The organism is Lentisalinibacter sediminis (assembly GCF_040706615.1).
Taxonomy (GTDB): domain Bacteria; phylum Pseudomonadota; class Gammaproteobacteria; order Steroidobacterales; family Woeseiaceae; genus Lentisalinibacter; species Lentisalinibacter sediminis.
Map to the genome: position 1 here is coordinate 734,111 of NZ_JAPDRF010000005.1, position 99,381 is coordinate 833,491.

The window sequence follows — 99,381 nt, forward strand, 5'->3', positions numbered from 1 at the left end:
AGCCGGGGTAATCGTGCCGGTAGCGCTGGTCGAACTCGCTCATCTGCTCGATCAGCCGCGCCAGCGTGTGTGCGCTGTCCACGAGCTGCTGACGCTGGCGCTCGAAAGCGGTGTCGTAGAGCACGCCTATGGAGACTGCCGTGGCCACCGTAACGACGACGGTCATCGTGAGTATCAGCAGGGCTATACGCCTGTATTCCGCCACTGCGGGGTCCTGCGGTCTGTCTCCGCCCTCCAGCCGGTTCGGCAGCCGATTTTCCGGCCAGTCTGAACCCGTACCCTGATTCGCGCCATCCGCAGGGTCCGCATAAATCGCGATAGAAATCCCATGCCAATGGGACATACTGGATTCCCATCCCACAGAGCCGGGAGAAGGCCGCATGGTCAGGGCGAGTAGCATTCTCGTCGTGGACGACGACCCCCGTCTGTGCCGTTTGTTGTCCCGCTACCTGACCGCGGAAGGCTACCCGGTACGCACCGCGGGCTCGGCCCGGGACATGCGCGAGATGATGGCTCTGGAGGAGCCGCGGCTGGTCATCCTGGATCTGATGCTGCCGGACGAGGACGGGCTGAGCCTGGCGCGGGAGCTCCGCGCGCGTTCGGATATCGGCATCCTGATGCTGACCGGCAAGCGGGATCCGGTGGACAGGATCGTGGGACTGGAGCTCGGCGCCGACGACTACATGACGAAGCCTTTCGACGAGCGCGAGCTGCTGGCAAGGGTGCGCAGCATCCTGAGACGCGTCATGCCGTCGGAACACCATGACGCCGACAATGGCTCGGTACTGATTTTCGACGGCTGGACGCTGAATCTTGCGGCCTGGGAGCTGACCGATCCGGCAGGAAGGCCGGTCGAACTGACCAGCCACGAGTTCGAACTCCTGGCGGCACTGGCATCCCACGCCGGACGCGTGCTCAGCCGCGATGCGATCCTGGAGATCGTGGCGGGACGGGACTGGACGCCCTACGACAGGAGCGTCGACGTGCTGGTGGGCAAGCTGCGGCGCAAGCTGGGCGACGACCCTCGTGCACCGCGCATGATAAAGACCGTCCGCGGCGCGGGTTACAAGCTGACGTCCCACGTCGCCCCCCTGTAGGAGGGGCTTCAGCCCCGATTGCGATCGGCTGTATCGGGGCTGAAGCCCCTCCTACATTCTTTGGTAACGCAGCAGGGGCTTCGACGTTGACACCGAGACCCCTTCCAATTCTACGTATTCACGGATGTTCCATTGAGGCGTTCAATGGACCCTGCGAGGGAGCACGGAAGAGTGACATGGAGGGTTGAATCATGCGTACCAGGAATCTTCTGGTAGGACTCGCCACCACGGCGCTGCTCGCCGGATCCGCTATTGCGGCGGCCGACATGCAGGGTGCCGGCAGCGGCGGGCAGGGTTCTGGCGCGGAACGCGGCGCTGTAGCGCGCGATGCCCAGATGGACCGGGACCGGGCCATGGACCGCGATCGCCTGATGGAACGTGAGCGTCTGCAGGATCGCGACTACGCGATGGCCGGCGACAAGGATCAGGATCGCGACCGCGACCGCGATCGTGATCGTGACAAGGATCAGATCCAGGATCGCGATCGCGATCAGGACCCGGACCAGGCCAAGGATCAATACCGTGACCGGGATCGGGATCGGATTCATAGGGATGACGAAGGCAAGGGCATCTTCGCGGGTGGTCTCATGACCGAGCAGGAGCGCGAACGCTACCGCGCCCGGCTCAGCAATGCGGAGTCGGAGCAGGAGCGCGAACGCATCCGCGCCGAGCATCGAGAGCAGATGATGGAGCGGGCCCGCGAACAGGGCGTGACGCTGCCTGAGACCGAGTAAGCAACGGAGTGCCGCTATGAATGCCAAGCACGCTGAGTGCGCGGGCCGGACGGCGGTGGTGTCGACGATGCTGGCGGTGCTCGCTTTGGCGGGCACCGCCGGCACGGCACTGGCGGAGGAGGGTCGCACGACCCTCACCGTCGGCGCCGAGTACACCACCGGCGACTACGGCGGCGCCAGCGATATCGACGACATCTACGTTCCGGTCACACTGTCCTGGACCGGTGAGCAGTTTTCGCTGCGCGCGACGGTGCCATACGCCTACGTGAGCGCGCCCGAAGGCTCCATCATCGGACGTCGCGGCGATGTGATCGTGGGAAGCGGTGACGACGTGTCGGACAGCGGCATCGGTGATGTCCTGCTGTCGGGGACCTGGCTCGGACTCGCAGAGAGCGACAACGCCGTGCTCGATGTCACCGCCAAAGTGAAGCTGGGCACGGCCGACGAGGATACGGGGCTGGGTACCGGCGAGAGCGACTATTCATTGCAGCTGGACGGCTATGTCTTCCAGCGGGACGTCATGTGGATGGGCACCGTCGGCTACAAGTGGCGGGGTGATCCCGCCGGACTGGACCTGGACGACACCTGGTTCGTCGCCGGCGGCGTTGCGCTGTGGGCAGGCCGTGACAATCGCATCGGCACACTCGTGAGCTACCGGCCCGAGCTGATTGACGGCGGCGATGCCGCGACCGAGGTCTCCGTGTTCTTCGACACCGAGGTCTCGCCGCGGCTCGGCGCGCAGGTCTACGCCCTGGCCGGCCTGTCTGACGGCAGTCCCGACTGGGGTATCGGCGGATCGGTGAGCTGGTCGTTCTGAAGAGGATGTAGGAGCCTTCAGGCCCGACTCGGCTGAGGAATCGGGGCTAAAGCCCCTCCTACGTGTCTTCGTACGTGGTCTCCACGGTGGTGTCGTATGCGCGCCGGGGTCCACAGTGAAACGATGCGCAACGTCTTCGTCCTCGGGCTCGACGAGTTCAATAAACGCGAGCTGCGGTCCATCCGCGAGGCGGAGGCCTGCCGGTTCGTCGGCCTGCTCGGTTACGACGAGATCGTGCGGCCGGAGAACGGCGAGTTTCACTTCGAGGCGCTGAGGCGCCAGGCCGAGGAACAGCTGGACGGCCACGGCGGCTCCGTCGACGGCATCATCGCTTTCTGGGACTTCCCCTCCAGCGCCATGGCCGGGGTGCTGCGCAATGCCCGAGGTCTACCCGGCCCGAGCAACGAGGCGATCGCCCGCTGCGAGCACAAGTACTGGTCGCGCATCGAACAGCGGGCGGTGGTGCCGGAGCTGGTGCCCGCGTTCCAGGCCGTGGATCCGTTCGCCGACGATCCGGCTGCCCTGATCGAGCTGGACTACCCGTTCTGGATCAAGCCGGTGAAGGCCCATTCGTCGCGGCTGGGCTTCCTGATCAACGGTCCCGAAGACCTGCGTGCCCACCTGCCGGAGATCCGCGACAAGATCGGCTTCTTTGGTCGGCCGTTCGATGAGTATCTGCAGCACGTCGAGGTTCCCTGCGAGATCCGGCGGGTGACCGGGCACTGGTGCATCGCCGAGGCGATCATCTCGGCCGGCCGGCAGTGCACGCTGGAGGGCTACGCCTATCAGGGAGCTGTGCAAATCTACGGTGTCGTCGATTCCGTGCGTACGGGACGCCACCGCTCCTGCTTCTCCCGTTATCAGTACCCGTCCGGCCTGCCGCGCCGGGTCCAGGCACGCATGATCCACGCCGCAGAGCAAGTGATGCAGCGTTTCCGCTACGACTGCGGCGCCTTCAACATGGAGTTCTACTGGCACCCGGAGACCGACCGGATCAGCCTGCTGGAGGTGAATGCCCGCATCTCCAAGTCTCACTGTCCGCTGTTCCGGCTCGTGGACGGCGCCTCCCACCAGTCTGTGGCAGTGGACCTGGCGCTGGATGAGGATCCCCGGTTCCCGCAGCGGCAGGGCGAGTATCGGGTGGCCGCCAAGTTCATGGTCAGGGTTTTCTGCGACGACGGCATCGTGCGCGCCATGCCGACAGCGGCAGAACTCGACCGCGTGAGTGCCCGTTATCCCGAGGCGCGATTCCGGCCGCTGGCCGAACCCGGCGAGCGTTTGAGAGACTCTCATCATTACGACAGCTACAGTTACGAACTCGGCGACCTCTTCCTTGGCGCCGGTAATCAGCGCGAGCTGCTGCACAAGTACCGCGACTGCATGGCAATGCTGAGCTTCGAAGTGGAACCGACAGGACAGGACGCTGCATGAAATTCGTCGATGAACTGCCCCATCGGGTACGCGAGCTGGAGAACGTGGAGGTGCCGATGCCGGACGGCGTGCGTCTGGCGCTGCGCATCTGGATGCCGGAGGATGCGGCGGAGCGCCCCGTGCCGGCGATCCTGGAGTACATTCCCTACCGCAAGCGCTACGGGACCGCGGCGCGGGACGCGCTTGCCCAACCCTACATGGCCGGCCACGGCTATGCGTGCATCCGAGCCGATCTCCGTGGCAGCGGCGAATCCGAAGGCGTGCTGGAGGACGAGTACCTGCAGCAGGAGCTGGACGACGGCTGCGAGCTGATCCGCTGGATCGCCGAACAGCCCTGGTGCGACGGCAACGTAGGCATGATGGGCATCTCCTGGGGGGGCTTCAACGGCCTGCAGATCGCCGCCATGCAGCCGCCGGCGCTGAAGGCCATCGTCACGCTCAGTTCCACCGACGACCGCTATGCCGACGACATCCACCACATGGGCGGCTGCCTGCTGGGCGACAATCTGTCGTGGGCCTCGACCATGTTCGCCTACAACACGATGCCGCCGGACCCGGAGCTGGTGGGCGAGCGCTGGCGCGACATGTGGTTCCAGCGGCTCGAAGGCAGCGGCCTGTGGCTGGCCAAGTGGCTCCGGCATCAGCGCCGCGACGCTTACTGGCGCCACGGGTCGGTGTGCGAGGACTTCGGTGCCATCCGCTGCCCCGTCTATGCCGTCAGCGGCTGGACCGATGGCTATTCCAACGCCGTATTCCGGCTGCTCGAGAATCTGGACGTGCCGCGCAAGGGCCTCATCGGCCCCTGGAGCCACAAGTATCCCCATATCGGCATACCCGGTCCCGCCATCGATTTCCTGGGCGAGATGCTGCGCTGGTGGGACCAGTGGCTGAAGGGCGTGGACACCGGCATCATGGACGAGCCCATGCTGCAGGCCTGGATGCAGGACAGCGTACCGCCCACCACGATGTACCTGGAGCGCCCCGGCCGCTGGGTGGGCGAGCCCGCCTGGCCGTCGCCGAACGTGGCCGAGCGTCGCTACCGCTTCACCCGCCATCACCTGCGGCCGCCGGAGACGGAGGTGGAGCCCTACGCGATCGGCCTGCAGTCGCCGCTCACGGTGGGGCTGTTCGCCGGCAAATGGTGCTCCTACGCGGCCGGCCCGGATCTCGCCCACGACCAGCGCCACGAGGACGGCGGCGCGCTCGTGTTCCAGACCGATCCTCTGGATCAGGACGTGGAGATCCTCGGCGAGCCGGTCGCCGAACTGGAGGTCTCAGCAGATCGTCCCGTGGCAATGCTGGCCGTGCGGCTCTCCGACGTGTTGCCGGACGGCAAGGCCACACGGGTCACCTACGGCCTGTTGAATCTGACCCACCGCAACAGCAGCGAGGAGCCGGAGCCGCTGGAACCCGGCCGGCACTACCGGGTGCGGGTGAAACTGAACGAGGCGGCCCACCGCTTCCCCGCCGGCCACCGCCTGCGGGTGTCCGTCTCCACGTCGTACTGGCCGCTCGCATGGCCGGCGCCGGAAGCGGCGCGCATCGAATTGCACGTGGCCGGCAGCAGCCTGTCGCTGCCGGTGCGCCCGCCGCGGCCCGAAGACGATGAGCTGCACGGCTTCGGTGAGCCGGCGGGCACACCGCCATTGGAACGCCGGGTGATCGACGGCGGCCATCACAACTGGATCGTGCACACCGATCTCGCCCGGGACGTTTCCACGCTGGAGGTCATCAACGACGCAGGCCGTTACGTGATCCGGGACATCGATCTGGAGGTCGGCGCGAAGGCCCTGGAGTGGTACAGCTCGCGAGCGGACGACGTCGCCACGGCTCGCGGCGAGACCTACTGGGAGCGCAGCCTGGCCCGCGGCGACTGGCGCATCCGCACGGAGACCCGCACGATCCTTACCTCCACTCCGACGCACTTCCACGTCACCGCCACGCTGGATGCCTGGGAAGGCGACAAGCGGGTGTTCAGCCGCAACTGGGACGAAGCCATAGAACGCGACCTGGTCTGACGGGTTCTTTCCTGGCCGCCCTGCGGGGGTATCCATCTTGCTCCCGACAAAAGGTCGCGGCGATGGATACCCCCGCATGACGGCCGCCTCGCGGTGGCGTGAAGGAAGCGCCGGTCAGCAGCGCCTGCTGACTGGCGCCAGACCTTCCGGTTACGGGTCCGTCAGCGGGTGGGCAAGGGTTGCGGGGTCGTCCGGGCCGACTGGAGCCATGAGGGCGGGAAGGAGGCCTGGCCGAAGCGAGGGAGGACAGGACGTCCGAGTGAGCGTCCCCGCGACCCTTGCCCACCGGCTGACGGGCCAACGCCGATAGAATGCTGGGTCGAGGCTGACAGCATCGGGCCTGAAGGCCCTCCTACAGGTTATTCAGCGCTTCGTCGGCGGCCGCGATGCCGGCCGCGTGGCGCTTCATGTCCGCCCACGGGTCCTCGATCTGGCCGAGCCGGCGGAACAGGTTGCCGATGTGATAGCGCTGCGCCGTGAGGTCGCCGGCGCCCAGTTCGTCCCAGGCCAGCGGCGTCGCCACCGGCGCGCCGGGTTTCGCGCGCAGGCTGTAGGGCATCACCGCCGTCTGGCCGTACGCGTTGCGCATGACGTCCAGGTACAGCCGGCCTTTGCGCTTGTCCTTGCGCTGCTCCGCCGTGAGGGTGTCCGGATGGCGTTCGGCGAGCAAGTCGGCGGCACGGCGCGCGAAGTCCCGGACTCGATCGAAGTCTGCGCTGCGCTCCAGCGGGACCACAACGTGCAGGCCCCGGGAGCCGGTGGTCATGACGTAGGGGGTGAGCCCCAGCTCGCGCAGGAAGTCGCCCGTGATCCGGGCGGCGTCGCGAACCGGTCCGAAGTCGTCGTCGGGAGGGTCGAGGTCGAACACCATTCGATCCGGGTGGTGCAGCCGGTCGCGCCGGCTCAGCCAGGCGTGAATGGTCAGCGTGCCCTGGTTGGCCAGGTAGACGAGCCCGGCGGCGTTGCGAACGACGATGTGTTCCACCTCGCCGCCGCCCACCCGATCGGCTGTGACGCCCTCGACATAGTCGGGGAAGTAGTCCGCACGGGCCTGCTGGTAGAAGCCGTCCTCGCCCAGGCCGTCCGGGAAGCGCTGCAGGGTGAGGAAGCGTTCGGACGCCCAGGGCAGGGCGTATTCCGCCACGGTGCGGTAATACTCGATCACGTCGCCCTTGGTGATACCGGCGTCCGGGTAGAGCACCTTGTCCTCGCTGGAGGTCTCCACCACGAGGCGCCCGAAGCTCAGTCGGCGGCTTTCTTCAGGCATGGGTCGTCTCAGACATCGCGGGGGCGCTCCCGCCGCACCTTCTTCGCCGGCTTGTCTTCGCGCAGGCCGATATAGCGCGGATGGCGGAGCTTGCCGTCGCCGGTCCACTCGGTGAAGCCGAACTCGCCGACCAGTTCGGGCGTTATCCAGTGCGCGTTCTTCTCGCGCACCTCCTCGTCGAATCCGGGCTCGTCCCGCTCGATGGCCTGCATCCGGTCGTGCAGTTTCTCGAGCGTCTCGTCGTCGAAGCCCGTCCCCACCTTGCCGGCGTAGCGCAGCTCGTCGTCTTCGTAGTAGCCGACCAGCAGCGCGCCGAAGCCCTTGCGCGAGCCTTTCGGGTCCGTGTAGCCGCCGATGACGAGTTCCTGGCGGTTGACGCACTTGAACTTCAGCCAGTCGCGCGAGCGCGAATGGACATAGCGGCCGTCTGCCTTCTTGGCGATGACGCCCTCCCAGCCCTTCCGGCAGGCTTCCTGGTAGTACGCCTCGCCCTCGGTGTTGCGGTGACGGGTATAGCGCAGACGGCCGCCGAAATCGAAGGCGTCGCGCAGCAGGCGCTTGCGGCTGCGCAGCGGCAGTTCGTCCAGCAGGTAGCGGTCCAGATAGATCAGGTCGAAGAGATACAGCCAGACGCCGATGCCGGTGGCCCGTGCCTCGTCGGGGTCGCTGATGCCGATGCGCTGCTGCAGCCGGCTGAAGCTCGTCACCTTGCCGTCGAAGGTCACAATCTCGCCGTCGGTGATGAAGCGGTCCGGCCCGGCTTCCTCCAGTGCCTCCACCAGCTCCGGATAGGTATCGTTCAGCTTCTTCCTGTTGCGCGAGAGTATGCGCACGCCGCGCCCGTCCCCGAACACCAGGCAGCGTTCGCCGTCCAGCTTGCGCTCGTAGATCCAGTCCTCCGAGGAGAAGTGGTCGTCGGTGAGGGTGGCGAGCATGGGCGCCGTCCAGTCCGGCATGCCCTCGCGCTGCAGCTTGTCCCGCGCGGCCTCCGGCAGCGATGCGAACGGCTCTTTCACGAGTCCTCCTCGCCGGTCTTCGCGATCTGATGCAGAGTGCGGTCCGTCTTCACCGAGCGGTTCTGGGTGTTGGTCGGGTTGCGGCGGGCGTCGGCCTCGTCGTCGTCCATCTTGATTAGCAGCCAGCGGGACTTCTCGCCCGCTTCGATGCGCTTCAGCGCATAGCCGCCTGTCAGCTTCTCGCCGTCGAGCCATACCTCGATCAGGCCGCCGCGGAGCGAGCCGGGCATGTCCAGCGAGTCCTCGCCCTTGCCGGCGCGCAGGTTGCGATAGGTGCCGGCGTCCCACACCATCACCGTGCCGCCGCCATACTCGTCCTCGGGGATGACGCCCTCGAAGTCCGCGTAATCCAGCGGGTGATCTTCGGTGCGGATCGCGAGGCGTTTCTCGCGGGGATCAGTCGACGGCCCCTTCGGCACGGCCCATGACTTCAGCGTACCGTCGAATTCCAGGCGGAAGTCGTAATGCAGGCTGGAGGCGTCATGCTTCTGGATCACGAAGCGCCGGCTGCCATCGCCGTCACCATTTCCGCCGCCGGTCGCCGGCTCCGGCGTCTTGTCGAAATCCCGCTTCTCCCGATACGGGCCGAGGCTGTCCTTGTCCGAACCCATGGATTCAGACTGACGCAGGGAAAACGGCGGCGCAAGTCGCACAAGCCGCAGCGGCTGCGGTGTCCGAAGGAACGCTGCGGCTTGCCGTAGCCGGGCCGGTGCGAGGGCGGAACGATCCGCGGGGAGTGCGGCTCAGGCGTCGCTGTATTTCGGCAACGCCTTGGTGATGGCTTCGCTCACGCCGAAGATCTTCGCCATCAGCGCCACCCGCATCCACATGCCGTTTCTCTCCTGGCGCCAGTACATCGCCCGGGGGTCCCGGTCGACCTCGGGCTGGATCTCGGGGCCCCTCGGCAGCGGATGCATGACGGCGGTGTCCTTCTTCATCAGGCCGAGCTCCCGCTCCCCGACCGTGAAGGGGGCGAGATTCACACCGGAGGACTCGTCCGCCACGTCGTGCTCGAACTGCATGCGGGTGACGTAGAGAGCATCCAGTTCGGGCAGTATCTCGTGCAGGCGCCGGGTCTCGTGGAATTCGACGCCGTGTTCGGTCAGGAAGTCCTTGATGTCCGGTTCCATCTCGTAGGCCGGCGGCGCTACGAAGACGAGCTGCACGCCCTCATAGTAGCGCATCAGTCGGCTCAGCGAGCGCACGGTGCGGCCGCGTTTCAGGTCCCCCATCATGCCGATGGTCTTGCCGTCGATGCCGCCACGCGGCTCGAAGCTGCGCTCCAGCGTATAGATGTCGAGCAGGGCCTGGGTGGGGTGCTGGTCCTTGCCGCTGCCCGCGTTGATGATGGGCACCGGCCGCGGAATGCTGTTCATCAGCGCAGCGGCGCGCGCGGCGTAACCGGCCTCGGGTGTGCGCATGATGATCAGGTCCACGTAGGAGCTGAACGTGCGGATGCTGTCCTCGAACGTCTCGCCCTTCACCTCGGAGGAGACCTCCGGGTTGCGGATCTCGCTGGTACGGATGCCCAGCACGTGGCAGGCGTTGTTCATGGACAGGAAGGTCCGCGTGCTCGGCTGGGTGAAGTAGAGCATCGCCCGTCGGGTGGGCAGCAGGTGCTGCAGGAAGCGGGCGCCCTCCGCCGGCTTGGCGACGGTCCGGACGGCGGTGGTCAGTTCGCAGAGTTCGTCCAGGAGCGGACGGTCGAAGATATCGGTATCGACGATATGGAACATGCAGTACTCCCGCGGCGCGCGCAGGGATTATCGGGAAAGGAGGCCGGTCTGTCGATGTCGGTAAACCACCATGCGGCGGCCCGAGGCTGGACGCTGCCGGCGTCCGCCTACTATAGTCTCGCAGGGTCGGCCCGTCGCCGGCGCAGAGTCCGAATAGCCCGAGAGCCTCTTCATGCAATCCGAACGGCCGACGCTGGTCCGCCCATTCCTGCTGACCGTCCTCCTGGTCCCGTTCCTGGGCGGTTGCGCGTCGCAACCCGAGTACCCGGGCGCCACACCGGATCCGCTGGAGCCGGTGAACCGGGTGACCTACCAGTTCAACGACGCGTTCGACCGGGTCCTGCTGAAGCCGGTCGCGAAGGGCTACAAGAAGGTCACGCCGTCGCTGGTACGCCAGGGCGTCGGCAATTTCTTCAGCAATCTCGGGTATCCCTTCGTCATCTTCAACAACCTGCTCCAGGCCAAGCCGGAGGCGGCCCTGTCGGATACCGGGCGGTTGCTGGTGAACACCACGGTCGGGCTCGGTGGGCTGATCGACGTCGGCTCGGACATCGGGCTGGAGAAACACAACGAGGACTTCGGCCAGACTCTGGCGGTTTGGGGCGTGCCGGCCGGACCCTATGTGGTGCTGCCGTTCCTGGGGCCGGCGACGCTGCGCGACGCGATCTCGCGGCCGGCGGACATCGGCTTCAACGGCCTCTACTACATCGACGAGTCCTCGATCCGGGACAAGCTGTTCGTGCTGGAGATCGTCGACATGCGGGCACGGCTGCTTTCGGTGGACTCACAGATCGAGGCGTCTAACGACCCGTATCTCTTCGTTCGCAGCTCCTACCTGCAGCGCAGGGAGTACCTCATCTACGATGGCGATCCGCCGATGGACGACTTCTTCGAAGAGGAATTCCTCGACGAGGAATAATGTAGGAGGGACTGTAGGAGGGGCTTTAGCCCCGATTCCTTGAAAAATCGGGCCTGAAGGCCCTCCTGCACGCCTGTTCAGGCCGCCTGCGGTTTGTCTTCCGCGCCTTCCGGTTCCAGCGCCGCCGCCAGCGCCTGGTCCACGTTCTCGAGCCAGATGAACTCGAGCTGGTCGCGGGCCGATTCCGGCACTTCTTCCAGGTCCTTGCGGTTCCGCGCAGGCAGCAGCACGGTATTGATGCCGGCTCGCAACGCTGCCAGCACCTTCTCCTTGATGCCGCCCACCGGCAGCACCAGGCCCCGCAGACTGATCTCGCCGGTCATCGCCACGTCCTTGCGCACGTTGCGCCCGCTCATGAGCGACGCGACGGCGACGAACATCGCCACGCCGGCGCTGGGCCCGTCCTTCGGGATGGCGCCCGCAGGCACGTGGATGTGTACGTCGTGCTCCTCGAACGCCTTTATGGCGGAATCCAGACCGTCCATCCGGCTCTTGTTCAGGCTGAGCGCCGCCTGGGCGCTCTCCTTCATGACGTCGCCGAGCTGGCCAGTGAGGATCAGCTTGCCCTGACCGGGGATGCGGCTTGCCTCGATGAAGAGGATGTCGCCGCCCACCGGGGTCCAGGCGAGACCGGTGGCGACGCCGGGCACGCTGGTGCGCAGCGCTACCTCGCTCTCGAACTTCGGCGCGCCCAGGATCGACTGCAGATCTTCCGCGGTCACGTGCACGGTGTCCGCCGTGCCTTCGGTGATCTTCATCGCGGCATGGCGCAGCACCGCGCCGATCTGGCGCTCGAGGTTACGCACGCCCGCCTCGCGGGTGTAGCCGTCGATCAGCTTCTCGATGGCCTCGTCGTCGATGGCGGCCTGTTCGGCCTTCAGGCCGTTCGCTTCGAGCTGTCGGCCCACCAGGTAGCGCCGGGCGATCTCCAGTTTCTCCTCCTGGGTGTAGCCGGGCAGCTCGATCACCTCCATACGGTCGCGCAGCGGTCCCGGGATGTTGTCGAGCACGTTGGCCGTGCCGACGAACAGCACCTTGCTGAGGTCGAAGGGCACGTCCAGGTAGTGATCCTTGAACGTGGAGTTCTGCTCCGGATCCAGCACCTCCAGCAGCGCCGACGACGGGTCGCCGTGGAAGCCCACGCCGAGCTTGTCCATCTCGTCCAGCATGAATACCGGGTTGCGGGTGCCTGCCTTGACGATGCTCTGGACGACGGAGCCGGGCATGGAGCCGATGTAGGTGCGGCGATGGCCGCGGATCTCGGCCTCGTCGTGCACGCCGCCGAGGCTCGCGCGCACGAACTCCAGGCCCAGCGCACGGGCGATGCTCTGGCCCAGCGAGGTCTTGCCGACGCCCGGCGGGCCCACGAAGCACAGGATGGGGCTGCGTCCGGTGGGGTTCAGCTTGCGTACCGCCAGGTACTCGAGGATGCGGCGCTTGACCCTGTCCAGGCCGTAGTGGTCCTCGTCCAGGATTTCACGGGCCCGGGCGATATCGATGTTCTCCTCGTCCTCCTTCGACCAGGGCACGGAGGTCAGCCAGTCGAGATAGGTGCGGATCATGGAATGCTCCGCCGCCGCTTCCGGCATCCCCTTCAGGCGCTTCAGCTCCTTGCGGGCCTGCTTCTCGGCCTCCGGCGGCATGCCGGCCTCGTCGATGGCCCGCTCGATCTCCTCCGCCTCGGGCGCGCCCTCGTCCTCGCCGAGCTCTTTCTGGATGGTCTTCAGCTGCTCGCGCAGCAGATACTCGCGCTGGCGCTCGTCGATCTTGTCCTGTGTCTGCTCGTCGATCTCCTTCGAGAGCTTCAGTACCTTCAGGCGATGGGTCAGGAATTCCGCCAGCCGCTCGAGGCGCTCGCGGACCTCGATCGTCTCCAGGATGAACTGCTTCTCCGCCGGCTTGATGTCGATCAGTCCTGCGACCAGGTCGGCCAGTAGTCCCGGCGACTCGATGCTCGCGAGCGCCGTCGGCAGCTCCGGCGGCACCTGCGGCAGCAGCTGGATCAGCTCGCCGGCCTTCTGCTTGACGTGATTCGCCAGCGCTTCGGCCTCCGGGCTGGTGCCCTTCGGCTCGGGGATGGTGTCGAAGCGCGCCGCCATGAACGGCAGGCCCGGGACGAAGTCGAGCACCCGGAAGCGCTCCTCGCCCTGGCAGATGAGGTGGTGCATGCCGTTGGGCGCGGTGATGTAGCGCACCACGCTGACGATGGTGCCCACCTTGTACAGGTCTGCCGGGCCCGGCTCGTCCACGGCGGAATCCCGCTGCAGCACCAGCCCCAGCTTGCGATCGTTCTTCACGGCCTCCTGTGCCGCGGCGATGGAGACCTCGCGGCCAAGCGCCACCTGGGTCACGGCACCCGGGAAGACGATGAGATTGCGCACCGGCAGGACCAGCAGCACGTCCTCGGGGACGCGGGATTCGCCGTTCTCTTCCTCCGCGCGGGGTTCGATCTGTTGGTTGCGTTCGTTCACTGCGTTACAGGAATGATGGTTGACTCCGGAACGCAGAGATGGTGCCGCGCACGAGCGTTTCAATCCCCGGCGCTCGTGGTCGGCTGCGGTGCCGGCCGAGTGTTTCCGACCGGACGGTGACTCAGCGGCGGGGGTTCCACCCGTGGTTGGGGTGGCGCTTCACCAGGCGTGGGTCGCGGAACAGCAGGATGAGCAGGCCGCCCGCGACGAAACCGCCCACGTGGGCCCAGAAGGCGACGCCGCCGCCCTGCGAGCCGATGGTGCTGAAACCGCTGATGAGCTGCAGCAGGAACCAGTAGCCGAGCATGAACACGGCGGGTACGGCGATGGTGGTGATGTAGAAGCCGAACACGATCAGCATATGTACCCGCACCTTCGGGTACAGCAGGATGTAGGCGCCCATGACGCCGCCGATGGCGCCGGAAGCGCCCACCATGGGGATGGTGGAGTCCGGGTCGAACACGGTCTGCAGGGCCGCCGCCGCGAGGCCGCACAGCAGGTAGAAGATCACGAAGCGGCTGTGGCCCATGGAGTCCTCGACGTTGTTGCCGAAGATGTAGAGGAACCACATGTTGCCGATCAGGTGGAACCAGCCGCCATGCAGGAACATGGACGTGATGGTGGTGTACCAGGTGGAGCTGTCGCCCAGCACGCAGGTGATGCCCGGCCCCAGCGGCACCCGGGTGCCGGGAGACGCCGTCTGCAGTACCTCGCCGGGGATCAGCGCCAGGTTGCACATCGAGCGCGATAGCGCCGGCTCCGTGCCGAGGCCCTGCACCAGCACCCAGGCGAGCACGTTCAGCCCGATGAGCGTCCAGGTCGCATAGGGCGTCAGGAAGTGCGGGTTCTCGTCGCGTAGCGGAAACATCGATGGCTCTCGTTCGTGCGGCGTCGGGCTATCATGTAGGAGCGCCTTCAGGCGCGAAACGCGGTCGGGGCTAAAGCCCCTCCTACAGGTACAGGCAAACAGGATGGTGACGATGCCACAGCTTTTCAAAGTGATCACTGCAATATTCCTCATTGCGGGTGCGCCCGTGCAGGCCGCCACCGTCGCCGTCATAGGCACCGGAGACGTCGGCGGCGCGCTGGGTCCGCGGCTCGCCGCGCTCGGCCATACGGTGGTCTACGGCTCGCGCACACCGGAGGCGGAACGGGTGCGTGAACTCGTCGAAGGCACGCCGGGCGAGGCATCCGCCGCAACCCCGGCCGGCGCCGCGGCGGCGGCGGAGATCGTGATCCTGGCCGTACCCGCCGCAGTGGCGGTCGAGGTGACGGAAAGTCTGGGCGATCTGGCCGGCAAGCTCGTCATCGATCCCACCAATCCGTTCCGCTTCACCGAGGACCGCCTGGCCGTGCGGACCATCGACGATTCCATGACGGAGCGCATCCAGGCGGCCGCCCCGGGTGCGCGAGTGGTAAAGGCGTTCAACACGCTCTCCTGGCAGACCATGGTGGATCCCGCCATAGCGGGCGGGCCGGTGACCATCCCGCTGGCAGGTGACGACGCGGCGGCGAAAGGACGGGTCGCCGAGCTGGTCCGGGAGCTCGGTCTCGAGGCGCTGGACGTAGGCCCGGCGCGCTACGCGCGTGAGATCGAGGGTATGCTGATACTCTGGATGAACGCGCGGCTTAACGGCCGGGGATTCGACTACCACCTGCGGCCGACAGCCGGACGCCTGTGATCAACGGAGAGCGGACATGAAACGCAGCGGCGCCTGGCTCGCGGCGAGAGCCCTGGAGAATATCGGTGTGCGTTACACCTTCGGCGTGCCGGGGGTCCACAACACCGAGATCTACGACGAGCTGAACCGCAGCGAGCAGATCACGCCGGTGCTGGTCACTCACGAGCAGGGCGGCAGCTTCATGGCCGAGGCCTGGAGCCGGGTCTCCGATTCCATCGGTTGCCTTGTGATCGTGCCGGCGGCCGGCATGACCCATGCCATGAGCGGCATCGGCGAGGCGTATCTCGACGGCGTGCCGCTGCTGGTAATCTCCGGCGGTATCCGTCGCGACTCGGGTCGCCACTACCAGCTGCACGAGCTGGACCAGCAGCAGGTGCTGGACGGTATCACCAAGGCAGCCTTTCTGGTGGATCGGCACGAAGACGTGGTACCGAAGATCTACGAGGCAGCAGAGATCGCCACTTCGGGGCTGCCCGGCCCGGTGTTCGTGGAGATCGCGAGCAACGTGCAGATGTTCACGGCCGACGTCGAGGAGCCGCAGCCCTACCGGCCCTCGTACGAGCCGCCGGCGCCCGAGGCCGCGCTGGTGGAGCGGGCGGCGGAGATACTGCTGGCGGCGGAACGGCCCGGACTCTACCTCGGCTGGGGCGCGCGCGAAGCCACGGCATACAGCGTGGAGATCGCGGACCTGCTGGGCGCGCCTGTCGCGACGACGATGCAGGGCATCAGCGTGTTCCCCCACGACCACGCACTGCACACGGGCATGGGTTTCGGACCCTCCGCCGTGCCGGCGGCCCGCAACGCCTTCGCGAAGGTGGATTGCCTGCTCGCCGTGGGCGTGCGCTTCGCCGAACTCGCGACCGGCAGCTATGGCATGGAGATACCGGAGCAGCTGATCCATGCCGATATCGATCCCCGAGTGTTCGACAAGAATTATCCCGCCACCGTTGCCATCGAGGCGGACGGCGCGAAGTTCATGCAGGCGCTGCGCGACGAGCTGAAGAAGCGGCGCGAGACACCCGTGGCGCACAACGAACTGCGCCAGAGTATCCGCGAAGACAAGGAGGCTTTCTTCGCCAGCTGGCGGGAGAAGAGCAGCGACGAAAAGGTCAGCCCGGGCATCTTTTTCCGCGCGTTGCGCGAGCAGCTCGACCGGGACTGCTACGTCGTGGTTGACGACGGCAATCACACTTTCCTTACCGCCGAGCAGTTCCCGGTGTACGAGTCGAGGCATCTCATCTCGCCCACCGACTTCAACTGCATGGGCTACTGCGTGCCCGGCACCATCGGCGTGAAACTGGCGCATCCGGACAAGCAGGTCTGTGCCATCGTCGGCGACGGCGCGTTCATGATGACGGCGCTGGAGATACTCACCGCAGCCAGCAACGGCATCGGCGCCATCTTCTTCGTCTTCCACGACGGCGAGCTGGCGCAGATCTCCCAGTTCCAGTCGCTGCCGCTGAAGGAGAAGACCTGCACGGTCATCGGCGACCTGAAGGTGGAGGGCGTCGCGACGGCCACCGGGGCGGCCTATCTGCCGATGGCGAACGACGGCGACGTGGACCGGGTGATCGGCGAGGCGCTGGCCATCGCCGCCGATGGTCGGCCGGTCATCGTGGACGTGAACATCGACTACTCGCGCAAGAGCGTGTTCACCGAGGGCGTGGTCAAGGTCAACCTGGGCCGCTTCCCGTTCCGCCAGAAGGTGCGCTATATCGGCCGGGCGCTGAAACGCCACACGATCGGCTAAGGTCCGGCAGCTAAGGTCCGGGTGCCAGAATCCGGCGGCGGCCGGGGTCTGGTCAGGCGGCGCGGCCGGCGAACCTGCCGCCGAGCAGGCAGCCGCCCAGGAAGGTCCCCTCCAAGCCGCGCTTGCCGTTCATGCCGCCGCCGCCGAAGCCGGCCGCCTCGCCGGCGGCGAACAGGCCGGGGATCGGTTGGCCTGCGGCGTCCAGCACGCGGGAATCGAGATCCGTCTGCAGGCCGCCCATGCTCTTGCGGCTGATGATGAATTCCCGGATCACGACGAACGGGCCGGCCTTCGGGTCGGCGATCTTCTGCGCGTTGCAGGTGCGCAGCCGGTCGCCGGTCCAGCGGCGGGCGAAGGCGATGCGGCGCAGCTGGTCGTCGTTGTGGAAACGCGGCCCGAGGTCGATCAGGCGGTCGTAACGGGTCACCGCGTCTGCGACCGCATCGAGTTCCACCGAGCCGTCGCCGACCAGCTCGTTCATCTGCGCCACCAGCTCTTCGAGCGTGTCGGCGACGAGGAAGTCCGGTGAGTTCGCGACCAGCTCGTCGAACAGCCAGCGATTGCCCCGCAGCAGGTCGCGGGCCACGGCGAGCCGCTTCTTGTCGCGGAAGGATGGATTGAACTCGGCGCCGGAGATCGCCAGCTCCTTCAGCGCGATCTTCCGGTTCAGGAGTTGCCATGAGTAGGCCCGCTCCTGTCTGCAGATCTGCGCGACCAGGTCGTGGGTGTCGTAGCCGGTCACCAGCGGCTGCGGGCCGATGCGCTCGCCCCGCCAGTTCAGCCACAGGGCGGATTTCGGCGGCACCAGCGACAGGCCGTGGTGGGGCTTGCGTGGCTTCCAGTGCGGGATGCCGGCCGCATAGTTCCACTGCCAGTCCAGGTGGGTGATGGCCGCGCCGTGGGCGGCGGCCGCATCGTGCAGCATGCCGTCGGCGTACTTGTGGGAACCGTTCAGGAGGACCTCGGGCGGGTCGCTCCAGTCCGCGTGCCAGTTCTGGCGTACCCGTTCCAGGTCGCCGTTGATGCCGCCGGCCGCGATGATCACGGACTCTGCCGTGGCCTCGAACGCCTCTCCGCCGTCCTCCGTGCGGCCGCGGCAGCCGGTGATGCACCCTTCGTGAGTCGTCAGGGTACCCACCCGATGGCCGAACCGGCACTCCAGGAGTTCCTTGCGCGGGTGGTCCAGCAAGCGTTGCGCCAGCACCACGGCGAGTTCGTAGCCGGTCCCCCAGACGATGTGCCAGCGGGGCACCGAGTTGCCCGGCACGTACAGGCCGCGTTCCACCCACAGCGGCATCGGCATGAAATCGACGCCGAGGCCGGTGAGCCATTCGTAGACGTCGGGCACCGAGCGTTCCACGTAGGCCTCGGCCCAGGCGCGGGGCCAGTGATCGTCGGCGCCCAATTCGCCGAATGCCAGCCAGTCGTCCAGACCGAGGGCCTGGCTGTCTCGGATGCGGTGCTTGCGCTGCAGGGGCGAGTCGGCGAACCAGATGCCGCCGAAACTCTCCTTCGCCAGGCCGCCGAAGTTTTCCTCCGCATCCCGGTCCAGGATCAGCACGCGCCGGCCACGTTCCAGTGCCTCCCACGCCGCGGCGATGCCCGCGATGCCGCCGCCGATCACGATGACGTCTGCCTGGTAGCGGTGCATGTGCTCCCCTCCTGCCGGCGCGGCCGCCGGCTCTGGAATTCTGCCGGAAGACCCCAATTATGGCGCGACGGAGCCGGCCCGTCTTGCGGGCTGCCCGGATTCCCCGGTCGGTCCGGATCGCGATGTAATGAACGATTTGCCTCCGCCGGCATCGAATTCCCGGCCGGATGGGCAAGGGGCTTGACTGATTTAGTGCTATAGTTGACTATAACACCGTGTCCGGCGGCCTTCCCGACAGTGATCGCCGGCAGATTCGTGGCAGATCGTGAAACGACAGTTACCCATGAAACGAAAGATACTCCGCTTTACCGTGATCGTCGCCATCCTCGCCACGGCGGTGGGCGGCACGATATTCATGTCCATGAGTAAGCCGCCGCCACAGACCCGGGAGATTGCGCAAATCGATCCGCTGGTGGAAGTGATGCCGCTGGAGGAGACCGCGGTCGACTTCCGGGTCACCACCCAGGGCACCGTGCGGCCGCGCACGGAGACCGTGCTGAGCGCCGAGGTGTCCGGGCCCATCGTCTGGATCTCGCCGAAGTTCGTCGCCGGCGGCGTCTTCGGCAAGGGCGAGGAACTGCTGCGCATCGACCCGACCAACTACCGGGTGGCGGTGGAACAGGCGGAAGCGCTGCTGAAGCAGCGCGAGATCGAGTATGAAGGGTCGAAGAAGCTGCAGCTGAGCGGCTACCGGGCCGAAGCAGATCTCGCCTCCGCAGCAGCCGCCCTGGCCACGGCCCGGGCGGAACTGACCCGGGCGAAGCGGGACCTGGAGCGCACCCGCATCACGCTCCCCTACGACGGCATGGTGCGGGCCAAGGAAGCCGACCTCGGCCAGTACGTGACGCCGGGTACGCGCGTCGCCGTCACCTTTGCCACGGATTACGCCGAGATCCGCCTGCCGCTGACCGACCGGGATCTGGCGTTCGTGGACCTGCCCGAGCCCGGAGCGCTCACCGAGGGCGGCGCGGTCGAAGGGCCGGCCGTGCGGCTGACTGCCGAACGTGAGGGCCGCGCCGAAACCTGGGGGGCGCGCATCGTGCGCACCGAGGGCGTGGTGGACGAGACCAACCGGGTGACCTATGCCGTGGCCCGGATCCAGGATCCGTACGGCCTCGAGACCGGCAACGACGACCGCTCGCCGCTGCCCATGGGCGCATTCGTGGCGGCGGAGATCGACGGCGTCACCATGGACGACATCATCCGCGTTCCCCGCCGGGCGCTGCGGGCGAACAACCAGCTGCTCTTCGTCGACGAAGACAGCCGCCTGCGCATTCGTTCGGTCGACATCATCCGTGCTGACGCGGAGTACGCCTACCTGCACAGTGACTCGGTGAAGGGCCAGCGCATCACCCTGACGGCGCTCGAGTCGCCCATCAACGGGATGCGGGTGCGGACCGCGGCTGGAGACCGCGCCGAAAGAGAGCGTCTCGCCGCCGGCGCGGAGCAGCAGGGCGGCGCGCAATGAGCAGGCCGAAGCAGACCACGGACCAGAAGGGCATCATCGCCTGGTTCGCGAGCAACCACGTGGCGGCGAACCTGCTGATGTTCCTCATCATCGCGTTCGGCGTGGTCTCCGCGTTCACCATCCGCAAGCAGACGACGCCGGATTTCGAAGTGGACACCGTGATCGTACGCGTACCCTACCTTGGCGCCGCGCCCCAGGAGGTCGAGGAAGGCGTGGTGATCAAGGTCGAAGAGGCCATCCAGGATATCAACGGCATCATCGAGATCCGCTCGACGGCCACCGAGGGCGTAGGCACGGTGCGCGCCGAGGTGGATCAGGGTGCGGACCTGAACGAAGTTCTGAGCGAGGTGAAGACCAACGTCGACGCCATCGCCACGTTCCCGGCCCTCGCCGAGAAGCCGGTGATCTACAAGCAGGAATTCCCCATCCACGTGGTCTTCCTGTCGATCTTCGGCGACATGGACGCCTACATGCGCAAGGAGGTTGCCCAGGAGGTCCGCGACGAGCTCATGCGCCTGCCTGCGGTGAACCAGATCCAGATCCTCGGTGACCGGGACTACGAGATCAGCGTCGAGGTCTCGGAATACGTGCTGCGCAAGTACGGGCTCACGATGAGCGAGATCTCCCAGGCCATCCGGGATTCCTCCGTGGACATGCCCGGCGGCGCCATCCGCTCCGACGGCGGCGACATCCTCCTGCGGACAGAGGGCCAGGTGTACACGGGGCAGGAGTTCGCACAGCTCGTCCTGCGCACCTATCCGGACGGCACCCGCCTCACGCTCGGCGATATTGCCAACATCGACGACGGTTTCGTGGAGACCGACGGCTTCGCGCACTTCAACGGCGAGCGCACCGCCGTGCTGCGCGTGCTCGCGAGTGGCAACCAGAACGAACTGGAGACCGCCGCCGCCGTGAAACGATACGTCGCGGAGAAGCGCGACTCGCTGCCGGACGGCGTGGACATGGAGGTGTGGGTCGACCGTGCCTTCTATCTGCAGGACCGCCTGGACCTGATGCTGTGGAACATGCTCCAGGGCGCTATCCTGGTCTGCCTGATCCTGTCGCTGTTCCTGCGTATGAAGGTGGCGGGCTGGGTCATCGTCGGCATACCCGTTACATTCTTCGGCGCGCTGTGGCTGATGCCCCACATGCCCTGGCCGGTCACGGTGAACGTGATCAGCCTGTTCGGCTTCATCCTCGTGCTCGGCATCGTCGTGGACGACGCCATCATCATCGGCGAGAGCATCTACACCAAGACGCGGGCGGACGGCCACACGCTGGACAACGTCATCGCCGGAGCGAAACGCGTGGCGGTGCCCGCCACCTTCGGCGTGCTGACCACCATCGCCGCCTTCGCGCCGATGCTGTTCGTGGGCGGGTTCGCCGGGCCGTTCTTCGAGGCCATGTCCGTGGTGGTGATCCTCTGCCTGTTGTTCTCGCTGGTGGAGTCCAAGCTCATCCTGCCGGCGCATCTTGCGAACGCGAATATCAAACCGATCGACGAGGACGATCTGTTCCGGCCCCGGCGCCGCATCCACTGGCGCGAGCGGGTGCCGCGCTTCTTCCAGAAGCTGCAGCGCCACACCCAGCATGGCCTGCGCTGGCTGATAGAGACAAAGTACCTGCCGTTCCTCGAGCGCGCCCTGCGCAACCGGGGCATCAGCACCGCCGTGTTCGTCGCCATCCTGATCCTGACATTCGGCGTCATGCAGAGCGGCATCGTGCGTACCGTGCTGTTTCCCGAGGTACCCGGCGACTTCGTGATGGCGAGTCTCCAGATGCAGCGCGGTACCGCCCCGGATGTCCGCAATGCGGCGTTGTATCGGCTGGAGAATGCGGTATTCGAGATCAACGAGGAGTACACCGCGGAGAATCCCGGCGCACCGGAACCGATCGAGCGCATCGGCATGTTTACCTCGGGCGAGACCGGCGGCGAGGCTGTGGTGGAGCTGTTCCGCGGCGAGAGCCGACCCATCAAGGCAGATCGCTTCGCGGAGATGTGGCGGGCGAAAGTCGGTGAAATCGCCGGCATGAAGGAGTTGGATTTCCGCACCGGCGACCACATCGGCGGCGGCGCGCCGCTGAGCTTCGGCCTGTCCGGCAGCGACTACGAGACGCTGGAGCGGGCAGCCGCCGAATTGCAGGCCAGGCTCACCGAGTACGAGGGGGTCTTCGACATACGGAACTCGGCCAGCTCCGGCGGCAAGGAGATCCGCCTGTCCATCAAGCCCCAGGCCGAGGCGCTGGGCCTGAATATGGCCTCGCTGGGCCGCCAGGTGCGCCAGGCCTTCTATGGCGAGGAGGCGCAGCGTATCCAGCGGGGTACCGACGAGCTGAAGGTCATGGTCCGCTATCCTGAGCAGGAACGGCGCTCGGTGGCAGACCTTGAGAACATGCGCATCCGCACACCGGACGGCGCGGAGGTGCCTTTCCACTCGGTGGCCGACATCGAGTTAGACGAGGCCTATTCCAGCATCACCCGGCTGAATCGCAAGCGCACCATCACGGTTTCGGCCGACATCGACGCCGAACGGGTCGAGCCCGGCCCGATAATCCAGGAGATCAGCGAGGAGTTCATCCCTGGTCTGCTCGCGCGACACCCCGGTGTCAGCTATGGCCTGGAGGGGGCAAGCCAGGAAGAGCAGGACTTCGTCCGCAATATCTCGGTGGCGTCGATCGCGGCGCTGTTCCTGATCTATGCGCTCATCGCCATCCCGCTGCGGTCCTATTCCCAGCCGCTGATCATCATGTCGGTGATCCCGTTCGGCCTCATCGGTGCCGTGATCGGGCACATCGTCATGGGCAAGGCCATCAGCATGTTCTCGCTGTTCGGCATCATCGCGCTCTCCGGCGTCGTGGTGAACGACAGCCTGATCCTGATCGATTTCGTGAACCGGGCCCGTGCCGAGGGGGTGGATCGGGTGCGGGCCGTACTCGACGCCGCCCGACAGCGTTTCCGGCCCATCATTCTGACCTCGCTGACCACGGCGGCGGGGCTCGCGCCCATCATGGCGGAGACGAGCACCCAGGCCCAGTACGTCATCCCGATGGCCGTCTCGCTCAGCTTCGGCATCATCTTCGCAACGGTCATTACCCTGTTCCTCGTGCCCTGCCTGTACCTCCTGCAGGAGGATTTCGGCCGCGGCGCGCGCAGCGTAAGGGATTTCCTGCTGGGTCGGGAACCGGAGCATCGCTCGGCCTGATCCGGAATCTGCGGCGCTACTGCTCCGCGTCCGCAATCTGCAGGGCGTCGCCCGATTCCTGCAGGCGTTCCAGCACCGGGAACTGGATGCGCATGCCCGGCTGCACCCGGTCGAGCTGTAGGTCCGGGTTGTACTGGCGCAGCAGCCACACCGGCACGTTGTAGTCGCGGCGGGCGAGCAGCCATACCGACTCGCCCCGCCGCACGCGATGGGCCACCGCATCGCGGATGCGGTACTTGCGGAAGAAGCGTTCCTGCAGATCCTGGTGATAGGCGAGCCGCAGCTCCTCGAAGGCCTGCCGGTCCACGTCTTCGAACACCAGCCGCAGCCGGTCGCCGATGCGTACCGGGCGGCGGAAGCTGTAACCGTTCGCGTCCCGCAGCCGCTGTGTGCGGATGCCCAGCCAGTCTGCGTAATGGCCGAGGGTCTCCATGGCCTGGACCTCGATGGTGCCATCCCCGGCCACGGAATAGTCGGCGGGATCGGCTGCCAGCACCGCCTGGCTCGTGGCCAGACCGCTGCCGGCCTCGTCTTCCGGCAAGCTCTCTGTCCCGCCCTCTGTCCCGCCGATGGACTCAGGTCCGATCAGGGCCGCCGCCACCAGGGTCCTGTCGTAGACGGGGGCGTCGGTACCGCGTCCGGCGGGCGGCGCGGCCTCCACGGCCGGCGGCGCGGTAGCGGCCGCCGCGGCCAGACGCGCGGTGTCCTCGTCCGTGGGCAGCCGCAGGACCTGTCCGGCGCGGATCCGGTGCCGGCTGCGCAGGCCGTTCATCGCCACCAGATCGGAGACACTGACATCGTAGAAAGTCGCGATGCCCGACAGCGTATCTCCCCGGGCGACGGTGTGGATGACGTCCGGCAGCTGGCGCGGGAAGACCGCGTCCGGACCGAGGCCGGCGACCAGCGTCTCCGCATCGCCGCCGATTGCGCCGGCCGGCAGGCGCAGGGTGAAGCCGCGAGGGATATGTTTGTTGCCGCTCCAGACCGTATGCTGCAGCGCGGGGTTGTGCCGCTCGAGTTCGCGCATGCCGATGCCGAGCGCGCCGGCCAGGCCCCGGGCGCTGGTGTAGTGCTCCACCGTCAGCAGTTCGTGCTCCTCGGAGGGTTCGAACGCGACATCGCCGAAGTACTTCTCCGGCTGCTGATCCACCTGCAGAGCCGCCAGGAAGGCCACGTAAAAATTCCGCGAGGCGAAACCGAAGGCACGCCCCCGGTAGTTGCGCACGATGGTCTCGATGTCCTTCGTGCCCAGCTGGCGGGCCGCCCGGCGCATGCCGGCCACACCGTGGTTGTAGCCGGTCAGCGCGAGCGGCCAGCTGCCGGTGACGGCGTAGTTGTTCTCGAGGAGCCGCGCCGCCGCCCCGGTGGAGAGGAAGGGGTCGCGCCGCTCGTCCACCACGTGGTCGATGCGCATGAAGCGCCGCCCGGTGGAGCGGGTGAACTGCCACATGCCCGCCGCGCCCACCTTGGAATAGGCCTCCGGATTGAAGGAGGACTCGACGTGGGGCAGGGCGACCAGTTCTTCCGGCAGTCCCTGTTCCGCCAGCACCTGCTCGATGTAGGGACGGTAGCGGCCCGAGCGCCGCAGACCGGCCAGAAACCGGTCGGACTGGCCGAGCTGGAATCGCACCTCGCGCGCCGCCTGCGCGAGCCGCTGGTTGCTGACGTCCTCCGACCACAGCGCCAGCACGCGCCGTTCCTCGGCGGAGAGGCCGTCGCGCTTGCCGCCGGCCAGCCGCTCCAGGATGCGGCGGTAGTGATCGCGGCGCTCGCGGATCTCGCGGTAGCGGGCGCCGCGGCTGCGGCCATCGAAGTCCAGCGTTTCGTAGCGCACGGCCAGGTTACGGGCATCGTGCAGCACGCCGCCGTCGCTCGACACGCCGGTGTAGATATGGGTCCAGAACGCGATGTCCGGTTCGAGGCCCGCCGGGCGCGGGAACGACTCGCTCGCGCCGGCCGTGGCGGCGAAGCAGAGGGTCAGGGCGACGAGGGCCCGGGTGTGGCGCCAGCGCGCTGTCGACATTCGGGGTCTCCGGGGCCCGCCGGCGGCGGCGACAGGCCGTACTATCAGTGTGCCGTTCGTAGTGTGCGAGTCGCTGCGCTGCCGCGGCAACGAAAGGCATCACGCTTTCTTGTTATTGCGCTGAGGAATACAGTATCGAAAAGGGCGTTGCAAGAGGGCGCCGGGCAGAGAGCAAGGCACGGGGGCCGAGATGAGAAGGCTGAGTATCGCAGACAGCAACTTCCTGCTGGCGGAGAACCGGGAGACGCCCATGCATGTGGGCGCGCTGAATGTCTACACGCTGCCGAAGGGCGTCTCGCAGCGCCGCTACATGAAAGAGCTTTTGTCCATACTGCGCCGCGACGACCCGCTGCTGCCGCCGTTCGGCGAGCGGCTCGATCCCGGCCTGCTCGGCAGGACCGGACTGGTGCGGCACTGGGTCCCGGACGAGCACATGGACATGGAGTACCACGTGCGCCACGCGGCTCTGCCGAAGCCGGGCCGTTACAGGGAGCTGTTCGCGCTGGCCTCGCGGCTGCACAGCACGCTGCTGGACCGCAACCGACCGCTGTGGGTGATGTACGTAATCGAGGGCCTGAGGAAGCGCCAGTTCGCCACCTACTTCAAGGTGCATCACTGCGCCATCGATGGCGCGCGGGGCGTGCACCTGATGCAGAGCATGCTGTCGCCCTCGCCGGAAGGCCATGTCGACTACTCGTCGTTGTCGCTGCAGGCCTGGGAGACCTACAAGCACCGGATCGGTAGCAAGAGCGCCGCCGGCGCGCCCTCGCCGACGGACCTGAAGGCGGTGGCCGAGGCGCTGCGCCAGCAGCTCGGCGTCACGGTGGACGTGCTGAGCGGGCTGCGCCGTTACGGGCAGGTGTGGCTGGGCATGGGCGGCAGGCTGGCCGCGCCATGGCACCGGGTGCCCCATGGGCTGCTCACGCAGAAGATATCCGGCTCTCGGCGTCTGGTGGCGGAGTCATGGCCCTTCGACCGGGTACACGACGTGGGCAGGGCACTGGGTGCCACGCTGAACGACGTGGTGCTGTCGATGTGCGCCGGCGCCCTCCGGCGCTATCACGAATCCCAGGGTGAGTCGCTGGACCGCCCGCTGAAGGCGCTGGCGCCCATCTCGGTGCGCACTGGCGGTGACATCGATTCGGCCAACGCCATCGGCTTTATCATCACCAGCCTCGCCACGGACATCCCGGATCCCGAGCGCCGCCTGCGCACCATCCAGGCCTCTATGCAGGCAGGCAAGAATCTGTACGCGACCCTCTCGCCGGAGGCGGCCAGCCTGTTCACGGCCGTCGCCTTCTCGCCCATGCTGCTCACCAATTTCCTCGGCACGGCGAACTGGTTCCCCGCCTACAACCTGGTGATCTCCAACGTGCCGGGCCCGAAGCAGCCGATGTACTGGAACGGGGCGCCGCTGGACGGCATCTACCCCATGAACATCGTCGTCCACGGCCAGGCGATGAGCATCACGCTGGTCAGTTATGCCGGCAACCTCGACTTCGGCATCGTCGCCTGTCGCCGGTCCGTGCCGCGGGTGCAGCGGATGCTCCGATATCTCGAGGAATCGCTGACCGAACTGGAGTCCGTCGCCGGCACCCGGGCCGCCTGAGGCCGGTCAGGGGTTGGCGTAGATCTCCACGGCCACCCGGCCGTCGGTACCGATGCTGGCCCGGTACATGCCTGGCGTGTTGTGTGGCATGGCGATATTGCCCGCGGCGTCCATGGCGATGACGCCGCCGTCGCCGCCGGCGGCCGGCAGCACCTCGTGGATCAGCCGGCCGGCGGCCTTATCAATGCTCATGCCGTCGCGCACGTGCTCGCAGATGCTGTGGGCGACGACGTAGCGGATGAAGTACTCGCCGGTGCCGGTGGCGCTGACCGCACAGGTCTCGTTGTTCGCATAGGTGCCGGCGCCGATGATCGGCGTGTCGCCCACCCGGCCCCAGCGCTTGTTGGTGAGGCCGCCGGTGGAAGTGCCCGCCGCCAGGTTGCCGTGCCGGTCCAGCGCAACCGCGCCCACCGTCGAATACCAGCGCCCGGCCTCGCCGGCACGCGCCGCAGTCTCCGCCTTTTTCGCCTCCTGCAGCTGGCGCCAGCGGCGCTCGGTGTGGAAATAGGCGGGGTCCACCAGCTCGAAACCCTGTTCCACCGCGAAAGTCTCCGCGCCTTCCCCGATCAGCATCACGTGGCGGGATCCGGTCATGACGGCGAGCGCCAGGTCGATGGGATTGGCGATGTGGCGTACCGCCGCCACCGCGCCGGCATTGAGCGTGGCGCCGTCCATCACCGAGGCGTCAAGCTCGTTCTCTCCCTCGGCGTTGAACACCGCGCCCTTGCCCGCGTTGAAGAACGGCGAGTCCTCCAGAATGTTCACGGCGGCCTGCACCGCCTCGAGGCTCGTACCGCCCTTCGTCAGCACCCGGTGGCCGACTCGCGCAGCCTTTTCGAGCTCGGCGCGGATGGCCGCCTCCTGCTCCGGCGTGGTCTCCTCCCGGCTCATGGTGCCGGCGCCGGCGTGGATAGCGATGGCGACGGGGGCTTCGGCGGCCTGGAGCGGGGACGGCGTGGCCTTGCCCGCCATCGTCGCGACAGTCATGGCCACGACAGGTGCAACGATCAGCGCCAGGACGCGGATGGAGTGCTTCATGGTGTCTCGTGGTCGGTGAGGGTCAGGCTTCGGGCATCTCGTAGAAACTGAATCGCGTGCCCTTCTCGCCGGTCACGATAACACGGCAGTCCCCCCAGCTCTCGGGAATGTTCCACTGCACCCCCGGGCGGACGGTATCGGTGACCCGCTGCCAGTCACAGCGGATCTCCAGCTCGTCGGCCACGCCCTGGATATCCGCAATGGTGAAGGCCTTGCGGAGAGGGCGGTAGTGCCAGCTGGACCGGCATTCGTCACAGGCGGCGCCGTCGCCGATGCTTGCTTCCACCAGCAGCGGGGCAGGGCCTGACGCGGCATCGCGAATCCTTGCGACGACGTCCCGGAGCGCTCCGAGGCCTTCGTCGCCGCCGGTTGCTTCGACGTACTCCTCGTAGGTCGCCAGCGCGGAGCCATAACGCCCGAGGCGGATCTTCAGAGCGAGTACCGAGCGCAGCAGCGAGTGGTAGAGTTCGTCCTCGATCCATGCGCCGTCACTCGCGATCGTGCGCTTGAGCGCGGCGAGTTGAGCCGACTCGTCGCCTCGTTCCCCCGCGACGATGGCTTTCAGCATCCACAGACGGGCAATCTCGTACGCGTTCAACGCCTCGTCTGTCTCGGTTTCGATGATGAGCGAGCCTGCTTCGTCGATCCGCCCCTCGTCGAGCAGCCGCGAAATCTCCCGGTGCGCACTGCGATACTTCTTGCCGGCGCCGAGCGCCTTCGGCTCGAGCTCGAATCGGACCATCATGGCCGTTTGGCATTGCTGCACGGGTTGCCCCTCGAGCGTGGCGGGCTCGTAGCGCCACTTGCGCACGACGTCGAGGGCAGCCTCCTCGAAACGGGGGCTGCCGCTCGAATCCTCGACGATGGGGTCTTCCACGGCTCCTTCCTCGGTCACGACGAAGCTGAGTTTCACCCATCCCGCGCGACCGCGATTCAGTTCGTAGCGGGGATACTCCGGCGCGTAGCGTCTTACCGGCTTCGCCATGGTGCCGTATGTGAGCCGGGACTCATGCGTGTCATCCGCCGTGCCAGGTGCGGGAAGACCGCCCGACAACAAAAACACGAGCGCCGCCGCCGGTATTGCCGCTCTCCCTGTGCCGTGTCGCCGCTTCATCATATCCATGCCCCCTCAGTCACCAGTGATAAAAATAGACCAGATGAGGCGAGGAGACAACGGAGCGATCCAGGCGCAGGCCGCGACCGACGACCTCCTCCTGCTAGACTGCCGGCCACCGGACCCTGCGAGCGTGATTCCATGGCCGAGCATCCCGTTAACATCCGCCTGATCGACCACGTGGTCATCCGGGCGAAGGATCCTGACGCCCTGCTGGCGTTCTACGAAGTGGTGCTTGGCTGCCCGCTGGAGAAGGATCAGGCCGGCATCGGCCTGTATCAGCTGAGGGCGGGCGCCTCTCTGATTGACATCGTCGCCGTCGACGGCGAGCTCGGCCGCAACTTTCCGCAACCGCCGGCGGACGATGCTCCGAACATGGATCACTTCTGCGTGCAGGTGGAGCCGTGGGATGTCGACGCCATCCGGCAGCACTTGCGGGAGCACGGCGTGGAGGCCGGCGAAGTCGTGCAGCGCTACGGCGCGCAAGGCTACGGGCCGTCCATCTACATCCGGGACCCGGAGGGCAACACCGTGGAGCTGAAGGGACCGCCCGCGGACGCGGCCGGCGGCTAGCGGCCGCTTACTCCTTGCGCTCGACCCGCTCGTCCACCCGTTCGGCCATGTCGCGCAGTCCTTGCGAAATCTCCACCCGGTAGGGGTCGGCCGCAACCGGCAGCAGCGAGAGGTCTCTGGGCAGGGCGGCCATCTGCGCTGCCGCCCGGTCGCGGATGTCGGTCAGCGGCTCCGGCTCGCCCAGCCGTTCGCCGGCCCGCATGACCGGCCCCAGCAGCGGTTCGCCGTCCAGCGCTTCGTCCACCAGGCCGATCACGTCGTGGTCGAAGCGGCCGTCGTCCCGGTAGTGGCGGAACACCTGCTTGCGGCCCGGCCAGGTGGCCTTGCCGGCCGATTTCTTGCGCCGCGGGATGCCCGCGTACTCCTGAATCTTGTACACGCAGTCGAGATAGGGGGCGTCGGCGGAGACGTCCAGGTCCGTGCCCACCCCGTAGCCCGTCGCCGGTATGCCGGCGGCGGCCAGGCCGGCGATGCGGTCTTCGTTCAGACCGCCGCTGACCATGATCTCGATGTCCTCGCAGCCGCCCTCGTCGAGGATGCGGCGCACGGCTTTGGCGCTGGCATAGAGATCGCCGCTGTCGATGCGCACGCCGCGGATCGTGAAGCCTTCCGGCTCGAGCTTGCGGGCCAGCTCGAGCACCTTGCGCGCGCCTTCCCCGGTGTCGTAGGTGTCGATGAGCAGCACGGTGTTCTCCGGCTGGCTGCGGCAGAAGTCCTCGAACGCCTGCATCTCCGAGTCGTGGGCCTGGATGAACGAATGCGCCATGGTGCCGAAGACCGGGATGCCGTAGAGCTCGTGGGCGAGTACAGTAGCGGTCCCGTCGAAACCGCCGATCCACCCTGCTCGCGCGGCGAACAGGCCCGCCTCGGACCCGTGGGCCCGGCGCAGCCCGAAGTCGACCAGCCGCTGGTGGTCGTGGGCCGCCAGGCGAATGCGCGCCGCCTTGCTGGCGATCAGCGTCTGCATCTGCAGCAGGTTCACCACGCGTGTCTCGATGAGCTGGGCTTCGGGCAGCGGCGCCACCACCCGGACGATGGGTTCGTTGCCGAAGAAGACCGTGCCCTCCGGCATGGCGTCCACGTCGCCGGTGAAGCGCATGCCGGCCAGCGAATCGATGAAGGCATCGTCCAACTTTCCCGTACGCCGCAGGGCCTCCAGGTCACCGGCTTCGAAGCGGAAATCGACGAGGTAGTCGAGCAGCTGCTCCAGGCCCGCCGCCAGCAGGAAGTTGCGATGGTCCGGGAGCTTGCGCACGAAGAACTCGAACACGGCGGTGTCGTCCATGCCGATGTGCCGGTAGGCCTGCAGCATCGTGAGCTGATAGAGATCGGTCAGGTTCGGGCTGCCGAGGCGTTCGAGCCAGGGGGGATGGCTCAGGGGATCGCTCATGTGGGGGGCTCCTTGACTCAGGCCGCTTCCAGGTGCTCGAAGTCGGTCTTCACCGCGCCGTCCTTCTCCATGGCGGTCACGGCCTTTTCGCCGTCGTCCGGCTCGACGTTGACGGCCCTGACCGCGTCCTCCAGCAGCACGACCTCGTAGCCGTTCACCAGCCCGTCCCGCACGGTCTCGCGCACGCAATAGTCGGTGGCCAGTCCGCCCACGAACACGCGCTTCACGCCGCGCTCCTTCAGCCACTGGTTCAGCCCGGTGCCCTGGAAGCCGCTGTAGGCCTCCTCGTCCGGAGTCTCGGCCTTGGAGATCACCTTGGTATCGCCGTGCAGGTCCAGATCGGTGGCGAATGCCGCGCCCTTCGTGCCGGCGACGCAATGCGGCGGCCAGGGCCCGCCCTGCGCCTCGAACGAGCAGTGGTCCTCCGGATGCCAGTCCCGGGTGGCCACGATGGGCAGCCCCAGGTTCTCGAACAGCTCCGAGTACTTGTTGAGGACGGGGATCACCTCGTCGCCTTCCGGCACCCCCAGCGCGCCCCCGGGCAGGAAGTCGTTCTGTACGTCGACCAGGATGAGCGCGTCGCCCTTGTGTGGCTTCAGCAGTGCGTCTCTCGGGGCCATGGATTCCTCCGGTCCGTTGATGTACCTACTGTAACAGTGGGCCTGCTCCACTAGCATCTCAAGGGTGAAGGTATTCGCGCCTGCCACCTCCCGCACCTTCGCCGAGGCGGTCTGCGATCGGCTCGGCACCGCCCCGGCACGCCTGCGCGAGCGCGATTTCGACGACGGCGAGCACAAGATCCGACCGCTCGAGCCGGTGCGAGGCGACGACGTCTACGTCGTCCATTCCCTCTACGGCGAGCCGGACCAGAGTGTCAACGACAAGCTGTGCCGGCTGATATTCCTGCTGGGTGCGCTGCGCGACGCCGGCGCGGGGCGGCTCACCGCCGTGATCCCCTATCTCGCCTACGCCCGCAAGGACAGGAAAACCAAGAGCCGCGATCCGGTCACCACCCGCTACGTGGCGGGCATGCTGGAGTCATCCGGGCTGGACCGGGTGGTCGCGCTGGACGTGCACAACCTCGCGGCCTACCAGAACGCGTTCCGCTGCCGCAGCGAGCACCTGGAGGCGAAGCGGCTGTTCGTCGAGCACATCCGGGAACGGATCGGCGACGAGCCCATCGCCGTCGTTTCCCCCGACGTGGGCGGCGTCAAACGGGCGACGGCATTCCGCGAGGCGCTGGAGGAGGCCCTCGGCCGCGAGGTCGGCGACGCCTTCATCAACAAGAAACGCAGCCGGGACGTGGTGAGCGGGGATACGGTGGTGGGCGACGTCGAGGACCGTGTGGCGATCCTGCTGGACGACCTCATCAGTACCGGCACCACGCTGGCCCGGGCGGCCGGCGCCTGCCGGGAACTCGGCGCGCGCCGCGTATTCGCGGCGGCCACCCACGGACTGCTGGTGGATCCGGCCAGCGAGAAGCTCGCGGTACCGGCGCTGGACGGCGTGATTGTCACCGACAGCGTGACGCCGCTCGGCCGCATCACCGACGCCTTCGCGGGCCGGCTGACCACCCTGAGCGTGGCGCCCCTGATCGGTGATGCCATCCGATGCCTGCACGAGAACGGCTCGCTCGTGCGGCTGCTGGGGGAGGAGGAAGACTAGGCGCGGTTCCGGCCCGCCAGGGCCTCGTCGATGAACTGCCGGGCGAGGGCCATGTAGTGGCGCGCCTCGGCGATGTAGTGCTCCCGGTCGAACGAGGGGTCTTCCAGGTGCCAGGCCGAAAGCACGGCCCGCACCATCGCGCGCCGGCTGAAGTAGCAGGCCATCAGGGACGGCTCGGGCGTATCGGCGCTCGCCGCCTGCCAGGTCGCCAGCAGGCGGTCGCGCAGATCCCGTCCGCCGGCCCGCTCGCATTCCAGCGCGAGGAAAGCCACTTCCTCGGCGCTGTCCTGCACGCGGAGATCCCGCGAGAATTCCAGGCAGTCGATGACGGCGAAGCGCTCGCCCAGGTAGACGTGCTCGGGCCGCAGGTCGCCGTGGGCCTCGACGATATGTCCCGCCTCCGCCCGCGCGCCGATCGTCTGCCGATTGGCGCGCACATAGCGGCGCTGGTCGTCGAGGATGCCGGGCCAGGGGTCGTCGGACAGTGCGTCGTCGAGCGCTTCCAGATGCCGCTGCTGTTCGTCGTTCTGGGCCAGCAGACGGGAGACGTAGGCCTCGGCTTCCAGCCGCTCCGGCGCGAGACCCGCGTAGAACTCCGCGAGGTGGTGCGCCAGCCGGGCCAATTGGTCGTCGCCGAGCCGGCCGCGCTCGATCCGCTGCTCCAGCATCTGTTCCTCGGGCAGTCGGCGCATCTTCACCAGCCAGTCCACCGCGCGGCCTTCGCCGCCCAGATGCAGGGAGCCGTCCGGGTCCTCGGTGAGGGGCACGACGTCGAGGTATACCCAGTCTGCCAGGCGGCGGTTCAGCCGGAGCTCCTCGCGGCAGTAGTATTCCCGATCTTCCAGACGCCGATAGTCGATCACCTGCGCCCGGATCGCCTTCTTCATCTTCCAGGCGTGACGGTCGGTGAGGAATACCCAGGCGAAGTGGGTTTCCACCGGCTCGACGGCCGATACCGGCTCCGGATAAGTGGAGGGTGACGCCAGGAAGCGGACCTTGCGTCCGGCCTCCCCGGAGCGGTCCTCCTGCGTGTCCTGCGAGCGGGTGCCCTGGTCGTCCGGCGTCGAGGGAGTCACGGCGCCATTATAGGCTGGATCGCGGCCGTTACGGATTTGCACCGCCGGCACACGGCGTCACACTTGGGGTGAACTCGGCAAGGAGAGCGAGATGACGGTATTCGCAGACCGGAGGGAGGCCGGCGGGGAGCTCGGGAAAGCGCTCCGCAGCCGCGCGAAGGCCCGCTCATCGCTCGTGCTCGGGCTGCCCCGGGGCGGCGTCCCGGTGGCCGCCGAGGTCGCGACAGCACTCGAAGGGGAACTGGACGTGCTCGTCGTCCGCAAGATCGGTGTGCCGGGCCAGCCGGAACTGGCCGCCGGCGCCATCGCCTCGGGTGGCGTGCAGGTCCTGTCGGATCGGGTCATGGGCATGACGGGGCTCGGCGAGGAAGACCTGCGCCTGGTCGTCGAACGCGAGCAGGCGGAACTCGAGCGCAGGGAGAAGGCCTATCGCGGCGACCGGCCGCCGCTGGCCGTGGGCGGCCGCGAGGTGATCCTGGTCGACGACGGCATGGCCACCGGCTCCACCATGCTCGCGGCCGTGAGAGCCGTGCGCAAACTCGGCGCCGAACGTATTATCGTCGCGGTGCCAACAGCATCCAGCGAGGCTGCGGCAGACATGGGGCAGGAAGCCGACGAAGTCGTCTGCCTGGATACCCCGTCGCCCTACATGGCCGTCGGCTACTGGTACAGGGATTTCGGCCAGACCAGCGATGAGGAAGTCCGGGAGCTGCTCCATGAGACCAAAACCGCAAGTACACGCACCGACCGATGACGTCCTCGGCGATCTCGATGCCGTCGGTATCGCCGAGCGGATAGCCGCCGGAGAGATCAGTGCGGCGGATGCGGTGGCGGCGGCCATCGCGAGACTGCGTGCCGTCGAGGGTGTGCTCAATGCCGTGGCGACTCCCCGTTACGACCAGGCCAGGCAGGAGGCCGCGGGCGCGGTCGGCAGCGGGTTGCTCGCCGGCGTGCCCTCTGCCATCAAGGACAACGTGGACCTTGCCGGCATGGTGACCCGCCACGGATCGCGTGCCACTCCCGAGCGCAACTACGACGCCGACAGCCCGATCACCGCCCAGTTCCGCTCGACCGGACTCCTCGCCATCGCCAAGACCGCGCTGCCGGAGTTCGGCCTCACCGCCACGACGGAGCGCACCTGGGGTCCGCCGACGCGCAACCCGTGGAACACGCGCCACTCCACCGGCGGTTCCTCGGGCGGGTCGGCGGCGCTGGTGGCGGCGGGTGTCGTCCCCATCGCCCACGGCAATGACGGTGGCGGGTCCACGCGCATACCGGCGTCCTGCTGCGGTCTGGTCGGGCTGAAGCCCTCCCGGGGCCGCCTGCTCACGGTGGAACTCGCCGAGCGGCTACCCGTCGACATCATCGCCGAAGGGGTTCTGACCCGCAGCGTGCGTGACACCGCCGCCTTCTATGCGGAGGCCGAGAAGCACCGCGCCGGTGCCGGCCTGTCGTCCCTGGGTTACGTCGATGGCCCGTCCACCACGCGGCTGCGCATCGGTTTTACGACGCGACATCCGCTCGGCGCCGCATGCCACCCGGAGGTCGTCGCAGCGGTCGAGAACGCCGCCGCCGTCTGTCGCGGGCTGGGTCACCGGGTGAAGGAGATCCCCGCGCTCGCGGATGCCCGTATGGCCGGCGATTTCTTCCTGTACTGGGCCCGTATGGCCACCGCCATCCGTTTCCTCGGCCGCTTCGCGTTCGGTCCCGGCTTCGACCGGCACGAGCTCGAGCCACTCACGCGGCAGCTGAGCCGGCATTATCTGCGAAACTTCTGGCGCAGCCCCGGCGCGATCCGCCGGCTGCGCCGCTTCGGCGAGGAACACCGGCGCCGCTATGCGGACTGCGACGTGATCGTGACGCCCGTGCTGGCGCGGCCGCCGGTGCCGCTGGGACACCTGGCGCTGGACATCGACTTCGACACGGCCGCGGAACGCCTGATGCACTACGCGGCGTTCACGCCGGTGCAGAACGTGGCCGGCACGCCGGCCATCTCGCTGCCGCTCGGTCAGAGCGTCGAGGGGCTGCCCATCGGCGTGCAGTTCGCCGCCGGCATGGGCGAGGAGCGTCGGCTGCTGGAGCTGGCCTATGAGCTCGAGGCCGCCGTGCCCTGGACGTACTCGGATTCCGGTATGTAAGTACCACGGCAGCGGCCGGCCGCCCGCATCTGTTACGGTGCAGCCATGGCAGAAAACAAACCGCTGATCGCCCGCGGCTTTCCGTTGTTCACCATCTTCGGCTTCGAGGTGAAGCTGAATCTCACCTGGCTGCTGCTGGCGCTGCTGATCACCTGGACCCTCGCCGAGGGGTTCTTCCCGGAGCGTTACCCCGACCTCGCGACGCAGACCCGCTGGTGGATGGGCATCGCCGGCGCCTTCGGGATCCTGTTCTCCATCGTCTTCCACGAGCTGTCCCATTCCCTGGTGGCCCGCTACTACGGGCTGAAGATGGGCGGCATCACGCTGTTCGTGTTCGGCGGCGTGGCGGAGATGCGCCACGAGCCGAAGGAGCCGAAGGTGGAGCTGCTGATGGCCGGCGCCGGCCCGCTCTCGAGTCTGGTGCTGGCGGGCATCTGCTGGGTGCTGCACGCGGGGGCGCAGGCGTCAGGTCTGCCGACGCCGGTGACCGGCGTACTCTATTACCTCGCGGTGATCAACGTGGCGCTGGCCGTGTTCAACCTGATCCCGGCCTACCCGCTGGACGGCGGGCGCATGCTCAGGGCCACCCTCTGGGCCTGGCGCAGGGACATCCGCGATGCGACGCGCATCGCCAGCAACATGGGTTCGGGCTTCGGCCTGATCCTGATATTCCTGGGCGTGCTGTCGCTGATCCAGGGCTTCTTCGTGGGCGGCATGTGGTACATCCTGATCGGCCTGTTCGTGCGTGGGGCCGCAAAAGGCTCCTACCGTCAGCTGATCGTCCAGCAGTTACTGGAGGGTCGCCGGGCGCGGGACGTGATGAATACCGACCCGGTGACCGTGGAGCGGTCCCTGAGCCTGCGGAACTTCGTGGACGACTACGTCTATCGCCACCGCTCCCGCCTGTTCCCCGTGGTGCAGGAGGGCGAGTTGAAGGGCTGCGCCACCGTGGAGCGGGTGAAGCAGATCCCCGAGGAGCAGTGGGAGCAGACGGCCGTCGCCGACATCGTCGACGCCTGCTCCGACGAGAACACGGTGGGCCCGGACGAGGAACTCACCGACCTCGCCTCCAGCCTGTTCGGCGCCTCCGCCGGCCGTCAGCGCCTGGTGGTGGAGGACGGCCGCCTGCTGGGTGTCGTCTCCGTGGACGATCTGCGCGAGCTGCTGCAGCTCCGGCTGGAGCTGGGCGACGACGCCGAAGCGCCGGGCGGCCGCAGCTAGGCGGCGGGTCAGCGCACGACCATGACGGTGACCGGGGCGCTGGACGCTACATAGGCCGCATTGGAGGCGAACATGCGGTCGTCCACGTCGGGGATATGGGAGGCCATTACCACCAGGTCGGCACCGCTTTCCTCGAGCGCCCGCATGAGCGCTTCACGCACATCCAGGCGGTCGTCCTCGGGTATGACCGCCCGCGCCGTCGCCTCGAAACCGTGCCGTTCCGCCTGGTCCAGGGCGAAGGAGTCGAGCGCCTCGCGGAACTCGTCGGCCCGGCCGGCGTTGAGAGGGCCGGGCGCGACGCTGACGAAGCAGACCGGTACGCGGTAGCCGGTGGCGAGGCCGGCGGCGGTGCGCAACGCCTTGTCCAGGCTGGCGAGGTGGGCCAGGTCCACTGGCACCATGATCTTGTGATATAGGCTCGACAATGCTTCTATCGCGACGCGGCTTGAGCCGGCAACCGGTATTCTTGCACGATCCATGCGCCGAGACATGGGCCGGAACCGACACACGCCTGACCCGGGACACCGCCGATGAAAGCATCAGACCTGCTGGTACGCTGCCTCGAGGCCGAGGGCATCGAATACATCTTCGGTGTGCCCGGCGAGGAGAACGCGGACTTCATGCTCTCGCTGGAGGGCAGCGAGAAAATTCGCTTCGTGCTCACCCGCCACGAGCAGGGCGCGGCCTTCATGGCGGAGATCTACGGGCGCCTCACCGGTAACCCGGCCGGCTGCCTGGGCACGCTGGGGCCCGGCGCCACCAACCTCATCACCGGCGTGGCGGATTCCAACATGGACCGCGCGCCCATGCTGGTGCTGACCGGCCAGGGCTCCACGCTGCGCCTGCACAAGGAGTCGCACCAGATCATGGACGTGGTCGGCATGTTCGAGCCGGTCACCAAATGGGCGACGACCATCCACAACGCGCGCACCATCCCGGAGATCGTCAGGAAGGCGGTGCGCCTCGCGCGCACCGAGAAGCCGGGCGCCGTGCACATCGAACTGCCCGAGGACGTGGCCAAGCGGGAGGTGGAGACCGAGCCGATGGAGCCGCGTCGCTTCCGCCGCCCCGGCCCGGACGACAAGATCACCGACCGGGCCTTCGCCATGCTGGCCGAGGCGAAGCGCCCGGTGATCATCGCCGGCAACGGCGCCATCCGCCGCCGGGCCTCGAAGCAGCTCAGGACCTTCTGCGAGTCCACCGGCATCGGCGTGCTGAGCACGTTCATGGCCAAGGGCGCCGTGGACATGGACGCCGACTACTGCCTCTACACCATCGGTCTCGGCGCCAAGGACATCCCGACGCTCGCCATCGACGAGGCGGATCTGGTGATTACGCTCGGCTTCGACATGGTGGAGTACCACCCGCGGCTGTGGAACCCGAACCGGGACAAGACCATCATCCACGCCGACTTCCTGCCCGCGGAGATCGACCAGCACTATCACCCGCAGGTGGAGCTGGTGGGCGACCTCGCCCACACGCTGTGGATGCTGAACGAGCGGGTGCGCGAGCGCGGCCTGCCGGACTTCGACCTGGCCTCCCAGCACGCGGTGCGCGAGCGCATGACGGAAGAACTCGCGATTTACGCCGACGACGATACCGAGGGCGTGATCCGGCCCCAGAAGATGTTGTGGGATGCCCGCCGGGTGATGGGCCCGTCGGACATCCTGTTATCCGACGTGGGCGCCCACAAGATGTGGATCGCCCGGCACTATCATTGCCACGAGCCCAACACCTGTCTGATCCCGAACGGTTTCTGTTCCATGGGCTCGGCGCTGCCCGGGGCCATCGCCGCCAACATCGTGTATCCGGAGCGCAAGGTGCTCGGCATCGCCGGTGACGGCGGCTTTCTGATGAACGTGCAGGAGATGGAGACGGCGCACCGGCTCGGCAGCGACATCGTCATGCTGGTCTGGGAGGACGGCGGCTATGGGCTGATCAGCTGGAAGCAGGAGGACGAGTTCGGCCGCCATACCGCACTCGGCTTCGGCAACCCGGACTGGCTGCAGCTCGCGGAGTCCTTCGGCTGGGGCGGGCACCGGGTCGAGCGCTCGGCGGAGTTCCGCGCGACGCTGGAGGCGGCCTTCGCGGAGAAAGGCCCGAGCCTGGTGGTGGCCCCGGTGGACTACCGGGAGAACCGCGAGCTGACCCGCCGCCTCGGCGAGATCATCGGGGCGGGGATCGTGGGGGGCTGATCGGGCCGCGGCCCGCCGGGCCCCAGGCGAGCATCAGCTGGCCGGCGTAGTAGAGCGGCAGGCTCCAGACGTACGGCGGGAACTCGGGCTGCAGGAACTGCCGCGCGGCGACGCCCAGATCCGAGAAGTAAAAGGCCATCGCGCCTGCCGGTAGCAGCCAGGTAGCGCCGGCCCCGCGGGCGCCCATGGCGCCGATCACCATGAGATTGATGACGACGAGGTAGGCGAGCACCGGGATGCGCATCCCGCCGCCTACGTGGGGCATCAGCCAGATGGCGACACCGCTGGAGAAGAGCAGCACCGCGAGCGCCGCGCCGGCCACCCAGCCGAGGTCGACGCCGCGCAGCAGGAAGGCGGTGAGGTAGGCGAGGTGCGCCAGCAGGAAGGCGCTGAGCCCCAGCAGGAACCAGGTGTCGGTGGTGCCGAGCAGGAACGCATCGCCGAACCAGGACAGGCCGAGACCGGCGAGCAGTGCCCGGCCCCAGCCGCTCTCCGGCGCCCCGGCCGAGACGGCGACGACGATGAAAGCGGTGGATGCCGTCAGCTTGGCGATCGCCGCCGCGATGGCGAGCCCCTGCAGCTGGAAGCTCACCAGTGCCGCGCAGGCGGCCAGCGATATCAGCGTCCACAGAGTGGGGCGGCGCATCATCCGGCACCGTTTACGGATTGAAGCCGACGGCGTCGCCGACGTGGATGGTCAGCACGAGGAAGACAATCGCCAGCGCGAACAGTTTGACCAGCAGCGGCACGATGAAGCGCACCCAGGCAGTGTAGGGGATACGCCCGAGGGCGAGCGCTCCCATCACCAGCGCGCTGGTGGGCACGACCATGTTGGTGAAGCCGTCGCCGAACTGGTAGGCGAGCACGGCGGTCTGCTGCGGCACGTCCGTGAGCGTGGCCAGCGGCGACATGATCGGCATGGTGACGAAGGCCTGGCCGCTCCCGGACGGGATGAAGAAGTTGCAGATGGTCTGCACGGCGAGCATACCCACCGCCGAAGCCTCCGGGCCGAGTTCGGTCAGCACGCCCGCGATGGCATGGATCACGGTGTCGATCACCTGGCCGTCGGAGAGCACCACCTCGATGGAGCGGGCGAAACCCACCATGAGTGCGGCTGCGGTCATGTCGGCGGCACCGCTGATGAAGGTGCGGCTCGTTTCTCCTGCCGGGATGCGGCCGATGATCGCCGCCAGCAAACCGATACCGAGGAACACCGCGTTCAGTTCGGGGATGTACCAGCCGTGCGCCTGTACGCCCCAGACGAATCCGACGATGCCGCCGACGAAGACCGCGAGCACGGCGATGCGGCTCGGTGAGAGCTCGACGTCGTGGGGCGGCTCGAAGCCGGTGGAGTAGTCCACGTGCGCCACCAGGCTGGTGGACGGGTCGCGCTGCACCCGGCGCGCGTAGCGGTAGAGATGGTGGAAGGCCACGGCCAGGAAGGCGGCCATCATCACGAGGCGGAACTGCCAGCCCGAGGTGATGGGCAGGCCCGCGATGTTCTGCGCAATGATGACGCCGAAAGGGTTGGTGCCGGCGCAGGCCCAGCCGATGCCGTAGGGGATCCACACCATGCCCATGGCCACGATGGCGTCCATGCGCATCGCCAGGCTCATGGTCACGACGATCGGCACCAGCGGCACGTATTCCTCGCCCATGCCGATGGTGAAGGCACCGAGGCTGAACATCACCAGACAGCCGGCGATGAGTATCCACGGACTCGCACCGAGCCGGGCGACGGACTTGTGCAGCACCGCGTCGATGGCGCCGGTGCGACGCAGGACCGCGATGACGCCGCCGACGATGAAGATGAGGAAGATGATGTCCTGGGCGGCGGCCATGCCCTTCGGGATGGCCATGAGGAAGTGCCAGGGTGGTATCTCGGCGCGCTCTTCGGCGGTCACCCGCTCGTAGGTGCCCTCGACCACCATCGAGCGGCCCGGATTGTCCGGGTAGGGCTGGCGCTCGAACTGCCCCTGCGGGATGGCGTAGACCAGCAGCTGGGCCACGACGATGATCGAGAAGATCAGTGCCAGCGAATCGATGGACCAGCCGCGTTTGGTCATGCGTCTCCCCCGCCGAACGACCCGGTAGGAGGGCCTTCAGGCCCGATGCCTGAATGGGCATGTAGGAGGGGCTTTAGCCCCGATTCATTTTCCGATCGGGCCTGAAGGCCCTCCTACTCGTTCATCCCCGGTTTTCAGGTCTTCGACGCGTCGAAGATGCTCTGGATCGCGTCGTCGAGCATCTTGTTGAACTCGTCGTCGCTCTGCTTGACCGACAGGCCCTCGGTGAGCGCCCGCGAGAAACTCGCCACCATGCGATGCTGCTTCTTAAGCCGCTCGTCGGCTTCCTTGCGGCTGTAGCCGCCCGACAGCGCCACCACCTTCAGCACGTTCGGATGGTCGATGCAGTCCGAGTAGAGATTGTCCACCTCGGGCAGCGTCAGCTTCAGCATCACGAGCCTGCCGTCTTCCAGCTTGTCGAGGTGCTCCATGATGTGCCGGTGCAGGATGGACTCGGCCTCCGTCTTGTCCGGGCAGTGGATGTCCACCTCCGGTTCGATGATCGGCACGAGACCGGCGTCGATGATCTGCTCCGCCACCTCGAACTGCTGCCCGACAATGGCCTTGATGCCGTCCTCGTTCGCCTGCTTGATCACCGAGCGCATCTTGGTGCCGAAGATGCCCTTGTCCTTCGCCTTCTTCAGCAGCGCGTCGAGGCCGGGGATGGGCTTCATGAGCTGGACACCGTCCTTCTCGTCCGCCAGGCCCTTGTCCACCTTCAGGATGGGCACCACCCGCTTGACCTCCCACAGGTACTCGGCGGTGGGCCGGCCCTCGATCTCCCGGTCCATGGTGTTCTCGAACAGGATGGCGGCCAGGATGCGGTCGCCGTTAAAGGCCGGGCTGGTGATGATGCGGCTGCGCATCTGGTGGACGAGGTCGAACATCTGATCCTCGTTGGACCAGGCATTCTCGTCGATGCCGTAGAGGCGCAGCGCCTTCGGCGTGCTGCCGCCGCTCTGGTCCAGCGCTGCGATGAAGCCGTCTTCCTTCCTGAATTTCTCGAGTTGCTGATCGAAGTTGCTCACGGTAAGCCTCGTCGTGTGGTTGTTCGTGGGGTGATGCTGCCATTCTACGTCATGGAGAGCGGCGGGCGGAAAATGCGGCGGTGCGCCATCCGGGCCGTCAGCCCGCAGCCGGCACGCTCAGGTAGCGCTCGCCGCGGTCGCACAGCACCGTGACGACGGTATGGCCGGGGCCGAGTTCCCGCGCCACCCTGGTGGCGGCCAGCACGTTGGCGCCGGAAGAGATGCCCACCAGAAGGCCTTCTTCTGCCGCCAGCCGGCGCGCGGCGGCCTTGGCATCCTCGGTGGCGATGCGCACGACCTCGTCGATCTCGCCCAGGTCCACGAGATCCGGGATGAAGCCGTCCGCGAGCCCCTGGATGCCGTGCCTGCCCGGCACGTCGCCGGACATGACGGCGGATTCGTTCGGTTCCACGGCGACGATACGGGCCGGCACGTCCGCGCCGCGCAGCGCCCGGGAGACGCCCATCAGCGTGCCGCCGGTGCCCACACCCATCACGAAGGCATCCAGCCGCCCGCCCGTCTGACGCACGATCTCGGGGCCCGTCGTCATCTCGTGGGCCGCCGGGTTGTCCACGTTCTTGAACTGGCGCGGCAGGAAGACCCGGGGGTCCCTCGCCGCCTCCTCCTCGCTCTCACGCACGGCGGCCTGGATGTCGTTGATCTCCTCCAGCAGCCGCAGCTCGGCGCCCAGCAACTCGATCATGCGGCGCCGCTCCTCGCTCACCGTCTTCGGCATGACAATGGTCACCGGGTAGCCGCGGATCGCTCCGATCATCGCCAGTGCGATGCCCGTGTTGCCGGAAGTGACCTCGAGGATGCGCGAGTCCGGCCCCAGGTCGCCGCGCCGCTCCGCCTCCAGGATCATGTGCCGGGCTATGCGGTCCTTGATGCTGCCGCCGGGGTTCAGGTACTCCGCCTTGGCGTAGACCTGGCAGCCTGTCTCCCCGCTGGCCGACTGCAGCAGCATCAGCGGTGTGCAACCGATGGAATCGAGCACGCCGGACGTTACGAGACAGGTCGGGCGCTCCCGGGGACAGGGGACGAACTGGACGGGTTCGCTGCTGACTGCGGACATCGGTCTACCTCGTGTTTATGCGGGGCGCAGGTCCACTACCTATGCCAGAACGGCCCGGGCCGGACCATACGTAGTGCCCGTCACCGGGGTGACGAAATTGCACAGCGGACCCCGATATGGAAAATGGAAACGCGACAAGTCGGTGCGGGGGATGCAAAGCATGACCGACGAGCGGGAGAAAGATCCGTTCTCGACCGGGGCAGGACTGGAACTCCTCTCACGTGTTTCCGGAAGCGGAGGCGAAGCGCTGATCGGCCGCGAGCTGGGGGGTTACCGCGTAACGGCGCTCATCGCCGAAGGCGGGATGAGCCGCGTGTACCGGGCAGAGCGCACCGACGGCAGCTTCGAGCGGGACGTTGCCATCAAGGTTTCCCCGGCGAGCGGTCTCAGCCGGGAGTTCCGGGAGCGCTTCCTGCGCGAGCAGGGCATGCTGGCCGGCCTCAATCACCCCAACATCTGCCAGCTCTACGACGCCCAGGTCACCGAAGAGGGCTGGCCCTACATCGTCATGGAACTGGTCGACGGCGTGCCCGTCGACGAGTGGTGCCGCGAGCGGGCGCAGGACCGGGAAGCCGTCGTCCGGCTGATGATCGGGATCGCCGATGCGCTGGCCTACGCCCATGCCCGGCTGATCGTGCATCGCGACATCAAGCCGTCCAATGTGCTGGTCAACGCGGAGGGTCGCCCGAAGCTACTGGATTTCGGCATCGCCAAGCTGCTCACGCCGGACGTCAGGGCGCTGACCCGGGTGTCGCCGATGACACCGCGCTATGCGAGCCCCGAGCAGCTCCTCGGCGATGAGGTGACCATCGCCTCCGACATCTACCAGCTCGGGCTTCTCTTCTGCGAGATGCTCACGGGCGAGGCGCTGAACCCGGACCAGACGCTGCCGGACGCCATCCAGCGGGCGGCTGGCGGACACGCCGTATTGATACCAGCGCCCCTACGCCAGCGTCTGCCCCGGGAACTCGTTCTGATCCTGGAGCAGTGCCTCAGGGTGGCGCCCTCGGAGCGCTACGCGGACGCCAACGCGCTGAAGAACGACCTCGAGGCGTGGCTGCGGGGCTTCCCGGTCAGCGCTGCCGGCCAGGGGGCCGGTTACCGCTTCCGCAAGTTGCTGGGCCGGAACCGGGCGACGGCGTTTACCGCGGCACTCGCAGCCGTGGCGATCGTCGGTGGCACGGCCTGGTACACCTGGCAGTTGCGCGAGGCGAGAACAAACGCCCAGATGCAGGCAGAGGCCGCAGCCCGGCAGGCCGACCGGGCCGGCAGGGTCTCGGCGTTCCTCGTCGATCTGCTGGCGGCCCCGGCACCCGAGAACGCGCGCGGCGAGGTGATTACCGCCAGACAGGTGCTCGATCGGGGTGTCGAGAAACTGGCAGGCGTAACCGGGATGGACGCCGATGTGCGTTCGAGTCTTCTGCTCACGATGGCAAGGTCGTACAAATCCCTCGGCGAGTACGATGAAGGCTCCAGGCTGCTGGACGAAGCCCTCGAACTGCGGCGCGGCGCTGACGGTGCGGACGCGCTCTGGTTCGCGGGCGCGCTGCAGGAGAAAGGCGATATTGCGCGGCTTTCCGGCAACTTCGAACAGGCCCTCGGCACGCTCGGGGAGGCGTTGGCCTACGCAAGGCGGGACGACGGCAGGGAAGCGCAGCATAGACGGGGCAGTATTCTCGATACGCTCGGAGTCGTGGCAACGGAACTCGACCGGTTGGGGGTGGCGCAGGACTATTACCAGGAGGCGCTCGCCCTCCGTACCGAGGTTCTCGGGCCCGACCACGTCGACACGCTTACGACTCTCGCGAACATCGGCGGCATCTACACCACGCAAGGCAGACACGAAGAGGCCCTGCCGCTGTACCAGCGAGCCGTTACCACCACGGAGAGGGTACTGGGGCCGGACCATCCGAATCTCCCGCCGCTGCTGGACGGACTGGCGAACAGCTACCGGAATACCGGCCGCATGGAGGAAGCCCTGGCGGTTACGCAGCGGTCGGTGACGCTCGCCCGTACCCTTCACGGTCCGGATCACCCGGAGGTGGCCTACACGCTTTCGGGCCTTGCGATCCTGCACGGTCGCAGTGGCGATCATGAGGCGGCGGCCGGGGTGATCGAGGAGGTCGTGCGCATCCTGTCAGAGGCACTGGGCGACGATCATCCGCACACTGCTTTCAATCGTCTCCGCCTCGCCAACTACTCCCTGCGACTCGGCCGGTATGACGAGGCCGAAGCGCTGATCGAGCAAATCCGACCCGTCTATGCCGACATGTCCCCTTCGATGCTCTCCGGTCGCGCCACGCTCGCGCTGGTGACCGCGCGACTGTACGCGCAGACCGCCCGCCCGCAGGCCGCGATCGACCAGTATCGGCTGGCGGCCGGTATCCGTGCCGAGGTGTTCGGCCCGGACAGCCCCAACATAGCCGGGCCGATCATCGAGACTGCGGCCCTGCAGGCAGAGACCGGCGATCTCGAGGGCGCTGCGGAGAGCTACCGGCGTGGTATCGTGGTCCTCGCCGCGGCCCTCGGCGAGGCGGATCCGGAAGTCGTCCGGCACATGGAATCGCTCGCCGCCGTGCTTGGCAGGGCAGGGCGTGAAGAGGACGTGCGCCTGCTCGAGGCCCGCATTGAATCGCTGCGTGCGGGCAGTCTCTAGCGCCGGGCGGCATCCGCCTGATTGCCAGCGGCCCGCGGCATGGCGCAAGCTACGGCGATGACCTCCCAGATTACGCTTCTCCTCGATTCCCACCGCGCAGGTGATGCGGATGCGCTGGATCGCCTCGCCGCTGCCCTCTACCCCGAGCTCAAGGCCATGGCCCGCCGCCGCACCGCCGGCAAGCCGGGCCTGGGGGCCACCACCCTGGTGCAGGAGACCTTCCTGAAGCTGCTCTCCGGCGGCGAACTGCAGCCGGAGGACCGGCGGCAGTTCTTCGCGCTGGCGGCGACGATCATGCGCCAGGTCATCGTCGACGAGGTCCGCTACGCCATGGCCGGCAAGCGCGACGGCCGCGAGGTGACGCTGACCGAGTCCGTCATGCCGACGGAGTCCCGGGAGAAGGCGGAGTTCCTGCTGGAAGTCGACGAGATGCTGGGCATCCTGGAAGCCGAGGACGAACGCCTGGCCCGGGTGTTCGAGTGCCGCTACTTCGCCGGCCTGACGACCGGCGAGACCGCCGAGGCGCTCGGCGTCTCCGAGCGCTCGGTCGAGCGGTTCTGGTCGTCCGCGCGTTCCCGCATCGCGGAGCTGATGGAGGACACCAGGGAGTAGAGCTGCCGGCGCCGGCCGGAGGCTGCATCCGCCCGCCGGCCCGCGCACTCCCGGAACAACGCCTTGCCGCCGCCGGGCACGAGCTGCTCGCGCACATCCGGGTCGGGGTCGCTGCGCTCCCCCGTCTGCCGAGGGCGCCTGGGCATCAGTAGTAGTGCTCCAGCGATAGGGTGATACGGTCTCGGTCGGCGAACTGGCCGAACAGGCCGTCGGCATCCCCGTGGAAAGCATCGAAGCCGATACGGAGACTGGTCTCGTCGCCGACCAGCCAGGTGAGCGCGCCGCGTACCATGCCGTCACCCTGCCCCACGTCGCCGTACCAGCGCAGCTCCGCCGACAGGCGGTCGTGGGCGAAGTTTCGCCGCAGGAACAGCGTGGCGAGGCGGTCCGTGGCCGGGCGCACCAGCCCGGCGGGCGCGGACTGGATGTGGTCCACGAGGTACTGCAGGCTGACGAAGGTATCGAAGGGCCCGCGGAAGTCCACGCCGAGTCCGGCCGTGTGCTGGTCCAGCGGTTCGGCGGCGAGCACGCCGCCGCGACTCAGGTTGAACTCCCGGCCGGGCCGCAACGCGAGTTCCGTCCTCAGCACGAACCGCCCGAGGGAGTAGGCGGCGCTCAGTCCGTAGAGCTCGCGGCGCTCGTAGTAGCGTTCGAGCACCGGCCCGGCCGGAGAGACCTTCACCCTTCCCAGGGGCTCGAAGTCGGAACCGGAGATCGCCACCAGCGCCAGGTCCCATCCGCCCAGCGTGCGGGAAAGTCGGAGGCCGACGGCGGAGTCCTCAAGACCGTGCTCCGGTTTGTCGGTGCGCACCGGCAGACCGGGTGTGCCGGCGGGTGTGCCGTAACGGAAACGCGGCGCGGTCAGTTCGAACCAGGCGCCGTCGGCCGGAATCTCGTGCCCGGTAGCATCCGGGATCCAGGCGAACTCCGTGCGCCACGGGCCGATATAGAGATCGGCGTAGGCGCTCCAGAGGCCGATGCGCGAATCCGCGAAGTCCGCCAGGATGAACTCCCGGAAGTGCTGCGGGTTGAGGGTATCGAGGACCTTGAGCCCGTCGAGGACGCCCCAGACGATCTGCTGCTTGCCGAGGCGCAGCAGGCCGCCGGGGAGGAAGAATTCGACGTAGGCGTCGCGGAGCTCCGCAACCACGTCGTCGCCGATGGCCGCCGGCCGGGACGCCGTCGCGTAAGTGTCGGTGTCCGGTTCGCCGGGCACCAGGCGGTCGCGGCCGTCCCAGACGAGGCGGGCGGAGGCGACCAGCCGCGCACCTTCGCCGAGCGCGGTCTCGACGGCGGGCTCGAGTTCCAGGCGGGTGCTCAGGGTGTCGTCCGTGCTCGTCGCGTGCCCGTAGTGCAGCGCCGTGCGCAGTTCCGCATTGCCGGCTCCGTGGGCCGTGCCGGTCATGGCGAGCAGTGCGATCAGGGGCAGGCATCTCATGACCGTCTCCATTGCCATCCCCCTAGTAGCCCGGGAGCCCGCGCTGCAGGCTGCCTTGCCGGAACAGGTGCTCCGGGAGGTCATCCAGGTACTCGACCGTCTCGAAGTCGAAGACGGTCCGCGACCCCGTCTGGTGGTTCACCGCCTCGATGCCGGTGGCCGTCCAGTAGCCGTCGATGTTCTCGACCGCCGCGACGGTGACGGTCTTCAGCGGCCGGCTGTCGCGGTCCGCGAAATCGATCGACACCGGCAGCCAGGTCTCGCCGTCGACGACGGCCTCGAAGCCGCCGTAGCCGAGTTCCTGGGCAATGGCGTCGGTGCGCGGCGTGCCGGAGAGGCGGTACAGCACGCCGCAGGCTGTTGCCGCGCGGCCCTCGTAACGAAACTCGTAGTCGGCGAGGTCGAACTTGAGCTCCGATTGCATGTCGCCGTAGCTGAAGTCCGTACCCTGGAAAGCTTTCCAGCGGTCGCCTGCTGGAATGCGGCGCGTCTTGCGCGTGGCAGGAATATGGAGCCAGCGCGGATCCTCGGCGCCCTCGGCGTGAAGGTCGTGGACGAGGAACGCAGTCCCCCGCCCCATCTTCGGCGCCGTGTAGGTGATCCGGGTTCGCCGCGCCTGCTCATCGTTGAGCTTCATGATCACCGCCGTGCGCTCGGTAGGCCGGCCACTGCGCGGCTCGACGGTGATCTGCACCAGCCGTTCCGTCGCGGTGCCCTCCGGCCGCGCGGCGACCCGCTCCGCTATCTCCCGGCCGGTGGGCGTCTCGGCGCGTGACTCCGCCGGCACCGCGCCGAGTGCGAGAGCCAGAGCGATGATCGCTGCCGCGGCGCCGCCGGTGGATGCCGACGCGGTCCGCAGCAGCCGGCCGCGCAGCCACTGCCTGACGGCGAACAGCGCGGGTACGATGAACAGCGCCGTGAGGAAGCTCGCGAAGGCGGCCACCGTCACCAGACCGCCGAAGCGCTGCAGCGTGGGCAGCTCGCTGGTGAGCAGCACCGCGAAGCCGAGCCCGAGGGCGGCGGCGTTGAAGAAGCAGGCGCGGGCGGTGCCCGGCATCGCCGTTGCAATGGCCTCGCCGAGGTCCTCGTCGAAGGCCCGCAGCGCGTGCCGGATGCGGTCGATGAGGTGGATGGCGAAGTCCACCCCCACGCCTACCGATATCGCCGCGAACATGGACGTGGCGGGCTCGAGGAACACGCCGAGATAACCCATCACGCCGTAGAGCACCAGCACCGTGAAGCTCACCGGCACGAGTGCGATCACGCCGGCCCAGATCCTGCCGAAGGTGAGACAGGAGATGGCGAGTACCATCGCGAGCGACAGTCCGACGCTGAGGAAATGGGAATCCTGCAGGCGGCTCATCCAGTGGTAGCCGATGTTGACGTCGCCGGCCAGCGTGGCCGTCAGTCCGCTGCCATCGAACTCCTTCCGCACGTACTGCTGCAGAGCCTCGACGGTGGGCGCCGTCTGGGAGTAGTAGTGGGCATCGAGCACGCCGCGCACGAGCGCCGTGCGGTAGTCGCCGTCGATCTCCTCGGCGAGGTCGCCCGGGTCGCCGGTCACCTCGTAGAGGAAGAGATACTGGCCCACGGCGTCGTCGCCGGCGGGCAGCACCCGGGCCGTGCCGGTCGCCTCTATGGCCCCGTGCAGCAGGCCGATGTAATCGGCGATCGAGACCGTCTTCTGCACGTGGGGCAGTGATTCGAAGTAGCCCTGCAGCGCGAGGATGCGCTCCATCGCCTCGCCGGTCAGCAGCCCCTCGGGCTCGTCCGCCTCCACGATCACGTCCAGGAACGCGGTGCCCGCGAAGCGCTCGTTGATGCGCTCGTCGGCGATGCGCAGCGGTTCGTCGGCGGCGAAGTTCTCCACCTGGGAGCGGTCGATGCGCAGCTGCAGCGCGCCCGCGGCGGCCACGGCGACCAGCAGCGCGAAAGGGCCGAGCACCAGCGCCGGCCGCGCGGCGCTCCAGTTGCCGATGCGGGCGAAGAGGCGGCCGATCGGGTCGGGCCGGCGCATGCGCCAGTCGGCGAATGCCGGGCTGGGCGCGGGCTTCAGCAGCACCAGGGCGTTGGGCAGCACGAGTACCGAGAAGGCCCAGGCGAGGCCCACGCCCAGCATGGCGTACCAGGCGAACGCCGTGATGGGCGGCATGATGGAGGCGATGCCGATGCCGGCGAAGCCGGCCATGGTGGTCAGTGTGGTGAGTGTAATCGGCCGCGCCATCTCGACCATGGCCCGGATTACCTGTTCGCGCGCGTCGCCGTTCGGATGCCGGGCGCGGAGCACATAGTAGGCCGTGAGGATGTGGATGGCGTCCGCTACCGAGATCGCCACGAGGATCACCGGCAGTGCATTGGTGATGGCGAAATACGGTGTGCCGGCCCAGGCCATGATCCCCAGGGCGCCGCCGGCGGAGCCGAGTATCACGAATACGGGCCCCAGCAGCGCCGTGGTCCGGCGGAAGGCGAGGTAGATGAAGCCGAGTACCAGCAGGAAGACCAGCGGCTGCAGCTTGCGCGCGTCCCGGTCGATATAGGCGCCGAGGTAGCCGCTGACGGCGGCCGGGCCGGCGACCAGGAGTTCCGCCGGGCCGCGGTCGTATTCGCGCACGAGGCGCCGCACCGCCTCGTAGGTCTCGGCGGCGAGGTCGTCGTCGATCAGCTCCGCCATGATGACGGCGCCGGTCTCGTCGGCGCTCACCAGTGCATCGACGTGCGGCGGCATGGCCCGCCAGCGCTGCGCGGCCTCGGCGGCGGCCGTCGCGGCTGGTGGGCCACTGCGGTCTACGTAGCGCTCGACGTAAACGGCGCCGTCCTCGCCGCGAATCGAGGATTCGGTGGCGATGCTCGCCACCCGGTCGGGGCGGATGTTGGGGATACGCGCCACGCGCTCCGAGACCTCCCGCACCAGTTCCAGTATCTGCGGGCGGAAGACCGAGCCGCCGTCGGTGGTCATGACGGCTATGGCCATCGGCTTGGAGATGCCGAAGAGTTCCTCCGCACGGTCGTTCGCAAGCACCGAGGGGTGATCGTCCGGGATGAAGGCCTCCACCGAGGTGTCCTTGACCAGCCTCGTGAGGCCGGCGACGCACAGCGCGATAATCAGCAGTCCCGCCGCCAGTGTGACGGCCGGCCGGGCAACGACGCGCCGGAAGAAGCGCTCGGTGAAGTCGCGGTCGAGGAACATCATTCCGCTCCTGCCAGACCGGGCGCCACGTCCCGGGCCTCGGCGGCGTGGGTTGCCGCCGTGTCGAAGATGCGTTTCTCGAGCGTCAGCCAGTCACGCAGGTAGGCGGGCGGCGCGGGCCGCTCCGCGCCCGGGCGCACGGCGGTGACCACCTCGACGGCCGGCACCCATTCGCGGCGACGGCGCATCGCGGCCCTCGTCGTGCCGACGGCCACGCAGCGGTCCGAGGCGTCGATAAACGCGTGTTCCAGGAAAAACCAGCGATGGTCCCAGTACAGCAGGCGCGTGCGCACCCGGTAGAGCTGAAACACCCGCAGCGAATAGCGGAAGCGCACCACGCTGCCGCCGAGCAGCGCGGCCCAGCCGTACTGACGCATGGCAGCGACGACGCCCATACGGGTCATCCACTCCGTCCGCGCCACATCCATGATCTGCAGGTAGCGGCCGTTGTTCATGTGGCCGAAGGCGTCCAGGTCGTTGAACCAGACGCGGAAACGGCTCTCGGCCGGCTCCTCGGGGTGTATCCCTGCGCCGAGCAGGCCGTAGAGGTAGGCCCGCAGCAGGCGGAAGTAGAGGTTCATTGCTTTTTTCTCCTCCGATCTCGATGGCCGTCCGCCGTCGGGCGAACGCCGTTCATGACTCCCCTGTTGAGAGAGATCGGAAAAGAAACCAGAAACCCGCCAGACGGGGTGGGCGGGGGAGTGCTCAGCCGTCGAGGCGGGCCTGTACCTCGGCGTGGAATTCGGCCACGGCGGCTTCGGCGGTGCCCAGCGTCAGCTCGGTGACAGCACCGGTGGCGAGCCCCTCCTGACCGAGGCGGGCGGCGCGGAAGTCCTCGGCCGCGAACACTCCGCCGTCGAGGAGTTCGAAGCTGCGGGCCCAGTGCTCCTCGGCCTGTTCGTCCGCCGGCGGCTCGGGGATGAGCATGAAGTCCTCCACCAGCGTGCGGTCCACGGCGCGGGGGTAGAGCAGCATGACGTTGATGTAGTCCGGGCTGACGATGATCACCGCGCCCGGGAACAGGCTGTAGGAGAAGGTGACGTAGTGGCGGAGGTGAGCCAGGGAATCGAGATCGGCGGCGCGCAGGAATTCCTCCCGGCCGACGGCGCTGCGGAAGTGGGGTCCCACCCGGTCTCCCGCCGTAATGGAGTCGGCGAAGAACGGCGCGATCGTGTCCTTGTGCAGGCGCTGCACGTGGTAGGACTCCAGGAACGCATCCATGATCAGTTTCCAGTTACCGGCCACGTCGTGGGTGCGACACCGGTAAAGGTGCATGCCGGGCAGGCCCAGTGCATCGAAGTCCGCCGGCAGCTCGCCGAGGAAAGCGTCGAAGTCGGGCGCGGCGTCATCCAGTGCGCTCCAGACGAGTCCGCCGGCCTCGTGGCAGGGCAGTGCCGCGAGGCCGTAGTCCCGCTTGTCCATGCCCGGGAACGTATCCGGCCGCGGCAGCCCGCGCAGGCTGCCGTCCAGGTTGTAGGTCCACGCGTGATAGGGGCAGACGAGGGCGCCGGTGCGGCAGGCCTCGGTGCCCTCGACGAGGCGGGTGCCGCGGTGGCGACAGACGTTAAGGAAGACGTGCGCCATGCCGTCGCGGTCCCGGGTGATGACGAGCGGTACGCCGTGGCCGTCGTGAGTTACCGCGTGGCCGGGCGTCGGCAGCAGGGCCGACGGTGCCAGCGGCACCGGTAGCCGCCGAAACAGCTCGGAGCGCTCAGATTCGAACCGGGCCGGGTCCAGGTAGGCCCTCGCCGGCACATGCCGGATTCCGGTTGCCGCATCGACACCGCTTCCGGCCGACTCGACCAGCGCGCCCACGAGGCGTCTCAGCGCGGGCGTCAGCGTCCCGCTGTCCGTCGCTGCGATGTCTGCCGTGTCACTGGCCAAGTGCATCCCCTCCGTCAAGAGCTTAGCATCGTTCACGGCCGGGGACAGGCGCGCAATGGTCCATAATGTCGGCCGATCCAACGGAGCGGGAGGTTCAATGGGCACGAGACCGCGGGTCGTCGTGGTCGGCGCGGGCATGGGGGGCCTGGCGGCGGCGCTGGAGCTTGCTTCTGCCGGTGCCGCGGTTACCGTGCTGGAGCGTCATGGCGTACCCGGCGGGAAGATGCGTGAGGTGCGCGTCAACGGGGCCGGGATCGACTCCGGACCCACCGTATTCACGATGCGCCAGGTCTTCGACGAGCTCTTCTCTGCCGCCGGCCAGCGGCTCGACGATCATCTGCAACTCGACGCCGCGGATCTGCTGGCACGGCATGCCTGGCTGGATGGCAGCCGGCTCGACCTCTACGCGGACGTCGAGCGCTCCGCGGCCGCTATCGGCGAGCTGGCAGGTGCCGCGGAGGCCGAGGCTTACCGCCGCTTCGCCCGGCATTCCCGGCGCGTGTTCGAGACGCTGGACGAGCCGTTCATGCGAGCCGAGCGTCCCGGCGTGTTCGGGCTCACCCGGAAGCTGGGCCTGCGCGGGCTGCCCGACCTGCTGGCAATCAATGCCTTCCGCTCGCTCTGGACGGAACTCGGCCGCCATTTCACCGATCCCCGGCTGCGGCAGTTGTTCGGCCGCTATTCCACCTACTGCGGCTCGTCCCCCTTCCGCGCTCCGGCGACGCTGATGCTGATCGCCCATGCCGAGCGCGCGGGTGTGTGGGTGGTGCGCGGCGGCATGCAGAGGCTGGCGGAGGCGCTCGCCGGGACGGCGGAGGCCGCCGGCGCAGAGCTGCGCTACGGTTGTCACGTGTCGCGTGTGCTCACCGGTCGCGACGGCAGGGTCGCGGGCGTGGAGGTGGATGGCGGTGAGCGCCTCGACGCGGAGGCGGTGGTGTTCAACGGTGACGCCGCCGCGCTGGCCCGCGGATTGCTGGGCGACGAGGCCTGCCGGGCCGTGCCGGCCCGCGTCGCGCCGCCGTCCTCGCTGTCCGCCATGACGCTGTCGGCACGGGCGCGGACGAGCGGGTTTCCACTCGCCTATCACACGGTCTTCTTCGGCGACGACTATCCGGACGAGTTCGACAGCATCTTCGAGCGCGCTTCGATGACGAAGACGCCCACCGTCTACGTCTGCGCGCAGGATCGGGCGCCGGCAGCCCGGCCCGGCGACGGCGAGGAGCGCATCTTCTGCCTCGCCAACGCGGCCCCCGGCGACATGGATGCGGCGACCGTAGCCCGCTATCGCGACCGGGTCCTCGCCGCGCTCGAACGCCACGGGCTGGCTCTGGAGCCTGCCGACGGGGCCATGCTGACGACCGCACCGCCGGATTTCGATGCGCTGTTCCCCGCGACCGGCGGCGCCCTGTACGGTCAGCCTACCCACGGCTGGCGGTCGTCGTTCCTGCGTCCCGGCTCCCGCTCACGGTTGCGCGGGCTCTATCTCGCGGGCGGCAGTGTGCATCCGGGGCCGGGCGTGCCGATGGCCGCGTTGTCCGGGCGGCTCGCAGCCGCCAGCGTGCAGGCGGACCTGGGCCTCCAGGGCGCCTGACGGGGGCGCCGCGGCGGGCAGCCGTTTTTGACACGGCCCCGAGTCCGGCTGTTACCCTGCGCGCCTGTTGCCGCGGCATTGAGGTGCCGTGCTTCCCCTATGAAACAAGGAGCGTACCGACGCCATGTCTATGAAGTCCCAGAATTTTCTACGTCCGCTGAACCTCCTTCGCACCGCCGGAACCGCCGCGGTGCTGGTGCTCGGCGCAGCGAGCGTCAGCGCCCAGCAGATGCCCGAGGGGCATCCGGGCGGCATGATGGCGCCGAATTCCCAGGGCCCGGGCAGCGAACTCATCCAGCAGGTGCAGGCGAAGCGGGCCGAGATCCAGCAGCTCAACCAGCAGCTGATGGAGATCCAGGAGAACACCATCGAGGCGAACCCGGAGCTCGCCAAGCAGCGTGACGACCTCATCTCGTTCGTGGACGAGAAGATGGCCGAGAGCGGCTACGATGCCGAGGCGGCCCGCGGCCGTATCGACAAGCTCCAGGGCGAGATGGAGAGCGGCGAGCTGTCTGCCGAGGAGCAGCAGCAGAACCGCCAGCAGCTGCGCCAGGAAATGACGTCGATGCAGCAGGCCCAGGGCCAGATCATGCAGGACGAGGAGTTCCAGGCGAAACGCGAGTCGCTGAACGAGAATCTCGTCGCGGCGATGCAGGAGCAAAACCCGCAGACCGACGAGCTGATCTCCCGGCTGCAGACCGCCCAGCAGGAATACCAGCAGCTTGCGCAGCAGGCCATGCAGCAGCACGGCGGCGGCATGGGCTCCCCCAACTAACAGGTAGGAGGGCCTTCAGGCCCGACCCGCTCTTCTGACTGCGGCATCCTGCTAGCGACGTTGGCCCGCCATCGACTGGGGCGGACTACGGGGGACTGTAGGAGGGGCTTTAGCCCCGATCAGCGCTCGGCCACCTCGAGCGAAGATCGGGGCTAAAGCCCCTCCTACATTGGTTGTGGGTCCGGGACGATCTCGTCCAGTACCTTCGCCGACGAGATAACGCCGGGCAGTCCTGCGCCCGGGTGGGTGCCGGCACCCACCAGGTAGAGGCCCTCGACTTCTTCGCTGCGGTTGTGGGGGCGGAACCACGCCGTCTGCAGCAGGATCGGCTGCAGGCCGAAGGCCGCGCCCTTGATCGACCAGAGGCGGTCGCGGAAATCCGCCGGCGTCATCATCCGTGACGTGACCACGTGCTGCTCGAGATCCGGCAGCACGGTCTCCGACAGGCTCTTCGCGATGGCCGTCCGATAGCGCTCCGCAGTCTCCGACCAGTCGATACCGCTGTCCAGATGCGGCACCGGCGAGAGCACGTAGAAGGCGTCGCCGCCCGGCGGCGCCAGCGACGGGTCTGTCGCCGTCGGCCGGTGCAGGTACAGGCTGAAGTCGTCCGCCAGTTGCTGGCGGCGGAAGATGTCGTCCAGCAGTTCCCGGTAGCGCGGCCCCAGCAGGATCATGTGATGGGGTACGTCGTCGTAGCGCCGGTCGGTGCCGAAGTACCAGACGAACAGGCTCATCGAGTAGCGGGAGCGGCCGAGTTTGCGCTCCGTCCAGCGCCGCGGCCGCACGTGCTGCGGCAGCAGGTATCGATAGGTCGCGGCCGAGTCCGCGTTGGAGACCACCACGTCGGCGGCCACGGTCTGACCGTCGCGCAGCCTGACGCCCGCCGCCCGGCCGCCTTCCACCAGGATCTCGCGTACCGGCGCGTTGTAGCGGATTTCTCCGCCGAGGGATTCGATGAGTCCTACCATGCCGTCCACGACGCTGCCTGTGCCGCCCATGGCGAAGTGCACGCCGTGGCGGCGCTCCAGCTGGGCGATGAGGGCGTACACCGCGGTGGCGGTGAAGGGATTGCCGCCGACCAGCAGCGGGTGGAAGCTGAATACCTGGCGCAGTTTCGGATGCGAGATGTAGCGTGACACCAGCCCGTACACCGAGCGGTAGAACTGGGCGCGGAAGAGATCCGGCAGCGACCCGAACATGGAGCCGAACGAGTCGAAGGACGCCGCCATCAGTTCGTCGAAGCCGATAGCGTAGAGCTTCGCGCTCGCCGCCAGGAAGCGCTCGAAACCGGCCACGTCGGCCGGATTGAAACGGGCGATCTCCCGCTTCATGGCCTCGTCGTCGCCGCTGTAGTCGAAGTGGTCGCCGTCCGCGAAACGGATGCGGTAGTAGGGGTCCATCGGCACGATCTTCACGTCGTCCTCGAGCCGCCGGCCGGCCAGCTGCCAGAGTTCCTCCAGCAGGAACGGTGCCGTGATGATGGTGGGCCCGGCATCAAAGGTGTAGCCGTCCTGGCGGAACACGTAGGCGCGCCCGCCCGGGGCGTCGAGTTTCTCGAACAGCCGCACGCGATAGCCCCGCGCGCCCAGGCGTATGGCGGCGGCGAGCCCGCCGAAGCCCGCACCGATGACCACGGCGGTGGACCCTGCGGTCGACGGAAGATCGTGCGACGGACGAGTGCTCACCGTGCCGTCTCCCGCGACCAGCGGCGCGCCAGATCCGCCGAATGAAAGGCGAGCGCGCACAACAACCAGGCGGTGACCCACTGCCAGCCGCCGCCGGTCAGCGCCGCCCGCAGCGCCAGCGCGAGGCTGCCGCCGGCGCCCGCGTTCAATATGGCGGGCAATGCGGCGATACCGTGGCCGGTGCGCCGATGCCAGAACGCGAGCAGGAATACCTCGAGCACCAGCACCGCCAGCACGATGTCGACGATGCGGCCCGACTCGATCAACGACTGCACGTGGCGCTCCTCCCCTGTCCCGTTCGCGAAAGGGCATGAGAATAGCGGACCGGGTTGCGGCGGGGAATCTCGGTTTGCCGGCGTACCGGTTCAGCCCGCGTTCAGCGCGACGGCGTTCCAATGTACCCACGTCATCGGCAATGGCTGGAGAAAGGGAGACGGATATGGAACGCACATCTCACACGGCGAAGAGACACGCAGGCCGGCGGCCATCACGCGCGCTGCCCGACTGGCCCGCCCGGTGGTTCCCTGCACTGGTGGCAGCGGCGGCGCTCACGGTGGCGGCGGGGGCTTTTGCCGCGAGCGCCGACGGCACCGAGCCGCAGACCCGAACCGCCGACGGCTTCGCGGCGGAGCGGGGTGACAGCGAGCGCCGCCCGGCATCGGCCCTGGAGGAGTTCGAGGGCAGGGGCGTGACGGCGGAGCTAAGTAAGACCGCGCCGACCGCGCCGGAGCAGCGTGCCATTTCCTGCTGCGGGTTCCGCATCTACGACGCGCAGACACGTCTGTTCGACGACCTCGATCGGGACGGCTACTACACCTGGCTGCAGGTGACCTTCGACGTGGATACCGATTACAGCGAAGCGGAGGTCTATGCCGACATCTGGCTGCGCGAGCCGGGCGGCACCTACACGCTCATCCACGAGACCGACGTCTTCACTATCCGTGGCTCGTCATCCAGCGACGACTACGAGGTGGAGGCGGAGCTGGTAGCCGGTTTCCCCCCGGGTCTCTACGACGTGCTCATCGAGGTCTACGATGCCTGGGACGACCGCTTCGTCGCCGACTTCGACGCCCTGGATTCATCGGACCTCGGTCTGCTGCCGCTGGAGGACATCTCCTTCGACGGCGACATCCCGCCGCCGGTCGTGTACTCCGACGGCAGCGGCGGCTCGGGTTCGTTCTCCCTGGCGGGCCTGGCCGCGCTGGCCGGGCTGGGGCTGTGGCGCCGACGGCGTCACAGTTTCCGCGGCCGGGCGGGCCGGTGATACCGCTGGTGAGAAACGGATCACAGCCGCTCCGCCGGGTAGCGGCTCCAATCGCAGGATCGAAGCCACGGAACCTGCGACGGATCATGCCCGGAGCCGACATCATCCCCTTCCCGCTGGAGCGTCGGCGCCCGATCGGCTGCCCCCAGTGCGGTACCTACAGCGACGTGCAGCCGGTGGGGCGGCTGACCTGGGCGTGGTGCGACCGCCACGGTGTGCGCTGGGTCGTGGCCGACCGGCCGCTGCCGGGACCGGCGGCCTTCGACCGTCGGCGTCTGCGCCGCATGGTCGAGTTTCTGGCGGAGTTCACAGAAGTCTCGATGACCTGACCGCCGCGCCCTCCCGCGCGAAAACCCTGATCCGGTAAGGGCTTTTCCCGATGACGGCTGCAGATAGGCTGCAGCTACCATGACTTGTGCGGCGTGCGGATTCCGTTCCGTGCGCTGGCCCGGCCACGGCATCGGAGCTGCGGGAGGTCAGGGCGATGCAGAAAAGGTCTCCTGTCTCCGGACGCGAGACGAGTTTGAAGAGCGCGATGGATCATGTGCTGGAGGCCGAGCAGGCCGCCCGTGATGCCATACGCGCCGGCGAGCGCCGTGGCGCCGCCATCATCGCCGACGCCAACGAGCAGGTCCGCCGTATCGAGCAGCGTGCTGCCGAACGCATACGGCGTGCGCACGATCTGTGCGCCGATGCCGTGCGCCGGGAAACCCGTCTCGCCGAAGATCGCGGCGAGGCGGACGAAGATCCCCTGAATCTCAGTGACGAGGAACGTGAGCGGGTGCGTCGCGCTGCCGATCGCCTGGCCGCGCATCTGTGCGGCGGAAGCGAAGATGACCGGCGCGGGCTTTAGCTATGTGCAGGCACGAATACAGGCGCGTCATGGCAGGCGCCCGGACGAGTCCGACTGGAGCCGGCTCGAATCCTGCGAATCCGCCCACGCTTACCTGGAGGCCGCCCGCACCGGCGTGCTGTCGACCTGGGCGGAGGGACTGAACGCCGAGGACGATATCCACCGCCTCGAGGCGTCGATACGCCGCTCCTGGCGCCATTATCTGGGCCAGGTCGCGTCCTGGTCGCCGGAGCCCTGGCGGGATGCGATCGAGTGGTGCGGCTGCCTGCCGGACGTGCCGACGGCCGCCCACGCCGCCACCGCCGAAGAGCTGCCGGTCTGGCTCACGTCGGAAGAGGAGAGCGGGGTGGAGGCGCCCGACAGCCTGGACGAGTGGCGCGAGGGATGGCGGGCGCGCATGCCGTCCCCGGACGCCGACCAGCGGGCCGGGCTCGCGGCGCTGGAGGCGGCCGTCGATGAGTGGATCGCGGCGAACCGGGACCCGGAGCAGGCCTCCGTCTCCCGGGCGGCCCGTCTCCACGAGCGCCTCGAGCACCGGGTGACGACGGTGTTCCGGCGCCATGCCCTGGATCCCGCCGCCGTATTCGCCCATCTGTTGCTGACCGCGCTGGATGTGCAGCGATTCCGGGGCGGGCTTGTGCGGCGACAGGCATTCTCCGGACGGGGGGTGGTGGGAGCCGCGGCATGAGCTTCCGTTCGCGCCCTGCCCGCTGGTTCGAGGTCCTCACCCCGCGGTCCGAGGCCACGGCCGCGCTGAAGGCACTCGCGGACACCGGCGCGGTGGAACTGCAGTCCCACAGCACCAGCGCGGAGAGTATTGCGACGCCCGAGCTGCAGGCCGTGCTGGCCGAGTACCGGGAGCTGGCGCGGGGCTACGGCCGCTACTGGCCCGAGCCGCCGCCCGCCACGCCGAACCTGGACCCCCGGCACGCGGAGGCTTCCATGGCGGTGCTGCGGGGCTGGGCCGACGATGCGCAGCCACTTATCGCCCGGCTGGAGGAACTTCGCAGGGAGCGCTCGAGGCTGGCCTGTATCGAGCGCCTCCTGAACGAGGCGCCCGAGGCGCTGCCGAGCCCCGCCGGGCTCGCCGCCGCGGGTCCCACGATCGGCTGCGGGCTGTTCCGCATGCCGGCGGAGACCTGGCCGGAGGGGGTGCCCGCCGGTGTCATAGTCCAGCGCATCGCACTGGACGACGAAACCTATCTGCTGGCGGTCGGGCCCAGGGGCGAGTACGAATCCCTGGCCAGCGCCCTGACCGGCATGAAGGCGGAGCCGGTGGCACTCCCGGAGGGGCTCGCCGGCGAGCCGGACGCCGCACTGGCCGACATACGCGAACGCCTGGCCGAACTGGGCCGTGAACACGAGCGCCTGGGCGAACGGCTCAAGTCGCTGAACGACGAGCACGGCATCGCGCAGATCATCGGTTCCTTCGAACTGCTCGACTGGATGGCCCATCACGTGCCGAGCTTCCCGAGCAGCGAGAGTTTCGCCTGGATCACCGGCTGGACCAGCGACACCGATGGCGATGGTATCCGCGCCGCGCTGGAGGAGGCCGGCCTCCGTTACCTGATGCGCCTCTGCGAGCCGCCGGCGGGCTATCCGATACCCATGCTGCTCAGGAACCCGTCCTGGGCCCGGCCGTTCGAGTTCTTCGCCCGCCAGCTGGGCACCCCCGGCGGCGAGGAGACCGACCCCAGCATGATCGTGGCCTTCCTCGCGCCGCTGATGTTCGGTTTCATGTTCGGCGACGTCGGCCACGGCGCCGTGCTGCTGGTCGCCGGTCTCTTCCTGTACCGGAAGATCCCGCAGCTCGGCATCCTCATCCCCGGCGGCATCGCCTCCATGGGTTTCGGCGTGGCCTTCGGCAGCGTGTTCGCGCGGGAGGACATCATCCCGGCCCTGTGGCTGCACCCGCTGGAGCACCCGCTGACGGTGCTGGGCACGTCGCTCGGCTTCGGCATTCTCGTGTTGCTGCTGGGTCTGGTGCTGGATGCGGTGCAATGGCGCTGGATGGGGCAGTGGTCCATCTGGTGGCACCGGCGGGTGGGGCTCATGGTGGCCTTCCTCGCGCTGGTGGCGAGCTTCTTCGACGTGCGCTTCCTGTACCTGGCGGTGGCCGGTTCCCTCTGGTACGTCTTCGGCGAGGCGTTCGTCAGCGCCGGGGAGCGGACGCCCGCTGCCCTGGGTCAGGCCGCCGGCGAGTTCGTCGAGTCCCTGTTCCAGCTGGGCGTGAATACGGTTTCCTTCGTCCGCGTCGGCGCCTTCGCGCTGGCCCACGCCGGGCTGGGCGTCGCCGTGGTCGGCATGGCCGATGCCACCGGCAATCTGACCGGGATGCTGATCGTGCTGGCGCTCGGCAACGCCCTGATCATCGCCCTCGAAGGGCTCATCGTGGGCATCCAGACCACCCGCCTGCTGCTGTTCGAATTCTTCATCCGATTCCTGAAGGCGACCGGCCGTCCGTTCCGGCCGCTGCCGCCGCCCGAAACCCGCACACCCACCAAAGGGAGTAAAGCATGACCAGTATGAAGATGATCTTCGCAGGACTCATCGGCCTTGCCCTGATCACCGTCGGACTCGGCGCGTTCCTGATGATCACCAGCCTGCCGTTGCTGGCAGTCGAGGAAGGCGTCGCCGGCGCCGGCATCGGCGAGGGCGCCCTGCGCTGGGGCTTCGCCGCGGCAGCCGCGTCCGCAGCCCTGTCCGCTGCCGCGGGCGGCTATGCCGTGGCCAAGGTGGGCAGCGCCGCCGTCGGCGCGCTGGCGGAGAAGCCGGAGCTGTTCGGCCGCATCATCATCCTGGTCGGTCTGGCCGAGGGTATCGCCATCTACGGGCTCATCGTCGCCATCCTCATCCTGAACCGACTCGGCTGACGTGCTCGGGGCGGTCTTCATCGGCGACGAGGTCACCGGGGCGGGCTACCGGCTGGCGGGCCTGCGTGTCGTGGCCGCGGGCCCCGAAGAGGCGGGAGAGGCGCTGGCGTCGGCCCGGGAGGATGCCGCGCTGATCCTGATCGGCGCCGGCAGCGCCGGCGGCATCGACGGCGACGAACTCGAGCGCTTGCAGCGCGAGGGTGCGCCGCCGGTGGTGGTGGTGCCCGACGCGCAGGGCGGCGAGCCGCCCGATCTCGCCGCGGTCATCAACAGGGCATTCGGACTGGAGCAGTGAAGAACCAATGAACGACACAGGCGGCATCGTCGAGAGGCAGGTCGACAGCATGGTCAGGCTGGTGCGGCGCTACGAGGCGGCCGAGATCGAGAAGATCCTGGATCGCGCCTACGAGACCGCGCTGGAGCGAGTACGCGCTGCACGCCGCGATGCGCGGCAGCGGGTGCACGAGGCAGTCGGGGAGTTGCGCGGCGAGGTCGACGCCGCCATCACGCGGGTCCGTGCGGGCGACGAGGCGCGGGCACGGCGCTGCGAGCTCGGCAAGGCCCGTCTCGTGCTGGACGCCGGCAGGGAACTCCTGGCCCGGTCGCTGCAGGCGCGCTGGCAGGAGCCGGCCTCGCGGCAGGCATGGACATCGTCGCTGCTGGAGCAGGCGGCGGCCGTGCTGCCGTCCGGCACCTGGGACGTGGAATACGCCGCCGGCTGGCCGGCGGAAGAGCGCGAGACGTTCTCTGCGCGCGCGCACGAGGCAGCCGGCGAGACGCCGCGCCTGAGTGCCCGGGATGACATCGCCGCGGGTCTGAGGATCGGGATAGCCATCGACGGCGCCGGCGCGAGCCTGGACGGCACCCTCGACGGCCTGATGGGTCGCGGTCCCGAGCTCGAGGCCCGGCTGCTGGCGGAGTACTACGCCCTGGCTGACGGCCCGGACGGGGGGGACGGGCAGGGCGGACCGGGCGGAGGCGCATCATGAGTGTCGCGACCATCCAGTGGATCGGCGGGCCGGTGCTGCGCGCGCGCATGCAGCAGCCCTTCCATGTGCAGGAGGCCATCCACGTCGGCCCGGACAAGCTGCTCGGCGAGGTCATACAGCTGCGGGGCGACGTCTTCACCGCGCAGGTCTACGAACGCACCTCGGGGCTGAAGCCCGGCGACCGCATCGAGGGCACGGGCCGGGCGCTCAGCGTCGGCCTGGGTCCCCATCTGCTCGGGCAGATATTCGACGGACTGTTGCGCCCCCTCGGCGACGAGGACGAGCTGTTCGTGCGCGCCGGCATGACGGCGCAGGGCGCGGAGACGCGCCGCTATGGATTCGAGCCGGCCGTCACCGCGGGCGACGCAGTGCAACCCGGACAGAGCATCGGGCGGGCCGGCGAGAAGGCTCATGCGGTCGAGTGTCTGGTGCCGGCGGGTGCCGGCGGCCGCGTCGTCGAGATGGCGGAAGCCGGCGACTACGGCCTGGAGGACGTGGTGTGCCGCATCGAGCCCGAGGGGCGCGCGGGCGGTAATGGCGGCAGCGGCGGCGACGGCTTGGAGATCCGCCTCAGTCAGCACTGGCCCGTGCGCCGGCCGCGCCCGGTGGCCGACAGACTGCCGGTGGGCGCGCCGCTGATCACCGGCCAGCGCATACTCGACACCCTGTTCCCCATCGCCCGTGGCGGGCGCGGCATGCTGCCGGGTGGCTTCGGCACCGGCAAGACCATCCTGCAGGAGGCGCTCGCCAAGTGGTGCGACGCCGACGTGATCGTCTACGTGGGCTGCGGCGAGCGGGGCAACGAGATGGCCGAGGTGCTGGACGAGCTGCCGAAGCTGGAGGACCCCCGCACCGGCCGTCCGCTCATGGAGCGTACGGTCATCATTGCGAATACCTCGAACATGCCGGTGGCGGCGCGGGAGGCGAGCATCTACACCGGCATCACCGTGGCCGAGTATTTCCGCGACCAGGGTCGGCACGTCGCGCTCATGGCCGACTCCACCAGCCGCTGGGCCGAGGCCCTGCGCGAAGTGTCGGGTCGCCTCGGCGAGCTGCCGGCCGAGTCCGGCTACCCCGCCTACCTCAGCTCGCGGCTGGCGGACTTCTACGAGCGCGCCGCGCGGGTGAAGACGCTGGGCGGCGAGGAGGGCTCGGTGACCATCATCGGCGCTGTGAGCCCGCCCGCCAGCGACTTCTCGGAACCGGTGACCATGCACACCAAGCGCTACGTGCGCTGCTTCTGGGCGCTGGACCGGGAGCGGGCCCAGGCCCGTTTCTACCCGGCGGTGCATCCGCTGCACTCTTATTCCGAGGACGCCGTCGAACTCGCCCGCTGGTGGAAGAGCCAGGGCGACCCGGACTGGGACCGCAAGCGCCAGCGGGTGCTGGTGCTCCTCGAGGAGCAGCAGAGCCTGGAGCGGATGGCGCGGATCATCGGTAAGGACGCGCTGCCGCCGGTGCATCAGGTGACGCTGCTGAATGCAGAGCTGGTGAACGACGGATTCCTGCGCCAGTCCTCCTTCTCCGAGACCGACCGTTACTGCTCTCCGGCCCGTCAGCAGGCCATGCTCGACCTGCTGCTGAAGTTCATCACGCTGGCCGAGCAGGCGCTCGCGGCCGGCGTGAGCCCGGCGGACATCGCCGCCGTCCCGTCGCTGGCACGCCTGCGCCGCCTGGGCGAGGAGGTGGGCGAGGACGAACTCGAGAAGATAGACGAGCTCCGGCGCCAGGTGGAGGCGGAATTCCATGCGCTGGAGGAGGGTGGCGGCGACGGCGACGAGAAAGCGGCCGCGACCCGCAAGGAGGCGGTGGCGGACGTCGAAGGCCATGGCCAGGACAGCGGCGAGGGGAGTGACGAGGGCATAGACAATGGAAGCTGAAATCACCCTCACCGGTGCCGCCCAACGCCTGGAAGGCCCGCTCCTGTTCCTGCAGCGCACGGTCAGCGTGGGGCTGGATGCCGCCGTGGAGGTCATCGGCCATGACGGCACGCTGCGCTACGGGCGGGTGGCCGCGCTGGGCGACGAGGAGATCGTCGTGGAGATCCTCGGCGCCACCGAGGGTCTGAGCCTCGGCGACACCCGCGTGCGCATCCGCGAGAAGCCGCTGGAACTCGGTCTCGGGCCGGGCCTGCAGGGGCGCATCCTGGACAGCCTCGGTCGGCCCATCGACGGCGGTCCGCCGATTCCCGCCGAGCGCTACCTGCCCGTGGACGGTTCGGCCATCAACCCGGTGGCACGGCATCGGCCGCAGGACTTCATCGAGACCGGTGTCACCGCCATAGACCTCATGAACAGCCTCGTGCGGGGCCAGAAGCTGCCGCTGTTCTCCGGCGGCGGCCTGCCCCACGACCGGCTGGCCATCGACATCGCCAGCCGGGCGCGGCTGCTGGGCGAGGAGGCGGGCGCGTTCGCCATTGTGTTCGTCGGCATCGGCGTCTCCCACGACACCGCCGAGCGCTTCCGCAAGGCGATGCAGGAAACCGGCGCGCTCGAACATACGGTCATGTTCCTGAACCGGGCCAGCGAGCCCAGCACCCAGCGGCTGCTCACGCCTCGCTACGCGCTCACCGCGGCGGAATATCTGGCCTTCGTCGAGTCCCGGCATGTGCTGGTGATCATGACGGACATGACCAACTACTGCGAGGCGCTCAGGGAGGTATCCGCAGGCCATGGCGAGATCCCCAGCCGCAAGGGCTATCCCGGCTACCTGTACTCGGACCTGGCCACCATCTACGAGCGCGCCGGCTGCCTGCGGGCGCGGGAGGGCACCCTGACGCAATTGCCGATACTGACCATGCCCGGCGACGATATCACCCACCCCATCCCGGACCTCACCGGCTACATCACCGAGGGCCAGATCGTACTCAGCCGCGAGCTGGATCGCCGCGGCGTATACCCGCCCATCGACGTGCTCGCCAGCCTGTCCCGGCTGATGGACGACGGCATCGGCAAGGGCGTCACCCACGCCGATCATCCGGCGCTCGCCCACCAGCTCTTCGCCGCCTATGCGCGCACCGCGAAGATCCGTGTGCTGGCAAGCGTGATGGGTCACGAGGGTCTCACCGACACCGATCGGCAGTATCTCGATTTCGGCGATGCCTTCGAGCAGAAGCTCATCGCCCAGGAAGGGCCGCGCCGGCTGGACGAGAGCATGAAGGTGGGCTGGGAGATTCTGAAGGGCCTGCCGCGGGCCGAGCTTTCCCGTCTCAGCGAGGCACAGATCGGCGAGCATCTCGGCGAGGCGGAACAGGCCGGCGACGGTGCCGAAGGCGAGCCGCGCGAAGGCGAGGCCGAGGAGGCCGACAGCGGTGGCTGATCCCCGCCGTCAGCAGTCGGCCAGCCGCGGTCAGCTGCAGGAGTTGCGCGACGAGCAGAAGGTCGTCCGCGAGGGCTTCGAGTTCCTGGAGCAGAAGCGCATGCTGATCGCCGCCGAGATCATGCGCGCTCTACGCCGCCACCAGGCGATCGACGAGGAGTTCTCCGTCGGTCATGCCGATGCCGTCACGGCGCTCGGCCGTGCTATCGGCTTCCACGGGCTGGGGGGCGTGCAGGTCTATCCGCCGCGCCCTTACGAGGACGGCTCGCTGTCGTTCGACGAGCGCCGCTTCCTGGACCTGCGCCTGATCGATGCAGCGACGGAAGGCGAATCCGTGGACCGTTCACGGCCTGCGGTGCTGCCCTCCATCGAGGCCGAACTCTGCGCAGAGGCCTTCCGCGCGCTGATAGACGGCGCGGCGCGCATGGCGGCCATCGCCACCAGCATCGCGCGCCTGCTGGAGGACTATCGCAAGACCGAGCGCCGCGCCCGGGCGCTGGAGAACGTGATCCTCCCCGAGATCGACGAGACCGTGAAGGACTTCGAGGACCAGCTCGAGGCCATGGATCAGGAGGATGCGATCCGGGTCAGGATGCGTCGGAGCTAGCGCGCGGACGAGAGGATTCGTCCGACGAGCCATGCCACTGCGCGGACAGGCGCCGGACCGATTCCTGCCAGCGCTCATTACCGGGGGCTCCGCGGATGTAGGGAGCGAAGCGCAGGCTCAGCAGCGTCATCATCGCATCCTCGGCTTCCGGTATCGTCTCCGGCTTCTGCGAGGTGAGACGCTTCAGCGCCTCCAGGGCACGGAAGGGCGCCTCGGCGTCTCCGAACCAGGCTTCCACGTGAGCGAGTTGCAGGATGGATCGAGCTGAACCCAGTGACTCGAGCTGCTGCAGGGCGCTTGCCGACGCCGCGTCCCGGCCGAGTTCCTGCAGCGCGATCGCCTCGACGGCGTAACGATCAGCCGCATAGGCGAACTCCTCGACCAGGTCCATTGCGGCCTCGTAGCGGTCCTGGTGGAGGTAGGCAAGCGCGATCAGAGATGCCGGATTCATCGCCGGGTTCAATGCGCTGGCCTGCTGCAGCTCCGCCAGCCCCTCCTCCGCGCGGCCCGCGAGGATGAGCGTGGCTCCGAGGTTGTAATGGTAGGAAGCTGCGAGCGGGTTGACCGCGATCGCCCGTCGCGACAGCTCGATGGATTCTTCCAGATCGCCGGTCCAGATCCGATAGCCTGCCTCGAATACCAGCACCAGAGGGCTGTTCGGAGCCAGCTCGCGTGCGCGCTGCATGTGCCTTCTGCCGGCCTCGAGCTGACCCAGCGACCAGAGCAGCTGGCACATCCGCGCATGGGCCTCCGCCAGGTTCGGATCGAGTGAGAGGGCGCGCTCGAGGGCGTGTCGCTGTGCCCGCAGAGATTCGGCGAGCGAACCGCGGCCTTCGTCGTAAAATCCGGCCATCGCCACGGCGGCCAGTCCGACCCAGGCCGCCGCCAGCCGTGGCTCGAGCTCCAGAGCCTGCCGGTAGCTGGTCTCGGCGCGTTCGACGTCACCGGCGGCACGCCGGTTCCAGAAGAACTGACCGCGCAGGTAGTGGCGGTAGGCTTCGGGGTCTGTGTCGGCCGAAACGGTATCGCGTCCGGTCAGCTGCAACTCGAGGGTATCGCCGATCGATGCCGCGATGTCCTGCTGCACGCGCAGCACGTCGCTCACGGTCGCTTCGTAGGCCCGGGACCAGATCTGGGTGTTCTGTCGGGCGTCGACCAGCTGGGCGGTGATCCGAATCTCTCCGTTCGCCTCGCGTACGCTGCCCTGCAGGATATAGCGGACGCCGAGCCGCGCGGCGATCGCGGGGATTTCCAGGCTGATATCCCGCAGCGCGAAAGAGGATGTCCGCGCAATCACCAGCAGGTCCTCGGACTGATTCAGCCGATGCAATACCTCGTCTGCGATGCCGTCGCCGACATACGCGGCGTTGCCCTCGGCGCTCATATCCTCGAAGGGCAGTACCGCGATGGACTTCTCCAGTGGAATCCGGTCCGTGTAGCCCGACTCGGCTGACTCATCGTTGAAAACCAGTTTCGGCAGGTAGGCCAGCGCGGTCGCGGCCACCGCAACCAGGCCGAGCGCCAGCAAGACCGGCCGGCGTCTGCGGGCGGTCTCCCGTCCGGGCTCCCGGGTGCTCGCGGCACGCAGGCTGTCGACCGGCTCTACTTTCGGCAGCAGACGATATCCGTGACCGCGGACCAGCGCGATGTACTGCGGTTTCCGCGCGTCGTCGCCCAGGGTCTGCCGCAGCAGTTTGATGCGCTGCGTCACCGTCTCCGGGCTGACGATCCGTCCGGACCAGACGCGCTCCGCGATCTCGTCATGGCTGACTACCGCCGGTGCCCGTTCGGCCAGCAGTAGCAGAAGTCGATACGACAGCCCGGTGAGTTCGAGCACCGTGTCGCCGCGGCGCAGCTCACGGGTGTCCGTATCGAGGATCAGGTCCCCGATGCGGCGGTATCTCCGGGTCTCGTCGTTCTCTCCCATGCGACTTCTTCGCGGGCCCGGTTGTGCGGCCCTCCAGTGTCGGACGAGCCGGCGGGAGAATCAACTTCACGCTTTCTTCACATCGCCTTCATGCGCCCGGGGACGGGTAGCCCTAACGTCTGAAGCATGCGGCCTGGTGCCAGGGACGGCCGCCGCAACAAACCGATAACGAGAATGGAGGAGAGAGCGATGCGACGTATCAGACCTTTGACGCTTTGCAGCATGCTGCCCGCGGTGGCCCTTATCCTGACAGGAATATCGGTGACCGCCGAGGCCGGCTATCGACACTGGGGACACGCGGGCTGGAGCCCGAGCGAGCCGGCCGTGCGCACTGATGGGTCGCAGGTGCCCGGCGGCTGTCCCATCGAGTCGCCGGGCGGCCTGTATCTCTATACCGTGAAGGGAACGGGCCAGGGTGAGGGGATCAACGTTCGCGAGATCTGGGTGAATGCGCGACAGGCGGCCGGGCTGCCCTTCGACCACGAGGACAGCCTGAACGGTGTGAATGCCCTGAACTTCGCCGATTTCTGTCCGACCCCATTACCGGACGGAGAACTGTTGTTCGTCTCCAACCGCGGCGGCGCCTGCGGGAACAGCGTGGATATTTTCAGTGCGAGAGACAACCCGGCCACCGGCTGGAGCGTGGCGGAAAGCCTGGGCTGTCATCCGCATGGCCCGAATACGCCCGGAACCGAGCTCGCGCCGTCGCTCATCCGAACCGTGTGGGGGACGTTCCTGTTCTATTCCACGAACTGGGATCCTCGCACAGGGGAAATCGGCGATCAGGACATCTACGTCAGCTACCTGCGCGGCGACGGTACGTTCAGTGCCGGAAAGCGGCTGGGTTGGCCAATCAACACGAAATACGACGATCAGCAGCCGAACGTGAGCCAGGACGGGCGTGAGATCGTGTTCGCCTCGAACCGACCGAGCTACGAAGGTGACGAGTCCGGCTTCGATATCTTCACCGCGAAGCGGCGCTTCGTGTTCTTCGGATGGCGACGCGTGACCAATCTGAGTGAAACGGTGCCGTTCGACACCGTGGACGCCGGCGAGACCCGCCCCGCCCTGTCCTGGGACGGCGAGCGGCTCTATTACGGCAGCGGTGGGGTCTGGATCAGCGAACGCGACGACTATCGCAGACCCTTCTAGGCCCGCTGAGTAACCGCCTGACCTCCCCAGAACGGCGGCAACCGCAGCCCGCGGCGCGTTGCGTCGCGGGCTGCCTTTTCTGTGGACCGCCTACCCCATGAACTTCAGAAATTCCCGCCGTGTCTTGGGCCCGAAGGTGAGATGGTGCGGGTCGCGCCGCCCGGCGTAGTCCGCGCGTCGCTGCTCCACCAGGTCGTTTTGCGCCCGCATCGTCGCCTCCTCCAGCGAGATGCCGTAGGGCTTCAGCGCATTCAGGCCGAAGATCTTCGCCCGCAGGGCGTCGGTGACCTCCGGGTAACCGTGCTCCTCTCTGACGTCCGCGGCGATCTGGAAGGCGCGGAAGGCCTGGATCTGGTCCTGGGGCGAGCCGTACCAGATGGAGTCGGTGCCCCACAGCACGTTGTCCTCGCCGAGATGCTTCACCAGCTTGCCGATGCCGTGGGCGGCGCTGTCGGTGTCGCGCATCAGCCCGCGCCAGGTGCTGCCGAGTTCGGCATAGACGTTGGAGCCCTTGCCGAGGCCGGCTTCCTCGAGGGAGCGGATGAGTCCGTCCAGGCCCTCGCCCCGGTCCGGGTCGTAGGGGCCTTCGGGCTGCCCCGGTATCCAGCCGGAGTGATAGATGAGGAAGTTCACGTCCGGGAAGCGTTTCGCGGCCGGACCGACGTCCGTACACAGGGAATGCTCGTAGGACTGGCGCCCGAAAGGAATGCCCTTGTGAATGCAGATGTTCTTCACGCCGAGGGCGCGGGCTTTCTCGAGCAAGCGGATGCCGACGTCGTCGGTGAGATAGAAGCCTTCCCCGTCCGGGCCCCACTGGGTGTAGGTCTTCCAGGCGGAGACGCCGTATTGTTCGGCGAGTTCGTCCATGTCTTCCAGGTCGCCTTCCTGGTTCGGGTTCACCCGCCCGTGAATCAGCAGCCGATGGGTGCCCTCGAGTTCGTCGACGATCTTCCGCGTGGCGTCGGCCTCCTCGATGGTGAGCGGCTCGGCGTCCCTGCGTGACGGCACGAAGGAGAGCACCATCATGTCGGTGTCGGCGTCCAGGAAGACGTCCTTCACAAAGTCGTCGGCGCCGAGGCAGCGCATGTAGTCGCGGCTGACATAGTCGAACTTCGCGCACTCCTCCTTGCGTTCCCGCGCGACGCTCGGCGGCACGTAGTGGCCCTGCACGTCGAAGATGAATTCCTTTTTGCCGATGCTGGCCTCGGCGAGCTGCACATCCAGTCCGGCTTCGTCGTCGAGGGCGAAGAAACCGGCGCCCTTGCCGGCGGCCGCGTTCGCCCGGTTCATGGCGAGCAGCGAAGTCGCGGCGCCGGCCGCGCTGATGAGGAAGGCGCGTCGCGGCATGCCGAGGCGCTTCGCGTTCTCGCTCGCGGCTTCCTGGGCCAGACTATTCGCGTGTTCGTTGCGCGGCTCCAGCGGAATGGGCGGGTATTCGGCGTTGGAGGTCGAGTCGAGTTTGACGGGCAGGCGCTGGCCCTCGGGGTCGAAGCGGTATTTCATGGCTGGCTCCTCTCGGCGTCCCGCCAATCTGCGGCGTCGGCGCACGGCTGTAAAGTGGCGTTGCGGCATTTTCCTTGAGCGGGCGACCAATAGGCGCGCCGTCGGTTGTGCCGGGCCGGGGGCATGGCTAACCTCTGCCGCGCCCTGTGCCTGAAAAGACCAGTCCGAAGAACACAAGGACGAGACCATGACCAGAATCGCCGCCTTTTTTTGTGCGCTCGCGATCGCGGTGCTGGCGCAGCCCCTGCAGGCCGAAGTGGAACGCCGGACCCTGAACGACGGCAACCTGATACTGGAGGACATACCCGCGATCCCGCAGACGATCGTGGACGACCTGAACCGGCATCAGAACGTGCGTTCGGCGAGCTTCCTGGACTGGACCGCCGACGGCGAGAGCCTGTACGTCTCCACCCGCTTTGGCGAGGTGGAGCAGATCCACCGGGTCGACATGCCTGGCGGCGCCCGCCATCAGCTCACCTTCTTCGACGAGCCGGTCTCCCAGGTATCGCGGCAACCCGAGGGCTCGCACCTGGTTTTCGCCATGGATGCGGGCGGCAACGAGTTCAGCCAGCTGCTCCTGTTCGACCCGCTTGTCTCTCGCTCGCGCATGATCACAGACGGAGAGTCGCGCAACGGCGGCGTGGTCTGGACGCGGGACGGCGAGCGCATCGCCTTCCAGAGCACGCGGCGCAACGGCGCCTCCAACGACGTCTGGATGATGCCGCTGGATCAGGCCGGTAGCGAGCCCGAGGCGGCACGCCTGGTGCTCGCCGCGCCCGATGGCACCTGGTGGGGGCCGGCGGATTTCGACGAGGCCGGCGAGCGTCTCCTGATCCTGAATTACGTGGGCATCACCGACTCCCGTATCCACGTGCTCGATCTCGAGTCCGGCGAGACCACCCTGCTGGCCGGCGGCGACGGGGATGTCTCCAGCAACTGGCCCCTCGGCTTCGATCACACCGGCGAGGGCTACTGGTTCATCACCGACCGGGGCGGCGAGTTCAAGCAGCTGGCGTGGCAGCCGCTCGAGCCCGGCGCCGAGCCGGTCATCGTGACGGCGGACATCCCGTGGGACCTGGAGGGCATGGCATTCAGCAAGGACCGGCGCCGGGCGGTGTTCGCGGTCAACGAGGACGGCCTCAGCCGGCTCTACCTGCTGGATCCGGCGAGCCGCGAGTACCGCGCCGTCGGCGGCATACCCACCGGCCTCGTCGGCAGCGTCGGCTTCAGCCCGGACGGAGGCCGCCTCGCGATGGCGCTGAACACGCCGCAGACGCCGAGCGACACCTTCGTGCTCGACCTCGGCGAAGACCCGCTCGCGCACGGCGAGCTGACCCGCTGGACCCACAGCGAGGTGGGCGGCCTGGACACCGACACCTTCCTCGAGCCCGAACTGGTGCGCTTCGAGAGCTTCGACGGCCTGAGTGTGCCCGCCTGGGTGTACAAGCCGGAGGGGGACGGCCCGTTCCCGGTGGTGGTCTCGATACACGGCGGACCCGAGAGCCAGGCCCGACCGGCATTCAGCAGCACCTACCAGATGTGGCTGGCGAAGCTCGGCGTCGCCGTGGTGGTGCCGAACGTGCGCGGCTCCGCGGGCTACGGCAAGTCCTACCTGGCCATGGACAACACCTACAAGCGGGAGAACTCGGTGCGCGACATCGGCGCGCTGCTGCAGTGGATCGACACCCGGCCGGACCTGGATGCCGACCGCGTGGCCGTGTTCGGCGGCAGCTACGGCGGCTACATGGTGCTGGCCAGCGCGGTGCACTACAGCGACCGGCTGAAGGCCGCCGTGGACATCGTCGGCATCTCCAGCTTCGTCACCTTCCTCGAGAATACCGAGGACTACCGGCGGGATCTGCGCCGGGTGGAATACGGCGACGAACGCGACCCGGAGATGCGGGCGCACCTCGAGAAGATCAGCCCGCTGAACAACGTGGAGAAGATCGCCGTGCCCATGCTGGTGGTGCAGGGTGAGAACGACCCGCGCGTGCCCGTGACCGAGGCCGAGCAGATCGTCGAGGCCCTGCGCGAGAAGGGCGAGACGGTGTGGTACATGAACGCGCTGAACGAGGGCCACGGCTACCGCCGGAAGGAGAACCGGGACGTCTACCAGCAGGCGGTGGTGCTGTTCTTCCGCCGCCACCTGCTCGACCAGGACTGATTGGCGGGGGCGGCCGGCCCGGAGGTATGCTTGCGGCATGCAGAAGCTCAGCCTCCTCGATGCCACGTTTCTCTATGCAGAGACGGACAACACGCCCATGCACGTGGCCGGGCTGCAGCATTTCGAACTGCCGCCCGACCAGGATGCCGACGCTTTCTACGAGTCGCTGAAGCGCTTCGTCGAGGCGCGAGCCCACCTGGTGCCGTTCATGATGCGGCGCCTGCGCCCCTCGCCGCTGGGCATGGATCATCCCGTGTGGGTGCTCGATACCACCTTCGACATCGATTATCACGTGCAGCGGATCACCCTGCCGGCGCCGGGCACGACGGAGCAGCTGGAAGAGGCGGCCGGCGAACTCCATGTCCGGCCGCTCGACCGGGCCCGCCCGCTCTGGCGGTGGTGGCTAATCGACGGCCTCGAGTCGGGCCATGTGGCCTGGTACACCCAGTACCACCATGCCTGCCTGGACGGCATGGGCGGGCAGGCCATATTCGAGATCTTCTTCGGCCCCACGCCGGAGCCGCCGCCGGTGCCCGTCGGGCCGGAGGAGATGGACGAAGACGACCCTGGCACCTGGGGCATGCTGAGAGACACGGCACTGCGTTTCGGCGCTAATCCCGTGCGTTTCGCCCGCATGCTGCCGGACCTCGCGCGCACCACCCAGGACCTGGCGACGAGGGCATTCAGCTCGGTTGGAGGCATGAAGGCCGTCATGCCGCGGGTGCCGCGCACGCGCTTCAGCGTCGCCATCGGCCCCGAGCGGGCGTTGGCGCTCGGCTCCATCCCGCTGACGCCGCTCAAGGCCATCGGCAAGGAGCACGGCTGCACCGTCAACGATGCCTTCATGGCCGTATGCGCCGGCGGGCTGCGCAGTTATCTGACGCAGCTCGGCGAACTGCCGGAGCGCTCGCTGGTGGCGGGCACGCCGGTGTCGGTGCGCAAGCCCGGCGACACCAGTCTGCACAACCAGGTGAGTATGCTGATGTGCGATCTGGCCACGGACCGCGAGGACCCCGTCGAGCGGATGAAGGCCATCCGCGAGTCCATCGACGGCGGCATCGAGGTGGTGCGACAGCTCGACAACGTGCATCTCGGCGATCTCACCGTGCTGGGGCTGCCCATCGCGTTCCAGGGTGTGGCCACGCTCGCCAACCGGCTCCGCCTCGGCAGCATCATCCGCCTGCCGATGAACCTGGTGATCTCCAATATCCCCGGCCCCCGGCAGATGCTGTATCTGAACGGGGCCCGCCTGCTCACCCACTACCCGGTGTCGATCCCGAGCCACGGCAACGCGCTCAACATAACCGTGCAGTCCTATGGCGAGCGCATGGACTTCGGCCTCGTCGCCTGCCGGCGGACCGTGCCGGACGTGCACACGCTACGGGATCACATCCTGCAGGCGTGGGACGAACTGCAGCGAGCGGCCGGCAGGGAGCCCGCGCCGCCGCTGCCCGTCGAGCCGGACGCGGCCCTGATCTAGACCGTGACCGCGTTGCCGCGGAAGATACGGGACAGGTAACGGCTGTCCGCCGGGCTCGGCGCCGGCACGGCGCATTGCAGCACGGCCTGGACCAGACGCTCCATCTCCTCCGCCAGCTCCTGATCGTTACCGGGTTCCTCGGCCCGGGCACGGCGTGTGAGCTGTACCTGATTGGCTGCGGGAAACGTCGGCAACCGCTCAGTCTCCACACCGAGCGTGACAGTGAATGCGTGCATCGCTGTCTTGATGAACATGGCGAGTGCGAACTCTTCCCGGGTGGAGGCACGCGAGGTGTCGGGTGTGACCAGCACGATCTGGCAGCGCGGGAACAATGCGGCTATCCTCGCGACGCGGAAATGATGGGTCAGATGGTCCCGGACCACGTCGCGGAATTCCTGCCGGGACAACACTCGCTCCCAGTCGCCGCCAGGCTCGCCGGTCAGCGCGTTCAGGGGCAGCCGGGTGAATGGCGTGTTGACCACGACGTCGCAACGACCGCGCTGGCGCAGCACGCCCTGGAGCCCGGCCTCGATCTCGTCGCCTACGACCTCCACGGCGAACTCCATGCCCCCGGGCAGAGATACCCGATGGCGGATCGCCTCGGCGGCTTCCTCGCTGCGAGTGAGCAGCGTGAGACTTGCCACCCCGAAACGGGCGAAGCCCTCGGCGACCGCCGTCAGTTCGTCGCGCATCGCATCGCCGATCAGCGCCACATGCTTGCCGCGAAGTGCCGCGAGATCCTCGGCACCCGCAGGCAGCATCAGTTCACCTTCGGTGACCGAGCGGTCGAACTTCAGGCCGCCCGAGGGATGGAAGGTCTCGCCGCTCACGCTCTTGTCGGCCAGGCTGAACACCGTGGAGAGTCCCACCTCCTCGTCGGTCGGCATCTTGTGCAGATGCAGCCGGTTCAGGATGCCGGTCTCGATCTTCTTCGCGGCCTTCTTGATGTCCTCCTGGTCGAAGAAGGGCTCCGGCGCCGGCACGAATGCTTGCAGGAAACGATCGGCTTCCGCCTGCTCGAGCTGACCGCCATTGACCAGCCGCTGCATGAGCTTCGGCGCGAGCGCCTCGTTCAGCAGGTAACGGGAGGCATTGGTCTCCGGGCGTCCTTCGGCCACCTGGGCGAAAAGCCTGCGCAACGGCTCCGGAGCGTCCGGCCACTGCGCCAGCTCCTCGATGGCATTCCGTGCCAGGCGGACGATGACATCCGTACCGGCGTCGTCGCTGTCGAGCACTGCCAGGATCGCGGCATGCACGCGGTTCAGGCGCACGTTCTCCATGATCAGCCGGCCGCGCCGGTCGAACAGGCCGGGTGCGTCGGAGGAGCCCCGCAGCCGTGCGCCGTCCACGGGTCCGGGCGCCATCGCATTGATCTGGATCTCCGGTCCGAGGTGGCGGGAGAGGATCTCGGCCAGTGCGCGCTGGCCCGCCTTGGAGACGGCGTAGTCGGCCCGGTTCGGGTAGGCGACGGCGACGTATTTCTCTCCACCGAAGTAGCTGGATACGTTCAGGATATTGCCGGATCCGCGCTGCTTCATCGCCGGCGAGAACTTGCGGATGAGAGAGTAGTTGGAGACGAGGTTCGCCTCCATAGTGGTCTCCCACGCCTCGTGGCTCATGTCGACCACCATCTCCTCGGCGCCGGCGATACCGGCGTTGTTGATGAGGAAGTCGAGTTCGCCGAAGAGCTTCCGTGTGTGTTTGTAGAGGCGCTCGAGCGCATCCTCCTTGCCCACGTCGATGCCGGCCAGGACGTGTACGCGCTCCTCGGGCTCCGCGTAACCCACGCTGCGCAGCTCGTCGACGATCTCCTGACGTGCCGCATCGAGTTTCGCGCCGCTGCGTGCGGTGAGCAGCACCCGCGCTCCGGCCAGTGCCAGATAGCGGCCGAGTTGCAGGCCAATACCGAGGCTGCCACCGGTGATGACCGCCGTCTTGCCACGATGCAGTCCAGGCAGCACGCGCTGGATGGACAGCGGCATGGAGGACTTGCCGGTCGCCCGCTGGATGCTCTTCGGTACCCAGAGGTCGATGGGGTCCATTTTGCGCACGCCGTTGTTCAGCGTGGCCGTCCAGTCGGCCGAGAAGGCAAGGTTGTCCGGATGGTTGTTGTCGAAGCGTACCAGCTGGTTCGGGACGTTCAGCCAGCCCCAGTTCCCCTGGCCGTCCTCGTGGCGCTCCTCGAAACGCCAGACTCGGATCAACTCCTCGACGGCCGCGCGCTTGATATCGTTCAGGAGATTGCCGTGGCCGTCGTCCGGGTTGGTGACGAAGGTCACCTGCGGCGCCGATCGGCGCGGCTTCCAGCCGGCCAGCCTGCGGGTGAGCATGGAGGCGAACGCCACCGGGGCGACGACCTCGTTCTCGACAAACGCGGCCACATCGTCATCGTCGGCCGTACTGAGGGAATAGCCGTGTTGCCCGTTGGGCGTCGCAGGGAGCACGACGACGCCGTCCAGCCGTCCGTACTGATCCTCGATGAACTGGAACACGCGCTCCATGGACTCGGGGCGCAGCGGGTCCAGATGCTGCACCTGGATGGCGACGGGTTCGAAGTCCTGGACCCTCGCGCGCAGGTAGCCCACCGCGTCCAGTGTGCGGGAGCACATGACGATCCGGGCCCCGCGGTGCAGATTGCGCTCCGCGAATACCATGGCTTCGTCGATATCGCTGCCGCACAGGATAAGGACGACGCGACCGCCGAGGTCGACCAGCCGGTCGTCGGGCCAGGAGACCAGCTTCGAGCGGCTGCGCGTCGGCACCTGCATGCCGTTGGTGACCTCGAAGCCATGCCCGGAGAACGCCCGGGACTCGTCGGAGGCCAGGAACAGGATGGTCGAGGCGACGTCGGCCGGTGTCGGATAGCGGAAGTCCAGGCTGCCTTCGGCATCCGAACGCTTCACGATCATCAGGTTGCGGAACTCGGTGGAGGTTGTGCCTTCCGGTTGACCCTGTAGCGAATCCATGGCCGCAAATGCCTTGTCGATGCGCTCCGATTCGATCGGGCCCGGGAATACGGTATTCACGCGGATCCCCTTGTCGCTGCCGCCAAGCTCCCGGGCGAGGCCGTGGGAGAGCGCGTTCAGACCGGATTTCGGCACCGAGTAAGCGATGCGGCCGAAATAGCGCGTGCGCGAGAAGATGGTCGAGACGTTTACGATGGAGCCGCCCGCCGCCATGTGGGGCACGCTCGCCCGCACCATGTGCCAGGGTCCTCCCAGCAGGTTCATGGCGGACTCGAACATCGTCTGGTCCTCGCCCAGCGCGCGCTTCTCCGCATTGGTGAAGGGGATGCGCCGCAGCGTGCGCTTTGGTCCTGCAGCGCCGGCGTTGTTCACCAGAACGTCGATCTCTCCGAAGCGCTCGACGGCGGTCGCAACGATCTGCCGGCAGACGTCCGGGTCGGCGCAGTCACCTGTGGCTGCCGCGAGCCGCGCGCGGTCGATGCCTTCCCGGACCAGCTCGTCCATGAAGCCGTCCAGCTTCTCCCGGGAGCGCCCCGTCAGGACCACGTTGGCCCCCTGCCTGAGCAGTACCCGCGTGATGTAAGTGCCGATATTGCCGGCAGCGCCGGTGACGATGACATTGCGGCCATTCACGCGGCCGCTCGCTGATGGCTTGTTCTTGTCGTTCATCTGAGCGTTCCTGCTGATCCCGTATCAATACGCCGAATCTCCTCGCCCCGCGCTTCCGCGTCACGGATGGCCCAGGCTCGGTACAACTCGTCCCTGGTCTTCAGTCCCGTTCTCGGCAGCGCATGGACCGCCACGTAAGTCGCGCCGGCGTGCCGGTTCTCCCACATGGCCTGATGGGCCTCCGCCAGCCCTTCCAGCGGTACCTGCACGGGCGGCACGACGTCGATCATGCCCGCCGCAATCCTCTCCTGGACTTCGGCGAACTCCCGCGCCGTATTCAGGTGCGTGCCCCGGATCTCTGCGCTCGGCATGAGAATCCGCCGCTGACGCATCCAGACCTGAGGCGCGTAGAAGCTCAGCCGCTGGCCGCCGAGGTCCTCGGCGTACACGATGCTGCCCACGTTCGGCTTGACCAGCGAGGTGGCCAGCGCAAGGCCGTCCCGGCCGCGGCGCTCGAAGATCACGTCCGGCAGTCCGCGCTTGTCCAGCGCGCTGCGCAGGAGCGGGGCGATTGCCGAACCCACCGGCTTCAGCGTGCGGTCCGAGAAGCGCCGCACCGACTCCTTGAAGGCGGCCGACTCGGTGAACGGGTTTGGCAGCGGTGCGAACGGGCCGGGCGCATCGAATTCCTCGCCGAGTCGGCGCCGGATCTCCTCCAGGCTGACGACGCCGCGGAACTGGGTGCCGAAGCCGAGCGAGGTGACGAACTCCCGCTGCGCCACCGTATCCGCCAGCACGGCCACGCGGGCGTTCAGCGCGCAGCCGATCTCGATGGCCTCGATTGCCACCGGGTCGACGATGCCGTCCTCGGCACCCGGGCCGTAGACGACGAGCAGCGCACGACCCGCGCGCAGCCCCGCCCGCGCGAGCATGGTCGCCGGCCTTTCCTCGCCGCGTTTGCCCATGAACGAGAAGCGATAACCGGAAGAGGCGCCGAAGAAGGTCAGCACGCCGCCGTCGCCCAGCGCCTGGAACGAGCGGCCGAAGGCGCGCTCTCCGGCGTGGGAAACCACGTAGTCGACGGGTCCGCCGGCCTGTTCCGCGACTGCGTCCACGAACGGCCGTCCTGCCGCTTCCCAGGCGTCCCATTCGGCGGGGTCGTCCGGTACCGGCGTGAAGATGTCGGCCCAGCGTTCGTCCTTGCGGTTCACGGGGGCGCCGCCGTAGCGTCGCACCCGTTCGGCGCGTTCCTCCGAGGAGACCATGCCCACGACCTCCAGACCTGTCTGGCGGGCGCTCCGCAGGCACTCGAGGCCGGTGCCCGTCGACGCGCCTTCCACGAAGAGACGCCGCCCCGGCTGCACGTCCAGCGTGGTGTAGAGCGCCCGGTGGATGGTGCCGAAGGTGAGGCCGTAGGAGCCGGCCTCCTCGATGGTCATTCCGCCCAGCTTCGGATGCAGTTGGGGACCCTGCACGACGAGGAACTGGGCATGGCTGCCGTCGTTCACCTCGTAGCCCTGGATGTGGAAATCGGCGGCCATCGGATCGAGGCCCTGGTCGGGTGAGAGCAGCTCGCTCTGTCCCGAGTAGATCGTCACCAGCTGGCCGATCGACAGCCGGCTTTCCCGCACCAGTTCCTCGCCGAGTTCGGCGATCAGCGCCACGCCACCGGAACCGGTCACCTGCAGGTCCGCATCGCGGGCGTCGAACGGCGAGACCGGAATGCCGGTGAGCGCCCAGATATCATTGAAGTTGACCTCCGAGGCAAGCAGGTAGACCAGCGCCTCGTTCGGCCCTGGCCGCGGCGTCTCGAGCACCAGCAGCTGCTCGGACTCCGCGGGGTCGGCGTGACGCGGCAGTCCGGTCGCCGGATCCTTCGTGACCCCCATGCCGTACTGGTAGTCGGGTACCGGCGTTACGCCCGGGTAGAAGGCTGCATCCAGGGGCAGCAGCCGGCCGTCGGCTTCGAGACGCCGACGGGTCTCCTCGCTCGCGTCCGGTGGCACCTCGACATGGCGCAGCGGTAGCGGCGCACTGCGGCGCTCGAGGAAGGCGCGGATGCCGGCCGGACCGGATGCCGGGTCGCAGACCGCAGCGGCGAAGAGTTCCGCCTCGTGCCTCAGGCCCGCGCGCTGGCCTTGCTTCGCGCCGACCGACAGGGCCTCGAGTATGCGCTCGACGGGCCGTTCGCGACCGCTCGCGCGCAGCTGCGCCATCGCCGGTGCGAGCTTGGGATGATCAGTGAGGGCGGCCGGGTCCGGCAGCGCCGATTCGCGGGACTCGAGGTACTCCCGCCTGCGCTCCATCGCCTCGACCAGCGGGCCCTCGCCGCGGAAAAACTGGCGCAGCCGTTCCATTGCGGTTGCCACGGGGCCGACCGCGCTGTCGCCCACCACCTCGTCCACCAGACCGACGTCACGGGCGTCCGCGGCATCGACGGCACGTCCGCTGAGTATGAGGCGCATGGCCTCGACGAGCCCTTCTTCGCCATGGCGGTGATGCAGTCGGCGGGGCAGCCGCTGGGTGCCGCCGTAGCCGGGCAGCAGGTTGAGGTTGATCTCCGGCTGGCCGAAGCGGGCATGGCGGTCGGCGATCACGTAGGCACAGGCCAGCACCAGTTCGTTGCCGCCACCGAGTGCGGGGCCGTTCGCCGCGGCGATCACCGGCTTGCCCAGGTTCTCGAGCGTCGAGAAGGCCGTGTGTGCGGCGTTCGGCGGTGTGCGGGCGCTGTCGATGTCGCCCGCCTCGCCGACCTCCAGCAGTTCCTTGACATCGGCGCCGGCCACGAAGGCGCTGCGCGCGCCGGTGATCACGACGGCTGCCGTATCCTCGCGTTTGGAGATGTGCTCGAGGACGGTGTTCAGCTCGTCCAGGCTGCGCTCGTTCAGCGAGTTCACGGGCGGGTGATCGATGACGACCAGCGCCACCCGCCGGCCCGGTGCGATCTCGTGATTCTCCACGCGAAGGTAGCGGTAGGTTTGCACGATCTCCCTGGCCTCGCCGAGCCGGCCGAAGGCGCGCCACTCGGCGACGGTCTCGCGGATCTCGTCCACGATGTCGGGGTTGCGCAGGGTGGAAAGGTCGCCGAGGGGCTCCTCCAGCAGGATCCCCCGCAGCGTGCGTCGCATATATTTACCCGACCGTGTCTCGGGGAAGGCGGAGACCACGAGGAAGTCCGATGGCACGGCGGTGGCGCCTTTCTCCGAGCGCACCAGGGCCTGCAGGCGAGCGAAATCGTCGTCGCCCAGCCGCTGTCCCGGTGCGGGAATCAGGAAAGCGATGGGCGTCTCGCCCTTCTCCTCGTGGGGCGCGCCGACCACGACAGCGTTGCCGACGGGGGAGTCCGCGCGCAGCACCTTGTCGCGCAGGATTGCGCCCTCGATCTCCTCGGTACCTATGCGGTGGCCGGAGACGTTGATCACATCGTCGGAGCGCCCGTGCAGAGTGAATGCGCCGTCCTCGTGGCGGCGGGCGTAGTCGCCCTGGGTGTAGGCGAGGCCGTCGGCCCAGCGGTTGAAATAGACCGCGTTGAACCGCTCCATGTCACCGCGCCAGCTGGCCGTACCCAGGCGTTCCGCGTCGCCCCAGATTGTTCTCGCCAGATACGGATACGGGCGCTTGATGACCAGTTCGCCTTTCTCGCCGGTCTCTGCCGGCCGCCAGCCGATGGCCCGGCCGGCTTCGTCCGTCTCCGTCGCGATGCGGACCTCGGCGTCGATCCAGGGCAGAGGCCAGGTCTTTGCATCGGCGGCCAGCGGCTTGAAGCCGCCCCAGGCGCAGGAGAAGACGATGCCGCCATGCTCCGTGGCCCAGTAGGAGTTCAGGTAGTGCTCGCAGATGCGCTCCATCGCGAACTTCTGCACCGCGGGAGAAACGGGTTCCGCGCAGAACGTGGCCGCTTTCAGACGGCTCATGTCATAGGCGGACATGTCTTCGGTGCTGGCCGGGTCGGTCATCACCGCCTTGAGGAAGGTCGAACCCGCCTTGAAGAGCGTGACCCCGTGACGGGCGATGATGGAAGAGAAGCGCCCTGCATGAGGAAACAGCGGCGATCCTTCCGAGACCACCGAGGTGATGCCGGCGGCGAGCGGCGCAGCGATGAGATACGACTGGCCGGTGATCCAGCCAGGGTCGGCGATCACATAGAGCCGGTCGTCGTCGCGCACGTCGAAGACCATGCGCATGGTGTGCGCGATGCCCGCCAACCAGCCGCCATGGGTATGCACCACGCCCTTCGGTTTACCCGTGGAGCCGGAGGTGTAGATGATGAAAAGCGGCCAGTCGGCATCCACGGGCAGCGCCGGGTGAGTGGCGCAGAGCGCCCGGTACAGCGAGATATCGTCCAGTGCCAGAAGCGCATCGGTGTCGTCGACGTCGAAACCCGCCTGTCGGGCCCGTTCCAGCACCCTCTCCGTGGCCTCCGTGATCAGGTCCGGCGACCAGCGATCCCGGGGCTGCACCACGATCTCCTGGCCGGTGTAGCGTACGACGACGACCTGCTCGACGATGTGCTGCACCTCGGCCAGCCGGCGTGCCACGCTGGTGCGTACCTCCGCAGCCCTCTCCGCGTCCAGACTCTCCTCCCGCTCCAGCGCGCGGCCGAGCTCGCGCATGACATCGCTGCGCTCGACGGTGATCTCGCCCGTCAGGCCGTCGCGTACCGCGGCGCCGAGTCGCTCGGCCGTATCCCGGGAATCGAGCCTGGCAAGGATCTCCTCCAGGGCGGCGACGGCAGCGGGCAGGGGGATGAAATTGTCGAGTGCGGCATCCGTGAAGGTTTCCTTGTACGGCACCACTTCGGCATTGCGGTAGCCGCCATCCGCCGTGACGACCACCTTGGCGCCGGCATCCGCAATGCGGTCGGACAGCGTCTTCGCCGAAAAGCCCCCGAACACGGGTGTGTAGATGATGCCGAGCCGCTTGGCCGCCTCGGTGTAGTAGAGCTGGTCGGGGATGTTCGGCAGATTGAACGCAATGCGATCGCCTTTGCCGAGCCCGAGCGAGGCGAGTACCTCCGCGCGGATCACCGTCTCCAGCAGCAGTCGGCGATACGGGATTTCCAGCTGGAATACGGGGCCGCCACGGCCGTCGTTCTTGGAGGGGTCCCAACGGTCGCCTTCGAAGACGAACGCGGGATGCCCGCCGCGGCCGCCTAGCACATGCCGGTCCAGCTCGTTGAAGCAGGCGTTGGTCAGCCCGCCGGCGAACCAGCGGTAGAACGGCGCGTCACGGTCGTCGAAAGCGCTTTCCCACGGGCGCCAGTCGCTGCCACGTCCGGCATCGTCGACGGCTTCGCCCGTTGCGGCGTGGAAGCCGCGCCACTCCCCCGCGACCGGGTCGCGCGTCAGCCACGCAGTGTTGTCCGGATCGAACCAGTGCAGTTCGCTGGCGGAGATATCGCCGTGGTAGTCACCCGGCGACTCCATCGCGCGCCTGCGCTGCCTTTCCTCGTCGCGTTCGCTCCCCAGGCGTCCCCAGCGGGACGCCGCTTCCTCGTTCTTGTTGGACATATTCTCCCCGCCTGCGCCCGGCTGATAGCCGGCCATTTATAAAAGCAGTCGAGCGGGCGGGATGCAAGAGGACGCTTGCCGCGCGGCGATTATGGGCGATCGTGTTCGGGCAGCGATAGTCGCAGCGACAGTAACTGCGGATCAGGCGCGTGCTTCTCGCGCCTTGCGTCGGCGCTTGTTCGCCGCGAAGGCCAGACCCTGGGCATTCAGATCGAGATCGAGGTCGAGCAGTTTCCAGGTTTCCCGCCGGCTGCCGAGATCTCCCCGGCCGTCGAGCAGCCCCGCGAAATAATCCCTGAGACGCGGCAGGATGTAACCGTAGAGCGCTTCATCCGGCAGATCGCTGACCTCTGCGTCGTGCATGACCCGTTCGGCGAATCGAAGATGCCGATCCAGCTGCCCGGCGGTCTCCTCGATCGACGTCACTGCACCAAAATGGGTCGGATAAACGGTGGCGGGCTCCAGGTCCGCGATGCGCTGCACGGCGTCGCGCGCAAGCGGTCCGTCGAAATCCGTTGGGCTGGTGGAGGGAAACGCGAATGGCCCCTGCGTCTGCAGCACGGGATAGTGCAGGCCGAAGGCATCGCCGGTGAACACGCTGTTCGTGCGATCGTCCGTCACGCAAAAATGGTGGTTGGCGTGTCCGCGGGTATGCAGGAAGGTCAGTTCGCGCCGGCCGAATTTCAGCCTCTCGCCATCGCCCATCTCGCGGATGCGCGCCGCGGGCACCGGCCCGATCCTGCCGTAGAGCCGGCGGAACTCGGCCTCGCCGTAGACGGCGGTGGCGCTGGACACCAGCTTCTCCGGGTCGACGATGTGGCGCACGGCGCGGGGATGCGCCAGCACGGTCGCATCCGGGCAGGCTTCCGCCAGGGCTGAGGTCGCGCCGGCGTGATCCAGGTGCACATGAGTCACGATCAGGTAGCGCACCTGCTCCGGCTGCAGACCGGCTTCGCCGAGCGCACCCAGCAGGCGGGGCAGGGCGTGGTTGGTGTTGTTGTCGATGAATGCGGCCTCGCCGCCCTCGATCATGAGATAGGCTGCCGCAAACTGCGGTTCGTCCAGATAGAGGCAGTCGATGGTGATGATGTCGTCCATGGCCGTAGCTTCCCGACTCCAGCCCCCGATAGCAAGATTCCGGCCTCACGCCCCTTGCGGCCGACAGGCCGGACCGCCGATCAGGTGGATCCGTCCTGGCGAGCCCCGGCGAGGAGATGCCGGGCCTCTTTCGTTTCACGATGATCCTCGCCGAGTGCGTAGACGAGATGGGGCAGCGCCGACTCCAGGTCCGCCGCGGCACCGGCCCGATCACCGGCTCCGAGCCGGATCTCGGCGCGTTGGACGAGCGCGCGCCCGAGATAGATGCTCCCCGCGGAGTCGGGACGGGTGTGTTCTCGCAGCCGCTCGATCAGCCCGTCGACGAGTTCCCGCGCCGTGGCGTAGTCGGCGCGCTGGCGGTAGACCTCCGCGCCCTCGATCAGCGCCGAGATGAGGCCGGGGGTTTCCCGGACCTGCGGATAGCCGGCATCGGCCAGCAGCGCGTCGATCTCGCGGACCGCCGTCTCGAGGTTGCCGAGGCCACGGTGCACCTTCACGCGATTCACACGGATACTCATGGCGAGTGCCCGGTCGGCTTCCGGGTTTTCCAGGAGGGCCTCGGCCGCATCCAGGCTCTGCGTTGCACGCTCGAAGGCCTCGGCGGCCATGTGCACGGTGGCCATCCCGAGGTTCACGCGTGCCGCCACGAGATTATTGCCATCGGCCTCGGCCAGCGCCAGGCTCTGGGTGTAGACGGCCTCGGCCTCGTCGAGGCTCCCCACGGACACGAGCAGACTGCCGTACTGGGCGATCAGCGGTGCCGCGCCGCGTCCCGCAAAGCCGCTGGCGCGCATGCGGCCGACGAGGTCGTCGAACGCCTCGAGCGCCTCGGGTATGCGGCCGAGATTCTTGAGCACCACCGCCTTGTTGGCGGCGACCCGCTGGTAGCCGAGGGTCGCTCCCCGGCCCGTCGACTCGAGCAGCTGGAGCACCTCGTCCAGATACCGGATGGCCTCGTTCGGTCTGCCTTCGTTGAAATGGCGGAACGCGATGTCGTTCAGCACGAGCCCGTGCAGGTTGGTGCCCGGTGCCGGGTGCGCGTCGAGCAGGCGTTGCGCGGCGAACATCGTGGCCAGCGCTTCGTCGTTCCGGCCCGCCTGAACCTCGGCACGCGATCTTGCGCGCAGGCACTCCACGCTGGTGTCGATGTCGGGAGCCGCGAGCGACGCATAGAGAGCCAGGCCCTCGGCGAGCCGCTCGGCCGACCGGTCGGGGTCCTGCATCATGGTCGTACGGGCCCGTCGGCAGAGCACAGCGGCGAGCACGTCGGCCTCGCCGTGGTCACGGGCAATGCGTTCGGCTTCCTGCAGCAACTCGGCTTCGCGCTGCCGCTCGCCCAGGCTGGAATATCGGCGTGCAACATCAAAGAGCACGGACGCCATGAACGGCTGATCCGTGCCGAACTGGTTCTCGAGAAGGCTGCGGCCGCGGTCCAGGAGTTCGACCGAAGTGAGTGCGCCGTCGCCCATCTCCTCCATCAGCAGGCTGTAGAACTCGTTGCTGGCCTGGACCCGCTGCTGCTGGTTTACGGCGATGCCCTGCTGCCGTTTGGCCTCCACCATCTGCCAGCTCGTGATGAGCGTGGCGGCAACGAGCGCCACGACAGTCAGCAGCGCTCCGGCCACACCGCCCCGATTGCGCTGGACGAATTTCCGCAGCCGATACCCGGAGCGCTGACCGGCTGCGCTGACGGGATAGCCGGCGAGGAAGGCTTCCAGGTCTCTGCGCAGAGCATTGGGGTCGCGGTAGCGGTCACCCGGGTCCGCACGCAGGCACTGCTCGACGATCATCGTGACTTCGCGCGGCAGGGACTGCCGCACAGCACCCGGCAGGGTGAGCGGCCGGCCGTCGACGGAACGCTGGATGGCGTCGGTGAGCGTCTCTCCGTCGGTCGGCAGGCTGCCGCCGAGCACTTCGGCCATCAGCAGCCCGAGCTGGTAGACATCGGAGGCGATCGAGATCGGCTTGCCCAGCAGCTGTTCGGGGCTCGCGTACCGGGGCGTCATGGCGCCCGCGCGGGTCAGGTTGCCGGGCTCGTCCTCGAGCAGCTTCGCGATGCCGAAGTCCAGCAGCTTGACCCTGCCGTTCGTCGTGACGAGCACGTTCGAAGGCTTGATGTCGCGATGCACGACCAGATTCGCGTGCGCGAAAGCGACGGCGTCGACGACGTCGATCAGCAGGCGGATCCTGTCGGCCCGCTTCAGCGAGCGCTCGTCGCAGTAGCGCGTGATCGGGCTGCCCTCGACCAGCTCCATCACGATGTAGGGCCAGCCTTCGGCTGTCAGTCTCGCGTCGTACAGCTGCGATATGTGGGGATGATTCAGGCCCGCGAGGACGCTCTGCTCCTGCATGAAGCGTTCGCGCATGGCCGGGCTGAAGCCGCTGATCGTGGACAGCTTTATCGCGACGTCCCGCTCGAAGCTGCCGTCGATACGGGAGGCGCGGTAGACGCGGCTCATGCCGCCTTCGGCAATGAAGTCGGTGATCCGATAGCCGTCGAGTTCGCGGTTGACCAGGGTTTCCTGCTCCCCGGCCGACAATTCCGAAAGTATGCCGAGGCCCGCTCCTGTCGAGAACGGGTCTTCGTCAGAGCCTCTCATCGCCGATTTTGCTCCTTTCCGTCGTTCGAGCAGGGGCGTTATACACTGCTCGCGCCGGAGAGACGACACACCTCGGTCGCAAAAATGATGAGTAGATACCTGGTTCCACCTGGTTGTTATCGCCGCAGGCGTTATCGTCATCGCCGCTTTGTTCCCGGTTATGGCGACAGGAAGTTCAGGAGCGGTGGCGGCAGGTGTCGTCAGCGCGGTTGTAGCCATCGGGCTTCCCCTGTGGCTTCTGGCATCCACCAGATACACCGTTACTCGTGATTTTCTGATCGTCAGATCGGGGCCGTTCAGGTGGCATATACCAAGGTCCGAGATTTCGCAGATTCAGTCGTCTCGCTCCTTGCTGTCGTCACCCGCGCTGTCTCTGGATCGGCTCGAGATAAAGTACGGTGCCGGAAAATCGTTACTCGTGTCGCCTGCCGACAAAGAGGCGTTTGTCAGGGCGCTCGAATTTAGCGCCTGACTTTGCCGTTCGAGGTGTAACTTGGCCCGTTCGGATTGTCGGGGCCAAAGCGGCAACTTCTGGTCGCAAAGCAGCCTGACCGCCTTCTGCGATAGGCTTTCCGCCATCGATCCGAAGCGGACATTATTGGGGTTTCTCGCCTATATTCGACTGAACGGTTGCTAATGGCCAAGGCGGGTTTCGTCCGCACCTGGACGGCCAGTTCATCACCAGTCAGAACCCCCGCTTCGTCGGAAGCAGTCGCTGATGCCCTGCTGGAGAAACTCACTGGGTCTCCCTTTTGGCGCAGTCCGCGCCGGCCGACACCGCCGCCGCGGCCCGTCCGCTAGGCGCGCCGCACAGCCATGAACTCGCGGACGATCAGGGCGAAAAGCGTCGCGCTCAAAGCCAGCATGCAGACGTTGACCGTCAGGGCGAGCGGGCTCATGGCGGCTGCGCGGATCGCGAGCGCCGCCGCCGGGGCCAGAGCGCCGAGCAGTGCGACGAGCCCGGCCACCGGAAGCATGTACTTGCGAGAACCCGCGAGTCGCATCGCCAGGAATCCGATGATTACCAATGCGCCGCCCTCGTAGGCGGGTAGCAGCGCGGTACGGCTGGAAGATATCAGGAAAGCGCCGACGCCAAGCGCGATCAAAAGCACCGCAAACACGACGATTGTCTTGGGCATTGGGGGCTCCGGAAGATTGCCAAAGGAAAGCACATGCTAGCCGCGGCAGTTAACTAATGCGAGAAAATGCCTGTCCTACTCATGCGTTTCCACTCGTGAATGACGGCTTTCGGGGCATCATGAAGATTCAGGCAGTCGGGACAACCTCTTTAGCTATGTCGATCTTTATTGCGGCCGTGTTCCCAAAGCACATGATTCCCGAGTCGAATCGCAAAATCACCGGGTCAAGCGCAGACTCCATCGAGGCTGACTGACCGACGGATGGGGTCGGTCACCCGGCTGTTTCGACCACTCTCTCCAGCTCCCCGAACGCCGCCTCCAGACACTCCGCGTAGAACGCGGGATCCGGCATCATCTTCCGGTCGCTGACGAAGGCGATGGCCAGGCGGCCGTCGTAGCTGGTCACCGTATGGGCGAGGGCCAGGTCGTCCATGATGCTGGCCATGCCGGTGAACGCGAGCAGCCTCGCACCGCAGAGATGCAGCGGGCGCTCCGGGCCCGGCGTGATGCTGACCACCAGATTGTGGTTCTTGCGGTACTGGCGGCCCGGGCCGAGGTTCGCCGAAATGGTGCGGGCCGCCAGATTCATGGTGGTGGCCGGCAGGATGTCCTGCAGTTCGCTCATCTCGCCGGCATCCACGGCGCTCTGCAGACGGGCGTTCTCGATCTCGCCGTGGATGCCCGCGAGACGGGTCTCGGTATCGGCGACGTGAGTCATGAGCTTGAGGCGGGCGAGCTGGACCCTGTGGCCGGGCAGTCCTTCCTCCGACTGCTCATGCTGGTGCAGCGGCATGAGCGCCCACAGGGAGGCGGCCGGCAGCTCCTCCTTCGCCTCGAGGTAGCGGCGCACTGCCCCTGCGCAGACGGCCACCGCCACGTCCTCCGCGGTGCCCCGGTCCAGTGTGCCGGCGATCCGCCTGACGGCTGCCATATCGAAGAAACGCGCGTCCCAGACCCGATGGGGCGTGATGCGATGGTCGAAGCGCGTGACCGGCGCCGGGCCGTGCTCGCTGCGCAGGAGGTCCTGCGGCTTGCTCCTGCTGCTGCCCACGATCGGTAGCCGGTCGATCAGGCTCTGGCCGGTCTCCAGTATTTTGGTGGTGTTGTTGAACCAGGAGAGCAGCAGCAACTCGCCCAGTCCCGGCTCCTGTCCGGGATGCCAGCGCGCCCCGGCCGGCGCAGCCGGGGCATGAGGCGCGAGGTCGTGCAGCGCGATGGTGAAGTCTTCCTCGGTGACGTCGTCGATGGCCGCGTGGTGCACCTTGGTCATGACGGCGAAGGCGCCGGCGGGGAGGCCCTCCACGCTTTCCAGGCCTTCGATGACGTACATCTCCCACGGCGGCCGCGTAAGGTCCAGGGGGCGCGCGTGCAGCCGGGAGAGCTGGATGCAGAGATGGCGCCAGTCGCCCGGTTCCGGCAGCGCGATGTGGCGCAGGTGGAAATCGAGTTCGAAATGGGGATCCTCGATCCACCAGGGGTAATCCAGGTCGAGGGGCACGCGCACCAGGCGCTGGCGGAACAGACGCGAGGTATCGAGGCGCTGCTCCATGTGGCGGCGGATGGCGTCGAAGCTGACCTCGCCACCGGCGGCCGTGGCGGGGTCGTAGATGTAGATGGTCGAGACGTGCTGGTGCCGGCCCGGACGGTCGGAGTAGAGGAAGAAGGCGTCGGATCCGCTGAGTTGTCTCATGCTTGTTTCTCGCCGGCCATTGTACCCCCGATGGCGTGGTCGTAGCGGCGCTGCAGGCGGGCGAGCGCCCCAGTCAGTACGGCCGTCTCCGCCGCGAAGCGCTCGCGGGTGTCGCGATCCGCCATATCGGCGCCGCCGATGAGGCCACGGTGTCGGGCCAGGCGCACCGCATTGGTGAAAAGGGGCTTCGATAGCGCGGTCTCGCTGCCGATCCCCCCTCGCAGCAGCATCTCCCGGCCGATGGCGAGGCAGTCGTCCATCAGCCGCTCGTCGTCGCCGGACCCGGCGGCGCGGAGCAGCACCTCCGCGAGCACCCGATAGGCTTCGATGAAAGAACGCAGGATGCCGTGACCGAACAGCGGCGGGCGGTCGGCGAAGGGGTCCCCGGCGTGCTGCCAGCCGGGATAGCGGGCGTCCAGGAAGGCGGCGGCCTCGTCCGCGAACGCCTCCTTGCGGCGGAAGAAGAACTCGAACTTCAGCAGATCCCGCAGCGCCAGCACCGCATCGCGCAGGGCGGCCCGGCGATCGGTCGCGGCGCCGATATCAGCGCGGGCCAGCGCGACCTCGGCGAAGGCACCTGCGAGGAAATAATGGATGATGGTGTTGCGGTAATAGGCAGCGGCGAATTCCTTGCCTGGTGCGATCCGCCAAACCGGCTCCGCACCGCCCCCGTAGGCCTCGAGTAAACGGGTACGGGTCAACGCCGCGAGCGTTGCGGCAAGCCCTTCACCGGCCTCGCGCTCCAGCGTGCGGGTCCGCGGCAGTTCCTGCGCTGCGGCGAGTTCGATCACGGCAGCGGTCTGGGTACGGATCTCCGCCTCGGTCAGCGAGCGGCCGCTCGCTCCCATCAGCGCGAGCGTCACGAGATCTGTGGCATTGATCGGGGTCGCACGCTCGATGCGGCTGCAGACTTCGAAAGCCAGCTTCTGCACGCGTATCCGCTCCGCGGGATCGTCGTCGTCGAACAGCCGCTCCGTCAGGTGCACCTCTTCCGAGAGTGACAGGGGCTCTGCGAAGCGCACATAGATGCGCCCGGTCGACGCCTGCATGCCACGGATATAGCCGATGAACCAGGACAGGGATTCCTTACGTTTCGGCAGGCCCTGCTGCATGGCGGCGTGATCGTCGATCTCGGCGATCTGATCGAAGCTGATGGAGACCGGCACGAGCAGCGCATCCTCGCTCCCGGTGCGCCGGCAGGCATCCACCACCCACTGAATCAGGCCCAGCTTCGGCGGGTTCAGCTTGCCGGTGCGCGAGCGTGTACCTTCGATGGCCCAGGACAGCGGCAGGCGTCGCTCCACCAGGTAGTCGATGTAGTGGCGGAACACCAACCGGTAGATATCGTCGTCGCGGAAGCTGCGGCGCAGGAAGATGCCGCCGGAACGCTTCGCCAGCGACCCGAAGACCGGGAAGTTCATGTTGATACCGGCGAAGCTGAGCGGCTGCGGGCGGAAATCGTGCTCGTACAGCGTTTGCAGGAACACGAAGCCGTCGAGATAGGATTTGTGAGACCAGAGGAAGATAAGCGGGTGCCGTTCCGCCAGTGACTTCAGTTGCGCGAGGCGCTCACTGTTGATGTCCAGCACCGGATCGTAGCTGCGCCGGATCATGAAGCGGGCAAGCCTGGTGACACGGTCGAGCTGCCGCTCCTCCGGGTGCACCGCCATCTCCTCCAGGCACTTCGCTGCATAGGCTGCCGCCTCGCGTTGCGGTCTGCCGAGGCGGTCCGCTACTTCGGCCAGCGCCTCGCGGAAGGCGGGGCGGTCGAGGATCTCGCGTTCGTTGAGCTTCGCGACCCGCGAGGTCTGGGCCTGTGCCGCCATCAGTCGCGCTCCCGCGGCTCCCACTGGCCGAGCTCATGCAGGAACAGCTCGCGGATCCGGCGCGTCTGCGGGGCGATGCTGCGCAGGGTCCAGCCTTCCGTCGATACCGGCGGCAGTACCGTGACTTTCACCTCGGCCGGTCGCACGACCAGGCTGCCGTTCGGCAAGGCATCCAGAGCGTTATGGATGACGATGGGCACGACCGGCACGCCTGCCTGCTGCGCGAGGTGGAAGGCGCCGCGCTTGAAATCTCCGAGCCGGCCATCCCGGCTGCGGGTGCCTTCGGGTGAGACCGCGACGGAACGGCCGTCGCGCAGGGCGGCCACGGCGGGCTCCAGCGCCTTCCTCGGATCGCCGACGTTATCGCGATCGATGAAAACGGTGCCGGCGAAGGTGAGCGCCGGCCCCAGCAACGGCTGGCGCTGCACTTCCTTCTTTGCGATGCCGACGATGTCTTCGCGCAGCAGCCGCGCCACGATGAGCACGTCCATGGCGCTCTGGTGGTTGAAGACGAATACGGCCGGCCGCTCGGACCACAGGTGCTCCTCGCCGTCCACAATCAGCCGCAGACGGGCGATCAGCGGGGCGAGCGTGGTCCAGGTCGCCAGTGAGAAATTCAGCGTGTCCCGCGCGCTGGCCCCGAGCAGGCGCAGCGGCAGCCCGGCCGCGAAGCTCGGCAGAATGCTGCCGAAGGTGGTGAGCGTGCGGGCGACGTCCAGCGGCCCGATGCCGCCGCGGCTGTCGAAGTCGTGCACCGGCCAGCCCTGGCGCTCGGCCACGGGGCGCAGATGGCGATCCGGGTTGACGGCGACGGGATTGCCGACCGCCTCGAGCAGCGGCAGGTCCTCGCTGCCGTTGGAGTAGAAGTAGCTCTTCTTCAGGGAGATCCGGCGCGGGCGGGCGAATGCCCGGGCGGCCGTGAGCTTGTTCGCACCGTAGCAGGGCTCTCCCCGGATGGTGCCGGTAAAGCGGCCCCCGGTGACGCCGAGTTCCGTGCACAGCACGTGCTCGATGCCCAGCTGATCGGCCAGCGGCTCGGCCTGATAGCGGGTGGCGGAGGTCACGATGGCGACGGTGTGGCCCCGGTCCCGGTGGGCGCGCAGCAGGGCCTTCATCTCCGGGAACACCTGGGGCACGAGGCGCTCCAGCCCCACCTTCTGACCCAGCCGGATCAGCTCGTCCTCCCGCTGGTCCCGCAGATTCGCAACGGAGGCCGCCATGCCGTCCTCGAAATCGCCGGTCTTGGTGAGATAGCGCGCCGACATCGTCACCAGGTCGCGGAATTCGTCGACGCCGACCTGGCCCGCCTTCAGTCGTTCCACGAAGAAATCGCCGACCGAGTGGCCGGCGATGATCGTGCCGTCCAGGTCGAAGAAGGCGCCGACGCTGCGGCCGCCGACGCCGTCGCGCACGCTGCGGGTCACCGCCGCATAGGGATCTCTGGTCTTGCCCGTCGCCATGCCGCTCGCTCCCTGTGGACTCGCTGCCAGTGGATACGCCTGTCATATTAGGCCGGGCCCCGCCCTGCCGCCAATGGACGCCGTCCGCGGGTACAATGGATCGGGATGCACCGGTACGAGGATAGCTGATGCCGGATGGCGAGGACGCAGATACCGGGCGGGTACAACCGCCCTTCCTGGGATACGCCTTCGCCGAGCTGCCGCGGGCGATCCTGGAATTCATGTGCCTGCTGCCGGCCCATCCGCTGGTGCTCACCGCGCCGCGGGGAGACGGCCATCCGGTCATCACCGTGCCCGGTTTCCGCGGTAACGATACTTCGATGCTGATCCTGCGCCGTTATCTGAAGCACTGGGGCTACGATCCCCATCCCTGGGGGCTCGGCACCAATCTGGGCATCGGCTACGACCGCACCGAGTACGAGGAGCGCTTCGTCGCCCAGCTCGAGCGCGTCGCCGGGAAGACCGGACGCAAGGTCACGCTGATCGGCTGGAGTCAGGGCGGCGTCATCGCGCGACAGGCCGCGAAGATCCGCGGCGATCTCGTCCGCCAGCTGATTACGATGGGCAGTCCCATCGGCGACACGCCGGAGGCCACCACCATCTGGCGGATCTACCAGCGCACCTCGCCGGAGGACATCACGCCGGAGCTGCTCGCGTTCCTGCGCGAGGTGGCCACGCCTGTCGCGGAGGTGCGCTGCACCTGCATCTACAGCCATACGGACGGCGTGGTGGCACCGGCGATCGCGCAGGACCGGGTATCGCCGCTGGCCGAGAACATCAGCGTGGTCGCCAGCCACTTCGGTATGGCCGTGAACCCGGCCGTGCTCTACATCGTGGCCGACCGGCTCGCACAGACCGAGGACGGCTGGCGCCCGTTCAACCCCAATCCTGTCGCCCGCTTCCTGCACGGGTGAAGGAGGAGCCGACATGCTGAAGCAGTTATCCGGTCTCGATTCCCTGTTTCTCTATGCGGAATCGGAGCGGGCCCCGCTGGAGGTGAGTTCGCTGCAGATCTACGACCCTTCCACGCATCCGGCGGGACGGGTGAAGTTCACGGAGATCCTGGCCACCTTCGCGGAACGCATCGACCGCTCGAAGGTGTTCCGCAGGAAGCTGCTGCCGGTGCCGTTCGCGCTCGATTATCCCTACTGGGTCGAAGACGAGGACTTCGACCTCGAGTACCATGTGCGCCACATCGCCCTGCCGAAGCCCGGCGACTGGCGCCAGCTCATGGACCTGGTCGCGCGTCTCCAGGCCCAGCAGCTCGATCTCGCCAGGCCTCTCTGGGTGGTCTACATCATCGAGGGACTGAACGAGGTGCCCGGCGTGAAACCCGGCTGTTTCGGGATGTTCATGAAGATGCACCACGCCACCATCGATGGCGTCAGCGGCCAGGAGATACAGGTCGCCATCCACGACTTCGAGCCGGTGCCGGCGGACGGCTCCCGCTACGAGCCGGAGCCGGGTCGTACGCAGCCGGCGCCCGGCGCGGCGCGGCTGTTGTTGCGCAGCCCGGTCAGCAATCTTGCAAAGTCGCTGCGTCTCGGCGGCGCAGTGGCTGCCGCCGTGCCGGGTCTGGTGAAAGCCGGCCTCGCCAGCCGCGGCCGGGAGCGCACGCCCGTCCCGAAGACGGTGTTCAATCGGGGGCGCGTCTCGCCGAGCCGGGTGGTGGACGGCCACCTCTACGACCTGGCCGAAGTGAAGGCGGTCTCGAAGGCCCTGGACGGCACCATAAACGACGTGGTGCTGGCCGTCGTGGCGGGGGCGCTGCGGCGCTACCTCGCGGCCCGCGACGAATTGCCGGAGGAAACGCTGGTAGCGGCCTGCCCGATGAACGTACGGGGCGAGGACGACCAAGGCGACGAGGTGGACAACCTGGTGAGCGCGATGCTGACACCCCTGCACACCGAGATCGCCGACCCCGTGGAGCGGGTGCGGGCCATCCACCAGGGCACCGAGGACGCGAAGGCGGTGATGGAGGCGATCGGCCCGCGGCGGATGGCGGAGATCCCCATGAACCTGCCGTCGCCCGTCGCCCGGGGATTGTTGCCGCTGCTGATGGAGCTCACGGTGCGCTCCGGCACGGTGGCTTTCAATACGATGGTGACGAACGTCGCCGGCATACAAAAGCCGGTCTACCTGGCCGGGGCCGGGATGGTGGCCATGCTCGGCATGGGTCCGGTGGTGCACCAGGCCGGTCTGTTCCACGCCGTGTTCTCCTACAACGGCGTCATCTCCGTCATGTTCACCGCCTGCCGGCAGATGCTGCCGGACCCGGAGTTCTACGCCGAGTGCATCGATGCGTCCTACCGCGAGGTGCGTGACGCGGCGCTGTCGGGCAAGGGGCGTCGCCGCAATGCCGGGGACGACGCATGAGCATGGAGCGTATGGCGGCCCTCGCCGATCAGCCCGAACCCTCCATCCGGGACGAGTTCTCCGTCGACTGGCTGGACTACCACGCGCGCTACGACGCCGACGTGGTGGCCGCCGTGGACGTGGATACCGGCCGCAGCTTCACTTATGGAGAATTCAACGACCGGCTGCGGCGGCTCGCCGTGGGGCTGAAGTCCGCCTACGGGCTCGAGAAGGGCGACCGCATCGCCATGCTCTGCCAGAACTCGACGGACGTGTTCGAGACCCTGTTCGCCGGCTGGGAGCTGGGCGCGGCGCTCATGCCGCTGAACTGGCGGCTGAGTGCCCGCGAGATCGCGGCCATCCTGAACCACGGCGAGCCGAAGGTGGTGATCTGTGACGAGGAGTTCGGTCACCTCATCGAGGGGGTGCGGCTGCCGAAGCTGGAGCGCGGGAGCGACCCGGCCGCAAGCGGGTACGAGCGGCTGATCGAGTGCGCGAGTGGCGATGCGCTGGAGAAGGTCCACCTCACCATCGACGACCTGGCCACGCTGCTCTACACCTCCGGCACGACGGGCATGCCAAAGGGCGTGATCGGCACCTTCCGGATGATGCGCGACACCATCATCCACGCCGCCCTGCACGGCGATCTGACGGGCAGCTCCCGCTCGCTTACCTGCGCGCCCATGTTTCATTCGGCCGGCTTGTACGGATTCTCCATGCCCGTCTTCCACTACGGCGGCACGCTGTGCGTCATGAAGAAGTGGGACCCGCGCCGCTTCCTCGACCTGCTGACCGACGCCGGGGCCGGCATCACCCATTGCCTGGGCGTGCCGGTGCAGTACGCCATGATGGCCGAGCTGCCCGAGTTCGCCGAAGCCGAGTTCCCCACGTTGCGGGTGGCGGGCGTCGGCGCCGCCCCGGTCTCCACGGACCTGCTGGAAGCGTGGGCGGCGAAGGGCGTCCATCTGGCCCAGTCCTACGGCCTCACCGAGGCATTCAGCGTGGCGATCCTGCCGCCCCGGCAGGCGGCGGGGCGAGTGGGCTCCGCCGGGCACCGGATGATGCATACCCGGCTGCGCATCGCGGACGAGGCCGGCGCAGAACTGCCGGACGGCGAGGTCGGGGAGATCCAGATCAAGGGGCCGGCGGTGACACCCGGCTACTGGAAGGCGCCCGAGGAGACGGCGACGGCCTTCGTGGACGGCTGGTTTCGGACCGGGGACGCGGGCCGGCTCGAGCGCGACGGCACGTTGTACATCGTGGACCGCTACAAGGACATGTACATCTCGGGCGGCGAGAACGTCTATCCCGCCGAGGTGGAAAACGTGCTGTGCGAGCGGCCGGAGGTGGCAGCCGCCGCGGTGGTCGGCGTGGACGACGAGAAGTGGGGGCAGGCGGGCCTGGCCGTGATCCAGCTCCGCGCCGGCGCAGACGCGGGCCCGGACGAACTGCTGGCCCATTGCGCGGACCGCCTGGCAAGGTACAAGCTGCCGAAGTACGTGCGCTTCGTCGACGCGCTGCCGATGAGTGCGCAGGGCAAGGTGCTGAAACAGGAACTCAGGCGCCTGTACGATCCTGCGCGCAGTGCCGGCGGGACGAGTGAGCGGAGGAAATGAGCGTGAGCAGTGACAAGAGCGAGATCTCCCTGGTGCTGGGCAGTGGCGGCGCCAGGGGCTATGCCCACATCGGTGTGATCCGCTGGATCGAGGAACACGAGCTGGAGATTTCCTCCGTGGTGGGCGCGTCGATGGGTGCGCTCATCGGCGGCTGTTATGCGGCGGGCAAGCTGGAGGAATACGCCGAGTGGGCCTCGGCCATCCGCAAGAGCGATATCGTGCGGTTGCTGGATTTCACGCTCAGCAAGTCCGGCTTCGTGGACGGCACCCGCATCATGAACGTGCTGAAGGACTTCGTGGGCGACCACGAGATACGTGACCTGCCGGTGCGCTTCACCGCCGTGGCCTCCGACATCGCCCGCGAGAAAGAGGTGTGGATCAGCTCCGGCTCGCTGTTCGAGGCCATCCGGGCCTCCATCGCCCTGCCGTTCTTCTTCGTGCCGTTCCGCAAGGACGGGCGTCCCCTGCTGGACGGAGGCATCCTGAACCCGGTGCCCATCGCGCCCACCTTCGACGACCCCACCGACTTCACCGTGGCTGTGAACCTCAACGGCCCGCCGGACGAAAACCTGCGGCTGCCGGGCAAGCGCCAGGCGCCGTCCGAGGAGGACCGGAAGAACAAGCAGGGTCTCATCGACCGTTTCCTCGATCGCCTGCACGACCAGTTCACCCGCGAGAGCTCGGACGGCTGGAGCATGCTCGACATCGCCCAGCAGACCTTCGACACGATGCAGAGCACCATCGCCCGCACCAAGCTCGCGGCCTATCCGCCGGACGTGGTCATCTCCATCCCACGTGACGTGGCCAGCATCATCGAGCTCGACCGCGCCGACGAACTGATCGAACTCGGCTACCAGGCCGCCGACCGCCAGCTCAGCCGCTTCCTGAAGCGCCGCGCCCGCCTGGAGAAGGAAGAGAAAGAGGCCGCCGCCGAGGAAGAGTCGTAGGAGATTCTATGGCGCTTGGCTATAGGCGATCTCCTGTTTCTGGAAGGTCTGCTGACGGTTGATCAGGGTGAAGGCGATGCGGGCGAGTTTTCTCGCCAGGATGCAGTTGGCGGCGATCTTCGAGAGGCCTTTGTCG

General features: G+C 67.8%; 75 protein-coding genes (1 of these 75 running past the window's edge). 40 read left to right on the forward strand and 35 right to left on the reverse strand.

What is annotated here, in order from left to right:
* Positions 1 to 205 carry the 5' end (the start) of an ATP-binding protein gene (locus ACJMKX_RS13675; protein ID WP_405226417.1) on the reverse strand. The gene continues 1,970 nt to the left of window position 1, outside the view, so the window shows 205 of its 2,175 coding nt (coding positions 1–205); it begins with the start codon at positions 203 to 205; its stop codon lies off the left edge, out of view.
* A gap of 175 nt (positions 206 to 380) precedes the next feature.
* Between ACJMKX_RS13675 and ACJMKX_RS13680 the strand changes: the two genes are divergently transcribed.
* From ACJMKX_RS13680 to ACJMKX_RS13700, 5 genes are all read left to right on the forward strand, one after another.
* Positions 381 to 1,097, forward strand: coding sequence for a winged helix-turn-helix domain-containing protein (locus ACJMKX_RS13680; protein WP_405226420.1), 717 nt, complete (start codon positions 381 to 383; stop codon positions 1,095 to 1,097).
* Between the two features lie 191 nt (positions 1,098 to 1,288).
* Positions 1,289 to 1,831, forward strand: a complete 543-nt coding sequence (locus tag ACJMKX_RS13685; protein ID WP_405226422.1) for a hypothetical protein — start codon at positions 1,289 to 1,291, stop codon at positions 1,829 to 1,831.
* A 16-nt stretch (positions 1,832 to 1,847) separates the two neighbouring features.
* Positions 1,848 to 2,648: a hypothetical protein gene (locus ACJMKX_RS13690; RefSeq protein ID WP_405226424.1), complete on the forward strand. Its 801-nt coding sequence runs from the start codon at positions 1,848 to 1,850 to the stop codon at positions 2,646 to 2,648.
* A gap of 96 nt (positions 2,649 to 2,744) precedes the next feature.
* A complete protein-coding gene (locus ACJMKX_RS13695; RefSeq protein ID WP_405226427.1) occupies positions 2,745 to 4,079 on the forward strand; it encodes an ATP-grasp domain-containing protein in 1,335 nt (444 codons plus the stop codon).
* On the forward strand, positions 4,076 to 6,097 hold the full coding sequence (locus ACJMKX_RS13700) for a CocE/NonD family hydrolase (protein WP_405226429.1): 2,022 nt from the start codon (positions 4,076 to 4,078) through the stop codon (positions 6,095 to 6,097). The genes ACJMKX_RS13695 and ACJMKX_RS13700 overlap by 4 nt, the downstream gene beginning before the upstream one ends.
* Before the next feature lie 352 nt (positions 6,098 to 6,449).
* On the opposite strand, the gene ligD (ACJMKX_RS13705) is transcribed toward ACJMKX_RS13700, so the two are convergent.
* From ligD (ACJMKX_RS13705) to pyrB, 4 genes are all read right to left on the reverse strand, one after another.
* On the reverse strand, positions 6,450 to 7,364 hold the full coding sequence (ligD, locus tag ACJMKX_RS13705; protein WP_405226432.1) for a non-homologous end-joining DNA ligase: 915 nt from the start codon (positions 7,362 to 7,364) through the stop codon (positions 6,450 to 6,452).
* A gap of 8 nt (positions 7,365 to 7,372) precedes the next feature.
* Complete coding sequence (ligD, locus tag ACJMKX_RS13710) at positions 7,373 to 8,320, reverse strand: non-homologous end-joining DNA ligase (protein WP_405226660.1); 948 nt, start codon at positions 8,318 to 8,320, stop codon at positions 7,373 to 7,375.
* 56 nt (positions 8,321 to 8,376) lie between these two features.
* The gene (locus tag ACJMKX_RS13715) at positions 8,377 to 8,991 is read right to left on the reverse strand and encodes a DNA polymerase ligase N-terminal domain-containing protein (protein ID WP_405226435.1); all 615 of its coding nucleotides are present in this window, start codon (positions 8,989 to 8,991) and stop codon (positions 8,377 to 8,379) included.
* 132 nt (positions 8,992 to 9,123) lie between these two features.
* Positions 9,124 to 10,116: an aspartate carbamoyltransferase gene (gene pyrB, locus ACJMKX_RS13720; protein WP_405226437.1), complete on the reverse strand. Its 993-nt coding sequence runs from the start codon at positions 10,114 to 10,116 to the stop codon at positions 9,124 to 9,126.
* A 172-nt stretch (positions 10,117 to 10,288) separates the two neighbouring features.
* Between pyrB and ACJMKX_RS13725 the strand changes: the two genes are divergently transcribed.
* Positions 10,289 to 11,035, forward strand: coding sequence for an MlaA family lipoprotein (locus ACJMKX_RS13725; RefSeq protein ID WP_405226440.1), 747 nt, complete (start codon positions 10,289 to 10,291; stop codon positions 11,033 to 11,035).
* A 77-nt stretch (positions 11,036 to 11,112) separates the two neighbouring features.
* Here ACJMKX_RS13725 and lon read toward each other — a convergent pair whose 3' ends face one another.
* Together lon and ACJMKX_RS13735 are read right to left on the reverse strand one after the other, a co-directional pair.
* Positions 11,113 to 13,506, reverse strand: a complete 2,394-nt coding sequence (gene lon / locus ACJMKX_RS13730; RefSeq protein WP_405226442.1) for an endopeptidase La — start codon at positions 13,504 to 13,506, stop codon at positions 11,113 to 11,115.
* 121 nt (positions 13,507 to 13,627) lie between these two features.
* On the reverse strand, positions 13,628 to 14,374 hold the full coding sequence (locus ACJMKX_RS13735; RefSeq protein WP_405226444.1) for a rhomboid family intramembrane serine protease: 747 nt from the start codon (positions 14,372 to 14,374) through the stop codon (positions 13,628 to 13,630).
* A gap of 112 nt (positions 14,375 to 14,486) precedes the next feature.
* On the opposite strand from ACJMKX_RS13735, the gene ACJMKX_RS13740 reads away from it, so the two are divergent.
* Both ACJMKX_RS13740 and ACJMKX_RS13745 read left to right on the forward strand, forming a co-directional pair.
* Positions 14,487 to 15,188 carry an NADPH-dependent F420 reductase gene (locus ACJMKX_RS13740; protein ID WP_405226447.1) on the forward strand — a complete coding sequence of 234 codons (702 nt, stop codon included), beginning with the start codon at positions 14,487 to 14,489 and terminating at the stop codon, positions 15,186 to 15,188.
* A 16-nt stretch (positions 15,189 to 15,204) separates the two neighbouring features.
* Positions 15,205 to 16,938, forward strand: a complete 1,734-nt coding sequence (locus ACJMKX_RS13745; RefSeq protein ID WP_405226449.1) for a thiamine pyrophosphate-binding protein — start codon at positions 15,205 to 15,207, stop codon at positions 16,936 to 16,938.
* A gap of 52 nt (positions 16,939 to 16,990) precedes the next feature.
* Here ACJMKX_RS13745 and ACJMKX_RS13750 read toward each other — a convergent pair whose 3' ends face one another.
* Positions 16,991 to 18,589: an FAD-binding dehydrogenase gene (locus ACJMKX_RS13750; RefSeq protein WP_405226451.1), complete on the reverse strand. Its 1,599-nt coding sequence runs from the start codon at positions 18,587 to 18,589 to the stop codon at positions 16,991 to 16,993.
* Positions 18,590 to 18,872: 283 nt separating this feature from the next.
* On the opposite strand from ACJMKX_RS13750, the gene ACJMKX_RS13755 reads away from it, so the two are divergent.
* Together ACJMKX_RS13755 and ACJMKX_RS13760 are read left to right on the forward strand one after the other, a co-directional pair.
* Positions 18,873 to 20,057, forward strand: a complete 1,185-nt coding sequence (locus ACJMKX_RS13755) for an efflux RND transporter periplasmic adaptor subunit (protein ID WP_405226454.1) — start codon at positions 18,873 to 18,875, stop codon at positions 20,055 to 20,057.
* Positions 20,054 to 23,260, forward strand: a complete 3,207-nt coding sequence (locus ACJMKX_RS13760) for an efflux RND transporter permease subunit (RefSeq protein WP_405226457.1) — start codon at positions 20,054 to 20,056, stop codon at positions 23,258 to 23,260. The genes ACJMKX_RS13755 and ACJMKX_RS13760 overlap by 4 nt, the downstream gene beginning before the upstream one ends.
* Before the next feature lie 16 nt (positions 23,261 to 23,276).
* Here ACJMKX_RS13760 and ACJMKX_RS13765 read toward each other — a convergent pair whose 3' ends face one another.
* Complete coding sequence (locus ACJMKX_RS13765; protein ID WP_405226460.1) at positions 23,277 to 25,283, reverse strand: LysM peptidoglycan-binding domain-containing protein; 2,007 nt, start codon at positions 25,281 to 25,283, stop codon at positions 23,277 to 23,279.
* A gap of 190 nt (positions 25,284 to 25,473) precedes the next feature.
* Between ACJMKX_RS13765 and ACJMKX_RS13770 the strand changes: the two genes are divergently transcribed.
* Positions 25,474 to 26,892, forward strand: coding sequence for a WS/DGAT/MGAT family O-acyltransferase (locus tag ACJMKX_RS13770; RefSeq protein WP_405226462.1), 1,419 nt, complete (start codon positions 25,474 to 25,476; stop codon positions 26,890 to 26,892).
* 6 nt (positions 26,893 to 26,898) lie between these two features.
* Here ACJMKX_RS13770 and ACJMKX_RS13775 read toward each other — a convergent pair whose 3' ends face one another.
* On the reverse strand, positions 26,899 to 27,930 hold the full coding sequence (locus tag ACJMKX_RS13775; protein WP_405226463.1) for an isoaspartyl peptidase/L-asparaginase family protein: 1,032 nt from the start codon (positions 27,928 to 27,930) through the stop codon (positions 26,899 to 26,901).
* 22 nt (positions 27,931 to 27,952) lie between these two features.
* Positions 27,953 to 28,915, reverse strand: coding sequence for a TonB family protein (locus ACJMKX_RS13780; protein WP_405226465.1), 963 nt, complete (start codon positions 28,913 to 28,915; stop codon positions 27,953 to 27,955).
* Between the two features lie 270 nt (positions 28,916 to 29,185).
* Between ACJMKX_RS13780 and ACJMKX_RS13785 the strand changes: the two genes are divergently transcribed.
* Complete coding sequence (locus ACJMKX_RS13785) at positions 29,186 to 29,617, forward strand: VOC family protein (protein ID WP_405226468.1); 432 nt, start codon at positions 29,186 to 29,188, stop codon at positions 29,615 to 29,617.
* Positions 29,618 to 29,624: 7 nt separating this feature from the next.
* On the opposite strand, the gene ACJMKX_RS13790 is transcribed toward ACJMKX_RS13785, so the two are convergent.
* Both ACJMKX_RS13790 and ACJMKX_RS13795 read right to left on the reverse strand, forming a co-directional pair.
* On the reverse strand, positions 29,625 to 31,007 hold the full coding sequence (locus ACJMKX_RS13790) for a nicotinate phosphoribosyltransferase (RefSeq protein WP_405226471.1): 1,383 nt from the start codon (positions 31,005 to 31,007) through the stop codon (positions 29,625 to 29,627).
* Positions 31,008 to 31,024: 17 nt separating this feature from the next.
* A complete protein-coding gene (locus tag ACJMKX_RS13795; RefSeq protein ID WP_405226473.1) occupies positions 31,025 to 31,627 on the reverse strand; it encodes a nicotinamidase in 603 nt (200 codons plus the stop codon).
* A 64-nt stretch (positions 31,628 to 31,691) separates the two neighbouring features.
* On the opposite strand from ACJMKX_RS13795, the gene ACJMKX_RS13800 reads away from it, so the two are divergent.
* Positions 31,692 to 32,672 carry a ribose-phosphate diphosphokinase gene (locus tag ACJMKX_RS13800; RefSeq protein ID WP_405226476.1) on the forward strand — a complete coding sequence of 327 codons (981 nt, stop codon included), beginning with the start codon at positions 31,692 to 31,694 and terminating at the stop codon, positions 32,670 to 32,672.
* Here the strand turns inward: ACJMKX_RS13800 and ACJMKX_RS13805 are convergent.
* A complete protein-coding gene (locus tag ACJMKX_RS13805; RefSeq protein ID WP_405226479.1) occupies positions 32,669 to 33,748 on the reverse strand; it encodes a hypothetical protein in 1,080 nt (359 codons plus the stop codon). The two genes, ACJMKX_RS13800 and ACJMKX_RS13805, sit on opposite strands and share 4 nt — an antisense overlap.
* 91 nt (positions 33,749 to 33,839) lie before the next feature.
* On the opposite strand from ACJMKX_RS13805, the gene ACJMKX_RS13810 reads away from it, so the two are divergent.
* The 3 genes from ACJMKX_RS13810 to ACJMKX_RS13820 are packed head-to-tail and all read left to right on the forward strand — an operon-like array spanning position 33,840 to position 37,107.
* On the forward strand, positions 33,840 to 34,502 hold the full coding sequence (locus tag ACJMKX_RS13810; RefSeq protein WP_405226481.1) for a phosphoribosyltransferase: 663 nt from the start codon (positions 33,840 to 33,842) through the stop codon (positions 34,500 to 34,502).
* A complete protein-coding gene (locus ACJMKX_RS13815; RefSeq protein ID WP_405226483.1) occupies positions 34,465 to 35,886 on the forward strand; it encodes an amidase in 1,422 nt (473 codons plus the stop codon). The genes ACJMKX_RS13810 and ACJMKX_RS13815 overlap by 38 nt, the downstream gene beginning before the upstream one ends.
* A 45-nt stretch (positions 35,887 to 35,931) precedes the next feature.
* On the forward strand, positions 35,932 to 37,107 hold the full coding sequence (locus tag ACJMKX_RS13820; protein WP_405226485.1) for a site-2 protease family protein: 1,176 nt from the start codon (positions 35,932 to 35,934) through the stop codon (positions 37,105 to 37,107).
* A gap of 8 nt (positions 37,108 to 37,115) precedes the next feature.
* Here ACJMKX_RS13820 and ACJMKX_RS13825 read toward each other — a convergent pair whose 3' ends face one another.
* A complete protein-coding gene (locus ACJMKX_RS13825; RefSeq protein ID WP_405226488.1) occupies positions 37,116 to 37,532 on the reverse strand; it encodes a universal stress protein in 417 nt (138 codons plus the stop codon).
* A 105-nt stretch (positions 37,533 to 37,637) separates the two neighbouring features.
* On the opposite strand from ACJMKX_RS13825, the gene ACJMKX_RS13830 reads away from it, so the two are divergent.
* On the forward strand, positions 37,638 to 39,302 hold the full coding sequence (locus ACJMKX_RS13830) for an acetolactate synthase large subunit (protein WP_405226491.1): 1,665 nt from the start codon (positions 37,638 to 37,640) through the stop codon (positions 39,300 to 39,302).
* Here the strand turns inward: ACJMKX_RS13830 and ACJMKX_RS13835 are convergent.
* From ACJMKX_RS13835 to cysK, 4 genes are all read right to left on the reverse strand, one after another.
* Positions 39,274 to 39,951 (reverse strand): lysoplasmalogenase, encoded by a 678-nt coding sequence (locus ACJMKX_RS13835; RefSeq protein WP_405226493.1) that lies wholly within the window; start codon positions 39,949 to 39,951, stop codon positions 39,274 to 39,276. The genes ACJMKX_RS13830 and ACJMKX_RS13835 overlap by 29 nt on opposite strands.
* A 10-nt stretch (positions 39,952 to 39,961) precedes the next feature.
* Positions 39,962 to 41,368, reverse strand: coding sequence for a YfcC family protein (locus ACJMKX_RS13840; RefSeq protein ID WP_405226496.1), 1,407 nt, complete (start codon positions 41,366 to 41,368; stop codon positions 39,962 to 39,964).
* 134 nt (positions 41,369 to 41,502) lie between these two features.
* Positions 41,503 to 42,396 carry a fructose bisphosphate aldolase gene (locus ACJMKX_RS13845; protein WP_405226499.1) on the reverse strand — a complete coding sequence of 298 codons (894 nt, stop codon included), beginning with the start codon at positions 42,394 to 42,396 and terminating at the stop codon, positions 41,503 to 41,505.
* A gap of 97 nt (positions 42,397 to 42,493) precedes the next feature.
* On the reverse strand, positions 42,494 to 43,471 hold the full coding sequence (gene cysK / locus ACJMKX_RS13850) for a cysteine synthase A (protein WP_405226502.1): 978 nt from the start codon (positions 43,469 to 43,471) through the stop codon (positions 42,494 to 42,496).
* A 160-nt stretch (positions 43,472 to 43,631) separates the two neighbouring features.
* On the opposite strand from cysK, the gene ACJMKX_RS13855 reads away from it, so the two are divergent.
* Together ACJMKX_RS13855 and ACJMKX_RS13860 are read left to right on the forward strand one after the other, a co-directional pair.
* Complete coding sequence (locus ACJMKX_RS13855; RefSeq protein WP_405226505.1) at positions 43,632 to 46,127, forward strand: serine/threonine-protein kinase; 2,496 nt, start codon at positions 43,632 to 43,634, stop codon at positions 46,125 to 46,127.
* A gap of 39 nt (positions 46,128 to 46,166) precedes the next feature.
* Entirely contained in the window at positions 46,167 to 46,739 is a 573-nt protein-coding gene (locus ACJMKX_RS13860) for an ECF-type sigma factor (protein WP_405226507.1), read from the forward strand.
* Positions 46,740 to 46,884: 145 nt separating this feature from the next.
* Here the strand turns inward: ACJMKX_RS13860 and ACJMKX_RS13865 are convergent, their stop codons facing one another.
* The 4 genes from ACJMKX_RS13865 to ACJMKX_RS13880 all read right to left on the reverse strand — a co-directional run bounded on the left by ACJMKX_RS13865 (position 46,885) and on the right by ACJMKX_RS13880 (position 53,248).
* A complete protein-coding gene (locus ACJMKX_RS13865; protein ID WP_405226510.1) occupies positions 46,885 to 48,177 on the reverse strand; it encodes a DUF1302 family protein in 1,293 nt (430 codons plus the stop codon).
* A gap of 22 nt (positions 48,178 to 48,199) precedes the next feature.
* Entirely contained in the window at positions 48,200 to 51,367 is a 3,168-nt protein-coding gene (locus ACJMKX_RS13870; RefSeq protein ID WP_405226512.1) for an outer membrane lipoprotein-sorting protein, read from the reverse strand.
* A complete protein-coding gene (locus ACJMKX_RS13875) occupies positions 51,364 to 51,945 on the reverse strand; it encodes an acyl-CoA thioesterase (RefSeq protein WP_405226515.1) in 582 nt (193 codons plus the stop codon). Before ACJMKX_RS13875 ends, ACJMKX_RS13870 begins: the two co-directional genes overlap by 4 nt.
* 124 nt (positions 51,946 to 52,069) lie before the next feature.
* Positions 52,070 to 53,248: an aromatic ring-hydroxylating oxygenase subunit alpha gene (locus tag ACJMKX_RS13880; RefSeq protein ID WP_405226517.1), complete on the reverse strand. Its 1,179-nt coding sequence runs from the start codon at positions 53,246 to 53,248 to the stop codon at positions 52,070 to 52,072.
* Positions 53,249 to 53,345: 97 nt separating this feature from the next.
* Between ACJMKX_RS13880 and crtD the strand changes: the two genes are divergently transcribed.
* Positions 53,346 to 54,839, forward strand: coding sequence for a 1-hydroxycarotenoid 3,4-desaturase CrtD (gene crtD / locus ACJMKX_RS13885; protein WP_405226520.1), 1,494 nt, complete (start codon positions 53,346 to 53,348; stop codon positions 54,837 to 54,839).
* A 124-nt stretch (positions 54,840 to 54,963) separates the two neighbouring features.
* Positions 54,964 to 55,614, forward strand: coding sequence for a hypothetical protein (locus ACJMKX_RS13890; RefSeq protein WP_405226523.1), 651 nt, complete (start codon positions 54,964 to 54,966; stop codon positions 55,612 to 55,614).
* Positions 55,615 to 55,778: 164 nt separating this feature from the next.
* On the opposite strand, the gene ACJMKX_RS13895 is transcribed toward ACJMKX_RS13890, so the two are convergent.
* Both ACJMKX_RS13895 and ACJMKX_RS13900 read right to left on the reverse strand, forming a co-directional pair.
* Positions 55,779 to 57,299, reverse strand: a complete 1,521-nt coding sequence (locus ACJMKX_RS13895; RefSeq protein ID WP_405226526.1) for a phytoene desaturase — start codon at positions 57,297 to 57,299, stop codon at positions 55,779 to 55,781.
* On the reverse strand, positions 57,296 to 57,574 hold the full coding sequence (locus ACJMKX_RS13900; RefSeq protein ID WP_405226529.1) for a hypothetical protein: 279 nt from the start codon (positions 57,572 to 57,574) through the stop codon (positions 57,296 to 57,298). The genes ACJMKX_RS13895 and ACJMKX_RS13900 overlap by 4 nt, the downstream gene beginning before the upstream one ends.
* 164 nt (positions 57,575 to 57,738) lie before the next feature.
* Here ACJMKX_RS13900 and ACJMKX_RS13905 point away from each other — a divergent pair, with 164 nt between their 5' ends.
* From ACJMKX_RS13905 to ACJMKX_RS13955, 11 genes are all read left to right on the forward strand, one after another.
* Positions 57,739 to 58,563 carry a choice-of-anchor H family protein gene (locus tag ACJMKX_RS13905; RefSeq protein WP_405226531.1) on the forward strand — a complete coding sequence of 275 codons (825 nt, stop codon included), beginning with the start codon at positions 57,739 to 57,741 and terminating at the stop codon, positions 58,561 to 58,563.
* Between the two features lie 86 nt (positions 58,564 to 58,649).
* Positions 58,650 to 58,892 carry a hypothetical protein gene (locus ACJMKX_RS13910; RefSeq protein WP_405226534.1) on the forward strand — a complete coding sequence of 81 codons (243 nt, stop codon included), beginning with the start codon at positions 58,650 to 58,652 and terminating at the stop codon, positions 58,890 to 58,892.
* 194 nt (positions 58,893 to 59,086) lie between these two features.
* Positions 59,087 to 59,416: a hypothetical protein gene (locus tag ACJMKX_RS13915; protein WP_405226537.1), complete on the forward strand. Its 330-nt coding sequence runs from the start codon at positions 59,087 to 59,089 to the stop codon at positions 59,414 to 59,416.
* A 4-nt stretch (positions 59,417 to 59,420) separates the two neighbouring features.
* Positions 59,421 to 60,104, forward strand: coding sequence for a hypothetical protein (locus tag ACJMKX_RS13920; protein WP_405226540.1), 684 nt, complete (start codon positions 59,421 to 59,423; stop codon positions 60,102 to 60,104).
* On the forward strand, positions 60,101 to 61,936 hold the full coding sequence (locus ACJMKX_RS13925) for a V-type ATP synthase subunit I (protein WP_405226543.1): 1,836 nt from the start codon (positions 60,101 to 60,103) through the stop codon (positions 61,934 to 61,936). The genes ACJMKX_RS13920 and ACJMKX_RS13925 overlap by 4 nt, the downstream gene beginning before the upstream one ends.
* On the forward strand, positions 61,933 to 62,289 hold the full coding sequence (locus ACJMKX_RS13930; RefSeq protein WP_405226546.1) for an ATP synthase subunit C: 357 nt from the start codon (positions 61,933 to 61,935) through the stop codon (positions 62,287 to 62,289). The genes ACJMKX_RS13925 and ACJMKX_RS13930 overlap by 4 nt, the downstream gene beginning before the upstream one ends.
* Position 62,290: 1 nt before the next feature.
* On the forward strand, positions 62,291 to 62,584 hold the full coding sequence (locus ACJMKX_RS13935; protein WP_405226548.1) for a V-type ATP synthase subunit F: 294 nt from the start codon (positions 62,291 to 62,293) through the stop codon (positions 62,582 to 62,584).
* Between the two features lie 7 nt (positions 62,585 to 62,591).
* Complete coding sequence (locus ACJMKX_RS13940; protein ID WP_405226551.1) at positions 62,592 to 63,278, forward strand: hypothetical protein; 687 nt, start codon at positions 62,592 to 62,594, stop codon at positions 63,276 to 63,278.
* Positions 63,275 to 65,158 (forward strand): V-type ATP synthase subunit A, encoded by a 1,884-nt coding sequence (locus ACJMKX_RS13945; RefSeq protein ID WP_405226554.1) that lies wholly within the window; start codon positions 63,275 to 63,277, stop codon positions 65,156 to 65,158. Before ACJMKX_RS13940 ends, ACJMKX_RS13945 begins: the two co-directional genes overlap by 4 nt.
* Positions 65,148 to 66,596, forward strand: a complete 1,449-nt coding sequence (locus ACJMKX_RS13950; RefSeq protein WP_405226556.1) for a V-type ATP synthase subunit B — start codon at positions 65,148 to 65,150, stop codon at positions 66,594 to 66,596. The genes ACJMKX_RS13945 and ACJMKX_RS13950 overlap by 11 nt, the downstream gene beginning before the upstream one ends.
* Positions 66,589 to 67,203 (forward strand): V-type ATP synthase subunit D, encoded by a 615-nt coding sequence (locus ACJMKX_RS13955; RefSeq protein ID WP_405226559.1) that lies wholly within the window; start codon positions 66,589 to 66,591, stop codon positions 67,201 to 67,203. Before ACJMKX_RS13950 ends, ACJMKX_RS13955 begins: the two co-directional genes overlap by 8 nt.
* On the opposite strand, the gene ACJMKX_RS13960 is transcribed toward ACJMKX_RS13955, so the two are convergent.
* A complete protein-coding gene (locus tag ACJMKX_RS13960) occupies positions 67,184 to 69,130 on the reverse strand; it encodes a winged helix-turn-helix domain-containing protein (RefSeq protein ID WP_405226562.1) in 1,947 nt (648 codons plus the stop codon). The two genes, ACJMKX_RS13955 and ACJMKX_RS13960, sit on opposite strands and share 20 nt — an antisense overlap.
* A 261-nt stretch (positions 69,131 to 69,391) precedes the next feature.
* Between ACJMKX_RS13960 and ACJMKX_RS13965 the strand changes: the two genes are divergently transcribed.
* Complete coding sequence (locus tag ACJMKX_RS13965; protein ID WP_405226565.1) at positions 69,392 to 70,282, forward strand: TolB-like translocation protein; 891 nt, start codon at positions 69,392 to 69,394, stop codon at positions 70,280 to 70,282.
* A gap of 90 nt (positions 70,283 to 70,372) precedes the next feature.
* Here ACJMKX_RS13965 and ACJMKX_RS13970 read toward each other — a convergent pair whose 3' ends face one another.
* Positions 70,373 to 71,785, reverse strand: coding sequence for an amidohydrolase family protein (locus tag ACJMKX_RS13970; protein WP_405226568.1), 1,413 nt, complete (start codon positions 71,783 to 71,785; stop codon positions 70,373 to 70,375).
* A gap of 187 nt (positions 71,786 to 71,972) precedes the next feature.
* Between ACJMKX_RS13970 and ACJMKX_RS13975 the strand changes: the two genes are divergently transcribed.
* Together ACJMKX_RS13975 and ACJMKX_RS13980 are read left to right on the forward strand one after the other, a co-directional pair.
* On the forward strand, positions 71,973 to 73,949 hold the full coding sequence (locus tag ACJMKX_RS13975) for a S9 family peptidase (RefSeq protein WP_405226570.1): 1,977 nt from the start codon (positions 71,973 to 71,975) through the stop codon (positions 73,947 to 73,949).
* A 37-nt stretch (positions 73,950 to 73,986) separates the two neighbouring features.
* Positions 73,987 to 75,429: a WS/DGAT/MGAT family O-acyltransferase gene (locus ACJMKX_RS13980; RefSeq protein WP_405226573.1), complete on the forward strand. Its 1,443-nt coding sequence runs from the start codon at positions 73,987 to 73,989 to the stop codon at positions 75,427 to 75,429.
* On the opposite strand, the gene ACJMKX_RS13985 is transcribed toward ACJMKX_RS13980, so the two are convergent.
* From ACJMKX_RS13985 to ACJMKX_RS14000, 4 genes are all read right to left on the reverse strand, one after another.
* Complete coding sequence (locus ACJMKX_RS13985; protein ID WP_405226576.1) at positions 75,426 to 79,064, reverse strand: SDR family NAD(P)-dependent oxidoreductase; 3,639 nt, start codon at positions 79,062 to 79,064, stop codon at positions 75,426 to 75,428. The two genes, ACJMKX_RS13980 and ACJMKX_RS13985, sit on opposite strands and share 4 nt — an antisense overlap.
* On the reverse strand, positions 79,061 to 84,514 hold the full coding sequence (locus ACJMKX_RS13990) for an AMP-binding protein (protein WP_405226578.1): 5,454 nt from the start codon (positions 84,512 to 84,514) through the stop codon (positions 79,061 to 79,063). The genes ACJMKX_RS13985 and ACJMKX_RS13990 overlap by 4 nt, the downstream gene beginning before the upstream one ends.
* A 141-nt stretch (positions 84,515 to 84,655) precedes the next feature.
* Complete coding sequence (locus tag ACJMKX_RS13995; RefSeq protein ID WP_405226581.1) at positions 84,656 to 85,612, reverse strand: MBL fold metallo-hydrolase; 957 nt, start codon at positions 85,610 to 85,612, stop codon at positions 84,656 to 84,658.
* A gap of 80 nt (positions 85,613 to 85,692) precedes the next feature.
* Entirely contained in the window at positions 85,693 to 88,212 is a 2,520-nt protein-coding gene (locus ACJMKX_RS14000; RefSeq protein WP_405226584.1) for a protein kinase domain-containing protein, read from the reverse strand.
* A 160-nt stretch (positions 88,213 to 88,372) separates the two neighbouring features.
* Between ACJMKX_RS14000 and ACJMKX_RS14005 the strand changes: the two genes are divergently transcribed.
* A complete protein-coding gene (locus tag ACJMKX_RS14005) occupies positions 88,373 to 88,684 on the forward strand; it encodes a PH domain-containing protein (protein WP_405226586.1) in 312 nt (103 codons plus the stop codon).
* Between the two features lie 325 nt (positions 88,685 to 89,009).
* Here the strand turns inward: ACJMKX_RS14005 and ACJMKX_RS14010 are convergent, their stop codons facing one another.
* The 4 genes from ACJMKX_RS14010 to ACJMKX_RS14025 all read right to left on the reverse strand — a co-directional run bounded on the left by ACJMKX_RS14010 (position 89,010) and on the right by ACJMKX_RS14025 (position 94,327).
* The gene (locus tag ACJMKX_RS14010) at positions 89,010 to 89,351 is read right to left on the reverse strand and encodes a hypothetical protein (RefSeq protein WP_405226589.1); all 342 of its coding nucleotides are present in this window, start codon (positions 89,349 to 89,351) and stop codon (positions 89,010 to 89,012) included.
* A 271-nt stretch (positions 89,352 to 89,622) separates the two neighbouring features.
* The gene (locus ACJMKX_RS14015) at positions 89,623 to 91,041 is read right to left on the reverse strand and encodes a wax ester/triacylglycerol synthase family O-acyltransferase (protein WP_405226592.1); all 1,419 of its coding nucleotides are present in this window, start codon (positions 91,039 to 91,041) and stop codon (positions 89,623 to 89,625) included.
* Positions 91,038 to 92,867 (reverse strand): 1-acyl-sn-glycerol-3-phosphate acyltransferase, encoded by a 1,830-nt coding sequence (locus ACJMKX_RS14020; protein ID WP_405226595.1) that lies wholly within the window; start codon positions 92,865 to 92,867, stop codon positions 91,038 to 91,040. Before ACJMKX_RS14020 ends, ACJMKX_RS14015 begins: the two co-directional genes overlap by 4 nt.
* Entirely contained in the window at positions 92,867 to 94,327 is a 1,461-nt protein-coding gene (locus tag ACJMKX_RS14025) for an HAD-IB family hydrolase (RefSeq protein WP_405226598.1), read from the reverse strand. Before ACJMKX_RS14025 ends, ACJMKX_RS14020 begins: the two co-directional genes overlap by 1 nt.
* 128 nt (positions 94,328 to 94,455) lie before the next feature.
* Here ACJMKX_RS14025 and ACJMKX_RS14030 point away from each other — a divergent pair, with 128 nt between their 5' ends.
* From ACJMKX_RS14030 to ACJMKX_RS14045, 4 genes are read left to right on the forward strand one after another with little or no spacing between them, the layout of a single operon-like run.
* On the forward strand, positions 94,456 to 95,241 hold the full coding sequence (locus ACJMKX_RS14030) for an alpha/beta fold hydrolase (RefSeq protein WP_405226600.1): 786 nt from the start codon (positions 94,456 to 94,458) through the stop codon (positions 95,239 to 95,241).
* A 13-nt stretch (positions 95,242 to 95,254) separates the two neighbouring features.
* Positions 95,255 to 96,703, forward strand: a complete 1,449-nt coding sequence (locus ACJMKX_RS14035; RefSeq protein ID WP_405226603.1) for a WS/DGAT/MGAT family O-acyltransferase — start codon at positions 95,255 to 95,257, stop codon at positions 96,701 to 96,703.
* Entirely contained in the window at positions 96,700 to 98,298 is a 1,599-nt protein-coding gene (locus ACJMKX_RS14040; protein WP_405226605.1) for an AMP-binding protein, read from the forward strand. The genes ACJMKX_RS14035 and ACJMKX_RS14040 overlap by 4 nt, the downstream gene beginning before the upstream one ends.
* A gap of 2 nt (positions 98,299 to 98,300) precedes the next feature.
* A complete protein-coding gene (locus ACJMKX_RS14045; RefSeq protein WP_405226608.1) occupies positions 98,301 to 99,245 on the forward strand; it encodes a patatin-like phospholipase family protein in 945 nt (314 codons plus the stop codon).
* Positions 99,246 to 99,381: the final 136 nt, after the last annotated feature.

Coding starts and splice junctions, on each gene's coding strand:
- ACJMKX_RS13680 (WP_405226420.1), top strand. CDS start 381: ATGGTCAGGGCGAGTAGCATTCTCGTCGTGGACGACGACCCCCGTCTG.
- ACJMKX_RS13685 (WP_405226422.1), top strand. CDS start 1,289: ATGCGTACCAGGAATCTTCTGGTAGGACTCGCCACCACGGCGCTGCTC.
- ACJMKX_RS13690 (WP_405226424.1), top strand. CDS start 1,848: ATGAATGCCAAGCACGCTGAGTGCGCGGGCCGGACGGCGGTGGTGTCG.
- ACJMKX_RS13695 (WP_405226427.1), top strand. CDS start 2,745: ATGCGCGCCGGGGTCCACAGTGAAACGATGCGCAACGTCTTCGTCCTC.
- ACJMKX_RS13700 (WP_405226429.1), top strand. CDS start 4,076: ATGAAATTCGTCGATGAACTGCCCCATCGGGTACGCGAGCTGGAGAAC.
- ligD (WP_405226432.1), bottom strand. CDS start 7,364: ATGCCTGAAGAAAGCCGCCGACTGAGCTTCGGGCGCCTCGTGGTGGAG.
- ligD (WP_405226660.1), bottom strand. CDS start 8,320: ATGCCGGACTGGACGGCGCCCATGCTCGCCACCCTCACCGACGACCAC.
- ACJMKX_RS13715 (WP_405226435.1), bottom strand. CDS start 8,991: ATGGGTTCGGACAAGGACAGCCTCGGCCCGTATCGGGAGAAGCGGGAT.
- pyrB (WP_405226437.1), bottom strand. CDS start 10,116: ATGTTCCATATCGTCGATACCGATATCTTCGACCGTCCGCTCCTGGAC.
- ACJMKX_RS13725 (WP_405226440.1), top strand. CDS start 10,289: ATGCAATCCGAACGGCCGACGCTGGTCCGCCCATTCCTGCTGACCGTC.
- ACJMKX_RS13735 (WP_405226444.1), bottom strand. CDS start 14,374: ATGTTTCCGCTACGCGACGAGAACCCGCACTTCCTGACGCCCTATGCG.
- ACJMKX_RS13740 (WP_405226447.1), top strand. CDS start 14,487: ATGCCACAGCTTTTCAAAGTGATCACTGCAATATTCCTCATTGCGGGT.
- ACJMKX_RS13745 (WP_405226449.1), top strand. CDS start 15,205: ATGAAACGCAGCGGCGCCTGGCTCGCGGCGAGAGCCCTGGAGAATATC.
- ACJMKX_RS13750 (WP_405226451.1), bottom strand. CDS start 18,589: ATGCACCGCTACCAGGCAGACGTCATCGTGATCGGCGGCGGCATCGCG.
- ACJMKX_RS13755 (WP_405226454.1), top strand. CDS start 18,873: ATGAAACGAAAGATACTCCGCTTTACCGTGATCGTCGCCATCCTCGCC.
- ACJMKX_RS13760 (WP_405226457.1), top strand. CDS start 20,054: ATGAGCAGGCCGAAGCAGACCACGGACCAGAAGGGCATCATCGCCTGG.
- ACJMKX_RS13765 (WP_405226460.1), bottom strand. CDS start 25,283: ATGTCGACAGCGCGCTGGCGCCACACCCGGGCCCTCGTCGCCCTGACC.
- ACJMKX_RS13770 (WP_405226462.1), top strand. CDS start 25,474: ATGAGAAGGCTGAGTATCGCAGACAGCAACTTCCTGCTGGCGGAGAAC.
- ACJMKX_RS13775 (WP_405226463.1), bottom strand. CDS start 27,930: ATGAAGCACTCCATCCGCGTCCTGGCGCTGATCGTTGCACCTGTCGTG.
- ACJMKX_RS13780 (WP_405226465.1), bottom strand. CDS start 28,915: ATGGCGAAGCCGGTAAGACGCTACGCGCCGGAGTATCCCCGCTACGAA.
- ACJMKX_RS13785 (WP_405226468.1), top strand. CDS start 29,186: ATGGCCGAGCATCCCGTTAACATCCGCCTGATCGACCACGTGGTCATC.
- ACJMKX_RS13790 (WP_405226471.1), bottom strand. CDS start 31,007: ATGAGCGATCCCCTGAGCCATCCCCCCTGGCTCGAACGCCTCGGCAGC.
- ACJMKX_RS13795 (WP_405226473.1), bottom strand. CDS start 31,627: ATGGCCCCGAGAGACGCACTGCTGAAGCCACACAAGGGCGACGCGCTC.
- ACJMKX_RS13810 (WP_405226481.1), top strand. CDS start 33,840: ATGACGGTATTCGCAGACCGGAGGGAGGCCGGCGGGGAGCTCGGGAAA.
- ACJMKX_RS13815 (WP_405226483.1), top strand. CDS start 34,465: ATGAGACCAAAACCGCAAGTACACGCACCGACCGATGACGTCCTCGGC.
- ACJMKX_RS13820 (WP_405226485.1), top strand. CDS start 35,932: ATGGCAGAAAACAAACCGCTGATCGCCCGCGGCTTTCCGTTGTTCACC.
- ACJMKX_RS13830 (WP_405226491.1), top strand. CDS start 37,638: ATGAAAGCATCAGACCTGCTGGTACGCTGCCTCGAGGCCGAGGGCATC.
- ACJMKX_RS13835 (WP_405226493.1), bottom strand. CDS start 39,951: ATGATGCGCCGCCCCACTCTGTGGACGCTGATATCGCTGGCCGCCTGC.
- ACJMKX_RS13840 (WP_405226496.1), bottom strand. CDS start 41,368: ATGACCAAACGCGGCTGGTCCATCGATTCGCTGGCACTGATCTTCTCG.
- cysK (WP_405226502.1), bottom strand. CDS start 43,471: ATGTCCGCAGTCAGCAGCGAACCCGTCCAGTTCGTCCCCTGTCCCCGG.
- ACJMKX_RS13855 (WP_405226505.1), top strand. CDS start 43,632: ATGACCGACGAGCGGGAGAAAGATCCGTTCTCGACCGGGGCAGGACTG.
- ACJMKX_RS13860 (WP_405226507.1), top strand. CDS start 46,167: ATGGCGCAAGCTACGGCGATGACCTCCCAGATTACGCTTCTCCTCGAT.
- ACJMKX_RS13865 (WP_405226510.1), bottom strand. CDS start 48,177: ATGAGATGCCTGCCCCTGATCGCACTGCTCGCCATGACCGGCACGGCC.
- ACJMKX_RS13870 (WP_405226512.1), bottom strand. CDS start 51,367: ATGATGTTCCTCGACCGCGACTTCACCGAGCGCTTCTTCCGGCGCGTC.
- ACJMKX_RS13875 (WP_405226515.1), bottom strand. CDS start 51,945: ATGAACCTCTACTTCCGCCTGCTGCGGGCCTACCTCTACGGCCTGCTC.
- crtD (WP_405226520.1), top strand. CDS start 53,346: ATGGGCACGAGACCGCGGGTCGTCGTGGTCGGCGCGGGCATGGGGGGC.
- ACJMKX_RS13890 (WP_405226523.1), top strand. CDS start 54,964: ATGTCTATGAAGTCCCAGAATTTTCTACGTCCGCTGAACCTCCTTCGC.
- ACJMKX_RS13905 (WP_405226531.1), top strand. CDS start 57,739: ATGGAACGCACATCTCACACGGCGAAGAGACACGCAGGCCGGCGGCCA.
- ACJMKX_RS13910 (WP_405226534.1), top strand. CDS start 58,650: ATGCCCGGAGCCGACATCATCCCCTTCCCGCTGGAGCGTCGGCGCCCG.
- ACJMKX_RS13925 (WP_405226543.1), top strand. CDS start 60,101: ATGAGCTTCCGTTCGCGCCCTGCCCGCTGGTTCGAGGTCCTCACCCCG.
- ACJMKX_RS13930 (WP_405226546.1), top strand. CDS start 61,933: ATGACCAGTATGAAGATGATCTTCGCAGGACTCATCGGCCTTGCCCTG.
- ACJMKX_RS13940 (WP_405226551.1), top strand. CDS start 62,592: ATGAACGACACAGGCGGCATCGTCGAGAGGCAGGTCGACAGCATGGTC.
- ACJMKX_RS13945 (WP_405226554.1), top strand. CDS start 63,275: ATGAGTGTCGCGACCATCCAGTGGATCGGCGGGCCGGTGCTGCGCGCG.
- ACJMKX_RS13950 (WP_405226556.1), top strand. CDS start 65,148: ATGGAAGCTGAAATCACCCTCACCGGTGCCGCCCAACGCCTGGAAGGC.
- ACJMKX_RS13960 (WP_405226562.1), bottom strand. CDS start 69,130: ATGGGAGAGAACGACGAGACCCGGAGATACCGCCGCATCGGGGACCTG.
- ACJMKX_RS13970 (WP_405226568.1), bottom strand. CDS start 71,785: ATGAAATACCGCTTCGACCCCGAGGGCCAGCGCCTGCCCGTCAAACTC.
- ACJMKX_RS13975 (WP_405226570.1), top strand. CDS start 71,973: ATGACCAGAATCGCCGCCTTTTTTTGTGCGCTCGCGATCGCGGTGCTG.
- ACJMKX_RS13980 (WP_405226573.1), top strand. CDS start 73,987: ATGCAGAAGCTCAGCCTCCTCGATGCCACGTTTCTCTATGCAGAGACG.
- ACJMKX_RS13985 (WP_405226576.1), bottom strand. CDS start 79,064: ATGAACGACAAGAACAAGCCATCAGCGAGCGGCCGCGTGAATGGCCGC.
- ACJMKX_RS13990 (WP_405226578.1), bottom strand. CDS start 84,514: ATGTCCAACAAGAACGAGGAAGCGGCGTCCCGCTGGGGACGCCTGGGG.
- ACJMKX_RS13995 (WP_405226581.1), bottom strand. CDS start 85,612: ATGGACGACATCATCACCATCGACTGCCTCTATCTGGACGAACCGCAG.
- ACJMKX_RS14000 (WP_405226584.1), bottom strand. CDS start 88,212: ATGAGAGGCTCTGACGAAGACCCGTTCTCGACAGGAGCGGGCCTCGGC.
- ACJMKX_RS14005 (WP_405226586.1), top strand. CDS start 88,373: ATGGCGACAGGAAGTTCAGGAGCGGTGGCGGCAGGTGTCGTCAGCGCG.
- ACJMKX_RS14010 (WP_405226589.1), bottom strand. CDS start 89,351: ATGCCCAAGACAATCGTCGTGTTTGCGGTGCTTTTGATCGCGCTTGGC.
- ACJMKX_RS14015 (WP_405226592.1), bottom strand. CDS start 91,041: ATGAGACAACTCAGCGGATCCGACGCCTTCTTCCTCTACTCCGACCGT.
- ACJMKX_RS14020 (WP_405226595.1), bottom strand. CDS start 92,867: ATGGCGGCACAGGCCCAGACCTCGCGGGTCGCGAAGCTCAACGAACGC.
- ACJMKX_RS14025 (WP_405226598.1), bottom strand. CDS start 94,327: ATGGCGACGGGCAAGACCAGAGATCCCTATGCGGCGGTGACCCGCAGC.
- ACJMKX_RS14030 (WP_405226600.1), top strand. CDS start 94,456: ATGCCGGATGGCGAGGACGCAGATACCGGGCGGGTACAACCGCCCTTC.
- ACJMKX_RS14035 (WP_405226603.1), top strand. CDS start 95,255: ATGCTGAAGCAGTTATCCGGTCTCGATTCCCTGTTTCTCTATGCGGAA.
- ACJMKX_RS14040 (WP_405226605.1), top strand. CDS start 96,700: ATGAGCATGGAGCGTATGGCGGCCCTCGCCGATCAGCCCGAACCCTCC.